At 68.6% G+C, this 86,760-nt stretch carries 88 protein-coding genes, 9 tRNA genes, 1 other RNA gene and 1 pseudogene; 80 read left to right on the plus strand and 19 right to left on the minus strand.

Going from position 1 to position 86,760, the window contains the following annotated elements:
* Nucleotides 1–96 precede the first annotated feature (96 nt).
* The 17 genes from KDM41_00900 to KDM41_00980 all read left to right on the plus strand — a co-directional run bounded on the left by KDM41_00900 (nt 97) and on the right by KDM41_00980 (nt 15,190).
* Complete coding sequence (locus KDM41_00900; protein ID MCB1181967.1) at nt 97–1,194, plus strand: ABC transporter ATP-binding protein; 1,098 nt, start codon at nt 97–99, stop codon at nt 1,192–1,194.
* Nucleotides 1,191–1,964, plus strand: a complete 774-nt coding sequence (locus KDM41_00905; protein MCB1181968.1) for an ABC transporter permease subunit — start codon at nt 1,191–1,193, stop codon at nt 1,962–1,964. The genes KDM41_00900 and KDM41_00905 overlap by 4 nt, the downstream gene beginning before the upstream one ends.
* On the plus strand, nt 1,961–2,683 hold the full coding sequence (locus KDM41_00910) for a hypothetical protein (GenBank protein MCB1181969.1): 723 nt from the start codon (nt 1,961–1,963) through the stop codon (nt 2,681–2,683). The genes KDM41_00905 and KDM41_00910 overlap by 4 nt, the downstream gene beginning before the upstream one ends.
* Nucleotide 2,684: 1 nt before the next feature.
* A complete protein-coding gene (locus KDM41_00915; protein ID MCB1181970.1) occupies nt 2,685–3,479 on the plus strand; it encodes a prepilin peptidase in 795 nt (264 codons plus the stop codon).
* Nucleotides 3,480–3,746: 267 nt separating this feature from the next.
* Entirely contained in the window at nt 3,747–4,889 is a 1,143-nt protein-coding gene (gene pilM / locus KDM41_00920; protein MCB1181971.1) for a type IV pilus assembly protein PilM, read from the plus strand.
* A complete protein-coding gene (locus KDM41_00925) occupies nt 4,886–5,464 on the plus strand; it encodes a PilN domain-containing protein (GenBank protein MCB1181972.1) in 579 nt (192 codons plus the stop codon). Before pilM ends, KDM41_00925 begins: the two co-directional genes overlap by 4 nt.
* Before the next feature lie 12 nt (nt 5,465–5,476).
* A complete protein-coding gene (gene pilO, locus KDM41_00930) occupies nt 5,477–6,142 on the plus strand; it encodes a type 4a pilus biogenesis protein PilO (GenBank protein ID MCB1181973.1) in 666 nt (221 codons plus the stop codon).
* Nucleotides 6,143–6,149: 7 nt separating this feature from the next.
* The gene (locus KDM41_00935) at nt 6,150–6,632 is read left to right on the plus strand and encodes a hypothetical protein (protein MCB1181974.1); all 483 of its coding nucleotides are present in this window, start codon (nt 6,150–6,152) and stop codon (nt 6,630–6,632) included.
* The gene (locus KDM41_00940) at nt 6,632–7,978 is read left to right on the plus strand and encodes a hypothetical protein (GenBank protein MCB1181975.1); all 1,347 of its coding nucleotides are present in this window, start codon (nt 6,632–6,634) and stop codon (nt 7,976–7,978) included. Before KDM41_00935 ends, KDM41_00940 begins: the two co-directional genes overlap by 1 nt.
* 84 nt (nt 7,979–8,062) lie before the next feature.
* Nucleotides 8,063–8,599 (plus strand): shikimate kinase, encoded by a 537-nt coding sequence (locus tag KDM41_00945; GenBank protein ID MCB1181976.1) that lies wholly within the window; start codon nt 8,063–8,065, stop codon nt 8,597–8,599.
* A complete protein-coding gene (gene rsmD, locus KDM41_00950; GenBank protein MCB1181977.1) occupies nt 8,596–9,174 on the plus strand; it encodes a 16S rRNA (guanine(966)-N(2))-methyltransferase RsmD in 579 nt (192 codons plus the stop codon). The genes KDM41_00945 and rsmD overlap by 4 nt, the downstream gene beginning before the upstream one ends.
* On the plus strand, nt 9,171–9,650 hold the full coding sequence (gene coaD, locus KDM41_00955; GenBank protein MCB1181978.1) for a pantetheine-phosphate adenylyltransferase: 480 nt from the start codon (nt 9,171–9,173) through the stop codon (nt 9,648–9,650). The genes rsmD and coaD overlap by 4 nt, the downstream gene beginning before the upstream one ends.
* 80 nt (nt 9,651–9,730) lie before the next feature.
* Entirely contained in the window at nt 9,731–10,729 is a 999-nt protein-coding gene (gene obgE, locus KDM41_00960; GenBank protein ID MCB1181979.1) for a GTPase ObgE, read from the plus strand.
* A gap of 26 nt (nt 10,730–10,755) precedes the next feature.
* Complete coding sequence (gene dprA / locus KDM41_00965; GenBank protein MCB1181980.1) at nt 10,756–11,685, plus strand: DNA-processing protein DprA; 930 nt, start codon at nt 10,756–10,758, stop codon at nt 11,683–11,685.
* A 27-nt stretch (nt 11,686–11,712) separates the two neighbouring features.
* Complete coding sequence (locus KDM41_00970) at nt 11,713–12,645, plus strand: ABC transporter ATP-binding protein (GenBank protein MCB1181981.1); 933 nt, start codon at nt 11,713–11,715, stop codon at nt 12,643–12,645.
* Nucleotides 12,646–12,647: 2 nt separating this feature from the next.
* Nucleotides 12,648–13,967 (plus strand): ABC transporter permease, encoded by a 1,320-nt coding sequence (locus KDM41_00975; protein MCB1181982.1) that lies wholly within the window; start codon nt 12,648–12,650, stop codon nt 13,965–13,967.
* Nucleotides 13,964–15,190 carry an ABC transporter permease gene (locus KDM41_00980; GenBank protein MCB1181983.1) on the plus strand — a complete coding sequence of 409 codons (1,227 nt, stop codon included), beginning with the start codon at nt 13,964–13,966 and terminating at the stop codon, nt 15,188–15,190. The genes KDM41_00975 and KDM41_00980 overlap by 4 nt, the downstream gene beginning before the upstream one ends.
* 12 nt (nt 15,191–15,202) lie before the next feature.
* On the opposite strand, the gene KDM41_00985 is transcribed toward KDM41_00980, so the two are convergent.
* Nucleotides 15,203–15,511 carry a DUF3467 domain-containing protein gene (locus tag KDM41_00985; protein ID MCB1181984.1) on the minus strand — a complete coding sequence of 103 codons (309 nt, stop codon included), beginning with the start codon at nt 15,509–15,511 and terminating at the stop codon, nt 15,203–15,205.
* A gap of 103 nt (nt 15,512–15,614) precedes the next feature.
* On the opposite strand from KDM41_00985, the gene rfaE1 reads away from it, so the two are divergent.
* The 21 genes from rfaE1 (at nt 15,615) to KDM41_01090 (ending at nt 34,566) form a co-directional block, all read left to right on the plus strand.
* Entirely contained in the window at nt 15,615–16,616 is a 1,002-nt protein-coding gene (gene rfaE1 / locus KDM41_00990) for a D-glycero-beta-D-manno-heptose-7-phosphate kinase (protein ID MCB1181985.1), read from the plus strand.
* Nucleotides 16,617–16,636: 20 nt separating this feature from the next.
* The gene (locus tag KDM41_00995) at nt 16,637–17,104 is read left to right on the plus strand and encodes an adenylyltransferase/cytidyltransferase family protein (GenBank protein ID MCB1181986.1); all 468 of its coding nucleotides are present in this window, start codon (nt 16,637–16,639) and stop codon (nt 17,102–17,104) included.
* An 86-nt stretch (nt 17,105–17,190) separates the two neighbouring features.
* Entirely contained in the window at nt 17,191–18,504 is a 1,314-nt protein-coding gene (locus KDM41_01000; GenBank protein ID MCB1181987.1) for a GTPase, read from the plus strand.
* Nucleotides 18,505–18,601: 97 nt separating this feature from the next.
* Complete coding sequence (gene sucC, locus KDM41_01005) at nt 18,602–19,735, plus strand: ADP-forming succinate--CoA ligase subunit beta (GenBank protein MCB1181988.1); 1,134 nt, start codon at nt 18,602–18,604, stop codon at nt 19,733–19,735.
* Nucleotides 19,736–19,795: 60 nt separating this feature from the next.
* Nucleotides 19,796–20,671 (plus strand): succinate--CoA ligase subunit alpha, encoded by an 876-nt coding sequence (gene sucD, locus KDM41_01010; GenBank protein ID MCB1181989.1) that lies wholly within the window; start codon nt 19,796–19,798, stop codon nt 20,669–20,671.
* 140 nt (nt 20,672–20,811) lie between these two features.
* The gene (locus KDM41_01015) at nt 20,812–21,219 is read left to right on the plus strand and encodes a nucleoside-diphosphate kinase (protein ID MCB1181990.1); all 408 of its coding nucleotides are present in this window, start codon (nt 20,812–20,814) and stop codon (nt 21,217–21,219) included.
* Between the two features lie 104 nt (nt 21,220–21,323).
* Nucleotides 21,324–21,806 (plus strand): DUF177 domain-containing protein, encoded by a 483-nt coding sequence (locus tag KDM41_01020; GenBank protein MCB1181991.1) that lies wholly within the window; start codon nt 21,324–21,326, stop codon nt 21,804–21,806.
* A 67-nt stretch (nt 21,807–21,873) separates the two neighbouring features.
* A complete protein-coding gene (gene rpmF, locus KDM41_01025; GenBank protein ID MCB1181992.1) occupies nt 21,874–22,053 on the plus strand; it encodes a 50S ribosomal protein L32 in 180 nt (59 codons plus the stop codon).
* 63 nt (nt 22,054–22,116) lie between these two features.
* Nucleotides 22,117–23,106, plus strand: coding sequence for a phosphate acyltransferase PlsX (gene plsX, locus KDM41_01030; protein ID MCB1181993.1), 990 nt, complete (start codon nt 22,117–22,119; stop codon nt 23,104–23,106).
* A 66-nt stretch (nt 23,107–23,172) separates the two neighbouring features.
* A complete protein-coding gene (gene fabD, locus KDM41_01035; protein ID MCB1181994.1) occupies nt 23,173–24,120 on the plus strand; it encodes an ACP S-malonyltransferase in 948 nt (315 codons plus the stop codon).
* 50 nt (nt 24,121–24,170) lie between these two features.
* On the plus strand, nt 24,171–24,902 hold the full coding sequence (gene fabG / locus KDM41_01040; protein MCB1181995.1) for a 3-oxoacyl-[acyl-carrier-protein] reductase: 732 nt from the start codon (nt 24,171–24,173) through the stop codon (nt 24,900–24,902).
* Between the two features lie 34 nt (nt 24,903–24,936).
* Nucleotides 24,937–25,173 (plus strand): acyl carrier protein, encoded by a 237-nt coding sequence (gene acpP / locus KDM41_01045; GenBank protein MCB1181996.1) that lies wholly within the window; start codon nt 24,937–24,939, stop codon nt 25,171–25,173.
* A 199-nt stretch (nt 25,174–25,372) separates the two neighbouring features.
* Nucleotides 25,373–26,611, plus strand: a complete 1,239-nt coding sequence (fabF, locus tag KDM41_01050; protein ID MCB1181997.1) for a beta-ketoacyl-ACP synthase II — start codon at nt 25,373–25,375, stop codon at nt 26,609–26,611.
* Between the two features lie 26 nt (nt 26,612–26,637).
* Nucleotides 26,638–27,480 (plus strand): ribonuclease III, encoded by an 843-nt coding sequence (rnc, locus tag KDM41_01055; protein ID MCB1181998.1) that lies wholly within the window; start codon nt 26,638–26,640, stop codon nt 27,478–27,480.
* Nucleotides 27,481–27,531: 51 nt separating this feature from the next.
* The gene (locus KDM41_01060; protein ID MCB1181999.1) at nt 27,532–29,412 is read left to right on the plus strand and encodes a tetratricopeptide repeat protein; all 1,881 of its coding nucleotides are present in this window, start codon (nt 27,532–27,534) and stop codon (nt 29,410–29,412) included.
* On the plus strand, nt 29,409–30,143 hold the full coding sequence (locus KDM41_01065; protein ID MCB1182000.1) for a hypothetical protein: 735 nt from the start codon (nt 29,409–29,411) through the stop codon (nt 30,141–30,143). The genes KDM41_01060 and KDM41_01065 overlap by 4 nt, the downstream gene beginning before the upstream one ends.
* A gap of 78 nt (nt 30,144–30,221) precedes the next feature.
* Nucleotides 30,222–30,926, plus strand: a complete 705-nt coding sequence (locus KDM41_01070; GenBank protein MCB1182001.1) for a sigma-70 family RNA polymerase sigma factor — start codon at nt 30,222–30,224, stop codon at nt 30,924–30,926.
* Nucleotides 30,927–30,950: 24 nt separating this feature from the next.
* Nucleotides 30,951–31,643, plus strand: a complete 693-nt coding sequence (locus KDM41_01075) for a zf-HC2 domain-containing protein (protein MCB1182002.1) — start codon at nt 30,951–30,953, stop codon at nt 31,641–31,643.
* 33 nt (nt 31,644–31,676) lie between these two features.
* Entirely contained in the window at nt 31,677–32,726 is a 1,050-nt protein-coding gene (locus KDM41_01080; GenBank protein ID MCB1182003.1) for a DUF4837 family protein, read from the plus strand.
* A gap of 53 nt (nt 32,727–32,779) precedes the next feature.
* On the plus strand, nt 32,780–33,574 hold the full coding sequence (locus tag KDM41_01085; protein MCB1182004.1) for an outer membrane beta-barrel protein: 795 nt from the start codon (nt 32,780–32,782) through the stop codon (nt 33,572–33,574).
* Between the two features lie 146 nt (nt 33,575–33,720).
* Complete coding sequence (locus KDM41_01090; GenBank protein ID MCB1182005.1) at nt 33,721–34,566, plus strand: ParA family protein; 846 nt, start codon at nt 33,721–33,723, stop codon at nt 34,564–34,566.
* Here KDM41_01090 and KDM41_01095 read toward each other — a convergent pair.
* Nucleotides 34,563–35,231 (minus strand): MBL fold metallo-hydrolase, encoded by a 669-nt coding sequence (locus KDM41_01095; GenBank protein ID MCB1182006.1) that lies wholly within the window; start codon nt 35,229–35,231, stop codon nt 34,563–34,565. The genes KDM41_01090 and KDM41_01095 overlap by 4 nt on opposite strands.
* 76 nt (nt 35,232–35,307) lie before the next feature.
* Nucleotides 35,308–36,624 (minus strand): inositol-3-phosphate synthase, encoded by a 1,317-nt coding sequence (locus KDM41_01100; protein ID MCB1182007.1) that lies wholly within the window; start codon nt 36,622–36,624, stop codon nt 35,308–35,310.
* A 419-nt stretch (nt 36,625–37,043) separates the two neighbouring features.
* On the opposite strand from KDM41_01100, the gene KDM41_01105 reads away from it, so the two are divergent.
* The 33 genes and pseudogenes from KDM41_01105 to KDM41_01265 all read left to right on the plus strand — a co-directional run bounded on the left by KDM41_01105 (nt 37,044) and on the right by KDM41_01265 (nt 67,495).
* Nucleotides 37,044–37,778 carry an exopolysaccharide biosynthesis polyprenyl glycosylphosphotransferase gene (locus KDM41_01105; protein MCB1182008.1) on the plus strand — a complete coding sequence of 245 codons (735 nt, stop codon included), beginning with the start codon at nt 37,044–37,046 and terminating at the stop codon, nt 37,776–37,778.
* A gap of 189 nt (nt 37,779–37,967) precedes the next feature.
* Nucleotides 37,968–38,993 carry a Gfo/Idh/MocA family oxidoreductase gene (locus KDM41_01110; protein MCB1182009.1) on the plus strand — a complete coding sequence of 342 codons (1,026 nt, stop codon included), beginning with the start codon at nt 37,968–37,970 and terminating at the stop codon, nt 38,991–38,993.
* A 34-nt stretch (nt 38,994–39,027) separates the two neighbouring features.
* Nucleotides 39,028–40,185, plus strand: a complete 1,158-nt coding sequence (locus KDM41_01115; protein MCB1182010.1) for a glycosyltransferase family 4 protein — start codon at nt 39,028–39,030, stop codon at nt 40,183–40,185.
* 67 nt (nt 40,186–40,252) lie between these two features.
* A tRNA-Gly gene (locus tag KDM41_01120) sits at nt 40,253–40,328 on the plus strand.
* Nucleotides 40,329–40,440: 112 nt separating this feature from the next.
* Nucleotides 40,441–40,515, plus strand: a tRNA-Cys gene (locus tag KDM41_01125).
* Between the two features lie 150 nt (nt 40,516–40,665).
* Nucleotides 40,666–40,753: transfer RNA gene (locus KDM41_01130), tRNA-Leu, on the plus strand.
* Between the two features lie 31 nt (nt 40,754–40,784).
* Complete coding sequence (locus KDM41_01135; protein MCB1182011.1) at nt 40,785–41,924, plus strand: glycosyltransferase; 1,140 nt, start codon at nt 40,785–40,787, stop codon at nt 41,922–41,924.
* Nucleotides 41,924–42,889: a glycosyltransferase gene (locus KDM41_01140; GenBank protein ID MCB1182012.1), complete on the plus strand. Its 966-nt coding sequence runs from the start codon at nt 41,924–41,926 to the stop codon at nt 42,887–42,889. Before KDM41_01135 ends, KDM41_01140 begins: the two co-directional genes overlap by 1 nt.
* A 209-nt stretch (nt 42,890–43,098) precedes the next feature.
* Nucleotides 43,099–45,027 (plus strand): molecular chaperone DnaK, encoded by a 1,929-nt coding sequence (gene dnaK / locus KDM41_01145; protein ID MCB1182013.1) that lies wholly within the window; start codon nt 43,099–43,101, stop codon nt 45,025–45,027.
* A gap of 494 nt (nt 45,028–45,521) precedes the next feature.
* Nucleotides 45,522–46,376, plus strand: coding sequence for an RNA polymerase sigma factor RpoD/SigA (locus KDM41_01150; GenBank protein MCB1182014.1), 855 nt, complete (start codon nt 45,522–45,524; stop codon nt 46,374–46,376).
* A gap of 89 nt (nt 46,377–46,465) precedes the next feature.
* Nucleotides 46,466–46,544: transfer RNA gene (locus tag KDM41_01155), tRNA-Val, on the plus strand.
* A 143-nt stretch (nt 46,545–46,687) separates the two neighbouring features.
* The gene (gene thrS / locus KDM41_01160) at nt 46,688–48,607 is read left to right on the plus strand and encodes a threonine--tRNA ligase (GenBank protein MCB1182015.1); all 1,920 of its coding nucleotides are present in this window, start codon (nt 46,688–46,690) and stop codon (nt 48,605–48,607) included.
* Between the two features lie 151 nt (nt 48,608–48,758).
* On the plus strand, nt 48,759–49,415 hold the full coding sequence (gene infC / locus KDM41_01165; GenBank protein ID MCB1182016.1) for a translation initiation factor IF-3: 657 nt from the start codon (nt 48,759–48,761) through the stop codon (nt 49,413–49,415).
* Nucleotides 49,416–49,524: 109 nt separating this feature from the next.
* Entirely contained in the window at nt 49,525–49,725 is a 201-nt protein-coding gene (rpmI, locus tag KDM41_01170; GenBank protein ID MCB1182017.1) for a 50S ribosomal protein L35, read from the plus strand.
* 123 nt (nt 49,726–49,848) lie between these two features.
* Complete coding sequence (gene rplT / locus KDM41_01175; GenBank protein ID MCB1182018.1) at nt 49,849–50,202, plus strand: 50S ribosomal protein L20; 354 nt, start codon at nt 49,849–49,851, stop codon at nt 50,200–50,202.
* A 136-nt stretch (nt 50,203–50,338) separates the two neighbouring features.
* The gene (pheS, locus tag KDM41_01180) at nt 50,339–51,364 is read left to right on the plus strand and encodes a phenylalanine--tRNA ligase subunit alpha (GenBank protein MCB1182019.1); all 1,026 of its coding nucleotides are present in this window, start codon (nt 50,339–50,341) and stop codon (nt 51,362–51,364) included.
* On the plus strand, nt 51,361–53,817 hold the full coding sequence (locus tag KDM41_01185) for a phenylalanine--tRNA ligase subunit beta (protein ID MCB1182020.1): 2,457 nt from the start codon (nt 51,361–51,363) through the stop codon (nt 53,815–53,817). Before pheS ends, KDM41_01185 begins: the two co-directional genes overlap by 4 nt.
* A 56-nt stretch (nt 53,818–53,873) precedes the next feature.
* Nucleotides 53,874–54,164, plus strand: a complete 291-nt coding sequence (gene zapB / locus KDM41_01190) for a cell division protein ZapB (protein ID MCB1182021.1) — start codon at nt 53,874–53,876, stop codon at nt 54,162–54,164.
* A gap of 103 nt (nt 54,165–54,267) precedes the next feature.
* Nucleotides 54,268–54,525 (plus strand): annotated as a pseudogene (locus KDM41_01195) (cell division protein ZapA).
* An 84-nt stretch (nt 54,526–54,609) separates the two neighbouring features.
* A non-coding RNA gene (gene ssrS, locus KDM41_01200) (6S RNA) lies at nt 54,610–54,787 on the plus strand.
* A gap of 62 nt (nt 54,788–54,849) precedes the next feature.
* A complete protein-coding gene (gene rny / locus KDM41_01205; GenBank protein ID MCB1182022.1) occupies nt 54,850–56,409 on the plus strand; it encodes a ribonuclease Y in 1,560 nt (519 codons plus the stop codon).
* Between the two features lie 36 nt (nt 56,410–56,445).
* Entirely contained in the window at nt 56,446–57,336 is an 891-nt protein-coding gene (gene folD, locus KDM41_01210) for a bifunctional methylenetetrahydrofolate dehydrogenase/methenyltetrahydrofolate cyclohydrolase FolD (protein MCB1182023.1), read from the plus strand.
* On the plus strand, nt 57,323–58,249 hold the full coding sequence (locus KDM41_01215) for a polyprenyl synthetase family protein (GenBank protein MCB1182024.1): 927 nt from the start codon (nt 57,323–57,325) through the stop codon (nt 58,247–58,249). Before folD ends, KDM41_01215 begins: the two co-directional genes overlap by 14 nt.
* Nucleotides 58,249–58,701 (plus strand): divergent PAP2 family protein, encoded by a 453-nt coding sequence (locus KDM41_01220; protein MCB1182025.1) that lies wholly within the window; start codon nt 58,249–58,251, stop codon nt 58,699–58,701. Before KDM41_01215 ends, KDM41_01220 begins: the two co-directional genes overlap by 1 nt.
* A 58-nt stretch (nt 58,702–58,759) precedes the next feature.
* Entirely contained in the window at nt 58,760–60,685 is a 1,926-nt protein-coding gene (locus KDM41_01225; GenBank protein ID MCB1182026.1) for a 1-deoxy-D-xylulose-5-phosphate synthase, read from the plus strand.
* Between the two features lie 35 nt (nt 60,686–60,720).
* Entirely contained in the window at nt 60,721–61,617 is an 897-nt protein-coding gene (locus KDM41_01230) for an NAD(+)/NADH kinase (protein MCB1182027.1), read from the plus strand.
* A complete protein-coding gene (locus KDM41_01235; GenBank protein MCB1182028.1) occupies nt 61,617–63,335 on the plus strand; it encodes a hypothetical protein in 1,719 nt (572 codons plus the stop codon). Before KDM41_01230 ends, KDM41_01235 begins: the two co-directional genes overlap by 1 nt.
* Before the next feature lie 92 nt (nt 63,336–63,427).
* A tRNA-Arg gene (locus KDM41_01240) sits at nt 63,428–63,504 on the plus strand.
* A gap of 64 nt (nt 63,505–63,568) precedes the next feature.
* Nucleotides 63,569–63,763: a hypothetical protein gene (locus KDM41_01245; protein ID MCB1182029.1), complete on the plus strand. Its 195-nt coding sequence runs from the start codon at nt 63,569–63,571 to the stop codon at nt 63,761–63,763.
* Entirely contained in the window at nt 63,738–64,115 is a 378-nt protein-coding gene (locus KDM41_01250) for a hypothetical protein (GenBank protein ID MCB1182030.1), read from the plus strand. Before KDM41_01245 ends, KDM41_01250 begins: the two co-directional genes overlap by 26 nt.
* Before the next feature lie 46 nt (nt 64,116–64,161).
* On the plus strand, nt 64,162–65,523 hold the full coding sequence (locus KDM41_01255; protein ID MCB1182031.1) for a nucleotide sugar dehydrogenase: 1,362 nt from the start codon (nt 64,162–64,164) through the stop codon (nt 65,521–65,523).
* 24 nt (nt 65,524–65,547) lie between these two features.
* The gene (locus tag KDM41_01260) at nt 65,548–66,495 is read left to right on the plus strand and encodes an SDR family oxidoreductase (GenBank protein ID MCB1182032.1); all 948 of its coding nucleotides are present in this window, start codon (nt 65,548–65,550) and stop codon (nt 66,493–66,495) included.
* Nucleotides 66,496–66,538: 43 nt separating this feature from the next.
* Nucleotides 66,539–67,495, plus strand: a complete 957-nt coding sequence (locus KDM41_01265) for an SLBB domain-containing protein (protein ID MCB1182033.1) — start codon at nt 66,539–66,541, stop codon at nt 67,493–67,495.
* A gap of 8 nt (nt 67,496–67,503) precedes the next feature.
* Here the strand turns inward: KDM41_01265 and KDM41_01270 are convergent, their stop codons facing one another.
* Entirely contained in the window at nt 67,504–68,529 is a 1,026-nt protein-coding gene (locus tag KDM41_01270) for a flippase-like domain-containing protein (GenBank protein MCB1182034.1), read from the minus strand.
* 342 nt (nt 68,530–68,871) lie between these two features.
* Between KDM41_01270 and KDM41_01275 the strand changes: the two genes are divergently transcribed.
* The 5 genes from KDM41_01275 (at nt 68,872) to trxA (ending at nt 73,225) form a co-directional block, all read left to right on the plus strand.
* Complete coding sequence (locus KDM41_01275; protein ID MCB1182035.1) at nt 68,872–69,675, plus strand: sugar transferase; 804 nt, start codon at nt 68,872–68,874, stop codon at nt 69,673–69,675.
* A gap of 207 nt (nt 69,676–69,882) precedes the next feature.
* Nucleotides 69,883–71,286, plus strand: a complete 1,404-nt coding sequence (locus KDM41_01280) for a sigma-54-dependent Fis family transcriptional regulator (GenBank protein MCB1182036.1) — start codon at nt 69,883–69,885, stop codon at nt 71,284–71,286.
* Nucleotides 71,283–71,807 carry a hypothetical protein gene (locus KDM41_01285; GenBank protein ID MCB1182037.1) on the plus strand — a complete coding sequence of 175 codons (525 nt, stop codon included), beginning with the start codon at nt 71,283–71,285 and terminating at the stop codon, nt 71,805–71,807. Before KDM41_01280 ends, KDM41_01285 begins: the two co-directional genes overlap by 4 nt.
* A complete protein-coding gene (gene holA, locus KDM41_01290) occupies nt 71,807–72,850 on the plus strand; it encodes a DNA polymerase III subunit delta (protein MCB1182038.1) in 1,044 nt (347 codons plus the stop codon). Before KDM41_01285 ends, holA begins: the two co-directional genes overlap by 1 nt.
* Before the next feature lie 48 nt (nt 72,851–72,898).
* Nucleotides 72,899–73,225: a thioredoxin gene (gene trxA / locus KDM41_01295; GenBank protein MCB1182039.1), complete on the plus strand. Its 327-nt coding sequence runs from the start codon at nt 72,899–72,901 to the stop codon at nt 73,223–73,225.
* A 165-nt stretch (nt 73,226–73,390) separates the two neighbouring features.
* On the opposite strand, the gene KDM41_01300 is transcribed toward trxA, so the two are convergent.
* Nucleotides 73,391–73,789 carry a hypothetical protein gene (locus KDM41_01300; protein MCB1182040.1) on the minus strand — a complete coding sequence of 133 codons (399 nt, stop codon included), beginning with the start codon at nt 73,787–73,789 and terminating at the stop codon, nt 73,391–73,393.
* A 130-nt stretch (nt 73,790–73,919) separates the two neighbouring features.
* Between KDM41_01300 and KDM41_01305 the strand changes: the two genes are divergently transcribed.
* Nucleotides 73,920–74,294, plus strand: a complete 375-nt coding sequence (locus KDM41_01305; GenBank protein MCB1182041.1) for a PqqD family protein — start codon at nt 73,920–73,922, stop codon at nt 74,292–74,294.
* Between the two features lie 166 nt (nt 74,295–74,460).
* On the plus strand, nt 74,461–76,170 hold the full coding sequence (locus KDM41_01310; GenBank protein ID MCB1182042.1) for a hypothetical protein: 1,710 nt from the start codon (nt 74,461–74,463) through the stop codon (nt 76,168–76,170).
* A gap of 87 nt (nt 76,171–76,257) precedes the next feature.
* Here KDM41_01310 and KDM41_01315 read toward each other — a convergent pair.
* The 14 genes from KDM41_01315 to KDM41_01380 all read right to left on the minus strand — a co-directional run bounded on the left by KDM41_01315 (nt 76,258) and on the right by KDM41_01380 (nt 85,872).
* Nucleotides 76,258–76,334, minus strand: a tRNA-Arg gene (locus KDM41_01315).
* A 35-nt stretch (nt 76,335–76,369) separates the two neighbouring features.
* Nucleotides 76,370–76,885: an adenine phosphoribosyltransferase gene (locus KDM41_01320; GenBank protein MCB1182043.1), complete on the minus strand. Its 516-nt coding sequence runs from the start codon at nt 76,883–76,885 to the stop codon at nt 76,370–76,372.
* A 26-nt stretch (nt 76,886–76,911) separates the two neighbouring features.
* Complete coding sequence (locus KDM41_01325) at nt 76,912–77,523, minus strand: LysM peptidoglycan-binding domain-containing M23 family metallopeptidase (GenBank protein ID MCB1182044.1); 612 nt, start codon at nt 77,521–77,523, stop codon at nt 76,912–76,914.
* 47 nt (nt 77,524–77,570) lie between these two features.
* Nucleotides 77,571–77,648, minus strand: a tRNA-Pro gene (locus KDM41_01330).
* 75 nt (nt 77,649–77,723) lie between these two features.
* A complete protein-coding gene (locus KDM41_01335; protein MCB1182045.1) occupies nt 77,724–78,233 on the minus strand; it encodes a small multi-drug export protein in 510 nt (169 codons plus the stop codon).
* Nucleotides 78,205–78,921, minus strand: a complete 717-nt coding sequence (locus KDM41_01340) for a protein-L-isoaspartate(D-aspartate) O-methyltransferase (GenBank protein ID MCB1182046.1) — start codon at nt 78,919–78,921, stop codon at nt 78,205–78,207. The genes KDM41_01335 and KDM41_01340 overlap by 29 nt, the downstream gene beginning before the upstream one ends.
* Entirely contained in the window at nt 78,918–79,712 is a 795-nt protein-coding gene (gene surE / locus KDM41_01345) for a 5'/3'-nucleotidase SurE (protein MCB1182047.1), read from the minus strand. The genes KDM41_01340 and surE overlap by 4 nt, the downstream gene beginning before the upstream one ends.
* Nucleotides 79,713–79,715: 3 nt before the next feature.
* Nucleotides 79,716–80,390, minus strand: a complete 675-nt coding sequence (locus KDM41_01350) for a glycosyltransferase family 2 protein (GenBank protein MCB1182048.1) — start codon at nt 80,388–80,390, stop codon at nt 79,716–79,718.
* Nucleotides 80,391–80,582: 192 nt separating this feature from the next.
* Nucleotides 80,583–80,659 (minus strand) — tRNA-Pro (locus tag KDM41_01355).
* Between the two features lie 60 nt (nt 80,660–80,719).
* Complete coding sequence (locus KDM41_01360; GenBank protein ID MCB1182049.1) at nt 80,720–81,157, minus strand: MerR family transcriptional regulator; 438 nt, start codon at nt 81,155–81,157, stop codon at nt 80,720–80,722.
* 70 nt (nt 81,158–81,227) lie between these two features.
* The gene (locus KDM41_01365; GenBank protein MCB1182050.1) at nt 81,228–82,250 is read right to left on the minus strand and encodes an NAD(P)-dependent glycerol-3-phosphate dehydrogenase; all 1,023 of its coding nucleotides are present in this window, start codon (nt 82,248–82,250) and stop codon (nt 81,228–81,230) included.
* 19 nt (nt 82,251–82,269) lie between these two features.
* Nucleotides 82,270–82,953: a glycerol-3-phosphate 1-O-acyltransferase PlsY gene (plsY, locus tag KDM41_01370; GenBank protein MCB1182051.1), complete on the minus strand. Its 684-nt coding sequence runs from the start codon at nt 82,951–82,953 to the stop codon at nt 82,270–82,272.
* Nucleotides 82,954–83,020: 67 nt separating this feature from the next.
* Complete coding sequence (gene der, locus KDM41_01375; GenBank protein ID MCB1182052.1) at nt 83,021–84,331, minus strand: ribosome biogenesis GTPase Der; 1,311 nt, start codon at nt 84,329–84,331, stop codon at nt 83,021–83,023.
* A 110-nt stretch (nt 84,332–84,441) separates the two neighbouring features.
* A complete protein-coding gene (locus KDM41_01380) occupies nt 84,442–85,872 on the minus strand; it encodes a DUF512 domain-containing protein (GenBank protein MCB1182053.1) in 1,431 nt (476 codons plus the stop codon).
* A 117-nt stretch (nt 85,873–85,989) separates the two neighbouring features.
* On the opposite strand from KDM41_01380, the gene KDM41_01385 reads away from it, so the two are divergent.
* Together KDM41_01385 and KDM41_01390 are read left to right on the plus strand one after the other, a co-directional pair.
* Nucleotides 85,990–86,065 (plus strand) — tRNA-Gly (locus KDM41_01385).
* A 232-nt stretch (nt 86,066–86,297) separates the two neighbouring features.
* A partial coding sequence (locus tag KDM41_01390) for a cytochrome C (GenBank protein MCB1182054.1) occupies nt 86,298–86,760 on the plus strand: 463 nt, incomplete at its 3' end.

Below are 86,760 nucleotides of genomic sequence, written 5' to 3' on the forward strand. Positions count from 1 at the left end.
TGGCACCCCGGTTGCAATGGTTGCCATCCGAACCCGCGGAACCAGCACCCAGGACCCCGACAGCGGCGAGAACGGCGCGATCGCGCCCGGAGGTGGATGTTGAACGACCAGACGGTGGCCATGATCAAACCAGCCGCGCAGCCCGGCGCGCCCGCGACGGCGTCCGGCCCGGTGGCCCCGGCGTCGAGCCCGGCGTCCGGCCCCGGCGACGCCCTCGTCGTCGTCGACCTCCACAAGACCTACCGCTCCGGATTCCTCAAGCGCCGCCTGCGCGGCGTCGAGGGCGTGTCGTTCGCGGTGCCGCGCGGCCAGGTCTTCGCGCTGCTCGGCCACAACGGGGCCGGCAAGACGACGACCATCAACTGCGTCCTCGACCTGGTGCATCCGGACGCGGGCGAAGTCCGCATCTTCGGCCGCGACCACCGCCAATGCGCCTCGCGCCGCGCCGTGGGGTACCTCCCCGAACGGCCCTACTTCTTCGAGCACCTCAGCGGCCGCGAGCTGCTGCGCTTCTACGCCGACCTGCTCGACCTGCCCCGGGCCGGCCGGGATGCCGACATCGACGCCGTGCTCGCCCGCACCGGCATGGCCGCCCACGCCGACCGCAAGCTGCGCAAGTTCTCCAAGGGCATGCTGCAGCGCATCGGCCTGGCCCAGACCCTGCTGGGCGACCCCGAGCTGCTGATCCTCGACGAACCCATGTCCGGGCTCGATCCCATGGGGCGCCGCGAGGTGCGCGAGCTGCTCCTCGAACTGAAGGCCCAGGGCAAGACGATCATCCTCTCGAGCCACATCGTCCCCGACGTGGAGGCCGTCGCCGACACGGTGGCGATCATGCGCGAAGGGCGTCTCGTCGAGACCCGGAACCTGCACGACTACAAGGCCGAGAGCAGCTACGGCGTGCACCTCGGCTGGCGCGAGGGGGCCCACGACGGCGCCCGCCTGCCCGACTGGGCCCGCCGGCAGATCCCCGCCGCCGGCGCCGACCGCGTCAGCGTCGAGGCGTCCGACGTCGACGCCCTGCGGGAACTGCTCGCCGCGTGCCACGCCGCCGACGTGCCCGTCCAGGCCGTCGACACCCGTCGCACCGGCCTCGAGGACATCTTCCTCGCCGCCCACGGACACCGGTCCCCGGTCGGCATTCCCGGCGAACGCGCCCCACGACCCCAAGGCGACACGGAGGTCGTCCGATGAACCGTCGCGTCACGGCCCTGGCCCTGAGCACCTTCCGCGAGACCGTCCGCGACCGGATCTTCTACCTGGTCGCCGTCTTCGGCTTCGTCATGCTGGCCAGCACGGCCGTCCTGGCGCCCATGAACGTGGGGGCCCAGGGCAAGATCATGTCCGACGTGGGCCTGGCGGCCATGGTCGTCTTCGGCCTCGTGGTCGCCGTCTTCGTGGGCAGCGCCATGGTCCGCAAGGAGATGGACAAGGGCACGATCGTCACCATCCTGGCCAAGCCGGTCGGTCGGCGCGAGTACCTGCTCGGCAAGTTCCTCGGCCTGAACCTGACCCTGGTCTCCATGCTCGCGGTGATGACCGCCCTCTTCCTGCTGATGCTGCTCATCGCGCCGGGCGCCTTCAGCCTCCGCTTCCTGGCGCCCATCTATCTCGGCTTCCTCGAGCTGATGCTGCTCAACGCGGTGGTGGTCTTCTACTCGACCTGCGTCTCGCCGATCCTCGCCGCGGTCTTCACCCTGGCCACCTTCGCCGTGGGGCACCTCAGCGAGAGCATCCGCGATTTCGGCCAGATGCAGGGCACGCCCTTCCAGCAGACCATGGCCGACGTCGTCTACTACCTGCTGCCCAATCTCGAGGTCTTCAACATGCGCGCGGCGGTGGTGCACGGCGACAGCGTGCCCCCGGAGCACCTGCTCATGGCGACGGTGTACGGCCTGAGCTGGACCGCCCTGCTGCTGCTGCTGGGCAGCGCCATCTTCGCCCGCCGGGAGCTGCGCGGATGACGGCCCTCGCCCGACACGGCACCGCGGTGCGGCTCGTGGCGACCTGCGCGCTCGTCATGACCATGGTCCTGACCCTGGCCCGCCTGGATCTGGCGAAGCGGACGGGCGACCGGGACGAGCGGCTCTACTTCCCGTCCGGCGCGTTCCTCGTGGAATCGAGCCTCGGCTTCCGGGCCGCCTTCGCCGACTACCTGTGGTTCCGCTTCATCCAGTACTTCGGTTCCTACGCCAAGGGCCAGCACGACCTGCGCTACTTCGACGTGCTGCTCGATTCCATCACGCGGCTCGACCCGCGCTTCATCGAGGCCTACCATTTCGGTTCGCTGGTGGCGTGGTCGGAGGAGGGCGATTTCGACAAGGCCGTCGACATCCTCAAGCGCGGTATCGTGCACAATCCCGACACGGCGGAACTGCCCTTCCAGGTCGCCTTCATCTACTACGTGTTCTACCGCGAGTACGCCCTGGCGAGTTTCTGGTTCGAGACCGCCTCGAAGTGCAGCGACGCCACCGACCGCGAGGCGCGCTTCGCGGCCTTCGCCCGCTACAAGGCCGGCGACGAGCGGGTCTCGCTCGAGCTCTGGCGCGACCTCGCGAAGAGCAGTTCCAGCCGCGAGATGCGCGAGCTGGCCGAACGCATGATCCGGAAGCTCGAGCGGAAGCTCGAGATCCGGCAGCTCTACGGGGACGACTTCATCGGCCCCATTCCCGAGGAGATCTGACGTGCCCGTCGCCCTGCAGGGAACCCCGTTCGCCGACACGGCGCTGCTGCTGGGCCTGGCCGCCTGGCTGGGCGCCTGCGTCGGCAGCTTCTCCAACGTCCTGATCTACCGTCTGCCGCGCAACCGCGACGTGGTGCGGGGGCGCAGCCACTGCCCGAGCTGCGCCAGGATGGTGGCGTGGTACGACAACATCCCGGTCGCGAGCTGGCTGCTGCTGCGGGGCCGCTGCCGCCACTGCCGAGCGGCCATCAGCCCGCGCTACCTCCTGGTGGAACTCGCCGGCGCCGCGTGCGCCCTCATCGGGGTGTGGCGTTTCGGATTCTCCCTGGAGGGGCTTTCTGCATCGTTCCTCCTGATCGTGCTGCTCGATATTGCATTGATCGACTGGGAGCACATGATCATCCCGCACACCCTGACGGTGGGCGGGGGACTGGTCGGCCTGGTGCTGTCGCTCTTCACCGTTCCCGGACTGCCCGCGGCGCTGCTCGGGATGGTCGTGGGGGCCGGGATCATCCTCGCGGTTTCCTGGGGCTACAAGCTGGTCCGCGGGGTGGTCGGCATGGGCGGCGGCGACGTCATGTTGATGGGCATGGTGGGGGTCTTCCTGGGGCCCTGGGGCGTGCTCGGCACCCTCTTCGGGGGGGCGCTGCTGGGCACCCTGTACGCGGTCACGGCCGGCCGGGGCTCGGTCGACGGGGCGGCCAAACTGCCCTTCGGCACCTTCCTGGCGGCGGCCGCGGCGGTGGTCCTGCTGTGGGGGCCCGACCTGCTCGCCCTCTACCTGTCGCGATTCTGACCCCGGACGGCAGATTCTGCCCGCACGGTCAACCGACTCTGGTTCTCCGGTTTCAGCGAATCCCCCGTGGCCCGGTGCTGCGGGGGATTTGCCGGTCTTTTGGGCTCAAGGTCGCCCCGGCGGTGCCGATCAGTTTTGTGGCACGCATGTTGCGAATCGCCCTTGGAGATGTCCGACACGGAGTGGGCATCCATCTGAATTCTCGAACTTCAAGGTAGGCTTGGCATGTTCGGATTCCTGAAACGGAAAAAGAAATCACTGATCGGCATGGATATCGGCTCCAATGTCGTGAAGTGCCTGCGGCTGGACCTGACGGGGGAGCGACCGGTCGTCACCCACTTCGCCATGGCGGACCTGCCGCCCGAGGCGATCGTGGACGGCGAGATCATGGATCGGGAACTCGTCATCGAAGCCATCCAGGAAGCGGCCCAGAAGGCCGGCATCCCCGACGAGCCCGTCGCCAGCGCCGTTGCCGGACGTGCGGTGATCGTCAAGAAGATCGTCATGGACAAGATGAGCGAGGCGGACGCCCGCGAGGCCATCTACTGGGAGGCCGAGCAGCACGTCCCGTTCGACATCGACGACATCACGCTGGACTTCCAGATCCTGCAGGACGACATCGGGGCCGACCAGATGGAACTGCTGCTCGTGGCCGCGAAGAAGGACATGATCCTCGGTCACGCCGAGCTGATCCGCGACGCGGGCTTCCGGCCGGTCGTCATCGACGTCGCCTCCTTCGCCAACCAGAACACCTGGGAGTACATCTCGAGCCACGGCGGCTTCACGGCGGGCGAGAAGCTGCCCCTCGACGAGCCCGTCGACGAGGGCGACTCGGTCGACGACCTGGCGCCGTTCGACGAGGACGAGGACGCGGACGCCGGGCCCGAGGCCGAGGCGAGCAGCAGCGAGTTCGTCGCCCTGCTCGACGTGGGCGGTGGCGTCACCAACGTGCACATCGTGCGCGACGGCGTGCCCTACTTCACGCGCGACCTGCCGGTCGGCGTGGCCCACTTCATCGAGGAGTTCCAGAAGCAGCTGGGCCTGACCTACGACACCGCCCACAACGTGGCGCGCGGTCACCTCGACGACGTGGATCCCCAGCTCGTGGCCGACATCGTGCGGTCCGTGGGCAGCGAGATCTACCAGGGTCTCGAGCCGAGCCTTTCCTACCTGAAGACCTCGGGTGAAGCCGATGGCATCGACCGCATCGTCCTGAGCGGCGGCGGTGCCCACCTGCCGGGTCTCCTGGAATACCTGTCCGAAAGCTACAACGTGCCCAGCGAGAAGGCCGACCCCCTGGCCGGGCTGGACTACGACCCTGAACTCTTCGGTGACGGAGAGGCCGAGGAGTTGAGCCCGCTGCTCACCGTGAGCGTCGGCCTGGCTCTCAGAGAGGCGGTGGGGAAATGATTCGCATCAATCTTCTCCCGCGGGACGAGATGCCGGCGCCCAGCAGGATGGCCCTGCCGAACGTCGCCGCCTTCGCCCCGCTCGTCCTGGTCTTCGTGGCGGCCCTCGGCATCGCCGGCGCCCACTGGCACCAGGCCCAGCAGATGTCGGCGCTGGAAACGACCATCGCCGAGGAAGAGGCCGAGACGCGTCGCCTGGCCCCCGAGATCGCCAAGATCAAGCGGCTGAACCAGCAGCGCAAGGACCTCAACGACCGTCTGGACGTCATCACGCGTCTGGACAGCGACCGCTACTTCCGCGTCCACCTGATGGACGAGCTGAACAAGAGCATGCCGCAGCACATGTGGCTGACGCGGCTCGAGGACATCGGCGCGGACAAGTACGCCGTCGAAGGCGTGACCTTCTCGAACTTCCTGATCAGTGACTTCCTGCAGAACGTCACGAACAGCCCGTACTTCGCCGCGGTCGACCTGCTCGTCGCGGAGAAGGGCGAGATCGAGAACGTGAAGGTCATCAAGTTCAAGGCCCAGGCGAAGGCCGTGCGGAAGCCCGCGTCGGCCCCGTTCGAGAGCTAGGAAAGGATCGCCATGGATATCAACGTCAAGGATCCGAAAATCCTGCGCTGGGCCGGTGCGGTGCTCGTGGTGGCGGTGGTCGTACCGATGTACTTCCTGTCGGCCAGCTACCCGTTCACCCATGCCTCGCGCAAGCAGACCATCGCGCAGCTGGACTCCCACCACCAGCAGCTGGCCCGCGACCTCGAACGCGCCCGGCTGCTCGTGCGGAACCTCGAGCGCGTGGAGAAGGAATACGCCATCCTCAACGAGCAGTGGCAGGTCGCCCAGACCCTGCTCCCCGAGGAGAACGAGATGCCCGACCTCCTGCGGAAGGTCACCGCGGCCGGCCAGCAGTCCGGAGTCGAGTTCGAGCTCTTCCGGCCGCAGACGCCGGTCAACCAGGGCTTCTACTCGGACAATCCGGTCGAGGTGCGGATCGCCGGCGGCTACCACCAGACGGGCGTCTTCCTGAGCCGTCTGGCCAACCTGAACCGGATCGTCAACGTGTCCAACCTGGAGATGGAGGGGATCGACGACCAGTCCGACACCCCGTTCACCGTCCAGACGGCCATGACGATCACCGCCTACACCCAGGGCGCCGCCAACGCGCCGGTGGTCGAGGGCGGAGAGAAGACCATCACTGCCCAGGCCGACGGCGGCGAGGGGCAGGCAGTCCGGGCCGGCTCGGCCCACTAAGGGAGTGATGATCATGCGCAAGCAGCTTCGGAACAAACCCTGCGCGGCGGTCCTGGTCATCCTGGCCGGACTGCTGGCGATCGGACCGGCCCTCGCGGACGAACCCGCGGCGGCCGACACGGAGGCGGCGACCCCGTCGGCGTCCTCCCGGGACCGGATCAATGCCATCCGGGCCAACGAGTTCTTCTACCAGAGCAACGGCAAAGAGGACCCGTTCGCGGCGCTGGTCAACGGCGACTTCGAGCAGACCACGGCGGCCGAACTGGTGGACATGAACAGCGCCCAGCTCGTGGGCGTCATGTGGGGCCAGGACGACAAGTTCGCCCTGGTCGAAGACGGAGAAGGTTTCGGTTATATCCTGCGTGTGGGCGATCGTGTCCGCAACGGTCGCGTCGTCAGCATTCGTAAGAACTCACTCACCGCGCGGGTCACTTTGTACGGAATCACCTCGCAGGTGGTCCTCAAACTGGAAAAGTCGGAGGGTAAGTAATGAACGCGAAGACCCGCTTTCTGTTGTTCGGTGCGCTGGCCGTCTCGCTGATGGCCATCCCGCTGGCGGCGTCCGCCCAGGACGCGGCCGCGGCCGCCGAGCCCGCCTACAAGGGGCGCCCGATCTCGCTTGACGTCCAGGAGGCCGAGATCGGGACCGTGCTCCGCTCCCTGGCCGGCTTCTCCGGCGTGAACATCGTCGCCTCCCCGCGCGTGCAGGGCAAGGTCACGGTGAAGCTGGAAGAGGTGCCCTGGGAAGAGGCCCTGACGGTGATCCTGCGGGCCCACAGCTTCGACTACGTCGAGGAGTCCGGCGTGTACCGGATCGACACGGCCGAGGAGCTCCGCCAGGAGAAGCTGGCCAAGGAGCGCGCCCGCAAGCAGGTCGAGGACCTGGAGGAGCTGCACCTGGGCCTGGCGACGCTGAGCTATGCCAACGCCAAGGAAGTGAAGGATGCCCTCGAGGACATGCTCACCGACCGCGGCCGGATCGACGTCGACCTCCGCACCAACAGCCTGCTCATCAGCGACATCCGTGCGCGGGTCGAGCTGGTGACCGAGATGGCCCGTGCCCTCGACACCCAGACCCCGCAGGTGGAGATCAACGCCCGCCTGGTCGACATCGACAGCCGCGCCACGCGCGACCTGGGCATCAACTGGGGCGTCAGCAACTTCCAGCCCGCCGGGACGAACATGACCGGCGCCATGGACATCGTCAACGAGGTCCAGAACGCGGCCGGCGACCTGCGGGTCGGCACCGTGCAGGACTGGGGCGAGCTGATGCTGCAGATCCAGGCCCTGGAGAACGACCAGAAGGCGCACCTGATCAGCAACCCGGTCATCACGACCACGGACAACCGCGAGGCCAGCATCCTGGTCGGCCAGAAGATCCCGCTGATCGTGGCCGACGAGGCCGGCAACGCCATCACGCAGCTGACGACCATCGGCATCATGCTGAAGGTGACCCCGCACATCAACAGCGAGAGCCGCATCACGCTGGACGTGCACAACGAGGTCAGCGACCTGTCGAGCCAGGCCACCGTGCAGGGCGGCGTCATCATCAACACCAGCGAGTCGGACACCCGCGTGCTGGTGGAGAACGGCGAGACCGCCATCATCGCGGGCCTGATCCGCAAGATCGACAGCAAGCTCGACAGCGGCGTGCCCGTCCTGATGGACATCCCGCTGATCGGGTCGCTGTTCCGTCACCGCTCGGACACCAAGGTCAGCCGGGAGCTCGTCATCTTCGTGACGCCGACCATCGTCGACGACACGTACATGACCCGCGACAAGCTGATGTCCGAGGCCGAGGTGACCTACGATCCCGAGAAGCTGTCCCGCTTCTAGGCATCGCCTCACGGCGGCTCCGGCCGCTCGCATCGAGACCTCCCGGGGATTGTCCCCCGGGAGGTCGTGTATTAGGATCCCCCCATGTGGACCTCCCTGATCGGATTCATGGCCAGCGGCAAGTCGAGCGTGACGCGCCGCCTGCAGGCCGCCACGAGCCGCCCCGCCCAGTCCCTGGACGCGGCGGTGTGCGCCCGTGCGGGCCGGGACATCCCGGCCATCTTCGCCGCCGAGGGCGAAGCCGGCTTCCGGGCCCTCGAACTGGAGACGCTGCGCGCCCTCGACCCGGACCGCCCCCTGGTGCTCGACACGGGGGGCGGCGTGGTGCAGACGCCGGCGGCCGTCGACCTGCTGCGGCAGCGGGGGGTCGTCGTGTGGCTCGACGCGCCCTGGGAGACGCTGCGGGCGCGCCTCAAGGAATCCGACACCGACAGCCGGCCGCTGATCGCGCGGCTGGGCTGGGCCGGCGTGGAGGAGCTGTACCGGAACCGCCGGCGTCTCTACGCGGCGGCGGCCGACTTCCGGCTGCGGGCCGACCAGGGCACGGTCGACGACCTGGCCCGCCGCGTCATGCTGCGCAGCCTGCAGTGGGAACGCACCCGCGAGGAGGACCGCCGGTGAGGGTCGTGGCCGGACGCTGGCGGGGGCGCCGCCTGCAGGCGCCGGCCGGCGAAGCGGTGCGGCCCACCACCGACCGCACCAAGGAGGCCCTGTTCAGCATTCTCGGTCCGCTGGTCGAGGGCGCCGTCGTGCTCGACCTGTGCTGCGGCGCGGGTGGCCTGGGCATCGAGGCCCTCAGTCGCGGCGCCGGCGAGGCGGTGTTCGTCGACGCGGCCCGCTCCTCCCTGCAGGCGGTCCGGGAGAACCTGGTCCGTTGCGGCGCCGGAGCCGGCACGTGGCAGCTGGTTGCGGGCGACGCCGAGACCTGGCTGCGCCGGTGGTCCGGGTCCGCGGGGCGGCCCTGGCTGCTGCTCTGCGATCCGCCCTACCCAACGGGCATCGCCGCGGCTATGATGTCCCTGGTCGCTTCGGGCACGTTGCCGGACGGCCTGCAGGCGGCGGTGGTCGAGTACGGGCCCCGCACGCCCGACACCGAGACCCTGCCCGCGGGGTGGCGGGAACGGCGCTACGGCGAGAGCCGGCTGGCGGTGTTCCGGCCCGTCGACCCGGCGGCCGCCGCGGAAGACGCGCCATGACCCGCCACGTGCTGTACCCCGGCTCCTTCGATCCCGTCACCCTCGGCCACGTCGACATCCTCGAGCGCGCGCGGAAGCTGTTCGACCGGGTCACGGTGGTCGTGGCCGCCTCGGGCAAGGCGGGCCTGCTGCCGGTGGCGGAGCGGGTCGAGCTCTTCCGGCAATCGGTGCGCCATCTGGACGGCGTGGAGGTCCACCCGTTCACCGGCCTGCTCGTCGACGAGGTGCGGCGCCGGGGCGCCGACGCGGTCGTCCGGGGCATCCGCACCGCCGGCGACTACGAGCACGAATGGAGTCTGGCGGGCGTGAACGCCTTGCTTTCGTCCGACGTGGAATACATATACTTCCTCGCGCGGCCCCACATGGCGGCCGTCAGCAGCACCCTCGTGCGCGACGTGATCCGGCACGGGGGCGACCTGGCGCAGCTGGTGCCGGCCCCGGTGGCCGCCGCCCTCGCCGGCCGCGGCGGCGCCTGACGTCAACCGGCGTCGTCGCCGGTGCGCATCGGGATCCGGCCCGGTGACGTTTCCCTGACCCGACCCCTGCGGAGTCCGACGTGTTTCTCGACATCGCCACCATCACCATCGCCTCCGGAGACGGGGGAGACGGCTGCGTCTCGACCCGCCGCGAGAAGCACGTCCCGCGCGGCGGCCCCGACGGCGGCAACGGCGGCACGGGCGGTTCGGTCTGGTTCGAGGCGACTTCCGACATGTCGACCCTGCTCGATTTCCGCTACCGGCGCGAGTACAGGGCGGACAACGGCCAGCCGGGCGGGGGGCGCAAGTGCACCGGCGCCGACGGTGCCGACATCGTGGTGCGGGTCCCCTGCGGGACCGCGGTCTACGACGAGGCCGACGGCACGCTTCTGGCAGACCTCACCGACGACGGGCAGCGGCTGCTGCTGGCCAAGGGCGGCCGCGGCGGCAAGGGCAACTGGGAATTCCGCAACGCCCGCAACCAGACGCCCATGCACGCCACGCCGGGCAAGCCGGGCCGCAGCCGCAAGGTCCGGCTCGAGCTCAAGCTCATCGCCGACATCGGCCTGGTGGGCGAGCCCAACGCCGGCAAGAGCACGCTGCTGTCGGTGATCACGGCGGCGCGACCCAAGGTGGCCGACTACCCGTTCACGACCCTCGTGCCGAACCTGGGCATCGTCGACCTGGGGGAGTACCAGAGCTGCACCCTGGCCGACATTCCCGGGCTCATCGAGGGCGCCAGCCGGGGCAAGGGGCTCGGCCACGAGTTCCTGCGCCACGTCGAACGCACGCGGGCGCTCCTGCTGCTGGTCGACCCGTCGCTGGAGGCGCCGCGGCGGGCCCTGGACGTGCTCCGCCGCGAACTGCGCGAGCACGGCAGCCGCCTCGCCGAACTGCCCTTCGCCGTCGCGGTCACGAAACAGGACCTGCTCGACCCCGTCGCGGCCGAGACCGCCCTGGCCGAGGCCCGCGCCTGGGGCGAGGAGAACGGCGCCGGCGAGGTCATCATGATCTCGTCGGCCACCAACCAGGGCCTCGACCAGCTGCGGCACCTCCTGCGCCGTCTCTACGAGGCCTGATCCCCTCCCGGATCGGAACGCCTGCCATGTTCGCTGCCGTGCCGCCTCGCGGACCGGCCGACGGGGACGTCCGTCTGCTGCGGCCCACCGATGCCGCCTGGCCCGGACTGCTGACCCGCATCCCGGATCCGCCGCCGCATCTGCACGTCCTCGGTGATCCGGCCTGGCTCGACCGCCCCGCCGTGGCCATCGTGGGCACGCGCCGCGCGACGCCCCGCGGGCTGGCCGTGGCCCACGGGGCGGCCCGGGCCCTCGCGCTGCAGGGCTGGACCATCGTCAGCGGCCTGGCCCTCGGGATCGACGCCGCGGCCCATCGGGGTGCGCTCGCCGGGGGCGGCGGCACCGTGGCGGTCATGGGCACCGGGCCCGACCGGGTCTATCCGGCCTGCCACCGTGGTCTGCAGGGGGAGATCCTGGCCCGCGGCTGCGCCGTCACCGAACTCGAGCGGGGCGCGCCCGCCCTGCCGCACCACTTTCCGAAACGCAACCGGATCATCGCGGCGCTCGTACAGGCCGTCATCGTCGTCGAGGCCCCGCTGCAGAGCGGAGCCATGCACACGGCCCGCACCGCCCTGGACTACGACCGCGACGTCTTCGCGGTGCCCGGTCCGGTCGACCTCGAGGCCCACCGCGGCTGCCACCGGCTGCTGCGCGACGGGGCCCATCTCTTCGAGGGGGTGGGGGACGTCGAACGGGTCCTCGGGCCGCCGCCGGCGCCCGCGGCGACCGGCCGGTGCGACGTTGCGGGCGCGCCGCCGGTCCCGGACGACGGCTCGGCCGCCCGCTGGATCCTCGACCGGCTCGACCTCGAGGGCGTCCGGCGGGACGATCTGCGCCGCCGCTGGCCCGGCGACGAGGCCACCTGGCTCGAAGGGCTGACCGCTCTCGAACTGGCCGGCCTGATCCTGAGGTTGCCCGGTGGGCGGGTCGCCCGTAGAATCTGGTCCGGTCCCTGAACGTTCGCTCATCCGGAAGGATCGCCCGTGATCTCCGTGCGGAATCTCGTCAAGAAGTACGGTTCCCACCGGGCCGTCGACGGCCTGGACTTCACCGTGGCCAAGGGGGAGCTCTTCGGCCTGCTCGGGCCCAACGGCGCCGGCAAGACGACGACCATCAGCGTCCTGGCGACGCTCCTGCCCGCCGACGGCGGCAAGGCCGAGATCGGCGGCCACGACGTGGCCTCCGACGCGGCCGCGGTCCGCCGGCTGATCGGCGTCGTGCCGCAGGAGATCGCCCTCTACACCGACCTGACCGCCCGCGACAACCTCCAGTTCTGGGGACGTCTGTATGGCCTGACGGGCCGCACCCTGTCCGCGCGCGTCGACGAACTCCTGGAGATGGCCGATCTCGTCGAGCAGGCCGGCCAGAAGGTGGGGACCTTCAGCGGCGGCATGAAGCGGCGCCTGAACCTGGTCGTGGGCCTGATCCACGGGCCCGAAGTGCTCTTCCTGGACGAGCCCACGGTGGGCATCGACGCCCAGGCCCGCGAGCGCATCCTCGACCTCATCGAGAGGCTCGGCGCCGAGGGGATGACCGTCGTCTACACCACGCACTACCTCGAGGAGGCCGAGAAGCTGTGCGACCGGATCGGCGTCATCGATCACGGACGCATGGTGGCCCTGGGCGACAAGGAGCAGCTCATCGGCCAGATCGGCGACACCGACCAGATCCGTTTCCAGCTGCCGCCCGATCGGCGCGCGGAGTTCGCGGCCGCGTTCGCCGGCCGTGACGGCGCGCGCGAGGTGTCCGAGCGCCGGGGCAAGGTCGAGGTCCGCACGCCCGACGGCGCGGCCCTGCTGCCGGACATCCAGGCCTGGCTGGCGGCGCGCGACCTGCCCCTCGAACAGCTCGAGGTGGTGCGCCCCAACCTCGAGACGCTCTATCTCAACCTGACCGGCCGCGGGCTGAGGGAGTAGCCGTGCTCGTCTTCGCCCTCGTCCGCAAGGACCTGCGCCGCGCCGCCTCCGATCGGCGCGCGATGCTGGTCAGCCTCGCCCTGCCGCTGCTGCTGACGGCCATCATGGGCCTCAGCTTCGGGCGCGGGAGCGGGGGCGTGTCGGCCATCCCCATCCTCATGGTCGGGGCCGACCTGCCCGACCAGATGCAGGACCGCCTGAAGGAGGGCCTCGAGGAATCGGGCTGGTTCACCGTGGCCTGGAGCGACTCCGCGGCCGCGGATGCGGCCGTGCGGCGGGGCGACGTCGCCGCGGCGGTAATCTTCCCGGACGGGATCTTCACGCGCCTGATCGACGGCGACGCGGTGCGGCTCGAGGTCTGGAAGGATCCGGGCAGTCCGCTCAAGAGCGACATCGTGGCGGAGATCCTCAGCCGCATCGTCCGGCCGTACCAGGCCGGCGAAGCGGCCTACGAATCCCTCTGGCCGGAGGATCGCGCCCGCGGCGAGGGCGAATTCCGCGCCGACGAGTACTTCGCCGGCGACTTCAACGACGTCTGGAAGCGGTTCCGCGGCGGCGAGAACGACCCGGTGCTGCGGGAGGCGCGCGACCGCTTCATGACGATCATGGACCACCAGGTGGCCCTGTCCGATGCCATGGCAGCCGACCGGATCGTGCTCGAGGTGCACGACAAGGCCCCGGCCGGTGCCTTCGCCGAGGGCGAGGAGATCAACCTCTTCGACACGTTCCTGCCGAGCTTCGCGGTCTTCTTCCTCATGTTCGCCGTCTCCGGGGCCGCCCGGGACCTTCACCGGGAGCGCGAACGCCTCACCCTGCAGCGCCAGCTGTTGAGCCCCATGCGCGGCATCGACTTCGTGGTCGGCAAGTGGGTGGGGGCCGTGTTCCAGGGCGCGGGACAGCTCCTGGTGCTCTTCGGGGCGGGGGCGATCCTCTTCAAGGTCAATCTCGGGCCCGATCCGCTGGCCCTGCCGGTCATGGCCCTGTTGACCTCGGCCGCCGGCGCGGGCGTCTTCCTGTTCCTGGCCCTGGTCACCCCGTCGGAGAAGGTCATGGACAACCTGGCCACGGTGGTGATCCTGGTCTCGGCCATGATCGGGGGCAACTTCGTGCCGGTCGAGTCCCTGCCCGGCTGGGTCGCGTCCGTGGGGCGCTTCGCGTTCAACTACTGGGCGAACCTGGGCTTCAGCGAAGTCGTCGCGCGCGATCACGACCTGGGCGCGGCCCTGGGGCCCGTCCTCGTCCTGGCCTCGATCGCGGTCACGCTCTTCGCGGTCAACGTGCTGCTGTTCATGGCGCGCGCGCGCCGGGGAGGCCTGACGTGAACGGCGCGGTCATCCTGGCGCTGGTGCGCCTGCGCCTCGTGCGCGTCCTGCGCGACCGCATGGGGCTGGTCTGGCTCCTGGTCATGCCCATGGTCTTCTCGTTCCTCATGGGCGAGCTCATGGGGGGCATGAACAGCGGCGGCGGCACGCGGGCCCTGCCCCGCTTCCTGGTGGCCGACGCCGACGGGACCGTGGCGGTCGACCGGCTCCTGGCTCCCCTGCTCGACAACGAGCGGTTCCGGGTCGTCCGGGAGGACACGAACCTCACCGTCACCGAAGCGCGGGCGGCCGTCGAGAACGGACGCCACACCGCCGTCCTCATTGTCCCGCAGGATTTCGGCGCCCGGGTCGCGGCCGGAGAGCGGGCCGAGCTGACCCTCGCCTACGACTCCGACCGGCTCAGCAGCCAGACGGTGCGCACCACCCTCGAGCAGGCGGTGCTGCGGACCAACGCCGAAGCCGCCGCCCGCAGTCTCGTGGCGGCGCCCGGTGGCCCGGTGCCGCGCGACCGGGCGGCCGCCTTCGACGCGGCGGTCTTCGACAGCCTCTGGACGCGGCCCCGTGTCAGCCTCGAGGCGACCACCCTCGGCCGGGTCGAGGACGACGACTGGGGCCTGACCCGCTCCCATCAGCACGTGGGGCCGGCCTACGTCCTCTTCTTCGTGATGATGTTCCTGATGATGACGGCGAAGGAGCTCGTCCAGGCCCGCCGCGACCGCACCCTCGATCGCCTCGTCACCAGTCGCGCCCGCTCGGGCGAACTCGTGCTGGGGATCTTCCTGGGGGGAATGGCCATCGGCCTGGTCCAGGCCGCGGTGCTGCTCGTCCTGAACAGCCTGGCGTTCGGCATCGACTACGGCGACTCGCCGCTCGGCCTGGCCCTGACGGTGTTGCTGTTCGCGGCCTTCGCGGCGGGGGCGTCGATCGTCCTCGGCGCGGTCGCCCGCACCGAGGCCCAGGCCGACGGTCTGGGCATGGCGCTGACCATGACCATGGCGGCCCTCGGCGGCCTGTGGTGGCCCCTGGAGATCGTGCCGGCCATCATGCAGCGCGTCGGGCACGCCCTGCCCACCGGCCAGGCCATCACCTGCTTCCACGACATGATCGGCCGGGGCTACGGGCTCGCCGACCTGGCGCCGCTGCTCGTCGGGCTGGGGGTCTGGGCCGGAGCGGCCCTGCTGCTGGGGGCGTGGCGCCTGCGCCGGCTGGTCACCGGCGCCTGAGGGCGGCGCGCCTCAGTTCTCCGTGTCGAAGCCCACGATGGGCGGCAGCTGGGGCTGGCCGGAGGCCTTGATCTCCCCGTGCACCGCCTCATAGCGCTCGATGTTCGCCTTCAGGTTCGCCTGCAGCGCCTTCATGGCCATGGGCGTCATGATCACCCGCGCATGCACCTTGGCCTTGGGCACCCCGGGCACGATCCGGGCGAAGTCCAGGATGAACTCGGCCTGGCTGTGGGAGACGAGGCTCAGGTTGCTGTACACGCCCTCGGCTTCCTTCTCACCCAGATCGATGGCGATGCGCTGCTGCTGCGGTTTCTTGTCCATGGGGCCTCCCCGGGAACACCGGTCCCGAAATTGACAGTGCCGGACCCGGGTGATAGCTTCCGGGCGCAGCCGATTGTCCTCGTACCCAACCAAGAATACGGCCATGACCTCAAAAGACAAGCAGTTCGCCGTCGAGCGGCAAATCATCGGCCGGATCGCGGGCCGACGCCTGGCGGTCATCGGCGACTCCATGGTCGACCGCTTCCTGTGGGGGCGCGTCGACCGCATCAGCCCCGAGGCGCCGGTGCCGGTGGTCCGCATCGAGCGCGAGACCGTCAAGCTGGGGGGAGCGGCCAACGTGGCGGCCAACATCCGGGCCCTGGGCGCGGAGGTCGTGCTCTTCGGGATCGCGGCCGCCGACGAGGCGGGCCGCCAGTTGCGCGACCTGCTCACCGAGCGGGGCATCGACCCGGCCGGCCTGGTGGCCGACGGCGACCGCCCCACGACCATCAAGACCCGCATCATCGCCCACAACCAGCAGGTGGTCCGGGCCGACCGCGAAGACGACGCGCCGGCCGCCGACGCCACCATCGACCGGCTGCTCGGCCAGCTGGGTGCCGCGGGCCCCTTCGACGGCATCATCTTCAGCGACTACGGCAAGGGCGTCCTGACCGACGCCGCCCTGGACCGGGCCATCGCGGCGGGCCGCGCCGCGGGCGTGCCCATGGTGGTCGACCCGAAGAAGGGGGACTACAGCCAGTATCGCGGCGTCAGCAGCCTGACGCCCAACCAGAAGGAAGCGGAGCAGGCCTGCGCCCTGCCCATCGTCGACGACGAGAGCCTGCGCGAGGCGGGTCGCCGTCTCCTGGAGCGCACCGAGGCCGAGGCCGTCCTGATCACCCGGGGCGAACACGGCATGGCCCTCTTCGGCCGCGCCGGCTCGGACGACCGCCTCGCCACCCGCGCCACGACCGTCTACGACGTCACCGGGGCCGGCGACACGGTCATCGCCGTCTACACCGCGGCCCTGGCCGCCGGAGCGAGCTTCCTCGACGCGGCGCACCTGGCCAACCACGCGGCGGGCCTGGCCGTGCGCGAGCTGGGCACGGCGGCCATCACCGCCGCGCAGCTCGAAGCCATCCTGGGCGGCGGGGGCGACGCGTGAGCGCGGCTCCCGCACGTGGCGTGGTCCTGGACCGCGACGCCCTCGCGGCGTGGGGAGAGGCCGTCCGGGCGGCGGGACGCACCATCGCCTTCACCAACGGCTGCTTCGATCTGGTGCATTCCGGTCACCTCGCCAGCCTGGTCCAGGCCGCCGGCGCGGCCGACGAATTGATTGTCGCTCTCAACTCCGACCCCTCGGTGACGCGCCTCAAGGGAACCGGCCGGCCGATCCTCCCGGAAGCCGACCGCGCGGCCCTGATCGCGGCCTTGCGACCGGTTTCCGCGGTCACCATATTTGACGAGCCGACACCGCTGGAGGTCATCCTCCGGATCCGGCCTGACGTGCTCGTCAAGGGGTCCGAGTACGCCGAAGCGGACATCGTGGGCGCGCCCGAGGTGAAGTCCTGGGGCGGCCGCGTGGTCCGCGTGCCGATGGTGCCCGGCTGGTCGACCTCCCAGATCATCGACGCGGTTCGGCGATTGCCTTGAACGGTCGATCCCGCCCGCGTGCGACGCGTGCGCCGGGCGGCCAACTCGTCCGATCATCACGATCGACCGGACAAAGAGGAGACGTCATGAGCAGGATCAAGACCATCATCCTGGGTGCCGCGGGCCGCGACTTCCACAATTTCAACTGCGTCTACCGTGACAACGAGACCTACGAGGTCGTGGCCTTCACCGCGACGCAGATCCCCGACATCGACGGCCGACGCTACCCCGCCGCCCTGGCGGGTTCGCTCTATCCGGAAGGCATCCCCATCCACGACGAGGGCGACCTCGAGGCCCTCATCGCCGAGACCGGCGCCGAGCAGTGCGTCATGGCCTACAGCGACCGCTCGTACCAGCAGGTCATGAGCCTCGGCTCGATCGTCAACGCCGCGGGCGCCGACTTCCTCATGCTCGGCGAGCGCCACACCCAGCTGAAGAGCACCAAGCCGGTGATCAGCGTCACCGCCGTGCGCACGGGCTGCGGCAAGAGCCAGACCAGCCGCCGCATCTGCGAGATCCTGCGGGGCGCGGGCAAGAAGGTCGTCGCCGTGCGGCACCCCATGCCCTACGGCGATCTCGCCGCCCAGCGCGTGCAGCGCTTCGCCGAAGTGGCCGACCTCGCGAAGCACAATTGCACCATCGAGGAGATGGAGGAGTACGAACCGCATGTCGTCGCCGGGGGCGTCATCTACGCGGGTGTCGACTACGAGGCCATCCTGCGCGAGGCCGAGAAGGAGGCCGACATCATCCTCTGGGACGGCGGCAACAACGACACGCCGTTCTTCCGGCCCGACCTGGCGGTGGTCGTGGCCGACCCGCACCGGGCGGGCCACGAGTTGAACTACTATCCGAGCGAGACCAACCTGCGCCTGGCCGACGTCGTTGTCATCAACAAGGTCGTCGAGGCCGAGTTCGAGGACATCGAGACCGTGCGCGACAACATCCGGGCGGTCAACCCGGGCGCCCTGGTTATCGACGGCGCCAGTCCCCTGACCATCGAGGGCGATTTCGACATCGCCGGCAAGAAGGTCCTGGTGGTCGAGGACGGCCCGACCCTGACCCACGGCGAGATGACCTACGGCGCCGGCGTCGTGGCCGCCATGCGCATGGGCGCCGAGGAGCTCGTCGATCCGCGCCCCTGGGCCACCGGCCGCCTGGCCGAGACCTTCGAGCACTACCCCGAGATCGGGACCCTGCTGCCGGCCATGGGCTACGGCGCCGAGCAGGTGGCCGATCTCGAGAAGACCATCAACGCGGTCGAGTGCGACGCCGTGGTCATCGGCACGCCCATCGACCTGAACCGGATCGTGAAGATCGACAAGCCCACGGTCCGGGTGCGGTACGATCTGCAGGAGATCGGCAAGCCCGACTTCCCGCAGATCCTGAAGCGGTTCCTGTAAGGGAAGACCCGTCACGAGTGTGTTCGCGACCAGATCGGCCGGGCGGAGCCCCGGGGTCGGGGTTCTGCCGACCGGTCGCATTCCGGGGAGGAATTGAGTGAATATCCACGAATACCAGGCCAAGGAGATCTTCACGGCCCACGGCCTGCCGGTGCCCGGCGGGCAGGTCGCGAGGACGCCCGACGAGGCCGTGGCGCTGGCCGAGCAGTACGGCCTGCCCGTCATGGTGAAGTGCCAGGTGCTGACCGGCGGCCGCGGCAAGGCCGGCGGCATCAAGTTCTGCAAGACCATGGACGACGTCCGCACCAACGCGACGAACATCCTGGGCATGGACATCAAGGGCCATTCGGTGCACAAGGTGCTGATCACGCCGGCCGTGGACATCGCGAGCGAGTACTACCTCGGCATGCTCATCGACCGCAACACCCAGCGCGTCCTGCTGATGGCCAGCGCCGAGGGTGGCGTCGAGATCGAACAGGTCGCCAAGGACACCCCGGAACTCATCTTCAAGTTCGCCATCGACCCGCGCTACGGTCTGCTCGACCACGAGGCCATGGAGATGGGCCTGAAGCTCTGCCCCGGCGACGTCAAGAAGGCGCGCCAGTTGGCCGTCGCCATGCAGAAGCTCTACCAGGCCTTCGTCCATGCCGACGCCAGCCTGGCCGAGGTGAACCCGTTCATCTTCACGCCGGACGGCCAGGGCCACGCCATCGACGCCAAGGTCAACCTGGACGACAACGCCATGTTCCGGCATCCGGACTACGAGCCCATGCGCGACACCGAGGCCGAGGACCCGAGCGAGCGCGCCGCCCGCGAGGCCGGCCTCAGCTTCGTCAAGCTCGAGGGCAACGTGGGCTGCCTGGTCAACGGCGCCGGCCTGGCCATGGCCACCATGGACCTGGTCAAGTACTACGGCGGCCAGCCCGCCAACTTCCTCGACATCGGCGGTTCCTCGAACCCCGAAAAGGTCGTCAACGCGCTGAAGATCATCCTCAGCGACCAGGAAGTGAAGGCCATCCTGTTCAACATCTTCGGCGGCATCACGCGCTGCGACGACGTGGCCAAGGGCATCATCGAGGCGACCAAGCGCATGGACATCAACGTGCCCATCGTCGTGCGCCTGACCGGCACCAACGAGGAGGAGGGCCGCGCCCTGCTCACCGAGACCGAGCTGCATCCGGCCGCGACCATGGACGAGGCCGTGCAGAAGGCCATCGAACTGGCCGGTTGAACACCCTGAACGATTGACACGAGGCGCCTCCGCGGGCGCCCGATCCGAGGAGATTCGAAAATGGCGATTTTTGTCGACGACTCCACCAAGGTGGTCGTTCAGGGGATCACGGGCCGGGACGGCGGTTTCCACACCAAGGAAATGATGGCCTACGGCACGAAGATCGTGGCCGGCGTGACCCCGGGTCGCGGCGGCCAGAAGTTCGAGGACAAGGTCCCCGTGTACGACACGGTGAAGGAGGCGGTCCAGGAGCACGGCGTGAACACGTCGGTCATCTTCGTGCCGCCCTTCGGCGCCGCCGGCGCCATCTACGAGGCCGCGGACGCGGGCTGCAAGCTCATCGTCTGCATCACCGAGGGCGTGCCCACGGTGGACATGGTCAAGGTCATGCCGTACCTGCAGGAACGCGGCGTGCGCCTGATCGGCCCCAACTGCCCCGGCCTGCTGGCCCCGGGCATCGCGAAGCTGGGCATCCTGCCCGCCAGCATCGTCAAGGAAGGCCCCGTGGGTCTGGTGTCCCGTTCGGGCACCCTGACCTACGAGGTCGTCTACCAGCTGACCGCCGCGGGCCTGGGCCAGACCACCTGCCTCGGCATCGGCGGCGACCCGGTCATCGGGACCAACTTCCTGGACTCGATCAAGGCCTTCAACGAGGACCCGAAGACCGAGGCCATCGTGATGATCGGCGAGATCGGCGGCGACGCCGAGGAGCAGGCGGCCGAGTACATCAAGGCCAACGTCAAGAAGCCGGTGGTCAGCTTCATCGCCGGCCAGACGGCGCCTCCGGGCAAGCGGATGGGCCACGCCGGCGCCATCGTCTCCGGCGGCACCGGCACGGCGGCCGAGAAGCAGAAGGCGCTGGAGGCCGCGGGCATCCCCGTGGCGGCCCGGCCCATGGACGTGGTGCCCAAGCTGCAGGAAATCTGGCACCCGTAGCACGATCGCTTATATTGGCGGCCGAGAATGAGAACCGGTTGCCATGACGGCACAGCGGGCGACCTCCCCGGAGGCGCCCGCTGGTTTCCACCCGGAACCGGCCGTGGCCGGCCCGGACCGACAAAGGACACGAGCATCCCATGCAGAAGACCTACTTCATGATCAAGCCCGAGATCGTCGCCGCCGGCGACCAGAAGATCGGCGCCATCCTGGCCATCGTGAACCAGGCCGGGTTCCGCATCACGAACCTGGAGCTGCGCCGGCTCGACCGCGCGCTGGTCGAGGATTTCTACGGCGAGCACCGCGAGCGCCCGTTCTACGGCGAGCTGTGCGACTACATCGCCGGCGGCCCGGTCGTGACCATCGGCCTCGAGCGCGAAAATGCGGTGGCCGCCCTGCGCGAGCTGATCGGTGCCACGAATCCGGCCGAGGCCGCCACGGGCACCATCCGCGACCTGTTCGGCGCCTCGCTGCAGAACAACGCGGTCCACGCGTCGGCCAATCCGGACGATGCGGCCCGCGAGCTGGCCCTGATTTTCGGCGTCTGAGCCCCCGCCGACGGGCCCGGGTGCCCGTCGGCCGCACTTGACAGCCCCGCAGGCGCTGATTACAGTTTGGCGCCTGCAACCGTCTTTGGAAAAGCTGGTCCCGCATGGAATTGGATCTCGACAGGCAGGAGCCGGGCCGTTCCGAACTGCCCATTTCCGGGCGCCTGGCCCTCGACGCCGGCGACGACCGGGTCGCCGAGGCCGAGTTGCGCGGAGATCTGGTGATCCAGAACATCGAGAGCCGCTTCCTGGTGAACGGCAGCCTCGAGGCGGTGGGGCGGACGACCTGCGGCCGTTGCCTGCAGGAATTCGACCTCAGCTGGGACGTTCCGGTCGACCTCATGGTGCTGCGGAACGTCGACAGCGACGAGGAGGAGGGGGAGACCCTCCTGATCCTGCAGAGGGACGGCGTGGTCGACCTGCGCGAATCCCTGCGGGAGTGCACGCTGCTGGCCTACCCGCAGAGCCCCGTGTGCCGCGAGGATTGCCGCGGACTCTGTGCCCAGTGCGGTTGCGACCTCAACAGCGAGAGCTGCGACTGCGCCGACAACGACAATGACCCCCGGTGGGACGGACTGCCCGAGTAGCCCCCGCCGAGCCCGACAACACCCGTGAGCCACAAGCCCGAGGGCCGGCTCCAACCGGAGGAATCCGATGGCTGTTCCGCAAAGTAAGACGTCCAAGTCCAAGAAGGGCCTGCGTCGCGCCAACTGGCACCTCGAGAAGCCGGATCCGAACAAGTGCCCCCACTGCGGCGCCCCGCGCCTGCCGCACCGCGTGTGCCGCGACTGCGGGTACTACGGCGAGCGCGAGGTCCTGGTCGTCGAGAAGTAGCGACCGGCAGCGAGGCTGAACATCGCCGCGCCTGCGGGTGCGGCCCGGCAGGGAGGTCGGTTCATGAGCGCAGCGAAACCGGTGATCGCGGTCGACGCCATGGGGGGCGACCACGGGCCTTCCGTGGTGGTGCCCGGCGCGATCGCGGCCCTGACCCCCGATTCGCCCTTCGAACTGGCTCTCTACGGCGATCCGGCCGCCATCGAGGCGGCCCTCGACCAGGCAGGTGCCGCTGGCCTGCCTGTTTCCGTGGTCCCCTGCACCCAGGACATCGAAATGGGCGAGGCGCCCGCTTCGGCCATCCGCAACAAGAAGGACAGCCCCATCGTCCGGGCCATGGCCGATCAGAAGGCGGGCCAGGTCCAGGCGGTGGTGTCCGCCGGCTCCACCGGGGCCATGGTCGCCGCCAGCCTGATCATCCTCGGGCGCGTCGCGGGCGTCGACCGTCCGGCCATCGCCACCCTGATCCCGACCGTGCGGGGCCATCTGGTCCTGCTCGACGCGGGCGCCAACACCCAGTGCACCGCCGAACACCTGGTCTGCTTCGCCCGCATGGGCGACGTCTTCGTGCGCCAGATGTTCGCCGTCGAGGCGCCGGCCGTCGGCCTGCTGAACATCGGTTCCGAGCCCAAGAAGGGCCCGGAACTCTACGTCGAGACCCATGCCCTGCTGGCGGACTCCGGCCTGAACTTCGTCGGCAACATCGAGGGCAACGACTTCATGCTCGGCCCCTGCGACGTGGTGGTGGCCGATGGCTTCATGGGCAACAACGCCCTGAAGATGGTGGAGGGGTTCGCCCGCTTCATGGGCGCCCTCGCCCGCCGGCCCGACCTGCCGGCCGACGTCCAGGCCGGCCTGCGGCCCGTGCTGGGCTTCCTGCAGCGCGACTTCTCCTACGAGAAGTACGGCGGGGCCCTGCTGCTGGGCGTCCAGGGCATCAGCGTCATCGCCCATGGCCGCAGTTCGGCCCTGGCCATCACCAACGCCGTCAAGGTGGGGTGGGACATGGTCCGCAACGACGTGCTGGACCGCATGGCGTCTCTCGAGGCCTAGGGCCCGAGCCGCTGTCCCGGCGCCCCGCGCCGCCTGCCCGCCGAATCGAGGAGAGCCATGAGCGCCATCCGCATCCCGATGATCTTTCCCGGCCAGGCGTCCCAGGTCGTGGGCATGGCCCGCGACCTCGCGACGGCCGGCGGCCCCGCGGCCGATTTCCTGGCCACGGTGAACGATGCCCTCGGCGACGACCTGACCGGGGTCATGTTCGAGGGCCCGGGAGAGACCCTCACCGAGACCCACAATGCCCAGCCCGCCATTCTCGCCCATTCGGTGGCGGTGGCGCTGGCGCTGCGCGCCCAGGGCGTCGAGCCGTCGCTCGTGGCAGGCCACAGCCTGGGCGAGTTCAGCGCCGCCGTGGCCGCCGGGGCCCTCAGTCCGCTCGACGGGCTGCGCCTCGTGCGCGAGCGGGGCCGTCTCATGTTCGCCGCGGGGCAGGAGGTTCCGGGGACCATGGCCGCGGTCCTCGGCCTGGCGAGCGACAAGGTCCGTGAGGTCTGCGCCGCCGTCGACGGCGTCGTGGTCCTGGCCAACGACAACACCGAGGGGCAGGTGGTGATCTCGGGCGAGGTGCCTGCCGTCGAGGCCGCCGAAGCCCCCCTGAAGGAGGCCGGCGCCCGCCGGGTCCAGCGCCTCAACGTGAGCGGCGCTTTCCATTCGCCACTGCTCGAGGGGGCGGCCGCGGCCTTCCGGGAGGTCCTGGCCGGCGTCGACTTCGCCGCCCCGACCGTCCCGCTGGTGGCCAACGTCGATGCGCGGCCGGTCACCACGGCGGCCGGCCTGCGCGAGGGATTCGGCCGGCAGCTCACCTCCTCGGTCCTCTGGCGGGACATCATGGCCCACATCGCCGGCGGCGCGCCGGCCCCCCGCGTGGTGCTCGAGGTCGGACCGGGGCGGGTCCTGTCCAACATGGCCAAACGGGCCTATCCGGACACGACCTTCATCGCCGTCGGCAGCGTCGAGGATCTCGCCGGTCTGGAAGACAGTTTGGCCGCGGCCGGATTCGACAGCTGAACCCGTTTCTCGGGCAAGTTGTGTAAGTGATTGCTGGAAAGGAATTTGAAATGAGCAACAAAGCCGTCATCGTCACAGGCGCCAGCCGGGGGATCGGCGAGTCGATCGCCCGGGAACTGGCGGCCGCCGGCTACGACCTGGCCCTGGTCGCGCGTTCGGCGGAGCGCCTGGAGGCCCTGGCCGCCGAGTTGTCCGGCGACGTGAAGTGCATCGCCCTGCCCGGTGACATCGGATCGTGGGACGACGCCCAGCGCATCGTCGACGCGACCCACGCCGAATTCGGCGCCCTCTGGGGCCTGGTCAACAACGCGGGCATCACCCGCGACGGCCTGCTGATGCGCATGTCGCCGGAGAACTGGCAGGCGCCGATCGATGTGAACCTGAACGGGACCTTCTACTTCACCCGGGCGGCGACCCCGATCATGATGCGCCAGCGGGAAGGCCGCATCGTGAACATCACCTCCGTAATTGGCTTGACCGGAAACGCCGGACAGGCTAATTATGCTGCATCGAAGGCCGGAATCATTGCCCTGACCAGGTCGGTGGCCAAGGAACTGGGCAGTCGCGGCGTGACCAGCAACGCGGTCGCGCCGGGCTTCATTTCCACCGACATGACCGCGGACCTTCCGGAGAAGGTGCGCGACGAAATGTTGAGCCAGATCCCCCTCAAGCGCTTCGGCGAGGGGAAGGACGTGGCCGGCGTGGTCAAGTTCCTTTTGTCTCCGGAAGCCTCCTACATCACCGGCCAGACGCTGGTGGTCGACGGCGGCATGATAGATTAAGCACAACTTTCACGTTCCCCAGGAGGGTAACCTGATGGCGTCGATTCAGGAACAGGTGTACGAGATCATCCAGCGCAAGCTGTCCGTCAACCCCGAGCAGATCACTCCCGAGGCCTCGTTCACCGAGGATCTGGGCGCCGACTCCCTGGACACGGTCGAGCTGGTGATGGACCTCGAGGAAGAGTTCAACATCACGATCCCGGAAGAGGATCAGGAGAAGCTGCGGACCGTCCAGGACGCCATCGACTACCTCGAGTCGAACCTGGACTGATCCCCGCGCCCGCGACCGCGTGCGCGACGCATCCGCCGTGGATCTCACGCCCGGTCCCCACAAGAAAGTGGTGGGACCGGGCGTGATTGTGCATATAATGACCATCGGTTAGGTGAACACACGGGGCACCCGGCGCCGCCGGGTGCGGCGCGCTGCAGCGTCCGGTCAACCCGTTTCCCACCCCCTGGAGGTGTCCGTTTTGTCCTCTCGCAGAGTCGTCGTCACCGGAATCGGCATGGTTACCGCGGTCGGCCTGGACCGCGACAGCACCTGGCAGAGCCTCATCGCCGGGCGGGGCGGCATCGCCACCCTCGACGGATTCCCGCTCGATGAGTTGAAGACCACTTTCGGGGCCCAGATCAAGGACTTCGACCCTTCGGTCTGCATGGACCCGAAGGAGGCCCGCAAGGCCGACCGCTTCGTGCAGTTGGCCATGGCGGCGGCCGACCAGGCCATGGTCCAGTCCGGCCTGGGGGAACCCGAGGACTCCTTCCGCGCCGGCGTGATCATCGGATCCGGCATCGGCGGCATGCTCACCTTCGAGGAGCAGCACACCAAGCTCATGGAGCGGGGTCACCGCGGCGTTTCGCCGCTGTTCATCCCCATGATGATCGGCGATATGGCCAGCGGCCTGGTCTCGATCCGCTACGGGTTCCGGGGCGCCAACTACTGCACGGTGAGCGCGTGCGCCTCGGGCGGACACGCCATCGGCGCCGCCTTCGACCAGATCATGCTCGGGCATGCCGATGTGATGATCACCGGCGGCTCCGAGGCGGCGGTCTGCGACATGGCCCTGGCGGGCTTCGCCAACATGAAAGCCCTCAGCTCGCGCAACGATGCGCCGGAGAAGGCCAGCCGTCCGTTCGACAAGGAGCGGGACGGTTTCGTGCTGGGCGAGGGCGCAGGCATCCTCATCCTCGAATCCGAGGAGCATGCCCTGGCCCGCGGTGCGACCATCCTCGGCGAGGTCTGCGGCTACGGCATGACCGGCGACGCCTACCATATGACCCAGCCCGACCAGGAAGGCACCGGCGCCATCGGTTCCATGCGGCAGGCGGTGCGCACCAGCGGCATCCGGCCCGAAGAGGTGGGCTACATCAACGCCCACGGCACCTCGACCTATTTCAACGACCGTGGCGAGACGCTCGCCATCAAGGCCGTCTTCGGTGACCACGCCCATGCGCTGCGGGTCAGTTCGACCAAGTCCATGATCGGCCACCTGCTGGGCGCCGCCGGCGGGGTCGAGGCGGCGATCACGGTGCTGGCGCTCAACACGGGCATCCTGCCGCCGACAATCAATCTCGACAACCCCGACCCCGAGTGCGACCTCGACTACATCCCGCACGAGGCGGTCAAGCAGGACGTCGAGTATGCCCTGTCGAATTCGTTCGGGTTCGGGGGCCACAACGTGACGCTCTGTTTCCGGGCGCGGAGGTAGTCCGCGGCCCAGGAAGGCCCCGAACCATGGGACTGAAGGATTCGATCCAGCAGGTTCTGGCCAGGTTCTCGGGGGCACCGACCGCACCGGAGGTGTCCCCGATTCCCCCCGCGGGCGGCGCGCAGGATGCGCCCGGCCCGGCCGAACTGGCCGCCAACTTCGCGGCCCTCGAGGCGAAGCTCGGCTACGAGTTCCGCGACCGCACCCTGCTGGGCAACGCCCTGCTGCACCGTTCCCATATCCACGTCACGGGCCAGGATCGCGAGCAGTCCAACGAGCGTCTGGAATTCCTGGGCGACGCCGTTCTCGGCCTGGTAGTCAACGAGGATCTCTACAACCGCTACCCCGACCGCTCCGAGGGCGATCTCACCAAGATGAAGTCCCTGCTGGTGTGCGGTGCCCGGCTGTCCGAGGTGGCCACGGAGGTCGACCTGGGCGTCCACATCCGCATGAGCCGCTCCGAGGCGGCCACCGGCGGGCGGCAGCGGTCCAGCATCCTGGCCGACACGACCGAGGCCCTCATCGGGGCCGTCTACCTCGACGGCGGCCTCAACGCGGCGAGGGCGGTCATCCAGCGGGTCGTGCTGCGGGGCAGCGAGAAGGTCCTGGCCCGCCGTTCGCTCCGCAACTACAAGAGCCGACTCCAGGAACTCATCCAGTCCCGCTACAAGAGCCCGCCCCGGTACAAGGTGATGAAGGTCGACGGCCCGGATCACGACCGGATCTTCCAGGTGTCCGTCACGTTCAACGGCGAGGTGCTGGGTACGGGCGAGGGACGCAACAAGAAGACCGCCGAGCAGCAGGCCGCCCAGGTGGCCCTGGAGACGCTGGCTGCCCGCGGGGAACTCGTCGACGACGACCAGGATTGAACGACCGGGCGCGCGCCAGCCTGCCCCTCACCCCAAAGCGAGGACGACCCCGTGCCCGACTTCCGCATCCGCCTCCTTCCCGGAGTCTTCATCCTGCTCGTGACGGGCCTGGTCGCCGCGGGCCCCGTGGCGGCCCGGTACGCGGCCACGGCGGCCGACACCGCCCGTGGCACGCCCGACGAAGACGTGCCCTACGGGGTGGCAGCAGGCTACATCGTGGGCCACAAACTGCTCGAGGAGGGCAGCGCCAAGGAGGCGCTGCCCTATCTGCACATGGCCTACCGGGCGCAGCCGAAGGTGATCGACATCGCCATGGACTTCCAGGAGGCCCTCGCGGCCGAGGGCTACGTCAAGGACGCCCTGCAGGTGATGGACCTCCTCATCACCGACCATCCGGACTCCCTGGGCTTCCTGGTCAAGCGGGCCAACCTGAATCTCAAGGCCGGCAAGGCGGAGGAGGCCCTGGCCGATCTCCGGCGCCTGCGGGCCGAAGGGCGCGTCGACTTCGCCATCATCGACGCCGAGGCTTCGATCCTGGCCGCCACCGGCGAGACGAGCCAGGCCCTCGACGTGTATCGCGACGGGCTGGAACTGCTGCCCGCCGACGGTCCCGACATCTACCTGGGCATGGTCGGTGTCCTGCAGAAGGCCGAACGGCTCGACGAGGTGCCCGACCTCCTGGAGCAGGCCCTGGCCGACCATCCGGACGAGCCGCGCCTGTGGCTGCTGAAGGCCCGGGTCGAAGCCGCCCAGGGTCGTCACGACGCGGCCGTGGCGACGGCGCGGGCGGCCGACACCCACTTCGCCACGCTCCTCGTGGCAGGCGCTCCGGATCCCGATCTCGAACTCGATGATGCGGCGACCGGTGCGGCCCGCCCGGCCCCCCCGGCCGGTTTGCCCGCCGATTCGTTCCTCGTCGAACTCGCCGACTTCTACGCGCAGCGCGGCCAGCCCGACCAGGCCCTGGCGATCCTCGAACCGCTTTCCGCGGCCGGGGAACTGCGGCTGGCGCCGAGCCTGTGGCTGGCTCGGCTGCTCCTGGGGACGGGACGGTCGGAAGAGGGCGCGGCCCTGGTCACCGACATCCTCGGTCGCTGGCCCGATTCGGGCCGGGCGTGGTATCTGCAGGGCAAGGTGGCCGAAGGGGCCGGGGACTGGGAAGGCTCGCTGCCGGACTATGCCCGGGCCGTGGAGAAGGCGCCGCGCGACGCCGAGATCCGCATCGGCTACGTGCGCGCCATGCTCGTGGCCTGGGAGCGGGACCTCGCCGCCGCCGCACCGGATACCTCGGCCCAGACGAAGCTCGAGACCTTTCGCCGTCACGTGATGGTCGCTTCGACCCTCGTTCCGGACGAGGACCGCGGCGGCCAGCTGGTGCTCGGATACGCCTTCAAGGCGCTGCGGGACTACGAGCGGGCGGCGTGGCGCTTCGGTCTGGCGGCCGAGAGCGACGAACTGCGCCTCGGCGCCCTGCTGCAGAAGAGCATCTGCCACGACACCCGGGGCGAGGAGGAGCAGGCCCGCGCCGATCTGGAAACCCTGCACCGGGAATTCCCCCGCAACCCCGAGGTCGCCAATTCGCTCGGCTACTTCTTCGCCGAGAAGGGAATCGAGCTGAAGCGCGCGGCCGAGCTGGTGGAGATCGCCCTCGCCGCCGAGCCGGGCAACGGCGCCTATCTCGACTCCATGGGGTGGATCCACTACCGCAACGGCAACTTCGAGCGGGCCCTCGATTTCATGATCCAGGCCGTGAACGTCCTGCCCGACGATCCGGTCATCACCGAGCATCTGGGCATGGTCCTCAAGGCGCAGGGGCAGGCGGGGGAGGCCCTCGACATGCTGCGCCGCGCCCTGGCGCTCGGGGGCGACCGCGAACGGCTCCAGGCGGTGATCGCCGAACTGGAAAACGCCGCGGCCAAGGACCGGCCGTGACCTCCGCCGGGCTGCTCGTGGTGGCGGCGGCCCTGGCCACCGCCGCGCCGGAGGCGGACGGCACTCGCGCGGGCGAACTGCATGTGGCGGGCTACACGGCTGCGGCCTGGGGGCATGCGGTGGCGGGGGCCCTGGTCTGGCTCGACGACGGGAACGGATCGCTCCGGGTCGAAGTGGCCCGGGGCGGGCCGGCGGCGCCGACGCCGGCGGCCGTGGCCGACCTCTGCGCGTGGCGCGGTTCGGGCTGGACCCTGGTGTGCGGCGAGAACGGCGAAGGCACGTTGGCCCCATGGTCCGAGCCCTGGCGCCCGGTCGCCGCCGGTCTGAGCCAGGCGGTGCGGGCGATCGCGGCGGCGGTCCACGCCGGCCCCGGCGACGACGTGGGTCGCACCGGGCGTCCCTGGCGGGCGGCCCCTCCCGCGCGGCGCGAGCAGCGTCTGGAGGTCGCGAATCTGGTCGGAGACGCACCGCGGGCGGGCTGGCACGGACTGGTCGGCGGCACCGGCTGGGGGCGGGGGCGGGCGGGCGAAATCCTGGCCCTGGCCTGGCTGGTCGGCCCCGACGGCTCCCGGTCCCGGCTGCAGGTCCGCGCCAGCGGTCGTCCGGGCGCGCTGGAACTCGTCCCCGACGCCTCCCGGGCCGTCCGCTACTACGATCCGGACGCCTTCATCCCGCTCTGGCCACTCGCCGAGTCCCTGCTCGTCCCCGCCCGCGGGTCTTCGCAGCCATGATTTTCGGGAACCGGCGCCGCCCGGAGGGGTTTGCTGCCCATGCGGTTCCGTCCGTCAGGTCAACCGGAGGAGAAGACGGTGAACGTTTCGCGAGATGAATTCGTGCAGGGAAGCCCGAGCGCACGCCGGGCCCACTTTGCCGAGGTCCGCGACGAAGACCTCATCGTGCTGGTCCAGGAAGGCCAGAAGAAGGCCTACGACGAGCTGGTCTCGCGCTACAAGGGGCGCCTGTTCAGCTTCATCCTGCGGATGGTCAAGGATCCCGATCTGGCCGAGGAACTGACCCAGGAGACGCTCATCCGGGTCTACATCCACGCGGCCAAGTATCGGGAGATCGCCAAGTTCTCGACATGGGTCTTCACGATCGCGACCAATCTGGTGCGCAACAAGATGCGCCAGCGGTCCCGCCGGCCGTACATGCTGAGTCTGAACCCGGCGCCCGACGAGGACGAGGCCCCCATCGACCCGGCGGATGCCGAGGCCGACACGTCCGAGCGGATCCACCGCTCCGAGCTGGCCGAACTGATCAACGCGGCGACCGTGAAGATCCCGGAGAAGTACCGGATCCCGTTCCTGCTGCGCGAGGTCGAACAGCTCAGCTACGAGGAGATCCAGCAGGTGACGGGACTGAAACTGGGTACGGTCCGCTCGCGGATCAACCGGGCCCGGACCCGATTCCGTCAGGCGATCAAGCCCATGTTGCGGAATGAAACCCTCCTGGCGGAGCTCGAGGAGATCGAGGCTCGCGCCGCCCAGGAGAAGGACGACAACCAGGACAGCTAGCGTGGGCGCACGCGGAGGATGAACATGAGGTGCAACAAAGCCAGGGAATTCGTGAGCCAGGAGCTCGATGCGATCCTGCCGCCCGACGCCACGGGCCGTCTGCGGGACCATCTGGACGCCTGTGCCGACTGTCGCGAGTACCGCGAGGACCTGCTCGTGGGGCAGCGGCTCTTTGCCGCGACCGAGCCGACCCTCTCCGAGAATTTCGAGTGGAAGCTGCAGCTGCGCCTGAACCGGGCCCTGCAGGAAGCCGCCGGGGAAGTCCGTTACCCGTGGCAGGATCCGGAGCCGGACCGGTGGCACTGGTGGCGCAACTTCGGCGCCTCGACGGCTGTCGGCCTCGCGGCGGTCCTCGCGTTGGCCATGGTCTTCGGACCGGTCGAGCGGGTGCGGCCGAGCGCGACGCGCACCGCCGGGCCGGCCATCGCGACTTCCAATGCGGATCGCCTGCCCCTGTTCCAGCCGGGCAACGGCGGTCTCTACCAGCCGGCGGCCCGTCCGGTATCCCTGAACCAGCGCCCGTCCACGGGGACCCGTTTCGTGGAGACCGGCTGGACGGGCACGGCGACCGAGGATCTCAAGACGATCCGGCGGTTGCGGGACGAGAATCGTCGCCTGAGCAATCTTTTGATCCAGTACCAGCGTCAGAACGAGCGGTTGCGGGCGCAGCTTGACACGAGCGGCACGAGGGCCCTAGATCTAGGTCAGGAGCAGTAGAACCCGACCCCGCGCCCAGGAGACCAGGTGCCGATGCGTGGCAACGCGAATGCGATCGTGACGAACGTGATGCTGGCGGCTCTCCTGTGGGTGACGGGCTGCGGCATCGACAAGGAAAAAGGGATCCTCATGGCGGCCGGGTCGTATGGCGACCTGGCCGTCGTCGTCAACGACGACTCCATGCGGCCTCTCGCCAACCGTTTCCTCGCCGAGTTCAACACCGAAAAGGTCTTCGTGATCAAGCCGGAGACGGTCTTCCGGCCCGACATCTTCGGGCCCGACCGCTGGGAGATCGCCAAGGGCTACAAGAACGCCCTCTTCCTGATCCACATCGGGAGCGGCAGCGCCGAAAAGGAAGCCCGCAAACTCATGTCGGCCGATGCCTGGGAGCGGATCAGCGCGGGAGGCGGGGGCGTGGTGCAGGTCAAGGACCCCTGGTCCACCTACCAGCACCTGGTGGTCGTGGCCTCGCGCGACCGCAACAGCCTGGGCAGCATCCTGGCCCGGAATCGCGAGAAGATCCGCGAGATCTTCGACGAGACCAATCGCGACCGGATCCTGCGCCGCAATCGTCACGACGGGCTGCGCCTCGATCTGATGGACCGCTATTGGCAGGAGTTCGGGTTCTTCCTCGAGATCCCGGGCGAATACAAGCAGAACCAGGACCGGCCGGACGGCTTCCCGGGCCTCGAACTCATGCGCACCGGTCCGTCCCGCGGGATCACGATCAGCTGGCAGGACTCCGCGGACCCCGTGCGGGACGTGGCGAATTTCGCCCTCCTGACCCGGATGCGGGAGGAGATGGGCGCCCGGATGCACGACGAGGAGATCGTCGCCGAGACTCTCGACTGGGACGAGGCCGTCATCGGCGGCGTGCCCGGCGTGAAGCTGGAAGGCGCCTGGAACAGCACCCGATTCGTCGGGGGAGGCCCCTTCTGGTGCTACTTCATCCCCGACGAGAAGCACGGCCGGATCTGGTGCATCGATCTGCTGGCCTACGCTCCGGGTATGGACAAGATGGACTTCTTCCGGCGGCTCGACGCGGTGGCCAGCACGTTCTCCACGCGTCGGCCCCAATCGTGACCCCGGACGACCCCACGGGAACCGGATCGCCTCCGGTCCAGAGGTGCAATGAGATGACGAAGCGATTCCTGCCCACTGCGGCCGCCTGGTTCCTGGCGCTGGCCGTTCTGGGCGCCGGTCCGGCGGCGGCCCAGAGCGACCGTCCGCCGAGCGAGACGGGGCGCCACAAACCGGTGCCGAAGAAGGTCGAACCGCAGCCCGAACGGAGTCTGCCCGGGCGCGCGACGCCGTCGCGCTGGTCCGCCGGCCTGGCGTTCGGGATGGTTTCCGGCGGCGACCTCTGGCATGTGGAAACGGTCACCGAAGTGGCGGTGCCCTGGCAGAGTCTGGTCCGGTTCACCTCCGAGCGGTTCAACGCGGCCCTGGACCAGAACTTCGGGCTGGGGGTCTACGTGACCCGCCGGATGAATGACCGCTGGTCCCTGCGCGGCGAAATCGGGACCTCCCGCGTGGACGTGGCGGCCGAAGCCCTCCAGGGGCAGCAGGGCGCCGTCTTCCTCTACGACCGTTTCAGCATGACGAGCATCGCGCTGGCGGCGGAGATCCGGCTCGTGCGCCTGCCCTCGCATCCCTACCTGACAGCCGGTCCGGTGCTGCTGCTGGTCGATTCGACCCAGTGGGACGACCTCGATCAGACCCGTCTGGGAGGTCGGCTCGGACTGGGCTACCTGTATGCCGCCTCGCCCGAGTTCAGTCTGCGGGCCGAGGCCCGCTACAGCCGGGCGAGTTTCGATTCGGGAGATTTCCGGCCGCAGGCCGAGGAAGGCTACGCTCCGGAGATCACCTTCGAGCCCGACGCGAATCTGAACCTCTTCGAATTGGTTTTGGCGGTAGAGATGAATTTCTGAGGGGTTGAGTGGCCGGCTGTCTCCGGACGAGGACAATCCTGGGGAAAAGGGGGTTTTTTCTTTCACCCGCAAGGGTTTCGATCTATATTACCAAACTGCGTTTTTCGGCAATTGCGGGGATGAATAGCCTTTCCCAGGGGATTTGAATGAGCAACGTCATCGCGGTGGTCAACCACAAGGGCGGCAGCGGCAAGACCACGACGGCCATCAACCTGGCCGCCGGCCTGACCCGGTACAGCGAGGTCACCTCGTCCTGCCTGGTCATCGACATGGATCCGCACGGCAGCGCCACCAGCACCCTGCTGGGCAAGCTCGACGGCGAGCCGCCGGCCCGGAGCATCTTCGACGTCCTGCGCCGGGCGATCACGCCCCAGGACGGCATCGCTTCGACCATCTACGACGAGAACATCGACATCCTGCCGGCGAATCCGTCCCTCGAGTCCATGGCCAAGACCCAGATCACCGATCGGCTGGCCAAGGTCGTCCAGAGCGTGGCCACGTCCTATGGGTGGATCATCATCGACACCCCGCCGAACCTCGGCGTGCTGACCCAGAATGCCCTGGTCGCCGCCGACTATGCCCTGATCCCGACCCAGTGCAGCGGCCTGGCGGTGCCTACGCTGCGCCACATGAAGGAATTGATCGACAAGATCAAGGAACGCCAGAACATCTGGCTCGACGTGATGGGTGTCCTGCTCACCCAGAAGGACGGCCGCACGCCGCTGCAGAAGCAGGTGCGGCGCGAACTGGGCAACGTCTTTCCGGCGGGCGACATCTTCAAGACGATCATCACGACGAACATCAAGATCGAGGAGGCCCCGGCCAACTTCCAGAGCATCTACGCCTACGACTCGGGGTGCCTGGGCGCCAGCCTCTATCGGGACTGGATCAAGAAGGAATTCCTGAAGAAGCACCAGAAGCTCGAAAAGGCCAAGGTGGAGCGTCGCGAGGCGATCGAGGCCGGTCGCGACATGATCGAGGAAGAGGCCTAGCCTGCGTCGAGGCCCCTGACGAAGGGGTTGGTGGTCCGCTCGTGCCCCACGGTCGTGTCCGGACCATGCCCCGACACGACGACCGTTTCATCCGGGAGCGTATAGATGCGCTCCCGGATGCTTTTTTCCAGGGTGGCGAAGTCGCCGCCGGGCAGGTCGGTGCGCCCGACCGAGCCGTGGAAGAGGCAGTCGCCCACCAGGGCGTGCAGGGGCGACATCCCATGCAGGACGAGCATCAATTCGCCCGGGGAATGTCCCGGAACGTGGCGCACCTCGATCTCGCCGCCGGCGAAGGGGACGCGGGCCCCGTCCTCGAGGTCGGCGGACGTGCGCGGCACACGCGTCCGGGGGAGCCCATAGCCCGCCTGGAACTCGGGCAGGCGGGCGATGATGGGCACGTCGTCGGGGTGGCAGCGCAGCGGAAGCGGGTGGACATCCTGGATCTCGGCGGCGGCCCCCACGTGGTCCAGATGGCCATGGGTGGCCAGCAGGGCGACGAGCCGGGCGCCGGACGCCTCGATCCGCCCCAGCAGGCGGGGCGCCTCGTCGCCGGGATCCACCAGGATGCATTCGGGCCCATCGGGCCCGTCGCCGGTCAGCAGGACGGCGTTCATCCGGAACGGTCCCACGGGCAGGACCTCGAGTCGCCAGTTCTGGTGCGTCACGTCGCTTCCTCCTGGTGAAACGGCCCCGGCGTGGGCCGGGGCCGTCTGGACATCCGCTGCGGATCCGCCTGGTTCGCTACTCCTCGTAGTACTCGCGGCCCAGGTGGGTGATGACCTCTTCGCCCATCATCCAGCGCAGGGTGTTCTTCAGCTTGGTCTGCTGGATGAACAGGTCGTGCTCGGGATTGAGGCCCTCGAGGTGGACCGGGCTCTTGAAGTAGAAGCTCAGCCACTCCTGGATGCCGCCCGGCAGGCCGGCCCGCGCGCCCAGGTCGAGCAGCAGGGCCATGTCGAGCACCAGGGGCGCGGCCAGGATCGAATCGCGGCAGAGGAAGTCGACCTTGATCTGCATCGGCATTCCGCACCAGCCGAAGATGTCGATGTTGTCCCAGCCTTCCTTGTTGTCGCCGCGGGGCGGATAGTAGTTGATCCGCACCTTGTGGTAGAGGTTGCCGTAGAGGTCGGGGTAGAGCTGGGGCTGGAGGATGGTGTCCAGCACGCTCAGTTTCGACTCCTCCTTGGTCTTGAACGACTCGGGGTCGTCGAGGACCTCGCCGTCGCGGTTGCCCAGGATGTTGGTGGAGAACCAGCCGGAAACGCCCAGCTGGCGGGCCTTGAAGCCGGGGGCCAGGATGGTCTTCATGAGGGTCTGGCCCGTCTTGAAGTCCTTGCCGCAGAGGCCCGAACCGGTCTCCTTGGCCAGCTGCTCGAGGGCCGGCACGTCGGCGCTCAGGTTGGGCGCGCCGTTGGCGTAGGGGACACCCATCTTGATGGCCGCGTAGGCGTAGATCATGCTGGGCGGGATGTCCTTGTGGTCGTCCTTCAGTCCGGCCTCGAAGGCGGCGAGGGTCTGGTGGACCTCGGAGCGCTTCATGAAGATCTCGGTCGAGCCGCACCACACCATCACCAGGCGGTCGCAGCCCTTCTCCTTCTTGAAGTTCTCCATGTCTTCCATGACCTGCTGGGCGAGCTCCCACTTGGTGCCCTTCTTGACGTGCTTGCCCTCGAGCTTCTTGACGTAGTACTGGTCGAAGACGGCGGTCATGGGCTTGATGGCGTCGAGCTCGGGCTTCAGCTGCTCGAGGAGGTCCTTCTCGAGGACGCCGGCGTTCAGGGCGGACTCGTAGACCGAGTCGGTGAAGATGTCCCAGCCGCCGAATTCGATGTCGTTGAGGTCGGTCAGGGGGACGAAGTTCTTGACCAGGGGCTGGCGGTCCTCGGTGCGCTTGCCCAGCCGGATGTGGCCCATCTGGGTGAAGCTGCCGATGGGCAGCCGCAGACCCTTGCGAATGGCGTGCACGCCCGCGATGAAGGTGGAAGAGACGGCACCCATGCCCGGCGTCAGGATCCCGAGCTTGCCGGTCGCGGGCTGGATCTGCTTCTTGTCTGCCATCTGTGTAGCTCCTCTCAGGGCGTCGCGCGCCCTCCGCTCTCTGGTGCCGCCGAAACGGCCTGAATCCGGGACGCGATCACCGACCGGGGCGGCAACGCCGCACCCCATCCGACCGCAGGCGCCCGGGGGCTGGTTCTTCAGCGGGAATGTATGCGACACGATAGGATTCCGGTCTCTTGAAGGCAAAAGAAAGTTTGGGCGACCTGATGACATGAAAAAAAATCGTTTTCAGGGTGGACTGGCCGTTTGAGGTCTGATATACTCCTTCTCGTTGACGGTCTGCTTCGGCTTCTCGCCTCCCTGCCTAGCCGGACGGCCACAGCTCCACAGGAAAGGTCCGAATGGCCCAAAGCTAACGCGTTCAATGTCTTTCAGCCCCAAAAACAACAACTTTGCTCTGCAAAGGGAGATTGTGCACCATGAAGGAAGACGCGGCAGCTTTTGCGGTTGTTGACGGCGACTTTGCGCTATCATCGCCCAAGCTCTTCATTCCCGCGGACACCACCCGGTACTACGGGTCCCTGGGCTACGTGAAGCGATTCGTCGATCTCACGTTGTCCTGCCTGGCCCTGCTGCTGGTTGCGCCCGTCATGCTCCTGATCGCCATCCTGGTCAAGCGGTCCAGCCCCGGGCCGGTGCTGTTCGTCCAGGAGCGCCTCGGCAGGGATGGAAAACCTTTCAAGTTCTACAAGTTCCGCTCGATGGCCCACAATTCCGACGACGCCATCCACCGCCAGTTCGCCGCCATGTTCATCAACGGCGACCAGGACGGCTGCACGGAGTCGAACGGGGGCGAAGAGGTCTTCAAGCTGAAGCAGGATCCGCGGATCACGCCGATCGGCGGGTTGCTGCGCCGCACCTCCCTGGACGAGCTGCCCCAGCTGTTCAACATCATCCGGGGCGACATGTCGCTGGTCGGCCCGCGGCCGCCCATCGCCTACGAGATCGAGAACTACCAGCCGTGGCACATGGAGCGGCTGAAGGCCATTCCCGGGCTGACCGGCCTGTGGCAGGTCAGCGGGCGCAGCTCCGTGTCCTTCGAGGAAATGGTCCGGCTGGACGTGCGCTACATCAACGAGTGGACGCCCATGCTCGATCTGAAAATCATCCTGAAGACCCTTCCCGTCGTCCTCAGGGGCACCGGAGGCTACTAGCCACCCGCCAGCATCCAGGACCGGGCAGCCGAAGAGAGCTTCGTGTTGTCCGGTCCTCTGCGCATCCGGGCCGGCTATCGAAACGGCATGCTCAATGCCTCAAGGCCTGCTCGATATTGACGATAGAACGTTTTTGGGGATCGCCCCGGCGGTTCCCGGCTCGCCCAAACGTGCTGAAGGAGACGCGACATGATCAAGACCGGTGTGATCGGATGCGGATACTGGGGCCCGAACCTGATCCGGAACCTGAACGCCCAGTCCGAATGCGATCTGGCCTACATCTCGGACCTGGATGAGGCCCGCCTGAGGCAGGTGGGACTGCTGTACCCGGGCACGACCAAGACCACCGACTACACGGAGATCCTGCGGGATCCGGAAGTGGAAGCCGTCATCGTGGCGACGCCCATGTCGACCCACTTCAAACTCGGTATGGAGGTCCTGCAGGCGGGCAAGCATCTCTTCCTCGAGAAGCCCATGGCGACCCGGAGCGAGGACTGCCGCGCCCTGAACGCGGAGGGCCGCAAGCGGGGCCTGACGGTGATGGTCGGCCACACCTTCGTCTACGCCCCGCCGGTGAGGAAGATCAAGGAACTGCTCGACGCCGGCGAACTGGGGGACATCTACTACGTCAACATGGCCCGGGTGAACCTCGGCATCTTCCAGAAGGATGCCAACGTGATCTGGGATCTCGTTCCCCACGACGTGGCCATGCTGAACTTCCTGCTGGGCGAAGATCCGGTGAGTGTCTCGGCGGTCGGGAACTGCTACGTGCAGACCGATCTCGGCATCGAGGACGTGGCTTTCGTGACGCTCCGCTATCCGGGCGGCACCATGGCCAACATCCACGTCAGTTGGCTCGATCCGAACAAGATCCGCAACTGCACCTTTGTTGGCAGCAAGAAGATGCTGGTCTATGATGACGTCTCGGTTTCGGAGAAGATCCGGGTCTACGACAAGGGTGTCGACGTGCAGCCGCACTACGAGACCTTCGGCGAATTCCAGCTCATGTACCGCAGCGGCGATGTCTTCATCCCGAAGCTGGATTCGGTGGAGCCCCTGAAGGCCGAGACCGGCCACTTCCTGGACCTCATCAGGGGCCGGACCACGCCCAAGAGCAGCGGTGTGGACGGGCTCAAGGTCGTCCAGGTGCTCGAGGGGGCCTGCCGCTCGATCCAGGAGAAGGGCCGCCAGATCGATCTGGTGTACGGCGACTGATCCCCCGCGGGATCGGCGAGACGGAGCGCGCCGCGTGACGAAGCGAACCGCCACAGCGACGGACGCGGCGACCCGCCCCCTGCGGGTGGCCATGATCGGCCAGAAGGGCTATCCGCCCATCCACGGGGGCATCGAGAAGCATGTGGCCGAGCTGGCGGCGCGCCTGCCCGCCCTGGGCTGCGCGGTGGACATCTACAGCCGCCCCCATTACAGCCAATGGAACGGTCCGGCGGACCTGGACGGTGTCCGGGTCCGCCGCCTGCCATCGGTGCCGACGAAGCATCTGGATGCGATCTCCCACACCATGATCGCGACCGCCGATGTCCTTTGGCGGGACGTGGACATCGTGCACTACCACGCGCTGGGGCCGGGGTTGCTGGCCGGTGTGCCCCGCGTTCTGGGGCGCAAGGCGACCGTCGTCACCGTACATGGCCTGGACTGGCAGCGCGACAAGTGGGGCCGCTTCGCGAGCTGGGTGCTGCGCGTGGGGGAGAAGGCCAGTGCGGCGATCCCGTCCGCCACCGTGGTGGTCTCGAAAGCCCTGCGGGCCCACTACCTCGAGCGGTACCGGATCGCGACCCACTACATCCCCAACGGCATCGTCCCGCCCCGCTACCGCGAGCCGGCCGAGATCCGCGCCCTGGGCATCGGGCGCCCCTTCGTGCTTTTCGTGGGGCGCCTGGTGCCGGAGAAGGGATGTCACCTGCTGCTGGAAGCCTGGCGGGCGCTGCCGTCGCCTCTGCGGGAGACGTTCGCCCTGGTCGTCGCCGGGGATGCCGGGTTCACCACCGACTACGTGGCCGCCCTGCGGCGCGATGCGCCCGCCGGCGTGCATTTCGTGGGATACGTCCATGGCCCGGTGCTCGAGGAGCTGTTCAGCAACGCCGCCGTGATGGTGCTCCCGTCGACCCTCGAGGGCCTCTCGATCACCCTGCTCGAGGGCATGAGCTACCAGCGATGTTGCCTCGTGAGCGACATTCCCCCGAACGTGGAGGCGGCCGGTGGCCATGCCCTGCTCTTCCCCAGCGGCGATGCCGGGGCGCTCCGCGATCAGCTCGCCCGGGCCCTCGGCGACGAGGGGTTGCGAGAGCGGCTCGGGGCGGCTGGACAGGTCCACGCCATCGAGCACTACAGCTGGGATCGGGTCGCCGGCATGACGGCCGCGGTGTACGGCGAAGTCCTTGGCCGGTAACGGAAAATCCCTCAACTTTCGGTTTGACATTCCCGACTTCCGGCATTATCTGTAGGAGCCTGTTCGAGCGGGCATAGCTCAGCTGGTAGAGCACTACCTTGCCAAGGTAGCTGTCGCGAGTTCGAGTCTCGTTGCCCGCTCCATCTCGAGCGGGGAGGATCCGGGATCCTCCCCGTTTTTCTCGCCGGGAGGCGGCCCGGGCCGGGTTGACACGGCCGGTGGCATTGGCCATACTTGGCGGAGCATTGGGATCGGGGCGGCATAGCCAAGTGGCTAAGGCGACGGTCTGCAAAACCGTTATCCCCAGTTCGACTCTGGGTGCCGCCTCCACCCTCAACCAGCCTGCGGGCTGGTTTTTTCGTGTCCGCAGCTTTCCTCGCGAGTCGGTCTCCGCGTCGCTCCCTTTGGCGCCGGCCCGGCAGCGGGATCTGGCCGATTGACAGGTCCGGATCCCCTCCGCATTATCGCCTCAATGCCGGTGCCGGGATGGCGAAACTGGTAGACGCAAGGGACTTAAAATCCCTCGGAGCGTTGCTCCGTGCCGGTTCGATTCCGGCTCCCGGCACCACACCGTCCGCGCGGCCCCGCCAGGAGGAAACATGCGGCTGGCCTTCCTCTCCATCGGACGCCACATCCACACCGAACGCTGGATCCGGTGGTTCGCCCGGCGGGGGCACGACTGCCATCTGCTGACCGTCCAGCCCGGCCCCGTCGACGACGTCACCGTCCACGATATCCGGCTGGGCACGGGTCCCAAGCCCTGGCGCTACTACCGGACCCTCGCCAAGGTCAGGCGGATCCTCGGGCGACTCGAACCCGATCTGCTGAACACGCATTTCCTCACCGGCTACGGCTACTGGGGCCATTTCTCGGGCCACCATCCCAACGTCCTGACCGTCTGGGGGGACGACGTCTACGTGACGCCCTTCGAGAACCGCCTGAAGCTGGCCCTGGCCCGGGCCGCCCTGCGCAGCTGCGACGCACTGACCGGGGACTCGGCGGATATCCTGGCCGTGGCGGCGGAGCTGGGGGCCGACCCGGAAAAGAGCTTCCGCATCCTGTGGGGAGTCGACTTCGAGGTCTTCCGTCCCGGGGCGGAGGCGGACTGGCGCGCCGCGCGGGGCTTCGGGCCGGAGGACATCGTCTATTTCTCGCCACGGAGCTACACCCAGCCCTACTACAACATCGACGTGGTCATCGCGGCGGCGGCGCGGGTGCGCGACCAGGAGCCGCGGGCCCGCTTCCTCTTCTCGGGCTACGAGGGCGATCCGGAACCGTTCCGGCGCCGGGTCGAGGCGGCGGGCATCGCCGATGTCACGCACATGGCCGGGCGGCTGGCCCACGACGAGTTCGCCGTCGCCCTGCGCGCGGCCGATGTCTTCATCTCCGTGCCGTCGGTCGACGCCACGGCCGTCTCCCTGCTGGAGGCCATGTCGTCCGAGGCGGCGATCATCGTGTCGAGTCTGCCTTCGTCGCTCGAGTGGGTCGCGGACGAGGCTTCGGCGTTGGTCGTCCCGCCCCGGAGCGAGGACGGCCTGGTCCGGGCGATGCTCCGGTTCGGCGCCGACGCCGGACTGCGCGCCCGCTGCGGCGCGGCAGCCTTGGCCTCGGCTCGCAGCCGGGTGGGTTTCGAGGCGAACATGGAGCTGGTCGCGGCCGTCTTCGGACATCTGACGGGTTCGGATCCGTGGCCGAGCGGGGCGAGCCTGGCGGCGCTGCGGCGGGAAGCCGGCGTCTGATGGAGCTCTCAGTCGTCATTCCGACCATGAACAAGGTCGGCCTCCTGGAACGCACCCTGGCGGCCCTGCGCAGGCAGGATGCCGAGGTGCCCGGGGGGTGGGAAGTCGTCGTGGTCGACGACGGCAGCACCGATGGAACGGCCCGCTTCCTGGCCGGGCAGGAGAATTGGGGGATCCCGGCGCTCCAGGTGGTCTCGCCCCCGCGGAACGTGGGGCGGGCCCGGGCGCGCAACCTGGGCGCGCGGTCCGCCCGGGGGCGCTGGATCCTGTTCCTGGACGACGACATCGTCGCGCCACCGGGGCTGGTGGCCGCCCATCTGGCGGTGCTCCGGACCGGCGAGCGCATCGGCACGATCGGCCACGTGCACACGGCGCCCGAGGTGGTCGACGGCCCGCATTTCCACTACCTCGACACCCGCGGCGTGGCCAAACTGGCGGCGGGCGAGGCCCCGGCCCGCTACTTCGTCACCCAGAACGCCGCCGTCCCGCGCGACGCGTTCCTCGACGTGGGCGGCTTCGACGAGGAGTTCTCGGCCTACGGTTTCGAGGACATGGAGGTGGCGTTCCGTCTCGAGGACCGGGGAGGCGTGCGGTTCCGCGTCCTGGCCCGTCCCGTCCCGGTCCACGTGCACCACCACACCTCGGCGGAGTACTTCGCCAAGAAGGTGGAATGCGGACGACACTCCCTGCCTCATCTGGCCCGCCTGCATCCCCACCGCATCGGGGAGATGCGGTTGCACCTGGTGGTCGACACGCAACCGCCCATCTCGCCGGGAGCGATCGGACGTCTCGTGCGCTTCCTGGCCCCGACGCCTCTGGCCCGGGATCTGCCCCGTCTGCTCGACGGCTGGCCCCGGAACGGGGCGCACCGTCCCCTCCTGGCACCGCTCTATTGCCGGCTGATGGATCTGGCGGTCCTGCTGGCCTTCCGCCGCGGAATCCTGGAATCTGGCAGAAGTATCTGACAGTTCGACTGCCAGAATTGTCATGTTGGCAGGTCGTGCTGCGACCAGCTGCTGTTCCGTTTGCGACCGCAGATCAGCCTATGGATTATATCTAATTAATTGGCAATAGTTTAACTGCTTCCTGGTTGGATTTCCGGGGGCGGCACGCAAGTTGTATGGCGGTGGCCGTGAGAAACGACACCAACCATCCCACCAAGGGAGTCTGAAGCATGGGCAAGATCATCGGTATCGACCTGGGCACCACCAACAGCGTCGTCTCGGTCATGGAGGGCGGCGAGTCCAAGGTCATCCAGAACAAGGAAGGCAACCGCACGACTCCGTCGGTCGTGTCGTGGAACAAGAACGGCGAGCGTCAGGTGGGCCTGCTGGCGAAGCGGCAGGCCGTGACGAACCCGACCGACACGGTGTACTCCGTGAAGCGTTTCATGGGGCGTCGGTTCGACGAAGTCGCGACCGAGATCAGCGAAGTGCCCTATGAGGTGATCAAGGGCAAGAGCGGCGAGGTCCGGATCAAGACCAGCCAGGGCGAGTTCTCGCCGCCCGAGATCAGCGCGCAGATCCTGCGCACCCTCAAGGAGACGGCGGAGGAGTACCTGGGGCAGACGGTCACCGACGCGGTCATCACCGTGCCCGCGTATTTCAACGACGCCCAGCGGCAGGCCACCAAGGACGCCGGCAAGATCGCCGGGCTCGAGGTCAAGCGCATCATCAACGAGCCCACGGCGGCGGCCCTGGCCTACGGGCTGGACCGGAAGAAGGCCGAGACCATCGCGGTGTTCGACCTCGGCGGCGGGACCTTCGACATCTCGATCCTCGAGATCGACGAGGGCGTGTTCTCGGTGCTCGCCACCAACGGGGACACCCACCTCGGCGGCGACGACTTCGACCAGCGCATCATCGACCACCTGGTCGATACGTTCGTCAAGAACGAGGGCATCGACCTGAGCAAGGACGCCATGGCCCTGCAGCGTCTGAAGGAGGCTTCGGAGCAGGCCAAGCGGGAGCTGAGCACGGCGAGCCAGGCCGAGATCAACCTGCCCTTCATCACGGCCGACCAGAACGGCCCCAAGCACCTGACCTTGACCCTGACCCGGGCCAAGTTCGAATCGCTCGTGGAGGACCTGGTCCAGCGTGCCGTGCGCCCGTGCGAGGCGTGCCTGAAGGACGCGGGCCTGTCGCCGGCGGACATCGACGAGGTGCTGCTGGTGGGCGGTTCGACGCGCATTCCGGCGGTCCAGAAGAAGGTCGAGGAGATCTTCAAGAAGGAGCCCAACCGGACGGTGAACCCGGACGAGGTCGTGGCCATGGGCGCCGCGATCCAGGGCGGCGTGCTGGGCGGGGAGGACGTCGACATCGTCCTGCTCGACGTGACGCCGTTGAGCCTGGGCATCGAGACCCTGGGCGGGGTCATGACGAGGCTGATCGAACGGAACACCACGATTCCGACAAAGCAGTCTCAAGTTTTCTCGACTGCGGCCGATAACCAGCCGACGGTGGACATCCATGTCCTGCAGGGCGAGCGGGAGATGGCGCTGGACAACAAGACCATCGGCCAGTTCCAGCTGACCGGCCTGCCGCCCGCTCCCCGCGGTGTGCCCCAGATCGAGGTGACCTTCGACATCGATGCCAACGGCATCCTGTCGGTGAGCGCCGTGGACAAGGCGACGGGCAAGGAGCAGTCCATCCGGATCCAGGCGTCGAGCGGGCTGACCGACCAGGAGATCGAGCGGATGGTCCACGATGCCGAGGCCAATGCCGAGACGGACAAGGCCCGGCGGGAGCTCATCGACACCCGCAACGAGGCCGAGGCGCGGGTGCATCAGGCCCGCAAGAGCATGACCGACCTCGGGGACGATCTCGACTCCTCGCTCAAGGAGAGCGTAGAGAACAAAATCAAGGCCCTCGAGGAGGTCCTCACCAGCGACGACACGGCGATGATCCGGGCGGCGAGCGACGCCCTGATGACGGCTGTCCAGGAACTGGCGAGCAAGGCCTACGAGAAGGCTGCCGCGGCCCAGGGCGGGTCGACGAACGTCCACGACGACGGTGGCGCGGCCCGGACCGACGCCGGTGGCGGCGGTGGGGACGACGGCGCCGTCGATGCGGACTACGAGGTGGTCGACGAAGACAAGAGCTGATTTTGGTTGACGGCTTGCAACAAGGTGCTAAGGTCGGGTGCCGGGACGAGTTCCCGCACCCGGCCGCGCATCTTGGACGCATTCGTTCCCACAAAATCAATTCGGACCAAAAAAGTCTTTGACCGCCTGGAATCCATTGGTTAGAGTGGCCTTCTCAACCACAGGAATCATTCGCATTAAGGTCCGAAACGGGAGGGAATCGGATCCGCAGGGGGATGGCGCGCAAGGTTTCCTGGGCCGGCGGACCGGATCGCTCCGGGGCTCCGGCAAGCGACTCCCGCGGCGGTTCCGGGGCGTTCGGAAATAGGACGAGGAACCGGGAACTTTCACCCTGCAGCGGCGTATCGGACGGGCAACCGACGATTCGACACAGGGAAAAAGGATACCTGGCGAGTCAAGATTCTTCGAGTCGAAAACCAACGAGTTGATGGCCGCAGGTCGGGCGATTCGGCCCTCGGATGCTGCGGTGACCATAGAAGACGGGAGGGCGCGGCGTGTACGAAGTGGAACTCAGCAGTGACCGTCGGGAAGACCCCAGCCTCCAGCACTACCTGCAGACCATCGGGAAGCACCGGCTCCTGACCCGTGAAGAGGAGTTCGAGCTGGCCCGGCGGATCCGCGAAGGCGACAAGGCGGCACTCGATCGCCTGGTCAACTCGAACCTGCGGTTCGTGGTGAGCGTGGCCAAGAAGTTCCTGAACCAGGGCCTCAGCTACATGGACCTGATCGCGGAAGGGAACATCGGCCTGATCACCGCGGCCAAGCGCTTCGATGAGCGGCGGGAATTCCGCTTCATTTCGTACGCCGTGTGGTGGATCCGCCAGGCGATCCAGAAGGCGATCGCCGAGCAGACCAACACGGTCCGGCTGCCGATCAACCGGTCGCAGCAGGCCATGAAGATGAAGCGCGTCTCGCAGCAGCTCGAGCAGAAGCACAAGCGGCAGATCGACGAATCGGAGATCGCCGAGGAGATGCAGCTCGATCCGCGCAAGATGAACCAGATCCGGGCGGCCAGCCGCCCCCTGATGAGCCTGGATCAGCCCCTCTACGACGAGGACGTGACCCTGGCCGACACCCTCTGCGATCCGGAGGAGCTGACCCCGGATCAGGGCTACGTCTCGGCCGAACTCATCCAGGAGCTCAGTGACGCCATGGACCTGCTCTCGCCGCGCGAGCGCGACATCGTGACGCGCTACTATGGACTGGGCAGCGCGGAAACGGCCTCGCTGGAGACCATCGGCCAGGACATCAACCTGTCGCGGGAGCGGGTGCGCCAGATCCGCAACCAGGCCCTGACGAAGCTCCGTCAGCACGGGCACGGCGAGCGGCTGGTCGACTACCTGACCTGAGCCGGGCGATTCCGGAATACGGTCCGGAGCCGGGTCACGGATTTTCCGTTGACAAGGCTCCGGACTTTTATATTATTTCGCGTCCCGGTGGGCGATTAGCTCAGTTTTGGTTAGAGCGCTTGTTTGACAGACAAGAGGTCACAAGTTCGAATCTTGTATCGCCCACCACCGCCAAACTTTCTGGATGAGCGCCCATTCCCGTTGCCGAACCCGGCGCGGGGATTTTTTTTAAGGGGATATCCGGCGGAGCGCCGATCGTAGGGCGCGCCGCGAACCAGGGCCCGACCCGAGGATGGAACAGCCAGATGTCGATGATCAGCCTGACCCTGCCCGACGGCAACAGCGTGGAGATCGAGAAGGGTGCGCCCTATGGCGACGCCGTGCGCAAGATCGGTGAGGGGCTGTATCGCAATGCCCTGGCCGTGACCGTCGACGGCACCAACCATCCCCTGGACGAAGCGGCCACCTCCGGGGGACTGCTCAAGGTCATCACCCGCAACAGCGACGAGGGGCTGCAGACCCTGCGGCACTCCGTGGCGCACCTGATGGCGTGGGCGGTCCAGGACCTGTACCCCGGGGTGAAGTTCGCCTTCGGCCCGGCCATCGAGTCGGGCTTCTACTACGACTTCGACCGGGGCGAGCCGTTCACCGAGGAAGAGCTGACGGCCATCGAGAACCGCATGCGCGAGCTGGCCCAGCGGAAGGTGCCGGTGGTGCGCGAGGTCGTCACGCCGGCCCAGGCCCGGACCATGTTCGCCGACCAGCCCTACAAGCTGCAGCAGATCGAGGATCTCGAACAGCTGGGCGAGGAGTTCTCCATCTACCGCATGGGGGAATTCACCGACTTCTGCGAAGGGCCGCACGTGGCGGACAGCAGCGATCTGAAGGCCTTCAAGCTGCTGAACGTCTCGGCCGCGCACTGGGTCAAGGACCACGATGCGCCCATGCTCCAGCGCATCTACGGGACGGCGTTCTTCAAGAAGAAGGACCTCGACGACCATCTCGTGATGCTCGAGGAGGCCAAGAAGCGCGACCACCGCAAGCTCGGGCGCGAGCTCGACCTGTTCGGCATCCAGGAGGAGGCGGGTGCCGGCCTGAGCTTCTGGTACCCGCGCGGCGACGTGATCCGGGAGCAGATCATCGAGTTCTGGAAGCGGATCCACCGCGAGCGCGGCTACCGCACCGTGACGACGCCCCACATCTACCAGGCCGGCCTCTGGGAGACCAGCGGCCACATGCAGTTCTATCGCGACGACATGTACGTCTTCGAGCAGGACGGCAAGCCGATGGTCGTCAAGCCCATGAACTGCCCCGGGCACATCCTGATGTACAAGCGCAAGACCCGCGGCTGGCGCTCGCTGCCGGTGCGCCTGGCCGAGCTGGGCACCGTGTACCGGGCCGAGGACCAGGGCGCCCTGCACGGCCTGCTGCGCGTGCGCGGATTCACCCAGGACGACGCCCACATCTTCTGCACGCCGGAGCAGCTCGAGGACGAGGTGGCCGGGTGCATCCAGCTGGTGAAGGACATCCTGGGCACCTTCGGCTTCCACGAGTTCAAGGTCGAGCTCTCGGTGCGGGACAGCCAGGACACGAGCAAGTATGCCGGCACCGACGAGGAATGGGAGGCCGCCGAGGCCTCGCTGGTCAAGGCCATCGTGAAGGCCGACCTGACCTACACCCGCGAAGAGGGCGAGGCCGTCTTCTACGGGCCCAAGATCGACGTCAAGCTGATCGACGCCATCGGACGCAAGTGGCAGACGAGCACCATCCAGTTCGACTTCAACCTGCCGCGGCGGTTCAACGTGACCTACACCGACAGCCACGGTGAGGACCGGTACGTCTACATGGTGCATCGGGCCATCCTCGGCTCGCTCGAGCGCTTCATCGGGGTGCTGACCGAACACTTCGCCGGGGATTTCCCCCTGTGGCTGGCGCCGGAGCAGATCCGCGTCATGTCCGTCAGCCGGGACCAGCACGACTACGCGCGGCAGGTGTGCGCGGAGCTGCGGGCCCGCGGCGTGCGGGCCGAGGTCGACGACCGGGATGAGAAGATCGGCTTCAAGATCCGGGAAGCCGAAGTGCTGCGGGTGCCCTGGATGGCCGTGGTCGGCGGCCGGGAGGCCGAATCGGGCGAAGTTTCGCTGCGGATCCGGCATCAGGGCGACCAGGGAGCCCGGAAGGTGGCCGACGTGGCCCAGGATCTCCTTGACGCGGTGGCCGCCAAGCGCTAGTTTATGGCGATTCCAGCGCCGCGCCGGGATGGGTAGGTGCGTCCTCCAGTGGAGGCGGCCCCCGGCGGGCGATACCAAGCAGAGGTCCGCCCTCTCACCGTAGCTGGCCCGTGGTCTGTGACCGCGACGGTCCGGAGCGGTTTCAACCCGAATGTCGTGGGGCCAGTCCCTGCGTATTCGTTGGCGGACCATCGTGTCCGCCTTTTTTCGTGGGCGGCCGCCATCCTGCCTGGTCACGAGTGATTCCTTTCAGGAGGTCTGGCTTATCAAGGGGAACAAGGTGACCCGGGTCAACCGGATGATCAGGATCCCGCGGGTGATGGTCGTGGACGAGAACGGGGAGCAACTGGGCGTCCTCGAGACTCTGGAAGCACTGAACATCGCCGAGGAACGCGGGCTCGACCTGGTCGAAGTGGCGCCCACCGCCCGTCCGCCCGTCTGCAAGATCATGGACTACGGCAAGTTCAAGTACGAACAGGCCAAGAAAGCCAAGAAGGCGAAGCAGGCGTCGCACACGGTCAAGGTCAAGACGATCCAGTTCCGACCCAAGACCGACGACCATGATTACCAGTTCAAGAAGAAGCACATCATCAGCTTCCTCGAGGCCGGCAACAAGGTGAAGGTGCAGATGCGGTTCCGGGGGCGGGAGATCACCCACCTGGATCTGGCCCTCGACTTCCTCAACCATCTGGTCGCGGAAGTGGCCGAGTACGGGACCCCCGAGTCGAAGCCCCAGCGCGAAGGCCGCCTGATCACCTTCGTCCTGGCCCCGGTCAAGGCGCGCACGAAGGCGCCGGAGGCCCAGTAGTTTCGAAGACCCGCGCGCCTGCCGGCCGCGGAGAACAACCGCGCCGCCCCGACGGGCGGCAACAGGAAGGCGGCGCCCGTCGGGCGGCGCCCCCGGAGAGGCAGAGAAGATGGGCAACAAGATGAAGACCAACCGCGCCGCCGCCAAGCGCTTCAAGGTGACCGGCAGCGGTCGCGTGAAGCGGAGCAAGGCCTACCACGGGCACCTGTTCACGGCCAAGAGCCCCAAGCGCCTGCGCAACCTGCGCAAGAAGTCGACGCTCGCGGGGGTCGACGAGGCGCGCGCCAAGCGCATGCTGGGTTGCGGCTAGCATTTCCTGAGACAGAAGTGCCCGGCGCGTGGCGCGGGGCCTGGCAGCATTGACGACACCCGACCCAGAGGAATGCGGTGCCGCCACGGGCGGATCGCGCGCGGGTGAACGAGGAGGCGAAAGATGCCGAGAGCAACAAACAATCCGGCCGCCAAGCAGCGGCGGAAGAAGTACCTGAAGCGGGCGAAGGGTTTCGTCGCGAGCAAGGGCAGCACCTACCGGCTGGCGCGGGAGACCGTCGATCGCGCCCTGGCGTATGCGTACCGCGACAGGCGCACCAAGAAGCGCGAGTTCCGGCGCCTGTGGATCACCCGCATCAACGCGGCCGCCCGCCTGAACGGCATGAGCTACAGCCACTTCATGAACGGGCTGAAGAAGGCCGAGATCGACATCGACCGCAAGGTGCTGGCCGATCTCGCCGTTCACGATTCCCCGGCCTTCGCCAAGCTGGCCGAGGCCGCGAAGGGCGCCCTGTAGGCTCGACGCCGCTCCGGGACTCGGCCCGCACCGGGCGAGTCAGATGTCACGCCGATCGGGAACCCGCTTCCCGATCGGTGTGCTTTTTGCGATCCGATCCGAACCGCGCCGGCGTGCCGGCGCAAGGAGACCCGACATGAAGGACACCATCGCGCGGTTGCGGAGTGAAGGGGCGGCGCGCATCGCGGCGGCCGCCACCGCGGCTGAACTCGAGTCCGTGCGCGTGGCGCTGCTCGGGAGGAAAGGCGAGCTGACCGGCCTGCTCCGCGGCCTGAAGGACGTTCCCGACAGCGAACGTCCGGCCGTGGGCGCGGATCTGAACCGCGCCAAGGTGGCCCTGGGCGAGCTGCTGGACGAGCGGGAGCGGGACATGAAGCGTGCGGCGGCGGCGTCCGGCGCCCGCTACGACCTGACCCTGCCCGGCAAGCCGCCGGCCGCGGTGGGCACGACCCACCCCCTCGCGTCGGTGCTCGAGTCGATCTGCGACATCTTCTACGGCATGGGGTTCAGCCGGGGGGACGGACCCGAGGTCGAACTCGACTACTACAACTTCACCGCGTTGAACTTCCCGGACGACCATCCGGCGCGGGACATCCAGGACACCTTCTACATCAACGACAAGGTGTGCCTGCGCACCCAGACCTCGCCCGTGCAGGTGCGTTACATGGAACGCCACGAGCCGCCGCTGGCATGCATCTTCCCGGGCCGGGTCTACCGCAACGAGACGGCCGACGCCTCGCACAGCTCCGAGTTCTACCAGATCGAGGGACTCGTGGTGGACCGCGAGATCAGCATGGCCGACCTGAAGGACACGGTGGACACCTTCGTGCGGAACTTCTTCGGTGCCGCCGAGCCGACGCGCTTCCGGCCGCACTACTTCCCGTTCACCGAACCGTCGGTCGAGGTCGACATGCAGTGCGTGAAGTGCGGCGGCGCCGGGTGCGGCGTGTGCGGCCAGACGGGCTGGCTGGAGATCATGGGGGCGGGGATGGTGCACCCGAACGTCTTCGGTTTCGCCGGCTATCCGGCCGACCGGTACACGGGGTTCGCCTTCGGCATGGGCATCGACCGCATCGCCATGCTGAAGTACGGCATCGACGACATCCGGCTGCTCTACGAGAACGACCTGCGGTTCCTGAACCAATTCCGAGGTGTGCTGTGAAAATCAGTCTGGACTGGCTGCGCGAGTACGTGGCCTGGGACGACACGCCCGCCGAGCTCGCGCGCAAGCTGACGGCCGCCGGCCTGAACGTCGAAGGCATCGAGGAATTCCGCCAGAGCTTTCCGGACGTGGTGATCGCCCATGTGACGCACCGGGAGCAGCATCCGGACGCGGACCGGCTGAGCCTGTGCCGCGTCGACGACGGCAGCGGCGCCGAGGTGCAGGTGGTGTGCGGCGCACCGAACGTGCGCGCGGGGCTGACGGTGCTCTTCGCGCGGGTGGGCGCGGTGCTGCCGGGCGACTTCCGCATCAAGAAGTCGAAGATCCGCGGTGTCGAGAGCCACGGCATGATCTGCTCGGCGACCGAGCTGGAGCTGGGCGCGGACAGCGCGGGGATCATGGAACTGGACACCGACCTGCCGCCGGGCACGAGCGCCGACGTCCTGTACGGTTTCCACGACACCGTGCTCGACATCGAGGTGACGCCGAATCGTCCGGACTGGCTGAGCCACGTGGGGGTCGCCCGCGAGGTGGCCGCCATCTACGGCACCAAGATGAGCCTGCCCCAGCGGTGGAATCCGCAGCAGAGCGGCGAGAGCCTGGGCATGAAGGTGAAGATCGAGGACTACGCCGCGTGCCGGCGGTTCACGGCCTTCGGGGTGCAGGGCGCCGAGCTGAAGCCGTCGCCCAAGTGGATGCAGGATCGTCTGCGCGCCATCGGGAGCCGTCCCATCAACAACATGGTCGACATCACGAACTACGTGATGTTCGAGGTCGGGCAGCCCATGCACGCCTACGATCGGGCCAAGCTGTCGGGCGGCACGATCACCATCCGGCGGGCGGCGGAGAAGTCGAAGGTCGTGACCCTCGACGACGTCGAGCGCGAGGTGGAGCCCGGCACCCTGCTGATCTGCGACGAGAGCGGACCCGTGGGGCTGGCCGGGGTGATGGGGCTGGCCAACAGCGAGGTCGGCGCGGACACGACGGAGATCCTGCTGGAGAGCGGCTTCTTCGACCCCATGCTCGTGCGCAAGGCGAGCCGCGGCATGGGCCTGATCAGCGAGGCCTCGTACCGCTTCGAGCGCGGCGCGGACTGGGACATGGTCGAGTGGGCGGCGCATCGGGCGCTGCATCTGTTCCACGAACTCGCCGGTGGCCGGGTGGTGCCCGACTGGGCCGACCGGGGCGATCCGGAGCACAAGCCGGCCGAGGCGATCCCGCTGCGCGTGGGCCAGGTGAACCGCCTGCTGGGGACGGAGATCACGGCCGACCAGGCGGCCCAGTACCTGCAGGCGCTGGGCCTGAAGGTGCAGCCCATGGGGAACTCGGGCTCGGTCACGGGCAATGCGGTGAACATGATGGTCGAGATCCCGTCCTACCGGCGCGACCTGGCCCAGGAGGTCGACCTCATCGAGGAGATCGCCCGCAGCCACGGCCTGGACAACCTGCCGTCGGGGGGGCAGTTCCGGGGCAGCGCGGGCGGGGTGCGCCGCAGCGACGAGCGGGCGCTGAACCGCGCCCGCACCTGGTTCGCGGCCTGCGGCTACGCCGAGATGGTGACCTCGAGTTTCATGGACGAGAAGGACCACGACCGCATGGGGCTGCCGGCGGACGATCCCCGGCGGCGGACGGTCTCGGTCATCAATCCCCACCACGGCGGGGACACGAGCCTGCGGACGGTGATGCTGCCGTCCCTGCTGGAGGTGGCCTGCCGCAACCTGAACGCCGGCGCACCGGCTCCGGTGCGGCTGTTCCAGATCAACCGGACCTTTCTCGCGGGCGGGGCGGGCCGCCCGGACGCCCGCCATCCCGACGAATCGCTGCTGCCGGAAGAGCCTCTGTTCCTTCAGTTTGGCGTCGCGGGTTCGCGTGAGACCGGAATGGGCGGCGTGCCGGCCGACCTGCTCGAACTGAAGGGCACCCTGGAGGCCCTGGCCACCTTCCTGCGTCTGCCCCTGCGTCTGGAGCCGGGCGGCGACGAGGTGGGGTTGCAGCCGGGCGCCCAGTGGCGCGTGCGGGACGGCGCGGATCGCGTGGTGGGAGCGGCCGGCCGGGTCGATCCCGAAGTGGCCGAGCGCTTCGACATCGACGCCCCGGTGGCGGTGGCGGAGATCCGCCTGACGGGACTCGATCTCGAGCCCGCGGCCATGCGTTTCGAACCCTTCACCCGCTTCCCGGCCGTCAAGCGGGATCTGTCGCTGCTGGTCCCCGCCGGGGTCAGCTTCGGGCAGGTCGCGGCAGCCGTGACGGCGGCCGGCGGGCCGCTGCTCGAAACGGTCGATCTGTTCGATATCTACCGTGGCCAGGGTGTTCCGGAAGGCTTTGGCGCCTATGGAATTCGCTTGAAGTTCCGTTCGGCTAAGGGTAGTTTGAAGGGGAAGGCCGTCGACAAGGCCATCGAGGGCATTCTGGGCGGTCTGAAGGGTGATCTGGGCATCGAGGCCCGGGTCTGACGTCCGGTGCCGGACCATCTGTCAAAACACGTGATCACGGAAGAGAGCGGACCAGAATGGACAGCAATCTCAGCGCCTTGGAGGCGAAGGTTCTCGAAGCCGTCGAACTGATCAAGGAACTGCGGGGCGAGAATCAGCGACTGGCGAACCGGAACGGCGAGCTGGAAGCGCGCTGCGAGGAGTTGGAAGGCCGCGTGGGCGGTCTCGAGGACGACAACACGCGTCTGACCGAGGAAATCGCCGAGGCGCGCCAGATGGCGGACTCGGCCGGCGATTTCGAGGAGAAGAGGAAGGAAATCGAGGACAAGGTCGGCGGGCTTCTTTCGAAGCTCGAGGCCCTGGGCTAGGCTCCCGGAGACGGTCGTCCGGAGACGGGCGCACCGGGAGAGAGGCCGGTCCTCGACCGGATGCGGAGAGCGGATCAACCGGCTCGAAAGCGGAAAGCGGTCCATGCGGGAAAATGATAGCGTCACCGTGACCATCTTCGGCCAGGAGTACTCCCTGCGGGGGGACGCCGATGCCGAGTATGTCCGCGAGGTGGCCCGGTTCGTCGATGAACGCATGCAGGATGTCGCGCGCAACTCCTCGATGGCGTCCACGGCCAAGGTGGCCATCCTGGCGGCCGTCAACATCGCGGACGAGCTGTTCCGCGAGCAGAAGCGGCGCCACGACAGCCAGGCCTCCCTGGAGGACCGGTCCGTCGAACTGACCCGCCTGCTCGCCGGCGAACTGGCCGGAGGCGACGGCGCCGCCCGTGAGGCGGCGGCCGGCGGTCCCGATAGAGACGGTAAGGATTCCCTGCCCGGCACGTGATGTGTCGTACAAGTGAGCCAACACTTCCTAAGCGGGATTCCGGAGTTTCCGACCGAGCCCCATGCCCTTTCGGGGGACGGGTCGAGGGAGGAACAGGAAACCCACCTGGAGCAACTCGGTTCAGTTGCTCCGACTCACACGACCGGGCGGGGTCCTTTCCCTCACGCTTCCACATCCCCTTCCACAGCAGAGATTGTCCGTGAATCGGGAGGAGCGGCCATGCCGCAGGTTCCGTTGATTGTTGCCGTCCTGGCGGCCGTGGTCGCCGCCGGCGCCGGCGTGTGGGGGGCCCACGGCTGGGCGGCGCGGCGGCGCGGGCAGGCCGTGACTGCGGGTGAGGAGATCCTCGCCCGGGCCGGCGAGAAGGCCGCCGAGGTCGCCAAGCGGGCCGAACTCGACGCGAAGGAGCAGAAGCTCCGCGCCCATCAGGAGTTCGAAACCGAGACCCGGGACACCCGGCGCGAGAACCAGCGACGCCAGGACGCCCTCGACCAGCGCGAGGAGAACCTCAACCGGAAGGTCGCCTTCATCGACGAGAAGGAGGCGCGTCTGGACCGCCAGGACGGCGAGGTGCGGCAGCTGCAGGAGCAGCTGCGCGGCGAGCGCGACGACCTGCAGCGGACCCTGGCCGAGCAGAAGGCCCGCCTCGAGCAGATCGCGGGCATGAGCGCCGACAACGCCCGGCAGCATCTCATGGAATCCATGGTCAATGACGCGCGCCACGCCGCGGCGCGGAGCGTGCAGCAGGTGCGCGAGGAGACCGAGCGCACGTCCCGCCGCGAGTCCATGAAGATCCTCAGCCTCGCCATCCAGCGCTACGCGGCCGAGCACGTGGCCGAGGGCACGGTGTCGGTGGTCGACCTGCCCGGCGACGACATGAAGGGACGCATCATCGGCCGCGAGGGTCGCAACATCCGCGCCTTCGAACTCGCCACGGGCGTCGACGTGATCATCGACGACACGCCCGGTGCCGTGATCGTGTCCGGCTTCGACCCGGTGCGGCGCGAGGTGGCGCGCCAGGCGCTGGAGGCGCTGATCCGGGACGGGCGGATCCATCCGGGCCGCATCGAGGAGGTCGTGGCGCGGACCGGGGAGGAGATGCGCGAGCGGATCCGCGAACTCGGTGAGCAGGCCTGTCTGGAACTGGGGCTCCAGAACGTGAATCCGGACCTGCACCCCTACATCGGGCGGCTGAACTACCGCACGAGCTACGGCCAGAACCTGCTCAAGCACGCCATGGAGGTGGCTTCGGTGTCGGCGGTCATCGCCGCCGAACTGGGGCTCGATCCGAAGCTCGCCAAGCGCTGCGGGTTTCTGCACGACATCGGCAAGGCGGCCGACCACGAGGTGGAAGGACCGCACGCGGTGATCGGGGCGCGGCTGTGCAAGAAGTTCGGCGAGTCGGAGGTGGTGGTCAACGCGGTGGGCGGGCACCACCAGGACGTGGAGCCCACCTCTCCCTACACGTTCATCACCTCGGCGGCCGACGCGATCTCGGCCTCGCGACCGGGGGCCCGACGCGAGAGCGTCGATTCGTACGTCGAACGGCTGGAGAACCTCGAGCAGATCGCCGAGGCGTTCGAGGGGGTGGAGAAGAGCTTCGCGATCCAGGCCGGCCGCGAGGTGCGGGTGATGGTCGACCACGACCGGGTGACCGATGCCGAGGCTGCGGTGCTCGCCGAGGAGATCAGCCGGCGCATCGAGGGGGAGCTGGAGTACCCGGGCCAGATCAAGATCATGGTGATCCGCGAGACGCGGGCCACCGCTTACGCCAAGTAGCGCGGCACGACGGGGCGGAGGCGCCCGCGGGAGGACATGGTGGAGACCCAGCTGCTGAAGGGCATTCCGGTGCGGGATGCGGTGTTCGCGGAGCTCAAGGAGAAGATGGCGCGCGCGCCGCGACGGCCCGGCCTGGCGGTGGTCCTGGTCGGGGACGATCCGGCCTCGGCGGTCTACGTGGCCCACAAGGAGAAGGGCTGCGACGAGGTGGGCTTCCACCACGTGACCCATCGCCTGCCCGCGACGACACCCGAGGCCGAGGTGCTCGACCTGGTCGCCCGCCTGAACGCCGACGTCGCCATCGACGGCATCCTGGTGCAGCTGCCGCTGCCCGGGGGCATGGACCAGGACAAGGTCCTGCTCGCCGTCTCGCCGGAGAAGGACGTGGACGGTTTCCACCCCGTGAATCTCGGGCGACTCGTGGCGGGCAGCCCGGGCTTCGTGCCCTGCACACCCAAGGGAATCCTCCGCATGCTCGCCCACTACGACGTGCCCATCGCTGGGCGCAACGTGGCGGTGGTGGGGCGGAGCGTCATCGTGGGCCGGCCGCTGAGCCTGCTGTTGTCGCTGAAGGGCGCCCAGGGCAACGCCACGGTCACCATGTGCCACTCCGGGACGCGCGACCTGTCCGCGGTGACGCGCGCGGCGGACATCGTCGTCGCGGCCGTCGGGGTGCCCCGCATGCTCGGGCCCGAGGCCATCGCCCGGGGAGCGGTGGTGGTCGACGTGGGCATCAACCGCATCGACGCGCCGGAACGCAAGACGGGGACGCGTCTGGTGGGCGACGTGGACTACGACGCCCTGCTGGGCCATGCCGGCGCCATGACGCCCGTGCCCGGCGGCGTCGGACCCATGACCATCGCCATGCTGCTCGAGAACACCTGGGAAGCCATGTGCCGCGCCGAGGGCTGGCATGACGCCGACTGAGGCCGGTCCGTCGTCGCTCGCCGCCGACCTGCTGACCGAACGCCGCGCGATCGAAGCGGCCCTGCGTCGGTCGCTGGCGGCCGAGAGGGGGGTCCCGGCGCGACTGAAGCAGGCCATGGGGCACAGCCTCCTGGCCGGGGGCAAGCGGCTGCGGCCCGTGCTCATGCTCTGGACGTGGGACGCCGTCACCGCACGGCGGCGGCGGCCGCCGGCCCCGCGCGAAGCCGTGCTCCGGGCGGCCTGCGGCCTCGAGATGATCCACACCTACTCCCTGATCCACGACGACCTGCCGGCCATGGACGACGACGACCTGCGGCGCGGACGGCCCACCTGCCATGTGGCGTTCGACGAGGCCACGGCGATCCTCGCCGGCGACGGCCTGCAGGCCCTCGGCTTCAAGCTGCTGGCCGAAGCCGCCGGGCCGGTGGCCGGCGAGCTGGTCGCCCTCGTGGCCGACGCGGTCGGGCCCGGCGGGATGGTCGGCGGGCAGGCCCACGACCTGGCGGCCGAAGGGACCGACGTGACGGCCGCCGACGTGCGGCGGATCCACACCGGCAAGACCGCGCGCCTGCTCATGGCGGCGGTGGCGGGCGGCGCCCTGCTCGGCGGCGCGGACCGGCGTCGGCGTGAACGATTGGCCGCCGCCACGCGGGAACTCGGCCTGGCCTTCCAGGGCGCGGACGACGTGCTGGACGTGACGAGTTCGGACGCCTCCCTGGGCAAGACCGTGGGCAAGGACGCGGCCGCCGGCAAGGCGACCTGGGTGCGGGTCGAGGGCCTGGCCAAGGCGGCGGAGCGGGCCCGGCGGCACGGGGAGCGGGGGGAGGCCGGCCTGAGCGCGGCCCTGCCTGCCGGCGCGCACCGGGCGCGTCTGCTCGCGCTGGCCCACCTGCTCTGGAACCGGGAACGCTGATGGCTGCGGCCGCCGCATGGCCGGTCTGGGTGGTGGTGCTCGCCTGCGGCGTGGCGACGCAGACGGCCAAGCTGGTGATCTATTCGGCCACGAACCGGGGGCCGGCCCTCTCGGCGGTGGGCCAGGCCCATGGCCTGCCCAGCCTGCCGGCGGCGCTCCTGGCCTGCCTCGTGGTGCGAACCGGGGCGGCCACCGGCTGGAACTCGCCGGCGTCGGGGTTCGTTCTCGTGTTCGCGGTCATCGTCATCCACGACACGGTGAAGCTGCGCACGGCGACCACCCGCCAGCGCGAGGTGCTGCATCGGCTGGTGGCGGCCCTGCCGGACGCCGGACCGGTGCACCAGGTCGTGGCCCGGTACCTGGATCCGCGCGCGCACCATCCCGGCCATGTGGTCATCGGGGTCGTTTTCGGGGCCCTGTTTGCTCTGGCGTTCGGTTTCGGACCGGGTTAATCTTTGGTGAATCGTCAGGTACGGGCCCGGCCCGTGGACAAATAGAGGAAGGACGCGCATGGAACCGCTTCTGCCCGGGATCACCGGCCCGGACGACCTGAAGAAGCTCGGACCCGACGAACTCGAGCGTCTGTGCGCCGAGTTGCGGGACCACATCATCACCTCCGTGTCGCGTTCCGGGGGGCACCTGGGCGCCAGTCTGGGCGTGGTCGAGCTGACGGTGGCGCTGCATCGCGTCTTCAGCACCCCGCGGGACAAGATCGTCTGGGATGTGGGACACCAGGCCTACGGGCACAAGCTGCTGACCGGGCGCCTCGAGCGGTTCGGGACCCTGCGGCGCAAGGGCGGCATCGCCGGTTTCCCCAAGCAGTCCGAATCGGTCCACGACATGTTCGGCGTCGGGCACGCCAGCACCGCCATCAGCGCGGCCCTGGGCTACGCCGTGGCCCGCGACAGCCGGGGCGACGACAACGCCGTCGTGGCGGTGGTGGGCGACGGGGCCCTGACCGGCGGTCTGGCCTACGAGGGGCTGAACAACGCCGGCCAGCTCGGGTCGAACATGATCGTCGTGCTCAACGACAACAAGATGAGCATCGCGCCCAACGTCGGCGCCATCTCCAAGTACCTGACCCGCGTCACCAGCGGCAAGCACTACGTGCGCCTCGAGGCCGACGTGTGGGACCTGCTGGGTGCCCTGCCCCACGGCTCGAAGGCCCAGAAGATGGCCGGCCGCATCAAGGAGAGCCTGAAGCAGCTCGTCGTGCCGACGGTGCTCTTCGAGGAGCTCGGCTTCAAGTACTTCGGACCCCTCGACGGCCACGATCTGCCCCTGCTCATGAAGACCTTCGAGGCGGTGCGCAAGCTGCAGGGGCCGATCCTGGTCCACATCAGCACCGAGAAGGGCAAGGGCTACCATTTCGCCGAGCAGGACGGGCAGCGCTATCACGGCGTGGGCAAGTTCGACAAGTCCGAGGGCATCAAGGTGGTCAAGCCGGAGGTGCCGGCCTACACGTCGGTCTTCGGCGAGACGCTCTGCGACCTGGCGACGCGGGACGACCGCATCCACGCCATCACGGCCGCCATGCCTTCGGGCACGGGTCTGACGGGCATGCGCGACCGCTTCCCCGGCCGCTTCCATGACGTGGGCATCGCCGAGGGACATGCGGTCACGTTCGCCGGGGGGTTGGCCAGCGACGGCTGCCGGCCGGTGGTGGCCATCTATTCGACCTTCCTGCAGCGCGCCCTCGACCACCTGATCCACGACGTGGCCCTGCAGAAGCTGCCCGTCGTTTTCGCGGTCGATCGCGGCGGCGTCGTGGGCGAGGACGGTCCGACGCACCACGGCGTGTTCGACTTCACGTATCTGAGGATGGTGCCGGGCATGTGCGTCATGGCACCGCGCGACGAGGACCAGCTGCGCCACATGCTCGCCACGGCGCTGGCGCGCGAGGACGGTCCGTCGTCGCTGCGCTACCCCCGCGGCTCCGGACTCGGGGTGCCCATGGAAGGTCCGGCGACGCCGCTGCCCATCGGGCGCGCGGAGACGCTGCGCGAGGGAAGCGACGTTTGCCTGCTGGCGGTGGGTTCGCTGGTGCAGCCGGCCCTCGAGGCGGCCGAGAACCTGGCTGCCGAGGGCATCGGCTGCGAGGTCGTGGACATGCGCTTCGTCAAGCCCCTGGACGAGGACCTGCTCGATTCGGTCTGGGGACGGCACCGCCTCGTGGTCACCCTCGAGGAGAACAGCGTGCTGGGTGGCTTCGGCGCCGCCGTGCTGGAGTGGGAGGCCCTGAATGGGCGCACGGGCGGTCCGCAGGTGAAGCTGGTCGGTATCCCCGACCGCTTCCAGGAGCATGCCTCGCGCGCCGAACTGCTCGACGCCATGGGGCTGGACGCCGCGGGCGTGACCCGCACCGTGCGGGCGTTCCTGGGCGAGTCCGGCGGCGCGGTCCAGGAAGGCGGCTCCGAGGCCCAGAGCGCCTCCTGAGCCCAAGGCGGCGGCACCTCCGCGGGAGTACGGCCATGACCCAGAAGTCCATCGGAGCGATCGGGCTCTTCGGGAATCCGACCAAGGACGACCTGCCGCCGGCGGCGGCGACCATCAGGCGGCTCTGCGACGCGGCGGGCGTGACGGTCGCGGCGTCGGAAGACCTGCGCGACGCGTTGCCCCGCGACCTGACCTACCTGCCCAACGAATCCCTCATCGACCATGTGGATGTGGTGATCGCCTTCGGCGGCGACGGCACGATGCTGCGCGCCGCCCGGGTGCTCGGCCTGTCGGGCGTGCCCCTGTTGGGTGTGAACCTGGGCTCGCTGGGCTACCTGACGGACGTGCCGATCGAGGAGCTCGAGCGGGCCGTCGGCGACCTGCTGGCCGGCAACTACGTGCTCGACGCGCGCAGCCGCGTGTACTGCAGCGTGCGCCGGGGTGGCGTGAAGATCGCGCACAGCAACGCCCTGAACGACCTCGTGGTGAACATGGGGCCCCTGCCGCGCGCCCTGGACATGGAACTGATCATGGACGGGGATTCCCTCGGCCGCTTCCTCGGCGACGGCCTGATCATCAGCACGCCCACCGGGAGCACGGCCTACAACCTCTCGGCCGGGGGCCCGATCTGCCAGGCGACGGTGCCCTGCCTGCTGGTGGCGCCGATCTGCCCCCACAGCCTGGGCATGCGGCCGCTGATCGTGGCCGACGACACCGAGATCGAACTCATCCTGCACGAGACGGGCGAGGGGGCGGTGCTGACGGCCGACGGCCAGAAGACCCACACCCTGGCCGACGGCGATCGGCTCACGTTCCGCGAGGCGCATCAGGAAGTCGTCCTGGTCAAGTTTCCCCACAGCAGCTTCTACCGGGTCATGCGGCACAAGCTGAACTGGGGCGCGCCGCGCCGCCGCACCGGAGGCCACGGCTGATGCTGCAGCAACTTCGCGTGGGGAACCTCGCCCTGGTCGAGGAACTGGACCTGACCCTGGACACGGGGCTGACCATGCTCACCGGCGAGACCGGGGCCGGGAAGTCCCTCGTTGCCGGGGCCCTGGCGCTGCTGACCGGTGCGCGCGCGGAGCGGGAGCAGATCCGGGCCGGCGAAGAGCTCGCCTGGGTCGAAGGCGTCTTCGATCTGGGGGCGCGACCGGAGACCGCGGCGTGGCTGGCCGGGGTCGGCGTGCGGCTCGGTGGCGACGACGTCCTGGTGCTGCGCCGCGAACTGCGCCGCGAAGGGCGCGGCCGCGTGCTGATCAACGGGCTGGTCTCCTCGCTGGCCCTGCTCGAACAGGTGGGCGGACGGCTGCTCGCCATCCAGAGCCAGGACCAGCAGCGGCTCCTGGCCCGTCCCCAGTTCGCCCTCGATTTCCTCGACGCCCGCCTCGGTCTGGAGGCGGAGCGCGCACGCCTGGCCGCGGCCCGGGACGCCTGGCGGGAATGCCGGGACGAATTGGCGCGGCGCCGGCGGGAAGAGGAGTTCGCCCGCCAGCAGTTCGAGATGTGGGAATATCAGCACCGGGAACTGGACGAGATGGACCTCGATCCCGTCGAGGAAGCCGACCTGGCCGAGAAGCTGGCTTTCGCGCGGAACGCTCGGGGGCTGCTCGAGGCCGCGGCGCGCGGTCTGGACGATCTGGACGCGGGCGAGGTGAACGCGCGCCTGCTTCTCGGGCGGGCCGAAGCGGCGTTGGCCGCCGTGGCCGACGCGAGCGGCAAGGTCGCGGCCCTGTGCGAGCTGGTGCGAGAGGCGGAGGCGGCCGCGGCCGAGGCCGCCCGTGGGCTCGAGCGCTTCCTGGACACCGCCGATCTCGACCCCGCGCGGGTCGATGAGATGGAGGAGCGGAAGGCCCGCTACGAGGAGCTGCGCCGCAAGTACGGCCGGGACGTGCCCGGCCTCGTGGCCCTGCACGAGAACCTGGGCGAACGCATCGCCCGGCAGCGCGAGGCCGACGGGGACATCGCTGCGCTCGAGGCGGCCGTGGCGGCGGCCCGGGACGAACTGGCGGCGGCGGCGGCCGAGCTGCGGTGGAAGAGGCGCGAAGGTGCGCCCGCCGTGGCGGCGCGGGCGGCGGAGCTGATCCGGCCCCTGGCCCTGCCCGAGCTGGAACTCGAGTTCCAGGTGACGCCGCGGGCCGGCGGGGTGGACGCCGTGGCGGTGGACGGTGTGCCGGCGGAGATCGGCGCCCACGGCGCCGACGAGGTGCGGCTCCTGGCCCGGACGAACCGGGGCGAAGGGGCGGGAGAAGTGGCCCAAATCGCCTCGGGAGGCGAGAAGTCGCGCATCTTCCTGGGGCTGTCGGTGCTCGGGCGGGGCCAGGGCGAGGCGCCCCTCATGCTCTACGACGAGATCGACGCGGGTCTGGGCATGGACAACGCCATTCCCGTGGCCAGCCTGCTCGAGGAACTCGCCGGGGGCGGGCAGGTGGTCTGCATCACCCATCTGGCCACGGTGGCGGCCCGGGGCCGGCACCATCTGGCGGCCCGCAAGGCGGTGGTCGACGGGCGCACGGTGCTTTCCGTGGTGCCCCTCGGCGACGACGAACGCCTGGTCGAGATCGCCCGCCTGCTGGGAGGCGACGCGGCCACGGCCGGCGGCGCCGCCGACGAGCGCCGGGCCTACGCGCGGCAGCTCCTGGCGCGTGGCTGAGGCCCGCTTGTCGGGCTCCTCGCGCGGTGATATGTTATTTGACGCGGCGGGGTTCATGTCCCATACTTCCGCGTCGCGGAGCGATTTCTGGTGCGCCCGTAGCTCAGCTGGATAGAGCGTTTGCCTCCGGAGCAAAAGGCCACAGGTTCGAATCCTGTCGGGCGTACCACCAGCCCCTCGACCCGCCTCCCGTCCCCGCTTCCGCCACAGGTCCGCAGCCGCTCGGAGGCCGTATGACGTTGTTGCGCATTATTTTGCTGATCCTGGTGGTCGTGCTTGTGCGGCGCCTGTTCGCCACGTCGCGCGAGCGGTCCCGCCGGGACGGCGCGCAGACGCAGCGGCGTGCCGACGAACGCAGCCGGGAGCGATCTTACGGCGACCTGACCGACCAGGGGATCGACGATGCCGATTTCGAGGAAATCCCGTAGGAAGTCCGAACTCTTCGAGTCGCGGTTCCGCAGCGGTGGCGGGGCGGATTTTCCGCTGCGCCAATACCTGCGTTGCCGCGAGGACTTCTCGTCGGGCCTCGTCCACGCCTTCCTGCTGCTGGCCTTCGCGGTGATGGTCGTCTTCTTCGCCCGGACGGTCGGCCAGCTCTTCGACAGCCACGGGGCCCACCTGAATCCCTGGCTGAAGCGGGGCGCCTTGGCCCTGGTGGCCCTCTTTGCCCTTTCGGTTCTGCGGCGTCTGTATTACAAAGTGCGGGACCTGGGGGAGATCCGGTCGGAAATGGCCCGCCTGCAGGCGGTTTTCCGCGACCGGGAAGTCGACGAAGATTAGCTTTATACCCTTGCGGTATCGGCCGATACGAGAGATCGTGGCCGAAATGCGTGGCCGAGCGGCACCCTGTGCCCGGAACCGCACCTCCGAAACGAGAAAGAAGCGCGTGATGCAAGACCTGATCAGCAAGCTCCAGAAGAAGGAAGCCCGGCTGGGTGTGCTCGGCCTGGGATACGTGGGACTGCCCCTGGCCGTGGGCTTCGCCAAGGCCGGTTTCCACGTGACGGGCTTCGACCTGGCCGAGGACAAGGTCGCCCAGGTGAACGCCGGCAAGAGCTACATCATCGACATCTCGGACGCCGAACTGGCGGAGGTCGTCGACGCCGGCCGCCTCGTGGCGACGACCGATTTCGGGCGCCTGGCCGACGTGGACAGCGTGAACATCTGCGTGCCGACCCCGCTGGGCAAGACCCGCGATCCGGACATCAGCTACATCCAGGCGGCGGTCGCGTCCATCGCCGCGTCCATGCACGCGGGCATGCTCATCATCCTCGAGAGCACCACCTATCCGGGCACGACCGAAGAGGTCATCCTGCCCCTGCTCGAGGAGAAGGGCTTCACCGTGGGCGAGGACTTCTTCCTCGCCTTCTCGCCCGAGCGGGTCGACCCGGGCAATCCGACCTTCAACACGATCAACATCCCGAAGGTCGTCGGCGGCGTGACGCCGGCCTGCACCGAGGTGGCGCAGAATCTCTACGGCCAGGTGATGAACACGGTCGTGCCGGTGTCGTCGGTGCGCGTGGCCGAGACGGTCAAGCTGCTCGAGAACACCTTCCGCAGCGTCAACATCGGCCTGGTGAACGAGATCGCCCTGATGTGCGACGCCATGGACATCGACGTCTGGGAGGTCATCGACGGGGCGGCGACCAAGCCCTTCGGCTTCATGCCGTTCTTCCCGGGGCCCGGCCTCGGCGGCCACTGCATTCCCATCGACCCGTTCTACCTGAGCTGGAAGGCCAAGCAGGCGGGCCAGGAGGCGCGCTTCATCGAACTGGCGGGCCAGGTCAACGGGGCGATGCCCAAGCACGTCGTGCGCCTCGTGACCGACGGACTCAACGGCGTCCGCAAGGCCGTCAACGGCAGCCGGATCCTCATCGTCGGCGTGGCCTACAAGCCGGGCATCGACGACATGCGCGAGTCGCCGGCGCTGGACATCATCGAACTGCTGGCCGAGCGGGGCGCCGAGGTGTCCTGGTTCGATCCCCACGTCCCGGCCCTGCCCGGCGCGATCCAGGCCCGGAAGATCACGGCCCTCGATGCGGGCGTGGTCGACGGCTTCGATGCTGCGGTCATCGTGACGCCGCACCGCAGCGTGGACCACACGGTCCTGCTGGACCGCAAGGCGGTGGTGGTCGACACGCGGAACGCCCTGAAGGGTCACCGGGCCGGGAACCTGATCAAGCTCTAGCCTTGCTGGGGGAGGAGATCCGTCGTGAGCAAGTACCTCGTCACCGGTGGGGCCGGCTTCATCGGCTCGCACCTGACGCGCCACCTCGTGGCCGCAGGGCACGACGTGACGGTGCTCGACAACCTGGTCACCGGACGCCGGGAGAACCTGGCCGACGTGATGGACCGGATCCGTTTCGTCGAGGGCAGCATCACCGACGAGGAGACCGTGCGGGACTGCTGCCGCGGGGTCGACTGCGTGTTCCACCAGGCCGCCCTGCCGAGCGTGCCGCGCAGCGTGGCCGATCCGGTCACGAGCGACTTCAACAACGTCGGCGGGACCCTGAAGGTGTTCTGGCACGCCCACCGGGAAGGTGTGCGCCGGGTGGTGTACGCCGCGAGCAGCAGCGTCTACGGCAACACCGCCGAACTGCCCAAGCACGAGGGGATGGTGCCCAATCCCCTGTCGCCCTACGCCATCAACAAGCGCGTGGGCGAGATGTACGGGGCGGTGTTCAACGACCTCTACGGCCTGAGCACCATCGGGCTGCGCTACTTCAACGTCTTCGGCCCTTGGCAGGACCCGAACAGCCAGTACGCGGCGGTGGTGCCCAAGTTCATCACGGCGTTCCTGGCGGGAGAGGCGCCGGTCATCCACGGCGACGGACTGCAGTCGCGCGATTTCACCTACGTGGACAACGTGGTCGCGGCGAACGTGGCGGCGTGCGGCGCCGACGACGAGGCCGGCGGGCGGTCGTACAACGTGGCCCTCGGCGGCCGCATCACGGTGAAGGACCTGTGCCTGCGGATCCGCGAGCTCGTCGGGTCGGACATCGAGCCCCAGCACGAGGAGAGTCGCGCCGGCGACGTGAAGCATTCGCAGGCGTCGGTGGAACTCGCCCGGCGTCATCTCGGTTACGAGGGCCGCATCGACCTGGACGAGGGACTGCGGCGGACCGTCGCCTGGTACCGGGACCGGGCCGGGACCCGGTGAGAGGATGAATCCCATGCAGCATCGTCGGAAAACGCGGCTCCACATGCAGCCGCAGCGCCTGGTCGGCTGGATCGCCCTGGCCATGATGATCGCCCAGCCCGGCCTGGCCGTGGCCCAGACGGCCGGCGGCGACGGCGGCACGCTGAAGCCGGGTGACGAGATCAGCATCTCGGTGCCGGGCCGGCCCGAGCTCAGCCAGCAGTTCACCCTGAACGCCGAGGGCGCCGTGGAGATCTCCCCGGTGGGCGCCGTGCAGTTGGGCGGGCTCACCCAGAAGGAGGCGCAGGTCCTCCTGAAGCAGCGGCTGCGCCTGTTCTACCCGACCCTCGACACGGTCGAGATCAAGGTCGCCCACAGCGGTTCGGTGCGCATCTACATCCTCGGCGGAGTGAGTCAGCGGGGGGTGTTGAACTTCGCCTCGGATCCGACGATCTGGGAAGTGCTGCGCATGGTCGGCGGCCCGATGGAGAACGCCGATCTGGCCGGCGCGCGGGTGATCCGGCAGACGGGCAAGGAGCCCGAGGTGCACGAACTCGATCTGTCGGGTGTGCTCGAGGGAACGAAGTTCGTCGACTTCGAGCTGCGCGACGGCGACACGCTGGTGATCCCGATCCTCCAGAAGGGCGTCCCGGGAACCGCCGCGGACAAGGGCGTCAAGGTCTTCGGCAGCGTGGGACTGCCCACGGTGGTGCCCATCTCCGAAGGGACGCCCATGCTCGACGTGCTGATGCGGGCGGGCGCTCCCACCGAGAACGCCAAGAAGAGCGAGATCAACTGGGTGCACGACACCGGGGTGCGGATCGAGGCGAAGAAGGTCGACCTGGAGGCGTTCCTGCAGATGGGCGATCCGGCCGGCAATCCCCTCGTCTACCCGGGCGACACGCTGCACGTGGAATTCCAGAAGCCGAGCTGGTTCAAGACCAATCTGGCCTTCGTCCTGGGCACCCTCGCGGCCGTGGCGACGATCGCCCTGACGTACTACACCATCAAGAACGACTAGACCCGGAATCAGCCGCCGGTTCCCGGCGCGCCGTTCCGGCCATCCGCAGGGCCCGCTTCGTCAGAGGCGGGCCCGCGTGCGTCCGGCCCCAGGAAGAGGTGGCGGCTGACGAGGATGACGAGGCCGCCGACCACCACGGCGAGCCACAGGGTGAAGAGCCGCACGAGGAGGGCCGCCGAACCGGCGGCCTCGCGTGGGATGTCCAGGCTCTCGAGCAGCCAGATGATGGTGGCCTCGGTGCCGCCGAGTCCGCCGGGCAGGAACGACAGGGAACCGACGAGGGTGCCGGCGGCGTAGACGAAGGCGGCCTGCAGCCAGGGGACGGCGGCGTCGAGTCCGCGGCAGACGATGCCGAGCCCGGCGCACTCGGCGCCCCAGGCGAGCAGCGAAAGGACCAGGGCCGCCGAACCGCAGCGCGCGCCGAGCAGGGTGCCCAGCGCGACGGCAGCCTCGTCGACCGCCAGCTGACGGCGACCGAGGAGGGGAGAGGCCGCCATGCGGGCCAGCAGGCGTTCGCGCACGGGGCGCCACTGGCAGAGGGCCACGAGGACGGGGATCCCGGCGGCGGCGAGCAGGCCCGAGGTCAGGCCGGTCAGCGGACCGGGCCAGGCGACCAGGGCCACCGCCGCGATGACCAGGACCGCCACGAAGTCGGCGATCCGCTCGGCGAGAACCACGGGGAGGCCCCGGGCGAGGGTGACCCCGTACCGTTCCCGCAGGACACCGGCCTTGAAGACCTCGCCGATCTTGCCCGGCGTGATGACCATGACGAAGGTCGCGAAGAAGAGCCCGAGACTCTCCCGGCGCGGCAGGCGCACGTCGACCGCGCGCAGGAAGATCTCCCAGCGCCAGTAGCGCAGGACATAGTTCAGGAGGGAGAGGCCGGCCAGGGGAGGCAGCCAGGCCGCGGGAAAGCGCCCCAGGCGCTCCCGGAGGTCGTCCCAGCCGACGAAGACGGCCACGGCGCCGTAAATCACCACCGAGAGGGCGACGACGGCGAAGGTCCGGGACAGGAGTGTTCGCGACTTTTGCATGAAGAGCCTGTTCATCTTTCTGGAGATCAACAGCAGAACACATCAAAAAATAGTGCCATGCCTCGTCAGTGTGCCCTGACGGCTAAGGATTAGCAATCAATAATTTTGGCAACGTTGACCACCCAAATGTTAGCGCACCATGAGATCTTTCAAAAAGGAAAAAATGGGGTTGCATAACGCGTACGAATCGGGTACACTTTGATCTCAAACCAGACTCTGGCCTGGTTATGGGGAACCGGGTTTGGGGACAACTAAAGATCACTGCACCTGCTGCTGTTCTGGGTGCCGGGGTGAGAGCCCGGCGGAGGGATCGGCTTCGGACGAAGCCATAGGGTGAACGAGATGGATACGAAGATCTTCACCGACAAAGAGTTCGGTCGCGCAGAGGCTCCCGGGGCGAAAGCCGGCTCGGGTCCGATCGACGTCGCGGAGCCCGTGACGTCGGCTGTCGGCGAGAACCCGGCCGAGGCGCCGGCCCCCGTGGCCCTGGCGCTGCCCGGCGCGGGCTACCTCGTGGCCAAGCGCGTCTTCGACGTGGCGGTTTCGCTGGGGGCGCTGGCCGTGTTCGGCCTGGCGCTGCCCGTGCTCGCCCTCATCATCAAGCTGGACTCGCCGGGCGCGGTGTTCTTCAGCCAGGAGCGGGTGGGCGTGAACCGCCGGCGCTCGCGGGGCGGCTACACCGGCGACGAGCGCCGCAAGGTCCTGCAGCCGGGGCGTCCGTTCAAGGTGCTCAAGCTGCGCACCATGGGCGTCAACGCCGAGGCGAACGGCCCGCAGTGGGCGGCCAAGAACGATGTGCGCGTCACCCGCGTGGGCAAGTTCCTGCGCAAGACGCGCCTCGACGAGGTGCCGCAGTTCCTGAACGTCCTGCGGGGCGAGATGAGCCTGATCGGTCCGCGTCCGGAGCGCCTGGTCTTCGTGCGGCAGCTCGAGAAGGAGATTCCCCGCTACCACGAGCGCCTGCTCGTGCTGCCGGGCATCACCGGGCTGGCCCAGGTGATCAACGGCTACGACGACGGCATCGAGTCGGTCCGGCGGAAGGTCGAGCTCGACCGCCAGTACATCAAGAAGGCGGGCTTCCTCCAGGACGGCAAGATCCTGCTGAACACGGTCGGCGTGGTGCTCAAAGGGGAGGGAGCGCGCTAGTCCGCCCGCAGCAGTTCCGAACGGCGGCCCCCCCGGTGGGGGCCGCTTTTTTTTGCCGTCGACGGGGCGGTGCCGACGTCGCGACTTGCCTCCCGCCGATGCGCCATGCATAATCCCCGCCATGGCCGCCGACGCCGGCGGACCCGTGCCCGACCACCATCGCGTCCACTGTTCCATCCGTTCCGCAGCCGAGGATTCCGTCCACCCATGAAACCCGTCATCCTGGTCATCGACGACGAAGAAGCCATCAGGCTCTTCCTGGAGGCGACCCTGGAGGACCGCGACTACGAGGTGCTGACGGCCGGCAGTGGCGCCGAAGCCATCGCCCTGGCCAACGAGACGCCGCCCGACCTGGCCCTGCTCGACCTCATGCTGCCGGACATGACGGGCATGCAGGTGCTGCAGACGCTCAAGGCGCGCTATCCGCACCTGCCGGTGGTGATGATCACGGCCTACGGCCGCACCGATTCGGCGGTGCAGGCCATGAAGCTCGACGCCTTCGACTACGTGAGCAAACCGATCCAGCTGGACAGGCTGCTGGCCACGGTGGCGGGGGCCCTCGAGGCCACGGCCGAGGCGCGGGCCCGGTACCGCCACGTGAGCCAGACCGACCTTTTCGGGGCCGACGGCGACATCGTGCCCAGCCGGTCGCCCGAGATGCTGCGCATCTACGACGTGGTGCGGCGCATCTCCGGAGGCGCCGGCTCGACGGTGCTGATCGAGGGCGAGAGCGGGGTGGGGAAGGATGTCATCGCCAACCTGATCCACCGGACGTCGCCCCGTCGCGATGCGCCCTTCCTGGACCTGAACTGCGCCGCGCTGCCCGAGCAGCTGCTCGAGAGCGAGCTCTTCGGCCACGAGAAGGGGGCCTTCACCGACGCGGTGAACCAGAAGATGGGGCTGCTCGAGCTGGCGGATTCGGGCACCCTCTTCCTCGACGAGATCGGCGAGATGTCCCTGCCGATCCAGGTCAAGTTCCTGCGCGTGCTCGAGAAGATGACCTTCCGGCGCGTGGGCGGCGTGACCGACATCACGGTGAACGTGCGCATCGTGGCGGCGACGAACCGGAACCTGGCGGCGCAGGTGAAGGCCGGCACCTTTCGCGAGGACCTCTTCTACCGCCTGAACGTGGTGCAGCTGCAGGTGCCGCCGCTGCGGTCGCGGCCGGAGGACATCCTGCCCCTGGCCGAGCACTTCCTGCGGGTGTTCAACGACCGCTTCGGGAAGGATTTCACGGGCCTCGGGGACGACGCCCGGGCGGCCATCGAGGACTACCCCTGGCCGGGCAACATCCGCGAACTGCGCAACGTGCTCGAACGCACGGTGCTGCTCGAGGACGGACCGGTGCTGGCCGCCGCGCACCTGCAGCTCATGGCCGACGGGCACGGGCGGCACGACCTGCCGGTGGCCCTGCAGGATGTGCTGCTGAATCCGCTGCCGCGGGCGGGCGTCGACCTCGAGGGACTCGTGCGCGATTTCGAGGCGGCCCTCGTGCGCAAGGCGTACGACGCGGCGGACGGGAACCAGAGCCGGGCGGCGCGGTTGCTGGGCCTGAATCGGGACAAGTTCCGCTATCGCCTGAAACAGTACGGACTGAAGGAGCAGGCATGAACATCGTGGCACGCGGCCGGGGCGCGGTCCTGGCCGCCGGCTTGAGCCTGGTCGTGATCTCGGTCGGCGGGGGCTGCGGCGTGTACTCGGCCAGCAGCGGGCGGGTCGACGACTCGTTGCAGCGCATCGCCATCACCTACCTAGAGAACATGACGGCGGAGCCCGATCTCGGGGTCGAGATGTCGGAGCGGATCACCGAGGCCGTGCAGCTCGACAACACGCTCAAGGTGGTCGACGAGTCGGACGCCGACACCATCCTGACGGGCAAGGTGATGCGGTACCAGCTGCGCGAACTGGCCGCGCGCCAGGACCTGACCGTCACCGAATACCAGGTCCAGATCGCGGTGGCGCTGACCCTGACGCGGCGCGCCACGGGCGAGACCATCTTCGAGAACAAGCGCTTCACGGGCACCGGCAACTACCTGCTCAACGACACCTCGGTCACCGAGGAGGACGCGCGGTCGGAGGCGGCGACCGAAATCGTGCGCGACATCCTGGCGCAGGTCGTGGAGGACTGGTAGTGGGGTACCGGAAGGGCAGAAGCGGCGGGCAGGGCTTCCAGGAACTCGTCAACGAGGACCTCAAGAAGAAGGTCTACCGCCCGGTTTACGTCCTCGCGGGCGAGGACACCCACCGCATGGAGGGCGTCATCGAGAAGATGCGCAAGGACGCCCTCGGTGACAACGGCTCCGTGTTCAACTACCACGTCCTGCAGGGAGACCAGGTCGACGTGGGCCGCATCCTGCAGCAGGCCCTGGCGCTGCCCATGCTCGGGTCGGTCCAGCTGATCTGGGTCAAGAACGCCGACCGCTGCCTCGGCGACAAGGACAGCCAGGACGCGCTGGAGAGGTACATCGTCAAACCGGTGCCCGAGACCATCCTCGTGCTCACCTCCGAGAAGGTCGACAAGCGCAAGAAGTGGGTCAAGACCTGCCAGCAGGCCGGCTATCTCTTCGACTTCGCCCCGCCCACCGGTGACGCGCTGGTGCAGTGGTGCCTGAAGGCGGCCGAACAGGAGAGCCTGCCGCTCACCCGCGAGCAGGCGGCCCTGCTGTGCGATCTGGTGGGCAGCGACCTGCTCAGCCTCAAGGGCGAAATCAGCAAGCTCGCCCTGCTGGCCGAGGACCGCGGAGGCGCCCTGAGCACCGAGGAACTCAACCGGGTGATCATGGACCAGGCCGCCCTCGAGGGCTACGAGATCACCAACGCCCTCGGGCCGGGTCGGGCCGGGCAGGTGCTGCACACGTGGTTCCGGCTGGCCGAATGGGGGAGATCGGCCTACGAGATCGCCCCCCTGCTCGTCTCGCGGGTGCGCAAGGGGCAGATCCTGGCCGCCGGTCGGCAGGACGGGCTCGCGGACAACGACATCGCCGTCCTGTCGGGCCAGAATCCGTTCGCCCTGAAGTTCCTGACGCCCATGACGCGGGCCATGGGCGCCGCCGGCCTGTCGCGCAGCCTGCGCGCGGCGTTGGCCTGTGAGCGGCGCCTGAAGGGTTCGCCATTGAAACCGGATATCGTTATCGAAAAACTGATCCTGGATCTGTGCGAGGACCGTGACGAGTAGTCGATGTCCGCGTCGCCGCCACCGGGACGACCGAAAGGAAACCGCCTCATGTCCGATCTGCGAGATTTCACCGACGCCGACTTCGACACCGAGGTCATCGCCAGCGAGCAGCCGGTGCTCGTCGACTTCTGGGCCACCTGGTGCGGCCCGTGCAAGGCGCTGACACCGACCATCGAGAAACTCGCCGGGGAGTTCGCCGGCCGGATGGTCGTCGGGAAGATGGACATCCAGAACAATCCGCAGGCCGCCGCGCGGTTCGGCATCCGGTCGATCCCGGCGCTGCTGTTCTTCAGGAACGGCCAGGTGGTCGACACGCTGATGGGCGGGCAGCCCGAAGACCGTATCCGCGAGCGGATGGAGCAGGTGCTCGGGTAGCGGACCGGGCCGCAGGCCCGAGGGGCGCACGGCGCCCGCCATGGCCGACAAGGCCTTACTTAACATAATATACATTATGCGCAATACTTGAAACAGGGGCCGCAAACCGCTCCGCCGGGTCGGGTTGGCGGTTTCCGGCCGGGCGGGAATCGTTGGGCGGGCGGACTATTCGACGGGAACGCGGTCGGCCAGTTCGTCCAGGTACGGCACCCGCCACTCTTCACCGAAGAGCGCCTTGATGAAGCCCAGGACGGACACCGACAGGGCGGCCAGGAAGAAAACCAGGCGCAGCACGATGACCAGGATGAAGCCCAGGATGGGCACCTGCCCCAGGGTGGCGTCGATGATGAGGATGAAGACGACCCCGACGATCTCGGCGAAGAGCAGGGCGAATCCCTGGCGGCAGTGGCGGCTGAGGAAGGCGCTGCGGTCCTTGGCGAGGATCGCGATGAAGACGAAGACGGACAGGTAGCAGATGGCCCCCAGCCAGCGGTCGCGCACGCTGGGCTCGCCGCCCGGGCCGAACGCTTCGGACGGGTTCTCGTGGATCTCGCCGTGGTCCATGATCTCCTCCGCGGCCGCCTGCGGGCGGCCGACGTGTCGGGTGCGACGCCGGTCGGGCTTCCGGCTGTCATTCTAACGGGTTTTCCGGGATCGGCAACGTCGGACTGCCGACCCTTCGAAAGGTGACGACGTGTTCTGGCGACGCCGCTCCCGATGGGCCGATGTGGACTACCTGGACCTGGTGCCGGTGCCGCGCTGCGAGGCCGAAATCGACCCGGCGACGGGCCGCGTCGTGGTCCTGAAGCCCCGCTTCGCCGATCCGCTCGGCCGCAGGCTCATCCAGCCCCGCCTGGGCGCCGGCCGGCGGTTCCTGAAGGTGCCGCTCGAGGAGCGTGGCTCCGTGCTGTGGCGCCATTGCGACGGACAGCGCACCGTCGGGGACCTGGTCGCCGTGTTCGCGGCGGCCTTTCCCCATGACACCGATGATGCGCCCAAGCGCATATCTCTCTATTTGCATGCAATGTACGAGAACGACCTGATCGGTTACACGAACTTGCGTCCTTAATTTGCATATTTGCTATCAATTGGTCGAAAATTCATCAGAAACGATAACTATTGACACCCGGAGGTCCCGTATGGCACAATCCGGCCATGGCGCGACCGGGTCACTCGCCAGTCCTGTCGTGGCAACCCCCTGAAATGGCGTGGCTTAGGCAATCGTGGGACACACCGTGTTGCGCCTGGTTCTCGACCTGTTCATCTATCTCGCCCGGCACATGCCGCTGACGTTCCTCCTGGTGGTGGGCGCGTCGTGGTGGTTGTCGGGGCGCGGCCGGCTCGGTTCGTGGGGGCGGCGCTCTCCCCTGCGCCGCACGGCGGTGGGCGCGGGCTGGGTGCTGGTGCTGCTCTTCGTCGCCATCGGCGGCTGGTACCTGACCGAGGACGGCTTCGCCGGCGAGGTCGAGCCGGTGGTCGCCTGCCTGTCCTGGCTGGTGGAAACGGGCCGCCCTCTCTACACCGACTTCGACGCGGCCGAACGCTACAGCGTCCTCTACGGCCCCTCGGTCTTCCTGACCAACGGACTCTTCCTGAAGGTTCTCGGCCCGTCGCTGGCGTCGGCCAAGCTGGCCTCGCTGCTGGGCAATCTCGGCGCCCTGCTCTTCCTCTACCTCTCCCTGGCGCGGCGCCGCCGCGACCCGTTCGCCCTCGGGGCGGTGGCCGTGGCCGTGCTGTATTTCTGGACCCAGGGCTTCGCCGTCTACCTGGTGCGTCCGGATGCCCTGCTCGTCTTCGCCGTGGGGCTCGGGTTGTACGGGGCCACACGCCTGCCCCGCGGGCTGGCCGTGTTGACGGTGGCCGCCACGGCGGGTTTCGCCATCAACCTGAAGGCCCATGGCCTGGTGTACTTCCTGCCGGTCGGCGTGCTGCTGCACCAGCGCTGGGGGCGGCGCGCCACCCTCGCCGGCGGCGCCCTGACGCTCGCCACGGTGGCCCTGCCGTTCGCCTTCTCGCCGCAGGTCTCGCTGGTGAACTACGTGGGGTGGCTCACCAACGCCATGAGCCACGGCCTGGAGGCCCACACCCTCGGGCAGACCTTCGGCTACGCCGCCTTCCTGCTGCTGCCGGTGCTCGGGGTGCTGCTGGCCGCCCCGGACCGGGCCGCCATCGCGCGGCGCCACCGCCTCGAACTGCTCACCCTGGTGCCCGTGTACGGCCTGACCCTGCTGCTGGCCAGCAAGCCCGGCGCCGGTCCGGTGCACCTGCTGCCGCTGGTGCCGACGACCATCCATCTGCTGGCGGTGCTGGCGCGCGAGGTCCATGCAGCCGAGCGGCCGGGGCGCTGGTCGGAGTCGGTGGTGACGGCGACGCTGGTGACGGCGCTGCTGGCCGGATCGGTCAACGCCTATCGGGCCGTGCGCTTCGTGGACTACCAGATCGCCCAGACCCCCGACCTGGCGGCCGACGTGCGGCAGATCATGGCCGACTATCCCGGCCTGACCATCAGCATGGCCTGCGGTGGCGAGAACAAGGCCTTCCGCACCACATTCCTGCGGCCGCTGCTCGTCTTCAACGACAACCCGCTGCTCATCGATCCGATCTCGGTGATGGACGCCAACCTGAGCGGGCGGGAGCTCAGCCCCGAGACCTACCGCGCGATCGAGGACGGCCGCGTGGCCATGTGGCTCGTGCCGCGCTCGGAACAGCCCTTCGCCAAGGTGAACTGGTACGCCCCCCACGACGAGCTCTTCCCCGCCGATTTCCGCGCGCACTTCCGGCAGTGGTACTCGGTGCGCGGGCACTCGCGCTACTTCGACCTGTGGTTCTGGAACGGGCTGGAGGTTCCGTCCGCGGACACGCGGTACGTGACCGGTTCGCCGGCCCCGCGTCCGGGCCAGGCGGGCGGCGGGACGGCCGCGGCTGCGGTGCTGAACAACCCCTAGGTTCCGGCTCCCGATCCCACGCTGAATGCCGCCGGTGGGTCACCGGTACGAGAAAAGCCTCCTTCCGGCGAAGGAGGCTTGCGATCGTGGTACCCCCGAGAGGATTCGAACCTCCGGCCCCCAGATTAGGAATCTGGTGCTCTATCCAACTGAGCTACGGGGGCACCGGAAAGCGGTAGGCGCCAATGTAGAGAGGCCCCTAGTACCGCACAAGGGAAAAAACCGGCCCCAGATCCCTCAGCTTCTCGCGGCCGGGCAGGAATTCGAGTTCCACCAGGAAGAGGAATCCGGCCACTTCGGCGCCCGCCGCAGTGACCAGTTCGGCGGTGGCTGCCGCGGTGCCGCCGGTGGCGAGCAGGTCGTCGACGATGACCACGCGGTCGCCCGGCCGGAAGCTGTCGACGTGGGCCTCGATGGTGGCCTCGCCGTACTCCAGGGCGTAGGAGACGCTGCGGGTCGCGGCCGGCAGCTTGCCCGCCTTGCGCACCAGGACCATGGGCTTGTCCATGTCCAGGCCGAGGGGCCCGCCGAAGATGAAGCCGCGCGACTCGATGGCGGCGAAGCTGTCGAACTCCACGCCGGCGAGCAGGTCCTTCAGGCCGGCGATGGCGTGCCGGTAGGCCGCCGGGTGCTCCATCAGGGGCGTGATGTCGCGAAAGAGGATGCCGGGCTTGGGGAAGTCGGGCACGGCGCGGATGTGGTCGCGAAGGTCCATGGGGGTCTCCCTGGTGAGGCCGCCCGTCAGCGGTGCAGCCGGTCCGGCGCCACGGCTTCGTCGCGGTGGCGGAGTTCGAGGTGGACGTAGGGTTCATCGCCGTCGACGGGCGGCGGGCCCGTGCGGCCGAGTTCGTCGCCGGCGAGGACGGCCTGCCCGGCGGTGACCGCCACGTGGTCCGGATCGCAGGGACCGAGGACGGTGGCCCAGCGGGCGGCGTGCTCGAGGATGATGAGGTGGCCGTAGCCTTCCATGACGCCGCTGAAGCGGACGACGCCGTGGGCCGGGGCCAGCAGCCGGCTGCCCACGGCGCACGCCAGTTCGACACCGGTGCGCGGCATGAGGATGCCGCCCGCCTTGTAGGGACCGAAGGGGCGCAGAACGGGGCCCGTCCGCTCGACGGGATGGCGCCAGGCCGGCGCCTGGCCGCCCCGGCCGAAGGGCACGCCCAGGTGGAGGGTCTGGCCCACGCGGATGAGGTCGCCCGCGAGATCGTTGCGCTGACGCACCGCCCCCACGTCGACGCCGAAGCGCTGGGCGATGAGGGTGAGGTTGTCGCCGGGGCGGACGGTGTAGACGGCCTCGTCGGCGCGGGCGGGCGCGGCGGCGAGCGCCGTGAGCAGGAACGCGAAGACCATCGTCACGGGGACGATGGTCCGGGGGGCCCGACGAAGGGCGATTGGGGTGGTCGGGGCGGGGAGATTCGAACTCCCGACCTCCTGCTCCCGAAGCAGGCGCGCTAACCGGGCTGCGCTACGCCCCGACCTTGAATCTGGGGATGAGCCGGACCGGGAAAGCCGAAGGGCTTCAGCCGGTTGAGCTGCCTGTCGTGGACGCGCTACTGCCACAGCGAGATGACCCCCTGGGACACGAGCGTGACCACCAGTCCGGCGATCAGGATGCCAAGAATGATACATGGGACCGCCATCCGCAAGGGAAGTTTGAAGAGGTAGGCGGCCACGGATCCGGTCCAGGCGCCGGTCATCGGGGCGGGGATGGCGACGAAGAGGATCAGGCCCAGACTCTCGTATTTCTTGATGACGGCGCTGCGGCTGACGGTGCGGCGGAAGAGCCAGTCGAAGAAGCGGTCCATGGTGCGGAAGCGGCGCAGGCGCCGCTCGGCGGGACCGAGCAGGGTCAGGATCGGCAGCACGGGCACGAAGTTGCCGAGCACGGCCAGCAGATAGATGGTGACGGGGCTTGTCATGCCCATGGCGTAGCCGGCGGGGATGGCGCCCCGCAGCTCGAAGATGGGCAGCATGGCCACCAGGAAGACGGCGACCGGCGGCGGCAGGTGGCCGATCCACTCCAGGACGTGTTCACGCAAGGTCGTCTCCCCCGGTTTCATCGCCCGGGACGGCGTCGGTGAGGGTGTCGTTGAGGGCGCCGGCCGCGGCGGCGGCGGCGATGCCGCTCAGCAGGGGCACGAAGCGGCAGCTGACCGACTGCTCGACCAGCACCTCCTCGCCCCGGCGCTGGTAGCGGTAGAGGACCTGCTCCTTGCCGCGGTTGACGGGAATGAGCAGGCGGCCCCCGTCGCGCAGCTGGCCCACGAGCAGGGGCGGCAGCTGGGGCGCGCAGGCGGTGACGATGATGGCGTCGAAGGGGGCGTGGTCCGGCGCGCCGACGGTGCCGTCGTGGGCCAGGACGGTGATGTTCTCCAGGCCGAGTTCGTCGAGGGTCGTGCGCGCCCGATCGGCCAGCGGCGCGATGCGCTCGACGGACACCACCGAGCGGGCCAGACGCGCGAGGATCGCGCCCTGGTAGCCCGAGCCGGTGCCGACCTCGAGGACGTGCTCGTCGCCGCGCAGCTCCAGGAGCATGGTCATCAGCCCGACGGTGAAGGGCTTGCTGATGGTCTGGCCGAAGCCGATGGGCAGGGCGCTCGGCTGGTGGGCGCGGTGGCGCAGCAGGGGCGGCACGAAGAGGTGACGGGGCACCTCCTCCATGACGCGCAGCACGTGCGGGTCGTCGATGCCCTCGGCCGCGAGCTGCTCGCGGACCATGCGGCGGCGGGCGACGGCGAACTCCCTCATCCGGCGGCGCTCCCGGAATCGCCGGGCCGCGGCAGGCCCTCGCGCTCGAGGCGCTTCATCTCCTGGTGCAGGCCGTAGTGGGTCAGGTCGACCATCAGCGGCGTGAGGCTGACGTAGCCCTCCTCCACGGCGTTGTAGTCGGTGCCGTCGGCGCGGGCCCAGGTGGGGCCCTGGCCGCCGATCCAGAAGTAGGGCTTGCCGTGGGGGTCGACCTGGTCGGTGATCACGTTCTGGTAGACGCGGCTGCCGAGGCGGGTGACGCGGATGCCCTGGATGTTGTCGACCGGGCCGTCGGGGATGTTGATGTTCAGCAGCGAGCCCTTGCGCAGGGGGAAGGCCAGGATGTCGTCGATGGCCGCGCGGATGAAGGCCGCGGCGCCCGAGAAGTCGGTCGGATGCCAGGCCGCGAGGCTGAAGGCGTAGCTCGGGATGTTGAACATGGTGCCTTCCATGGCGGCGGCCACGGTGCCGGAGTAGATGACGTCCTCGCCCATGTTCGGCCCGTGGTTGATGCCGCTCATGACGACGTCGGGCGGATCGGAGCGCAGGATCTTCTCCATGGCCACCAGCACGCTGTCGGTGGGCGTGCCGGTGACGGCGTAGCGGCCGGGCCCGTGGTCGATGATGCGCAGCGGCGAGGTGAGCGTCAGGCTGTGGCTCGAGGCGCTCTGCTGGTCGTGGGGCGCGACGACGGTCACGCGGTAGCCGTCCAGGGAGCTGATGGCGTCGACGAGAACGCCGAGACCGTGGGCGTCGATGCCGTCGTCGTTGGAGATCAGGACGTGCTTCATGGGCTACTCCCGGCTGGTCAGAAGCATGAAGACGAGCCGGAAGAAGCGGCCCGTGTCGACGAACGGGTTGATGGAGCTGACTTCGTCGCCGTACACCGTGGTGATGGGCGCCGACCCGATGCGGTGGCCGCGGCGCGCCAGGCGCACCAGGATCTCGGACTCCGAATCGTAGCGGCTGGTGCGCAGCACCAGGCCGGCGAAGCAGGCCACGCGGTACAGGCGGTACCCGTTCTGGCTGTCGGGGATCTCGCAGCCGGCCAGGCGGCTGATGACCCAGCTCGTGAACAGGTTGGTCATCTTGCGCAGCCAGGGCATGTCGGCGGTGGCCGCCATGCGCGTGCCGACGACCACGTCGAGGCCGCCCTGGTCGGCGGCGTCGCGAAAGCCCTGCATCTCCTCGGGCAGGTGCTGCCCGTCGCTGTCCATGGTGAAGACCCAGGCGAGGTTCTCGCGCTGGGCCCAGGCGTAGCCCGTCTTGAGGGCCTCGCCCTTGCCCTTGTTCACCTCGTGCACCGCGACCTCGGCGCCGGCGGCCCGGGCGGCGTCGGCGGTGCCGTCGGAACTGCCGTCGTCGACCACGAGCACCCGCACGTCGGGCTGGGCGGCCCGGATCCGGCCGATCACGTCGGGCAGGAAGCGGGCGGCGTTCAGGGCGGGCAGGATGGCTCCGTACGTCATCAGCGTCTACCAGGGCCGCGGCGGCGACGAGTCGGGTGTGCGGGACGGGATCCGGCTTTCCAGCATATCCGCGCCGGGGGCGCGTGTCATGGGAAAAGCCGCGCCGAGGGGGATCAGGCCGCCTGCGGACGAATTCCGTCCCCTTCGCCCCGAAACGAAAAACTGCCCCGAAGGGCAGTCGAAGGGTTGATCTGGTCGGGACGGCGAGATTCGAACTCGCGACCCCTTGCCCCCCATGCAAGTGCGCTACCGGGCTGCGCCACGTCCCGACCTGATCGAGCGGACAAAATAATACGCTGTCCCGACATCGACAAGAACCAAATCGGCGCTCAGCCCTCGCCTTTCATGGCCTTGGGGGCCGTCGGCGCGGTCTCGGCCTTCAGTTCCCGCACGAGCCGCAGGATCTCGCCCAGTTCGGCCTTGAGGTAGGCCAGGCGCTCCGGATCGGACATGCTCTCGAAGCCGAGGGTCATCTGGGTCTGGGCCGGAATCTCCGCCTCGGCCGGCTTGGCCTTCCGCTGCTCGCGGAGGGCCTTGCGGGCGCCGGCGATCTTGAAGCCCTGTTCGTACAGGAGCTCCTTGATGGCGAAGATCTCGTCGATGTCCGGGGCCCGGTAGCGGCGGCTGCCGGTGCGGGTCTTGCGCGGTTTCAGGCTGGGGAATTCCCCCTCCCAGTAGCGCAGGACATGGGCCTTGATGCCCGTGATCCCGGCCACCTCGGAGATGGAATAGTAGAGCTTGCTCGGGTAGTCGGGTTTGCCCGCCATGTCTCCGGTCACTTCCGATGGGCGCTGTTTTCCCCCGCACGCCCCCTGTGGGCGGCGATTCCCCGCGCCGTCATCCGTCTGCCTCGTCCCGCAGCTCCCGCTCCATCAGTTCGCGCATGGCCTGCCGCGGTGGTTTCCCGGAGAATAACACATCGTGAACCTGTTTGGTAATAGGAAGTTCGACCCCCAACTTCTCGGATAACTTCAATGCCGCCCGGGTCATATGGACGCCTTCGACGACCTGGATCGATCCGGCCAGGATCTCGTCGGGGGTGCGGGGCCCCTGGGTGACGGCCTCGCCGAAGTTGCGGTTGCGGGAATGGCGGCTGATGCAGGTGGTGATCATGTCGCCGATGCCGGCCAGGCCGAAGAAGGTCTCCTTGCGCCCGCCGAGGGCGCAGCCGAGGCGCGCGAGCTCGAACATGCCGCGGGTCATGAGGGTGCCGCGGGTGTTGTCCCCCGCCCCGAGGCCGTCGGCCATGCCCACGGCCAGGGCGATGATGTTCTTGAAGCCCGACGCGATCTCGACTCCGGCCATGTCGTCGTTGGTGTAGACGCGGAAGAAGGGTCCGGCGATCCAGGTCTGCCAGTGGCTCCAGTCGCCGCCCGGGCCGCCGGAGAGGACCACGGCGGTCGGCTGCTCGAGCGCGACCTCTTCGGCGTGGCTGGGGCCGAGCAGCACGGCGACCGGGTGCTGGTCGGCGATGCCGGCCTGGGTCAGCTCCTCGCCGATGACCTCGCTGATGCGCTCGAGGGTGCTGACCTCGAATCCCTTGGCCATGTTCACGATCGGCGCCCCGGCGCGGAAACGGGACGAAGCCGCGACCTTGCGCATGACCTCGCGGACGACCTGGCTCGGCACCACCACGAAGACGATGTCGGCGTCGCGCAGGGTGTCGTCCAGATCGAGGGTGGCGCGCATGTTGGGCGGCAGGCGGATGTCGCCGAGGAAGTCGGGATTGGTGCCGGTCTGGTTGATGGAATCGACCTGCCTGGCGTCGATGCCCCACAGGACGACGCGCTCCCACTTGTGGCAGAGATGGCGGCCGAACGAGGTGGCCCAGCTGCCCGTGCCCAGCAATGCGGCTTTCATGGCGTCCTTTCGGTCGGCGTCAGGAGGTCGGCGGCGCGCCGTCGTCGTCCGGGCCCGGGGCCGGTCCGCCCCCGATGCGCCCCTCGGTTCCTGCCCGCAGACGGGCGATGTTGGTGCGGTGCTTGAAGATCACCCAGCCGCAGATGAGCAGCGTGAAGGCGATGATCGTCTTGGACGTCTCCAGCGATTTCAGCTCGAAGAAGAAGACCGCCAGGGGCAGCACGCTGGCCGCGGTGATGCTGGCCAGGGAGACGATGCGGGTCGTGGCGAAGACGGCGCCGAACGCGGCCAGGGTGACCAGGACCGCGAAGGGCTCCAGGACCGCGAAGGCCCCGCCGGTGGTGGCGACGCCCTTGCCGCCGTGGAAGCCCACGAAGGGGCTGAAGGTGTGGCCCATGGCCGACACGAAGCCGGCGAAGATGCGGAACAGGTCGGGCGTGATGTGGAACGGCGTGGGTTCGCCCTCGGGCCAGGTGTTCACGAGGGCCGTCATGAGGGCCACCGCGCCCGCCCCCTTGGCCATGTCGAGCACCAGGCAGAGGATGCCCCAGCCCGGCCCGAGGGTGCGGAAGACGTTGGTGGCGCCCAGGTTGCCGCTGCCGTGCTGGCGCAGGTCGATGCCCTTGACCTGCTTGCCGATGATGAAGCTGAACGGGATCGAACCGAGGCCGAATGCCAGCAGGAGGAAGAGGATCAGCAGCATGGAGTCCCTTGTCGGTGTGCGGTGACGACATCGTCCCGGGTGCGCGGGGCGCCCGGCGCAGCGGCGATCAGTGCTTTTTCATCTTCACAAAAATCCGGCTGCCCGTAAAGCCGTATTCCTTCCGCAGCTGGTTGTTGATGAATCGCAGGTAATTGCGGGCGAAGAACTTCGGCTCGTTCACGCTCATCAGGAAGGTGGGCGGGGCCGACTCGATCTGGGTCGTGTAGTAGATCTTGCCGACACCTCCCCCGTGGGCCCGCGGCTGCTGGAACGACACGATGCGCTCCATGACCGCGTTGACCTCGCTCGTGGAGACGCGCTTCTGCCGGTTCTCGTGGACCTCCCACACCTTTTCCATGATGCGGCCGGTGCGCTGCTTGGTCAGGGCGCTGATCATGAACCAGGGCGCGTAGGTGAGGAACGGGACGTCCTGGCAGAACTTCTCCCAGTGCTCGTTGTGGGTGTTGGTCTCCTTGCTGACCAGGTCCCACTTGTTGAAGATGACCACCACGCCCTTGCCCTGGTCGTGGATCATGCCGGCGATCTTGGCGTCCTGGTTGGCCGAGCCGGCGGCCGCGTCGACGATGAACACCGCCACGTCGCACTGTTCGAGGGCCCGGATCGAGCGCATGTTGCTGAAGACCTCGATGGCCTCGGTGACCTTGGACTTGCGGCGCAGGCCGGCGGTGTCGATGAGGCGGATCGTCTTGCCGTGCCACTTGAGGTCGGTGTGGACCGAGTCGCGCGTGGTGCCGGAGATCTCGCTCACGAGGGCGTGGTTGTGGCCCGTGAGGATGTTCAGCACGCTGCTCTTGCCCACGTTGGGGCGGCCCACGATGGCGACGCGGCAGTCGCAGGGCGTCTCGACCTCGTGCTGCGGAAAGCCCGCCACGACGCTGTCCAGCAGGTCGCCCACGTTGTGGCCGTGCAGGGCGCTGATGCCCACGGGCTCGCCCAGGCCCAGCTTGTAGAACTCGTGCACGGCGTGCTGCTCGCTCTCCTTCTCGAGCTTGTTCACGCACAGCACCACCGGCTTGTTCTTGCGGCGCAGATCGCGGGCGATGGCCTCGTCCCAGGCCATGGGCCCCACCTTGCCGTCGACGAGGAAGAGCACCACGTCGGCGTCGTCGATGGCGTGCTGGGCGATCTCGGTGACGACGGCGTCGAAGTCGGACACCGTCTCGCCGAAGGGGATGATGCCGCCGGTGTCGAGCAGGATGAAGGGGTGGCCGGCCCAGTCGGTGGTCTCGGTGATGCGGTCGCGCGTCACACCGGCGGTCTCGTGCACGACCGAGCGCCTCTCCCCGATGATCCGGTTGAAGAGGGTCGACTTGCCGACGTTGGGGCGGCCGACGATGGCCACGGTGCGCAGCGCCACGGTTTTTCTCCTGCCGCAGGTGCCGCCGGGCAAGCCGGTTGGGCGGCGGGGTTCAAGTGTCTTCTTTGAGATCGCGGGCGGGCGCCCGGGACCGGACGCCGCCGTCGAAACTAGCCCAGCCGCCGCCAGAAATCAACAAAACCGTCCTCCTCGCCCAGGTGCAGGCGATGGGGCTGGTCGGCGCCGATCTCCGCGAGGGTCATGCCGTCGAGGGTCAGGCCGTCGGCGTTGATGACGCGGGGGCTGAAGACGACCGTGCGCACCGGGTCGGGCGGCAGCTGCAGCAGGGCCCGCCTGAGGTCGGCGCCGGTGAGGAGCCCGGCCACGGTGACGGTGTGACCGTAGAAGCGGTTCTCCACCCCCACCACCTCCACGGGCGGCAGGCCGGGCCGGTCCAGGACGGGGGCGAACTCGCGGCGCCAGGCCCGGGCGGCCAGTTCCCCCGTGAGCACCGTCAGCGGTTGGCGGGGCTCGTCGCCGTCCTCGGCGGCCCAGTCCAGTTCCTCGGCCCAGGTGTCGCGCAGGCGGCAGGTCAGGCCGATGGCGTTGTCCACCTGCCAGAAGCCGTCGTAGGTGGCCGCGGCCGGGAAGGGGCGCTCGGCCGCGAGGAAGAATTCATCGCTGAGATAGACGAAGCTGTAGCCGAGCCGCTCGCGGGCCTCGGCCTGCCAGCCGGCCACCTGGTCGACGACCTCGGCGGCCAGGGCGGGGGTGACGGGATCGAGCTTCGTCAGGCCCTTGCGGTGGGCGCTGAGGCCGACCGGCACGATGGCCAGCGACTTGACGCCTCCCGGCGGCTGCTCGGCGTCGGCGGCCGCCACCACGTCGCTGTAGTCGGGCAGTCCCTCGTCGGTGCGCTCGTAACCGTAGCCGCGCTCGCACACGGTGGTAAAGGCCTCCTCGCCGTCGGCCACGGGCACGCCCAGTTCGAGCAGGTCCCGGAAGGTGCGCTCGAGGATGGCGCCGTCGTTCCAGCCCGGGCAGAGCACCACCTGGGTGTGGATCTCGATGCCCGCCTCGCCCAGCTCGCGCAGCATGGCGATGATGTCGAAGCGACGCTTGATGCCGAGCATGCGCGTGCGCACGTCGATGTCCGTGGCGTGCACCGAGACGTAGAGCGGGCTCATGCGCTGCTCGATGATGCGCTGGAAGCCCTTGCGGTTCATGCTCGTCAGGGTGATGTAGTTGCCGTAGAGGAAGCTGAAGCGGTAGTCCTCGTCCTTGACGTAGATCTGGTCGCGCATGCCGGCAGGGTTCTGATCGATGAAGCAGAACACGCAGTCCGCGGCGCAGGTCTTGAACTCCATGGGCGCGAAGCAGTCGGTGACGCGGTCGATGTCGGCCGGATCCATGACCACGCGGCAGATCTCGCCGGTGCGCCGGCGGATGTGCAGGGTGGTGCGCTTCTCCTCGGGCGCGTAGTAGTAGAGGTCGAGGATGTCCTCGATGGGACGACCGTCGAGGTGGGTGATGTGGTCGCCCGGCTGCCAGTCGTGCAGGGCGTCCAGTGGCCGGGGAAAGCTGCGGATCAGGGTGATCATCGGCCCAAGAAAGCACCGCCGCCCGTCGGGCGCAACCTCGCTGCGCACGGGCGGTTGGCCGCCGCACCGGCGGGGTTGACACGGACCCGGGCCCGGTATAGCTTTCCCTCTCCCGGAGCGGGTGTAACTCAGCTGGTAGAGTTCCAGCTTCCCAAGCTGGCAGTCGCGGGTTCGAGCCCCGTCGCCCGCTCCAGATCTCCCCCTTTTTCGCCTTCGCTGTTTTTCGCCAGCGCCCCCCTTTTTTTCTTTTGAAATGAAGATGTTATTCACTTGACAGGCGGTCCGGGGATCTCCTACCATGGTCGAGGCGGTTGATCCGCCCCTCGCCCCCGGGGCTCCGCCCCCTCGCCCGCTTCGAAGTCCTCGCCCGGCTCAGGACCAGCACCAGTGTGCGCCGCCCCATGGGCGGCAGCGGGAGTACCAACGTGAACCTGCGGCTTTCGGCCCCCTGCGTGGCCTTCGCCTTCGCCCTTCTCTGCACGTCCGGCCCGGCGCTCGCCTTCCATGATGGCGGCGTCGCCGAGTGCGCCGGCTGCCACACCATGCACAACAGCCAGGACGGCGCCCTCGTGGACACCGCCAACCCGAACGGCAACGCCTACCTGCTGAACAACGGCAACGCCACCGACACCTGCCTGCAGTGCCATGCGGGCTACGGCCAGTTCGCTGACGGCGCCGGCTTCGGCCCCGGCGGCGACTTCGCCTGGGTCACGAAGACCTTCACCTGGTCGGCCCACGGTCATACCAGCACCAGCGAAGGCGACAGCCATGGTCACAACGTCATCTCCCCGGCCTACGGCATCGCCCAGGACGCGACGCTGACCACGGCCCCGGGCGGCGACTTCCAGGCCCAGTACCTGCGCTGCACCAGCTGCCACGACCCCCACG

It is taken from the genome of bacterium, assembly GCA_020440705.1.
GTDB lineage: Bacteria > Krumholzibacteriota > Krumholzibacteriia > LZORAL124-64-63 > LZORAL124-64-63 > JAGRNP01.

What these genes read in the sequence shown, in the direction of transcription:
- KDM41_00900 (MCB1181967.1), top strand. Translation starts at nt 97, where the DNA reads ATGTTGAACGACCAGACGGTGGCCATGATCAAACCAGCCGCGCAGCCC.
- KDM41_00905 (MCB1181968.1), top strand. Translation starts at nt 1,191, where the DNA reads ATGAACCGTCGCGTCACGGCCCTGGCCCTGAGCACCTTCCGCGAGACC.
- KDM41_00910 (MCB1181969.1), top strand. Translation starts at nt 1,961, where the DNA reads ATGACGGCCCTCGCCCGACACGGCACCGCGGTGCGGCTCGTGGCGACC.
- pilM (MCB1181971.1), top strand. Translation starts at nt 3,747, where the DNA reads ATGGATATCGGCTCCAATGTCGTGAAGTGCCTGCGGCTGGACCTGACG.
- KDM41_00925 (MCB1181972.1), top strand. Translation starts at nt 4,886, where the DNA reads ATGATTCGCATCAATCTTCTCCCGCGGGACGAGATGCCGGCGCCCAGC.
- pilO (MCB1181973.1), top strand. Translation starts at nt 5,477, where the DNA reads ATGGATATCAACGTCAAGGATCCGAAAATCCTGCGCTGGGCCGGTGCG.
- KDM41_00935 (MCB1181974.1), top strand. Translation starts at nt 6,150, where the DNA reads ATGATCATGCGCAAGCAGCTTCGGAACAAACCCTGCGCGGCGGTCCTG.
- KDM41_00940 (MCB1181975.1), top strand. Translation starts at nt 6,632, where the DNA reads ATGAACGCGAAGACCCGCTTTCTGTTGTTCGGTGCGCTGGCCGTCTCG.
- KDM41_00945 (MCB1181976.1), top strand. Translation starts at nt 8,063, where the DNA reads ATGTGGACCTCCCTGATCGGATTCATGGCCAGCGGCAAGTCGAGCGTG.
- coaD (MCB1181978.1), top strand. Translation starts at nt 9,171, where the DNA reads ATGACCCGCCACGTGCTGTACCCCGGCTCCTTCGATCCCGTCACCCTC.
- dprA (MCB1181980.1), top strand. Translation starts at nt 10,756, where the DNA reads ATGTTCGCTGCCGTGCCGCCTCGCGGACCGGCCGACGGGGACGTCCGT.
- KDM41_00985 (MCB1181984.1), bottom strand. Translation starts at nt 15,511, where the DNA reads ATGGACAAGAAACCGCAGCAGCAGCGCATCGCCATCGATCTGGGTGAG.
- rfaE1 (MCB1181985.1), top strand. Translation starts at nt 15,615, where the DNA reads ATGACCTCAAAAGACAAGCAGTTCGCCGTCGAGCGGCAAATCATCGGC.
- KDM41_01000 (MCB1181987.1), top strand. Translation starts at nt 17,191, where the DNA reads ATGAGCAGGATCAAGACCATCATCCTGGGTGCCGCGGGCCGCGACTTC.
- sucD (MCB1181989.1), top strand. Translation starts at nt 19,796, where the DNA reads ATGGCGATTTTTGTCGACGACTCCACCAAGGTGGTCGTTCAGGGGATC.
- KDM41_01015 (MCB1181990.1), top strand. Translation starts at nt 20,812, where the DNA reads ATGCAGAAGACCTACTTCATGATCAAGCCCGAGATCGTCGCCGCCGGC.
- KDM41_01020 (MCB1181991.1), top strand. Translation starts at nt 21,324, where the DNA reads ATGGAATTGGATCTCGACAGGCAGGAGCCGGGCCGTTCCGAACTGCCC.
- rpmF (MCB1181992.1), top strand. Translation starts at nt 21,874, where the DNA reads ATGGCTGTTCCGCAAAGTAAGACGTCCAAGTCCAAGAAGGGCCTGCGT.
- plsX (MCB1181993.1), top strand. Translation starts at nt 22,117, where the DNA reads ATGAGCGCAGCGAAACCGGTGATCGCGGTCGACGCCATGGGGGGCGAC.
- fabG (MCB1181995.1), top strand. Translation starts at nt 24,171, where the DNA reads ATGAGCAACAAAGCCGTCATCGTCACAGGCGCCAGCCGGGGGATCGGC.
- acpP (MCB1181996.1), top strand. Translation starts at nt 24,937, where the DNA reads ATGGCGTCGATTCAGGAACAGGTGTACGAGATCATCCAGCGCAAGCTG.
- rnc (MCB1181998.1), top strand. Translation starts at nt 26,638, where the DNA reads ATGGGACTGAAGGATTCGATCCAGCAGGTTCTGGCCAGGTTCTCGGGG.
- KDM41_01075 (MCB1182002.1), top strand. Translation starts at nt 30,951, where the DNA reads ATGAGGTGCAACAAAGCCAGGGAATTCGTGAGCCAGGAGCTCGATGCG.
- KDM41_01080 (MCB1182003.1), top strand. Translation starts at nt 31,677, where the DNA reads ATGCGTGGCAACGCGAATGCGATCGTGACGAACGTGATGCTGGCGGCT.
- KDM41_01085 (MCB1182004.1), top strand. Translation starts at nt 32,780, where the DNA reads ATGACGAAGCGATTCCTGCCCACTGCGGCCGCCTGGTTCCTGGCGCTG.
- KDM41_01090 (MCB1182005.1), top strand. Translation starts at nt 33,721, where the DNA reads ATGAGCAACGTCATCGCGGTGGTCAACCACAAGGGCGGCAGCGGCAAG.
- KDM41_01100 (MCB1182007.1), bottom strand. Translation starts at nt 36,624, where the DNA reads ATGGCAGACAAGAAGCAGATCCAGCCCGCGACCGGCAAGCTCGGGATC.
- KDM41_01105 (MCB1182008.1), top strand. Translation starts at nt 37,044, where the DNA reads ATGAAGGAAGACGCGGCAGCTTTTGCGGTTGTTGACGGCGACTTTGCG.
- KDM41_01110 (MCB1182009.1), top strand. Translation starts at nt 37,968, where the DNA reads ATGATCAAGACCGGTGTGATCGGATGCGGATACTGGGGCCCGAACCTG.
- KDM41_01135 (MCB1182011.1), top strand. Translation starts at nt 40,785, where the DNA reads ATGCGGCTGGCCTTCCTCTCCATCGGACGCCACATCCACACCGAACGC.
- KDM41_01140 (MCB1182012.1), top strand. Translation starts at nt 41,924, where the DNA reads ATGGAGCTCTCAGTCGTCATTCCGACCATGAACAAGGTCGGCCTCCTG.
- dnaK (MCB1182013.1), top strand. Translation starts at nt 43,099, where the DNA reads ATGGGCAAGATCATCGGTATCGACCTGGGCACCACCAACAGCGTCGTC.
- thrS (MCB1182015.1), top strand. Translation starts at nt 46,688, where the DNA reads ATGATCAGCCTGACCCTGCCCGACGGCAACAGCGTGGAGATCGAGAAG.
- infC (MCB1182016.1), top strand. Translation starts at nt 48,759, where the DNA reads ATGTCGTGGGGCCAGTCCCTGCGTATTCGTTGGCGGACCATCGTGTCC.
- rpmI (MCB1182017.1), top strand. Translation starts at nt 49,525, where the DNA reads ATGGGCAACAAGATGAAGACCAACCGCGCCGCCGCCAAGCGCTTCAAG.
- rplT (MCB1182018.1), top strand. Translation starts at nt 49,849, where the DNA reads ATGCCGAGAGCAACAAACAATCCGGCCGCCAAGCAGCGGCGGAAGAAG.
- pheS (MCB1182019.1), top strand. Translation starts at nt 50,339, where the DNA reads ATGAAGGACACCATCGCGCGGTTGCGGAGTGAAGGGGCGGCGCGCATC.
- zapB (MCB1182021.1), top strand. Translation starts at nt 53,874, where the DNA reads ATGGACAGCAATCTCAGCGCCTTGGAGGCGAAGGTTCTCGAAGCCGTC.
- rny (MCB1182022.1), top strand. Translation starts at nt 54,850, where the DNA reads ATGCCGCAGGTTCCGTTGATTGTTGCCGTCCTGGCGGCCGTGGTCGCC.
- folD (MCB1182023.1), top strand. Translation starts at nt 56,446, where the DNA reads ATGGTGGAGACCCAGCTGCTGAAGGGCATTCCGGTGCGGGATGCGGTG.
- KDM41_01215 (MCB1182024.1), top strand. Translation starts at nt 57,323, where the DNA reads ATGACGCCGACTGAGGCCGGTCCGTCGTCGCTCGCCGCCGACCTGCTG.
- KDM41_01220 (MCB1182025.1), top strand. Translation starts at nt 58,249, where the DNA reads ATGGCTGCGGCCGCCGCATGGCCGGTCTGGGTGGTGGTGCTCGCCTGC.
- KDM41_01225 (MCB1182026.1), top strand. Translation starts at nt 58,760, where the DNA reads ATGGAACCGCTTCTGCCCGGGATCACCGGCCCGGACGACCTGAAGAAG.
- KDM41_01230 (MCB1182027.1), top strand. Translation starts at nt 60,721, where the DNA reads ATGACCCAGAAGTCCATCGGAGCGATCGGGCTCTTCGGGAATCCGACC.
- KDM41_01235 (MCB1182028.1), top strand. Translation starts at nt 61,617, where the DNA reads ATGCTGCAGCAACTTCGCGTGGGGAACCTCGCCCTGGTCGAGGAACTG.
- KDM41_01245 (MCB1182029.1), top strand. Translation starts at nt 63,569, where the DNA reads ATGACGTTGTTGCGCATTATTTTGCTGATCCTGGTGGTCGTGCTTGTG.
- KDM41_01250 (MCB1182030.1), top strand. Translation starts at nt 63,738, where the DNA reads ATGCCGATTTCGAGGAAATCCCGTAGGAAGTCCGAACTCTTCGAGTCG.
- KDM41_01255 (MCB1182031.1), top strand. Translation starts at nt 64,162, where the DNA reads ATGCGTGGCCGAGCGGCACCCTGTGCCCGGAACCGCACCTCCGAAACG.
- KDM41_01265 (MCB1182033.1), top strand. Translation starts at nt 66,539, where the DNA reads ATGCAGCCGCAGCGCCTGGTCGGCTGGATCGCCCTGGCCATGATGATC.
- KDM41_01270 (MCB1182034.1), bottom strand. Translation starts at nt 68,529, where the DNA reads ATGCAAAAGTCGCGAACACTCCTGTCCCGGACCTTCGCCGTCGTCGCC.
- KDM41_01275 (MCB1182035.1), top strand. Translation starts at nt 68,872, where the DNA reads ATGGATACGAAGATCTTCACCGACAAAGAGTTCGGTCGCGCAGAGGCT.
- KDM41_01280 (MCB1182036.1), top strand. Translation starts at nt 69,883, where the DNA reads ATGAAACCCGTCATCCTGGTCATCGACGACGAAGAAGCCATCAGGCTC.
- KDM41_01285 (MCB1182037.1), top strand. Translation starts at nt 71,283, where the DNA reads ATGAACATCGTGGCACGCGGCCGGGGCGCGGTCCTGGCCGCCGGCTTG.
- trxA (MCB1182039.1), top strand. Translation starts at nt 72,899, where the DNA reads ATGTCCGATCTGCGAGATTTCACCGACGCCGACTTCGACACCGAGGTC.
- KDM41_01300 (MCB1182040.1), bottom strand. Translation starts at nt 73,789, where the DNA reads ATGGACCACGGCGAGATCCACGAGAACCCGTCCGAAGCGTTCGGCCCG.
- KDM41_01320 (MCB1182043.1), bottom strand. Translation starts at nt 76,885, where the DNA reads ATGGACCTTCGCGACCACATCCGCGCCGTGCCCGACTTCCCCAAGCCC.
- KDM41_01325 (MCB1182044.1), bottom strand. Translation starts at nt 77,523, where the DNA reads ATGGTCTTCGCGTTCCTGCTCACGGCGCTCGCCGCCGCGCCCGCCCGC.
- KDM41_01335 (MCB1182045.1), bottom strand. Translation starts at nt 78,233, where the DNA reads ATGAAACCGGGGGAGACGACCTTGCGTGAACACGTCCTGGAGTGGATC.
- KDM41_01340 (MCB1182046.1), bottom strand. Translation starts at nt 78,921, where the DNA reads ATGAGGGAGTTCGCCGTCGCCCGCCGCCGCATGGTCCGCGAGCAGCTC.
- surE (MCB1182047.1), bottom strand. Translation starts at nt 79,712, where the DNA reads ATGAAGCACGTCCTGATCTCCAACGACGACGGCATCGACGCCCACGGT.
- KDM41_01350 (MCB1182048.1), bottom strand. Translation starts at nt 80,390, where the DNA reads ATGACGTACGGAGCCATCCTGCCCGCCCTGAACGCCGCCCGCTTCCTG.
- KDM41_01360 (MCB1182049.1), bottom strand. Translation starts at nt 81,157, where the DNA reads ATGGCGGGCAAACCCGACTACCCGAGCAAGCTCTACTATTCCATCTCC.
- KDM41_01365 (MCB1182050.1), bottom strand. Translation starts at nt 82,250, where the DNA reads ATGAAAGCCGCATTGCTGGGCACGGGCAGCTGGGCCACCTCGTTCGGC.
- plsY (MCB1182051.1), bottom strand. Translation starts at nt 82,953, where the DNA reads ATGCTGCTGATCCTCTTCCTCCTGCTGGCATTCGGCCTCGGTTCGATC.
- KDM41_01380 (MCB1182053.1), bottom strand. Translation starts at nt 85,872, where the DNA reads ATGATCACCCTGATCCGCAGCTTTCCCCGGCCACTGGACGCCCTGCAC.